Origin of the sequence: Gracilibacillus orientalis (assembly GCF_900114645.1) — a bacterium.
Taxonomy (GTDB): domain Bacteria; phylum Bacillota; class Bacilli; order Bacillales; family Amphibacillaceae; genus Gracilibacillus; species Gracilibacillus orientalis.
Genome location: NZ_FOTR01000007.1, coordinates 115,343 through 230,685 on the forward strand (window position 1 = coordinate 115,343; position 115,343 = coordinate 230,685).

The window sequence follows — 115,343 nt, forward strand, 5'->3', positions numbered from 1 at the left end:
CCGGTGAAATGATGTAATGTAGTTGGAAATTCTTTATCTGTTACTAAGCGGAAGTCCACACTGATATCATAACGACCCTCTACGACGATAGATACTTTAGTATCTCCTGCCGCAATTGTATCGATACGGTCTTCAAATTGTAAGAGTTTGTCGCGCACCACTTCCGGTGCATCCGTTGCTATGATAAAGTCTAGATCTTTAACTGTCTCACGAAAACGCCGCATACTTCCTGCTATGGAAAATTGTTTGATCTCCTCAATCGTATGAAGAAAAGCTTCAATTTTTTCTACAATAGGCACCACCATGGGCACAGGCAGACGTTCCGGTCGAGCTCCAGCACTGTTTAAAGTTTCTAATATTTTTTCTTCGGTCTTTTTACCAAAGCCTTTTAATACTTGTATTTTGCCTTTTTCACAAGCTTCTCTTAACGTTTTCTCATCAACGACTTGTAACTCGTGATAAAGTTTAGCTAATTTCTTCCCTCCAAGACCTTGAAGGTTTAATAATGGTATTAATCCTTTCGGCACTTCTGTTTCTAATTGCTTTAATGTGTCTGATTCACTATTTTCAACAAACTCGGTAATTACCGCTGCTGTTCCTTTGCCAACTCCTTGTAATTTCGTGAAGTCGTCTATTTCTGTTAAAGAACGGTCGTCTCGTTCCAGCGCTTGTGCTGCTTTACGGTAAGCAGAAATTTTGAATGGATTTTCGCCTTTTAATTCAAGATAAGTTGCTATTTTTTCTAATAGTTTGATGACATCTTTTTTATTAACAGACATCTTGTTTCCCTCACTTTTTAGTATTCTACATGTGAAATACCCTTGCTTACTCCAGTGGCAAGGGTATATGGATTAACCATTATTAAATGGATCATTCTCAAACCAATACGTCGTTAATTTTTCCGATAGTACAGGTGTATGTTCAATAATATAGGTGGCAATACTTGATCCATCAATATAATCCTGGACAAATGAGACAGGGGCAAGTGCTAATATATAAAGTACAACAAAAATAAGTAAATAAACTTCGATAAATCCAAATATAGCTCCAAGCCAGCTATTGACAACATTCAACAGTGGTAAATCTGCAACAAAATCAAGCATTGTTGCTACTATTTGTAATAATATTTTTGTTACAAAGAATAATGCACCAAACGCAATCGCATTATAATAGGCAGCTTCTAAAGGTAATGAATCTAAAAAGACAGCCCATGAAGAATCAGACATTAATTCAGGATATGGGATCCATAATTCTAGCTTTGAAGCAACATTATCATAATATGTCGCTGCTACAATAAAAGCAATGATAAATGCAGTTAGATGAAGTACTTGGAGAATAAAACCTCTTCTCAGTCCGACAAGTACTCCGATAATTAATAAAACAATCAGTATAAAGTTTACCATGACAAATTTATTCCTCTTTCTCTTCAAGTAATTTTTGCAATACCTCAAACTCTTCTTTCAGTTTAATATAGTCATTCATTGTATTTACAGCTGTCAGCACAGCCAAGTTAGTGGAATCTAATGATTTATTCACAGCATGAATTTCACGCATTTTATCATCTACTAAATTTGCTACAGCGCGCATATGTTCAGTTTTTTCATTTCCTACAATATTATATGTTCTTCCATATATATCAACGGAAGTCCGTGATTTTTCTGACTGGGACACCATGATTCCCCCTTCTAGACAAATAACCTTAAAATTAATATTAACATGAAGCATTCAATTAGAAAACTATTCTGATAAAACCTTTCTCTGTTATACTTATAGAAAAGTGGAAAGTGCCTGTTTAGATGCGTAGGATAGATCCCGAACAACAAAACAAAACTACGGAGATAAGGGAATTCCCTGTATTTTTACCGTAAATCTTCATCCACTTTATACCCTTACGTTTAGAAAGGACGAATACTGTTGTCAAATATTGTATTACAATTTCCGAAAAATGATTTATCCAAAGTTAAAGATTACTATAAAAAATATATTACCAAAGTTCCGGCGAATAGTCTTTTCTTAGCTAAAATCAATAATGTAACGATTACTGCCTATAAATCCGGAAAAGTTATGTTTCAAGGTGATCAAGCTCAACAAGAGGCGAAGAAATGGAATGCCCCAGCAACCGGAAGTTCTTCTACCAACCGCTCTAAAGCTTCCGTTAATGAGCATGATTATCAGCCACCTGAAACTCTTTTCTCGCATGCACATATTGGCACGGATGAAGCGGGAACAGGTGATTATTTTGGTCCGATCACCGTTAGTGCTGTTTATGTCCCGGAAGAAAAGATTGCGATGTTAAAAGCTATGGGCATTACCGATTCCAAAGCATTAACAGACGATAAAATTGCCCGGCTTGCCAAAGAAATTGTCCGAGAGAACATTCCTTACACTTTGTTGACGTTAGATAATACGAAATATAATAAATTGCAGAAAAAAGGGTGGAATCAAGGCAAAATGAAGGCCATGCTCCACCAACATGCCATCCAAAAATTAATGACAAAAATCGACCAAATTCCTACCCATGGTATCCTAATTGATCAATTTTGTCAGCCATCTTCATTCCTAAAGCATATTGGACAGGAAGGATTAAAATTAGAAAAAGATACCTTCTTTATGACAAAGGCTGAAAGCTATTCAACTTCCGTAGCAGCAGCATCTATCATTGCCCGTGCTAAATTTGTGAAAGAGATGGACAGGATCTCCAATCAATACGGCTTTACGATCCCGAAAGGAGCTTCAAACAAGGTCGATGAAGCTGCTTCCTATTTTATCAAAAAAAATGGTCAGGAAGCATTATCTCAAATTGCAAAAATACACTTTGCTAATACAGAAAAAGCTTTACGGTATGTAAAATAATTTCTATTCACAAAGATTATTCGAGTAGAGCTCTTTTTGCAATGCTCCCGTCGTTTAGAGAGCTTCTATTTGACGCGTGCTTCCCTTTTTACGATGCTCCCGTCGTTTAGAATGCTTCTATTTGACGCGTGCTTCCCTTTTTACGATGCTCCCGTCATTTAGAACACTTCTATTTGACGCGTGCTTCCCTTTTTATGATGCTCCCGTCGTTTAGAATGCTTCTATTCGACGCGTGCTTCCCTTTTTATGCTGCTCCCGTCGTTTAGAGTGCTTCTATTCGACGCGTGCTTCCCTTTTTATGCTGCTCCCGTCATTTAGAATGCTTCTATTTGATGCGTGCTTCCTTAAAAAGTAAGGCTGCAACTGATAAGCGTTGCAGCCTTTTGATTTATTGATTTATCCTCTTAATTCTGCATTGTGTTCTTTTCCTACTGCTTCTAAAATCGCTTGGTAAGATGCTTCTACTTCATCATCTGTTAGCGTTCTTTCCGGGTCCTGGTAGAATAAACTGAAAGCAATAGACTTTTTACCTTCTGCTAAGTGCTCTCCTTGATAGACATCAAATACTTGAATATCTTTGATTAATTCTCCGCCTGCATGTGCAATGGTTGCCTCTAATGCTCCTGCTTGAACACTTTGATCAACAACTAATGCGATATCTCTTGTTACGCTTGGGTAACGCGGTATTTTAGCAAATTTTGGTTCATTTTCATGAATTTCCAGGATGTAATCAAAATTGATATCAAACACGAATGTTTCTTTTAGATCATAGTCTTTCTGCAATTGAGGATGTACCTGACCAGCAAAACCAATCGCACGGTCGTTAATGAATAACTGTGCCGTTCTGCCTGGATGCATACCATCGACTTTTGCCTGGCTAAATGTAACATCAATGTTTAGTGATTCAAATAATGCTTCTAGAATCCCTTTGACAACAAAGAAATCTACTACTTTTTTCTCTTGTTGCCACGGATGTGTGAGCCATTCACCAGTCAAAGCACCTGCTATGCGCAGTTGTTCATCCGGCTGTTTTGTTACTTTTTCCTCTTTAGAAATGAAGATACTGCCTAATTCGTAATACGCTACATTTGCTTGCTTTCGAGCTAAGTTATATGCAACAGATGATAACATTTCCGGCAAAATACTTAAACGTAACGTACTATGCTCTTCACTCATCGGCATAGCTAGTGAAACAGAAGAAACCATCTTTTCTGCTACTTCTGGACTAACGAGCTCCGTTACTCGTTCTTTGCTAGTTAACGAATATGTTACCGTTTCGGATAATCCAGCACCTTCTAAAAATTGATTGATATGACGTTTGAGTTCTTGCTGTTTCGTTAGTCCTCCTGCTTGTGCACCACCACTTGGTAAGGTAAAAGGTACATTGTCATACCCAAAAATACGTGCCACTTCTTCGAGCATATCTTCAAAAATGACAATATCCTGACGACGAGTCGGTGCATAAACAGTAAATGTTTCGCCGTCTTGCTCATAGTTAAAGTTTAATTTACGTAAAATATCGGCCATTTGATCATTGGAAATGTTAGTACCTAAACGATCATTAATAGTAGACGTCCAGATCGTTACTGTTTTTTCGGAATAATCTAATTGATCATACTCTACTACCCCGTCCAATACTGTTGCTCCTGCATAATCCTGAAGCAATTGACAAGCACGTTCACCAGCTTTACGGACACGATTTGGGTCTACTCCTTTTTCAAAACGATTGCTTGCTTCACTGCGTAAGTCAAATTCTTTTGACGCTTTTCGGATCGTTTGACCATCGAAGTAAGCTGCTTCTATTAAAACAGTAGTTGTTTGTTCAGTAACCTCAGAATCCGCACCGCCCATTACACCTGCAAGAGCTATTGCTTCTTTTCCGTTGGTAATTACTAAATGTTCACTTGATAATGTACGTTCTTGGTCATCCAGTGTAACGAGCTTTTCCCCTTCATTTGCCATTCTGACAACTACTTCATTTGATCCGAGCTTGTCAAAATCGAATGCGTGTAATGGTTGACCATACTCTAACAAAACATAGTTAGTAATATCGACCACATTATTAATGGGACGAATCCCTGCTGCCATTAAGTAATTGCGTATCCATAACGGGGAAGGACCAATTTTTACATCTTTCACTAAAAAAGCACCGTAATAAGGATTTTGTTCTTTAGCCTCTACTGTTAGGGAAACTTGATCTGCTGCTTTTTCTTCATCGGTATGATAGTCCGTATGTGGCAGACGAATAGGCACATCTAAAATCGCTGCTACTTCATAAGCAACACCTAGCATACTTAACGCATCCGAACGATTTGGTGTTAAACCAAGTTCCATAATAATATCGTCCAGGTTCAATGGTTCGGTTACATCTACACCAATTTCCGCATCTTCCGGAAATACGAAGATACCACTGGCAAATTCTTTTGGTACGAATTTTTCCTCAACACCTAATTCCTGCAAGGAGCAAATCATACCATTTGATTCTACACCACGTAGTTTTGCCTTTTTAATTTTGAAATTACCCGGTAAAACCGAACCTGGTTTTGCTACAGCAACCTTTTGACCTGTTGCGATATTGGGTGCACCACAAATAATTTGCAGCGTTTCGTCTCCGACATTAACTTGACATAAATTTAATTTATCTGCGTTTGGGTGTTTGTCACAGCTTTCTACATAACCAACCACCACATTATTCGCCGGACTTGCAAAGTGTTCTAATCCTTCTACTTCAATCCCTGACTTGGTGATACGTTCTGCCAAATCTTCTGGGGATAATTGATCGATATCTACATATTTTTTTAACCAATTCAATGATACAAACATGTTTTAGCCTCCTCCTTACGCTTGATGATATTGCTTCAAGAATCGAATATCGTTTGTATAGAAATGACGAATATCGTCCACACCGTATTTCAACATAGCAATTCGCTCTGGTCCCATTCCGAATGCAAAACCGCTATAGACTTTCGGATCATATCCTGCCATTTCCAGCACACGCGCGTGTACTAATCCAGCACCAAGAATTTCAATCCATCCGGTTTTTTTACATACGCTACAGCCTTCTCCATTACACATTTTACAAGAAATATCCATTTCAACAGATGGCTCTGTAAAAGGGAAAAAGCTAGGACGTAAACGAATTTGTCGCTCTTCTCCAAACATCTGCTTTGCGAAACGATCCAGTACGCCTTTCAAGTCACTCATACGCACATTTTTGTCCACATAAAGTCCTTCAATTTGAGTAAATTGATGTGAGTGTGTTGCATCATCGGTATCACGACGATACACTTTCCCTGGACAAATCATTTTTACCGGGCGCTCTCCTTGTATCATGTTCATCGTACGTGCTTGTACTGGTGAAGTATGGGTACGCAATAATATGTCTTCTGTAATATAGAAGGAGTCTTGCATATCACGTGCTGGATGTCCTTTTGGCAGGTTTAATGCCTCGAAGTTATAATAGTCTGTTTCGACTTCCGGACCTTCTCGAACTTCGAATCCCATACCGATGAATAAGTCTTCAATTTCTTCGACAATACTGGTTAACAGATGTGGACCGCCTGTTGGAACAGGTCTTCCTGGTAATGTGACATCAATGGTTTCTTCTGCAAGTTGTTTTTCCAATTCTTCTGCTTCGATGTCAGCTTTTTTGCTGTCGATAGCGTCTGCGATTTGTCCTCGTACTTTGTTGGCTAGTTCACCAATGACTGGACGTTCTTCCTTTGATAATTTTCCCATGCCTCGTAATACTTCCGTGATCGGACCTTTTTTCCCTAAGTAGGCAACTCTAACGTCTTGTAATTCTTTTAGGGATATTGCTTCTTCTACTTTTTGCAATGCTTCCTTTTCTAGTGCTTGTAATTGTTCTTTCATTTTGTGAACCTCCTTTATATTAAAAAAATGGCTATACTTACTACCGCTGCAGATAAAATATGCGTTAAATATGCTTAGAAAACAAAAAAGTCCCGCCCCTAGGTATAAAGGGACGAGACTGTATGTATCGCGGTACCACCCTTGTTGATATAGGTTTAACTATATCCACTCAAGTTATAAAGATAACGGCATAAACCGGAACACCTTTACTTGCTAAGCAAGGTCTAAGTGTCAGCTCCAGAGTGAAATTTCTACATGTGATCGTTAGAAGCATTTTCAGTCTATGATGCTTCTTTCCTTGAAACGATTTTTCACACATTTACTAGCTCTTTCGACGCTTTTTAAATGTTTTTACTTTATATAGTATAAGCAAGCATTGCAAATGTTGCAAGTCCCACTGTTCATTTTTTTGCTACTTCATACATAAGAATAGCAGCGGCAATGCTAACATTTAGGGATTCTGCCTGCCCGTATATTGGAATTTTAACATTTTGTGTTGATTTTTTCATGTGTTCCGGATCCACTCCAGCTCCTTCATTCCCAACCATTATAGCAAGCTTTTCAGGGACTTCCAGTTTATGATAATAGGTCGCATTATCTAAACCTGTTGACCATACCTCTATGCCTTCCTGTTGTAGACGAGCGATTTCATCATTTAAATCCGCTTCATAAACATGCAGATGAAACATTGATCCTTGGGTAGATCGAATAACTTTATCATTAAATAAGTCGACGGTTCCTTTACCTAAGATCACTGTATCAAATCCAGCTGCATCTGCAGTTCGAATCATGGTTCCCAAATTCCCGGGATCTTGGATTCGATCTACCAGTAAGGCACGCTTACTCTGTCTTTCACTGCACTTATTTTTACGCACAACTGCCATTATACCTTGTGGTGTTTTGGTATCCGTTAGAGCTGCCATCACATTATCTGACACTTCATAGGAAGGGTAGGTAAGCCAGTCCGCATTCACTTCTATTCCCGTTTGATAAATTATTTCTATGATTGCCCAGTTACTTTTGTGTGCTTCTTCAATTAAGTGAAAGCCTTCGATCATAAATTGTGACTGTAGATCTCGTTCCTTTTTCTTTTTTAGTTTTCGCCAATTCTTTATTTTTTCATTTTTAACAGATGTTAACATACACTCATTCCCCTTTTTGATGTTTCTATCATACATATTAATCTTTATTAAGGTCAAACTATAATGAAAAATGTAAAAGATGGGGTGATAATATGGATTTAAATTTAAGAAAAGCAATCATGTCCAACGTGTCTGGCAATTCTGCTAATGATTTAGAAGCAACCATTGTCGATGCCATTGAGAGTGGCGAAGAAAAAATGCTTCCTGGTCTTGGTGTCTTATTTGAAATATATTGGCAAAATGCAGACGAATCAGATAAAACAGAAGTCCTCGACGCATTAGAACAAGCTGTTAAACAACAATAAGCTAAAAGGGCTTGACTTTGATCAAGTCCCTCTATTTTCATTCATTATATTGCTTTTTGGTGTGAAAAATTGTATATTTATTATAGATATATTTTACCAAAAAGGGAGAGCGTTTCATTGAACGTACAATCCATTTATCATTTAATGCAAATGCAAGCAATGTCTACTGTTACGAGCACAACTAATTCCAATAATACAAATACTGATTTTAATCAATTATTTCAATCCCTAATCGGAAATTCACAATATACGAATACATCTAGTGATAGTGAGATTCCTGCAGAAAATTTTCTGAATAACCCTGAGTTGCCCCAATCGATAAGGTCACAGGTAACTGCTAACTCGCTTACTGATATTTCAGATAGTACAGCTTTTAATCAGGATATTACTACTATTATCGACCAAGCAGCAACGCAATATAACGTAGATCCAAAATTAATTGATGCGGTAATTCAAACCGAATCAAATTACAATCAACATGCAGTCAGTCATGCTGGTGCTCAAGGATTAATGCAATTAATGCCTGACACAGCCAAAGGATTAGGTGTTCAAAATCCATTAGATCCTGCTGAAAATATTTTAGGTGGAGCAAAATATTTAAAACAAATGTTGGATCGATATGACGGGAATAAAACACTAGCATTAGCTGCTTATAATGCAGGTCCAGGGAATGTTGATAAATACAACGATGTTCCTCCATTTGCAGAAACGCAATCCTACGTACAAAAAGTACTCGGCCAATACTTAGCATAACCAAAGAGACTGAACAGAAGTACTCGAATGATGACAATACACGAACATCAAGTTGGATGTTCGTGTTTTTTTGTTCCTTGGAAAAGTATTATTCTTCCTTGGAAAAATGAATATTTCCAAGGAAGAGAAAGGGAATTCCAAGGAAGCGGTGTACTTTTCCAAGGAAGAAGCAACAAGTCCAGGAAATAGTAGAGCATTGGTCCTATATCCAGATAAGAAAGCCCCTCATACTCACGAAGGGATCACCCTTATAAGGATGATCCCAAACAATTCACTTATTTTACTGTGATGTTCCCTTGTGAGCTACCTCTTAAGAAAAGGTGATGTTATCTACCGTGTCTTTATCCAATTTCTTAATTACTTCAACAATTAGTTGAACAGCATTCTCGAAGTCATCTTGATGTAAAATCGCAGCATGTGTGTGTATATATCTCGTAGCAATGGTAATTGATAATGCTGGTACTCCATTTGCAGTCAAATGAATAGAACCAGAATCGGTACCGCCACCTGCTAAATGTCCATATTGGTATGGAATTTGATGTTGATCTGCTGTATCCACAACAAAATCTCTTAATCCTTTATGAGATACCATAGACGCATCATAGAGTATTATTTGTGGCCCATCGCCTATTTTACTATCTGCCTCTTTATCTGACACACCTGGTGTATCTCCCGCAATACCAACATCCACTGCAAAACCAATATCTGGTTCAATCGCGTACGCAGATGTTTTGGCACCACGTAATCCAACTTCTTCTTGTACTGTTGCAACGCCGTATACTCGGTTAGGGTGATCTTCTCCTTTTAATCTACGTAATACTTCGATCGAAATCGCACAACCAATTCGATTATCCCATGCTTTAGCTAGTAGTAATTTCTCATTTTTCATTGGTGTGAATTCAAAGTATGGCACAATCGAATCACCAGGTTTCACTCCAAACACAGCAGCTTCTTCTCTACTTGATGCACCAATATCAACAAACATATCTTTAATGTCCACTGGCTTTTTACGAGCCTCCGCTGATAAGATATGTGGTGGCTTCGAACCAATTACACCTGTAACATCTCCATTTTTGGACAAAACCGTTACACGTTGAGCTAGCATAACTTGATTCCACCATCCACCAACTGTTTGGAAGTAAACAAAACCTTTGTCATCAATACGTGTGACCATAAATCCAACTTCATCCAAATGGCCAGCTACCATGATTTTCGGACCATTTTCATTGCCATTCTTTTCAGCAATTAAACTTCCAAGATTATCGGTATACACTTTGTCAGCATATGGTGAAATCCATTTCTTCATTACTTCTCGGGCTTCTTTTTCATCACCTGGAATTGCTCGTGCATCTGTTAATTCTTTTAACATGGTTAGTTGCTCATAATTTGACATATCATTTTCCTCCTAGAATTAATAACCTTGATTTTGTCGTTCAAAGTTAATTTTATTTTTATCCACATAGGCTTTTTTTATATCATTTGCAGAAAAACCTAATTTTTCACCTAATTTTAAATATGTATCAAATACTTGATTATAAGTTTCAACTGACTGTTCTTCCTTCAACACAGAAATGGATCGGAAAACCTGGTGGAATAATGATGTTAAGTCTTCATCATCCATTGAATTACCTGCCTGATATTGATCAAGTCCTAATTCCAAACCTAATGATAGGATGAAGTGGATACCATCTACATATTCCTCGGCAATAACAGACTTTTCACTTGCTGGCTTTACACTCCAATACTTGAAGCATCGAGTTTCATTGGCTAATTCCCCAACTTCAACCAAAAGCGCTAATACCTTTTTATCAAAAACATTTTCGTTTTTCAAATCATGTTGTGCTAAAATATAATTATCTAGTTCTCGTTGCATATCAAAAAGTGTTTGCCAATTCATATTGTTCTCCCTCTAGTTTTTGGATTTATTCTCATATTATAGCATGTTTTGTTTGTTTTTTTGAAACCAAAACATCAATAACTTCGTAAGTATACTTAGAAGTCTTGTAATTTTAGGAGTGGATGTCTGTGATCATTATTCTTTTTCGTTTTTTAGTAGTTATTGCTATGATTGTATTAATATATACTGCTTATAAATATATCGTAAATCCGAAAAGGAAATTGGAAGTAGCTCAGGAGAAGTGTGAATTTTATTTCCTTGATTTCAATGATAATATTAAGAAAAATTTTTTTATTACGTTTAAAGGGTTTGTATTTGAAGGAGAAAAGTATTTAGGTACAACAGAAGATGCCTTTGAGGTCATTAATATAGTAATGCATACCAAGAACCCTGAGAAATTGAAAGGGTTTGAGCGCAAGGATCTATATTTCTTAGAAGAAGAAATATTAATTCGTTATCCTCACGCTGAAATAGAGTGGAAATATCCAATTAATAAACTACATTTAAAATAATAACGGGCTGGTCTTCTAAGCTTTAGGTAGGGTGAATAGAGAAAATGGAAACCGCCAAAATGAGGAAATAAACGGGATTTTAAATTTTTCAAACCCCGTTTAATAAGGATACAAATACGTATCCATTCAGACAGCTATCATGACGACAGGAATATTAAACCAGATAAAGATATAAAAAGTACAAACTTAGTAATATATATTGTTTAATAAAGACTCATTAAACAATATATAATTGGCTAAGATTAGAAATTTCTAAGTAACCTTCCGTTTGGCGTTGTGGTTCTCGATCACGGTGGTTGAACCATATCGGATACCAATTAGTAGACAGAGCACCTTCTACATCCAGATTCCATGAATCGCCTATATAATAGCACGTATAATTCTCTAGTTGACAGCGCTCATGTACGAAATGGAAAATTTCAGGTTGTGGTTTAGCCAAACCTATCTCATTTGAGATAAAGATATGGTTATCCAAGAAATATTGACCTAACTCCAACGTTTTTATTTTGTTCGTCTGCCCTTCAGTTGTTCCATTAGTAATTATTCCAATGCACACATTCTTGTCATTCAATTCACGTAAAAGAGCTTCAACATCTGCCGGAAGTGAAATCTTAGCTTGCTCTACCTCATATTGTTCTTGCAGACGTTTGCCTTCATCCGTTGATATCGTCAAGTTAAAGTCCCTAGCAGCAAGCCGGTACCTCTCGATTCTAATTTCTTGAAGCGTCTTTTCTCCTTTAAGGTATTCTTTCCACAATCCATCAATATGATGTCGAGTGGCTGAAAAGAATAAATCTATTTCACTATCAAGTATGTGTGATACATGAGGCAGTTCTTTTTGCAGTGCACTTGCAAATGGTGCCATTAAATCATATAACGTATCATCTAAATCGAAAAAAATTGCTGAAGACGTTGAATCAATTTTCATTTACATCATTACCTCCATATACTAAGGTATTTGCAACTAATCCTTTATTGTTCTTGTCCCTGCCTCTTTACGTTTTTTACAATATTACTTTTCCAGTCATTTCCTCGTAATCTTTGCTCATGATTTCCCACGATTTTTCGATATCTTGATCTAATCCAAATAAACCGCTGCGACCCACGATGTAAATATCAGGACCGGCTGCATCAATGTTTTTAAATGTTTTTCGGTTGGAAGATCCATCCATCTCAATGACGTAGTGATAACCCTTTTTTTCTCGTAATTCTCTTAAAGCTACAATTTTATCTAGTGTACTTTCAATAAATCGTTGTCCGGCAAAGCCTGGATCAATTGTCATAATCGTAATTTTATCTACTAATTCAATATAAGGAAAAATCGATTCAATAGAAGTTTCAGGATTTAATACTACTCCTGCTTTTAATCCCGCATCATGTATCTGGTCAATCAATCGAAAAGCCAAACCATCAAGTACTTCTGCATGCATACAAATCCAATCGCACTTCACATCAATTAATTGTTGAACCCAGAAGCTGGGATCAGTTACCATAAGATGACCTGATAAAGGTAAATCACTTACTTTTCGTACTTCTTCGATAAACCATGGAGATAATGTAATATTGGGAACATAATGCCCGTCCATAATATCGATATGATAAGAATCTACATGATTGTTTAAAAAAGTAATTTGTTCCTTAAATTTATCTAAATCCATTGTCATCAGTGATGGTGAAAATTCTATTTTTTTCATATTCTATTTACTCCTTTTATTCGATATATTTACCAATTTCTCTATGCCTTTATATCTGTACTAGGCTAACGGAACCCCGAAACGAAACAAAATCAGGATAACCCATTAGCAATATAGGCGACTATTAAATGTGATCAGAATTTCTAACTTTATTTGAGTTTGTCGTCTCCCACTATCTTCAATTTTTTACTGGAACAAAAAATTCAGTTAAATACACTCATATTTATATTAATAGACTTTAATATCATCTAAATCAATATCGTCTTCCTCAGTTTCTGTTTGCAACGACATTTCATCTTGAGTCTTGTTTTTCTTAATTAGTGCTAAGGTCACTCCTGTTACAAGGATATTTACTAGTAGTGCTGCAACTCCTGTCCATGGATTCGTCATAGTTGGTAACATCAGAACTCCTCCAAATGGAACGGTTGCATCTGCTCCTAACAGCAGCGATACTGCACCACCGGCAGTACCACCTACAGCTGTAGCAATCACACAGCGAATAATATCATTCATTACAATTGGAATGACACCTTCAACAATGTTAATAACACCCATCGGAACTGCCGATTTCAATGTTTCGGTTTCTACTGTTGTATAAATATTTTTCCTGAACAATTTAGCTATAAAATAAGCTAATCCAAAGCCAATTGGTGTTGCTGTATTGACTAATTGTAATGCTGTAATTGGTCCATTAACACCTTCCGCTTGCATGGTCAATACAAAGGCAAATACAGTTTTATTAATTGGACCACCGAAGTCAACTCCACTTAATAAACCTATTACTCCACCAAATACTAATAATGAAGAAGAACCTAAGCTGTTTAATCCATTGGTTAATAACGAAGTAAAAGCAGAGATTGGTGAACCAATTATGTAAACCATGATTAAACCACCAATAATGGAGGTTAAAAAGGGAATGATTAAGGTTGGCATTAATCCTTTAGCCCACTTAGGAACTTTCAAATATTTCAAAATGGCAACTGCAAGATACCCCGATAAGAATCCTCCTAAAATCCCACCGATGAATCCAGCACCGATTGCATTAGCTGTTAGACCAATAATAAAACCTGGAGCTATCCCGGGTTTTTCTGCAAAGGAGTAAGAAATACCTGTAGCTATGACTACGGGTAGTAAACCTAACCCCGCTCCGCCCATTGTTGCTAAAGCATCCCAAAAGGAAAATTCACCTTGTATTAATTGATCTTGACTAGAACCTCCAAAGCCCATCCCAATTGCTATTAAAAAACCCGCTCCACACACAATTGGAATCAAATAGGAAATCGCAGTTAGTAAATGACCTTTAAGATTCAATTCTTTGATTTTTTTCATTTGCCTTCCCTCTCTTGATTACTTTGCTCAAAAATTTTCTCTACTTTTTCAATCAGTTTATTTGGTGATTTCACAGCAACTTCAGTTGGTACTTCAATAATTCGCTTTCCTTCAAAACGTTCTCGATTTGAGATTTTAACATCGATTGCTAAAATAACGACATGTGCATCAGCAATCTGTTCTGCAGTTAATTCATTTTCTGTTCCAATTGTTCCTTGTGTTTCTATGGCTATTTCATGACCTGCTTTTTTTGCGGCATTTTCTAATTTTTCTTGTGCAATATATGTGTGTGCGATTCCTACTGTACACGCGGCAATTCCTACTATATTCATAAACATTTCCTCCTTTTTACTGACCGAAAGCTTCTTTTACATCTTCAGGATTTTTTGACTGTAACAATTTTTCAACTACTTCATCATTTCCTAATTTTCTCGCGAATAATGATAATAACTTTAAATGATTTTGTGATCCTTCATTGTCATTTCCAACAGCAAAAAGGATGACTCCTTTTACTCCGTTCCCATCCAGGGTTTCCCACGGGATTTCTTCCTCATTAATCCCTATAGCTACTCCTATTTCTTTTACAAAATTACTTTTTCCATGAGGAATAGCAATATAATTACCGATCCCTGTTTGACCCTCTGCTTCTCTCTCATAAATGTCTGTCATGAAACCATTAATATCGCTAATGTATTCATTTTGTAATAATAATTCTGCTAATTCTTTTAATGCATCATCCTTACTTTTAGCATGCATATTGGTTTTGATAGTTTCTAAATCTACTATATTATCTATTTCCACCTTTTCTCTCCTCCTGCTTTTATTTGTGACATTTCATACTTTTCTAGTACATTACAGTGTGTGCGATTCCAACAGTACATACAACAACTCTTATATTGTTATAATTTCTTGTTCAAAATTATATCTTTCCTTACTATTCAACAATCGGTTTAAATACTCTTCATCTGCTAAAGTCCTAGTAAATAAAGATATCTTTTTCTTTATTTCTTCACTTTCGTTTCTCTTCAATAAAAGAACAATTAATAAACAGATATCTTCTATCTGATAGTCCCAAGTCACTATTGGCTTAGCTAAGCGTATGAATATAATTTGACTCTTCTTTACATGATCGCTTTCAATATGAGGTAACATTACGTGTTCAGCTATTAATGTGCTTCCTGCTTCTTCTCTTCTAATAAGCTGATTTACAATTTCCTCTTTGATAGAAGAGTTATTTTGACATACAATGTTAGAAATAAAATTGTGTACTTCTTCTTTCGTTTCTAACTTACAATTAAAATAAACTTGATAGAATGAATTATCGTTCAAGGTAAATCTCCTCTATCTTTTTTTGAAGTCTCTTTTGATCTTCCAATGTAAACAACGCACTTACTAATAAATAATGATTGGGCATTTTATCCTCCATATGAACAGTACTCAAGATCAATTCAACATCAGAGTGTTTCTCTTTAATCATTTGCATATTACGAGTTGCTATGACATCAACGATTTCTAATTCAGGAAATTTTTTTGATACTTTTACTTTTAAAAGGTCTGAAGTTCCAATCCCAGTAGTACACATGATAAGCGTTTTGATAGGACGTTGATGCTGGCTCGTTTCAATAATTTTTGCAAAATACAGAGTAATAAAACCGTTTTCATCATCATTAATTGTCGGTAAGTTGAATTGTTCACTTACAACTTTAGATACGTTAGTTACATCCACGAATATCTCTTCATAGGTTGTCTTAATTTCGCTTAATAAGTTGTTTCTAATTCGAATTTTATGTTCTAACCTATTAAGCATTGGTTTAATATGGTTGGCTAAATCAATAAATATAGACTGTTTCTCTATATCAATTCCTAATTTAATACTCATTTCTTCAATATATACTTTTGTCACTTGGATAACTTCGGATGAAAGAGAGGTTGTTTGTACAAATGATCCTTGCATCCTTGATGAAACTAAGTATTGATAAAGAAAATAAATCTCCATATCTGGTAAATCACTATTTAGATATTTTTCAATATTACTGACTATTACTTTGGCAACCTGATACAAAATAGAATCATTTTTCATATTTTGTATTTCATCTTTAGCAATTTCATCAGTAAAGTTGGAAGCAGGAGTTTTTCTTGAGCGACTTAGTAGTATATACAAGTGCGAAAATATGTTTACATTATATGGATAGGGAATGGTTATATCTAAATATTCCTCAATATTTCTTAATTGATCCAATATAAACAAAACGTCGTACTTATTGAAATTAAGTTCTTTATTCTTCTTTAAATCATCGATATCAATAATATTAAATATCTCAATAATGTCCTTAATAGCCTTCCTAATGTTAAACTCTTCCCCTAGTATAACTAGCGTTTTGTTTTTTCGTTCTAAAGTTAAATCGTACTTTTTCAGTTCTTCACCCATTACTTGTTCATCATTAAAAATAACTGAATCACCTACATAATATTTGTTAAATAAGCGATATATATTTATAGGTTTAGGTGAATACAATAATAATTCTTCCATAATTCGTTCACGTCTCTCTGAAGGAGAAAAGTGATTCTCTTTGTACTTCTTATTGATTTTTTGATAGCTAATGAATTTTTCGTAATCTAGTTTATACCCTCTCCCTTTTTCAGATAGAATTAATGAACCTTCTTCGTGCTCATCGTTAATTTTTTTTATAAGACGGTATACTGTTTTTTGAGAAACATTTAATATTTCTGTTAGATTCTCTGATTTTACGTAATCTTGATTTTTTGAAAGAAACAGTAACAGCTTTTGTTCACGATTATCTTTTGAACTCACAGCCCTCCTCCTTCCTATTTTTATAATAACTCAATTTATAGAAAACGTTTCACTAGTCTTTGACCGTTGCAACGGACAATTTATTGACTTTTCTAAAAAATTTTCTGAGGTAGTTAAATTAACATTATATAGTGCGTGTCCCAAAAGTTCGATAGAAAGGATCAACTCGGTTAAATTTGCAACGTTCTGGGACTGCAATGACTCGTCCCATCGAAATTTTTTTGCCACAACGACACTAACTATTACGTCCTAGCATATCGCCAATGCGGAATTTGATGCACCCTTTTTGGTGGAATTTTGAGCATTATCTAGTAGAGACAAGGAAATAATCCCTTGCGGAGTCTTTCTCTCGATACCTCTCAAAGTGAACAACAAAGAATAGAATAATCACAAAGTTATATACTTCTTACCTTATAAAAAAAATTAAGGAGCCACACTAACCACTGGATAATGGCATGGACTCCTTCATTGATGCTTTACCTATTAGGTGAGTCTTTCATCAGTGACCCACTAAACTATCAGGTATTAGCCTTATTTAATTTTTGATTTACAGACAAATTGCACCTAGTTTTTTTTAGGCTGCGTTTTGCTGAAAAAAAGTTTGCCACTTAATAATTACTTGCTTCCTTCTCACAAAATAAGCAAGGATTAAAATCATTACTACAAGTGGTAACGCATAAGAGATGGATATTTCTTGAATGGTTTTACCTAAGGTGGTATAAAAACAAGCAACTGGTATGACAGTTAAAAAAGTCGTCCGTAAGTATGATGTAAAACTTACGGATTTTTTATATATACAAAAAGATAAAAGATGGAAATGGATAAAAGGCAGCATCCTTAATAACATAATTTGAATGGTGTTTAACGATAGTTCATTACCTAATAACTTTTCTTCCAATCGTTTACAGCGCTTTTCCAGGGCAGGTAACAAATGAATGATCAGATAAAATAAAATGCTCGAGATCATTAAACCAATAATGGAATACACGGTACCAGCTAATAAGCCAAACACAACCCCCCCCGTAACACACAGTAGTAATACCGGAATAAAAAACAAAGGGCGAAGAATATGCACCATAATAAATAGCACAGGGGCTACAAATACATAGCTCTCCATTACTTTAATTTGGCTAAGCATTTCAATTGGCATCATTCACCAGCTCCTTCTGTTTAATAATATGACAAGAGACGAGCCTTTATGACAGCAATTATATGTAATACATAATGATCAATACCCATTGAATGATTGCGATAAAAGGTAACCCTATTAAAAAAAGTGTATGCTTTGTTTTATGTCGAAATACATGCATTCCAATAGTGGCTCCAAGTGCACCGCCAATGATGGCAAATAGCCATATCCTTCCTTCTGGTATACGCCATTTATTCTTTCTTGCCTTCCTTTTGTCTATCCACATCGTTAGTAACGAAATAATATTTATAATTACTAAATATATAAACATGTCTTCACAACCTTAGCTAGTTTGTAGTTGATAATTTTTTCAGTTTCTTCTGTGTCACAAACAACATAATAATCAGAGTCAATTGCAAAGTGCTATTTAAACGTAGAAAAACGGATAGCTCTAATCAGAACTATCCGTTATATATTACGATCTTATTGTAAAGCAGATTTTGCTTGGTCTGCTAATTGTGTAAATGCTTGTTCATCACTTACAGCTAAGTCAGCTAGCATTTTACGGTTTACTTCAACACCAGCAAGTTTTAAACCATGCATGAAACGGCTGTAAGAAAGATCATTCATACGTGCCGCAGCATTGATACGAGAAATCCAAAGTTTACGGAAATCACGTTTTTTCTGACGACGGTCACGATATGCATATTGACCTGATTTCATTACTTGTTGTTTTGCAGTTTTGAACAATGAATGTTTTGCTCCATAATAACCTTTAGCTAACTTTAATATACGTTTACGACGTTTTCGTGTAACTGTTCCACCTTTAACACGTGCCATAATATTTCCCTCCTATAAATCAACGAATCTAATCTGTTATTTTATCTTTCAATCTTTTCAATGTTCTACTTACTTAGGTAACATTTGTTTGATGCGTTTGTAGTCTCCAGCTGATACAAGATCGGATTTACGAAGTTTACGCTTTTGTTTTTGAGACTTGTTTGCAAACATGTGACTTGTAAATGCATGGGAACGTTTTACCTTCCCAGAACCTGTTTTTCTCATTCTTTTAGCTGTTCCGCTGTGGGACTTCATTTTTGGCATAATTACTTCCTCCTTAAAACTAAATCTATTTAACTTATCGCCTTATTAACGATTTATTTCTTTTCGTTTACAGGTCCTAGCATCATGAACATACTGCGGCCTTCCATTTTTGCTTTTTGCTCAACAGTTGAAAGGTCACCACATTTTTCTGCCATACGTTCTAATACTTTTTGACCTAATTCTTTATGGGTAATCGCACGTCCACGGAAGCGAATAGAGACTTTTACTTTGTCTCCTTTTGTTAAGAATTTACGTGCATTACGAAGCTTCGTATTGAAATCATGCTCTTCAATACCTGGACTTAAACGAACTTCTTTCACGTTAATTACTTTTTGTTTTTTACGTGCTTCTCTTTCTTTCTTTTGTTGCTCAAAACGGAATTTGCCGTAGTCCATGATACGACATACTGGTGGTTTTGCTTTTGGCGCCACCAATACTAAATCAAGGTTTCTAGTTTGAGCAATGTCCAATGCTTCTTGACGAGATTTAACTCCTAATTGATCCCCATTTGAATCAATGAGACGCACCTCGCGTGCTCGAATACTCTCATTGACATTCATATCTTTGCTAATAATCAGCCACCTCCGAAATTTAATAAAAGCGTAATGAAACATGACCATTTTAACTAGACAAGTTGAAAAAATTCATAAAAAAAGTGTCGGTACACATACTGCACCCACACATCCTAATTTCATTACAAATAAGTCGGATTTTTATACCTGTTAACAACAAGTTTGCGTCAATCAGGTGAGAAGCGGGTGCTTCTACTTGTCTCTTGTGATCATATTAAATTCACTTTTAATATCATACCATTCGATTCACAGATTGTCAATGTCTTTATTACTACACTTCTACAATATGAAATAATCCTTTTATCTTTTTTAAAGTAGTCAATTTCACCGAAATAAAATATCATAATGGCATGGACGCCTTCTATTCAAGGGTTTTGTCTTTTCAAGAGAATAGTTCAATCTAATTCAGCCATTTTACTTAAAAACCCCCTATTAATCAAATAGAGGGTTCCATCTTATTTTTCTCGTAATGTTCTGTTTTGTATTTCTTCTACAATCATTTGCTTAAATGTATCATAGTCTACTGTTTCTGAGTCTTTTTCTCCATAGCGGCGGACATTGACCGCATTTGTTTCTACTTCTTTGTCCCCAACAATCAATGCAAAAGGAATTTTGGCTGTTTGTGCTTCACGGATCTTATAACCAATTTTCTCATCACGATGATCCACTTCGACACGTACACCGGCCATGCGTAATTCCTCTTCTACCTTTTTGGCATAATCAGCATGTGCATCCGAAGATACCGGTATAATTCTTGCTTGTAATGGTGCTAACCATGTTGGGAAAGCACCTTTGTATTCTTCAAGTAAGAAGGCAACAAAGCGTTCCATAGTAGAAACGACACCACGGTGGATTACCACAGGACGGTGTTCTTTACCATCTTCGCCGATATATGTTAAGTCAAATTTTTCTGGTGAGTTAAAATCTAACTGTACAGTAGATAATGTTTCATCCTTACCAAGTGCAGTTTTCACCTGAACGTCTAACTTCGGTCCGTAAAAAGCGGCTTCACCTTCAGCTTCTATATATTCGAGATTCATGTCATCCATTGTTTCTTTTAATAACCCTTGTGCTTTCTCCCACATTTCATCATTATCAATATATTTTTCAGTATCTTCGGGATCACGATAAGACAAGCGGAAGTAGTATTGATCAATACCAAAGTCTTTATAAACATTTTCCACTAATTGTACGACACGAATGAATTCTTCTTTTAATTGATCCGGTCGCGCAAAAATATGGGCATCATTTAAGGTCATAGCACGAACACGTTGCAAGCCTGCCAATGCTCCTGACATTTCATGACGGTGCATCATACCCAATTCAGCAATCCGTACTGGCAGATCTCGATAGCTGTGTAACTCATGGTTATAAATCATCATGTGGTGTGGGCAATTCATTGGACGTAAGATTAATTCTTCATTATCCATTTCCATTGGAGGGAAATTATCATCTTTATAATGATCCCAATGTCCGCTTGTTTTATATAATTCTTTACTACCAAGTATTGGTGTATAAACATGGTTATAACCGAGACGTTCTTCTAGATCAACAATATAACGTTCAATAGTACGACGTATTGTGGCACCATTTGGTAACCATAATGGTAACCCTTGTCCTACTTTTTGTGATACGGTAAAAATACCAAGTTCTTTTCCAAGTTTACGATGATCACGTTCTTTAGCTTCTTCACGTAATCGTAAATATTCGTCTAGTTGGCCTTGCTTTTCAAATGCTGTACCGTAAATACGCTGAAGCATTTTATTATTACTATCACCACGCCAATATGCACCAGAAATATTCAACAGTTTAAATACTTTAATCTTACTCGTCTGAGGTACATGGACACCACGACAAAGATCAAAGAAATCACCTTGCTTATAGATGGTTACTGTCTCATCTTCTGGAATAGCATCCAACAGTTCCAGTTTTAAGTCATCACCAATTTCTTCATAAATTGCTTTTGCTTCATTCCGACTGATTTCTTTGCGAACTATTTCCAAATTTTCATCAACGATACGCTTCATTTCTTTTTCAATACGCGGTAGATCCTCTGGTGTAATTGTCTCTTCCATATCGATATCATAATAGAAGCCATCCTCAATTGTCGGTCCTACCCCTAACTTGACATTGTCATAAAGACGTTTAATCGCTTGTGCCATAAGGTGTGCTGTCGAGTGTCTTAAAATATCAAGACCCTCATCTGATTTAATGGTAACAATCTCGATTGCGCCATCAGATTCTAATGGTGTACGCAAATCGTATAACGTAGCATCTAATTTAATAGCTAATGCCTGTTTTTTTAAACCTGGTGAAATAGATGCAGCAATGTTTTCACCAGTTGTGCCATGATCAAAAGGTTTTACAGTTCCATCTGGAAACGTAATATGAATCTTACTCATTTGTACACTCTCCTTTTATCTTTAAAACTGAAATGATAACTAGGGACGTTCGCATTTTGATTACTCTAATTTTCGTCCATTAAAAAACGCCCGTCCCCCTACGATAAAGTAAAGGGACGAGCGTTATACCCGTGGTTCCACCCAATTTTCCACACATAAAAGTGCAGCTCATTGTCAATCGATAACGATGATGAATCGCTACTAATTACTAGCAAAAGCATTCCTTAGTAGTGCTCAAAGGTGGTAATAGGATGTGGTTATACAGGAAGCTTTCAGCCAAGGCCTCCCTCTCTTATTCGTATGCCATACACACTATCATGTCCTCATCTTCGCATAATATATCTGTTATGCGATAATTATAACGATTGTCAACGAAAAAATCAAGATTCTTTTTCATCAGCTTGATAAAAAGGAAAGTAATCAGTTGGATAAAAAGAACATCTTTCTTGAAAAATAGTCATAACCGTATGAGTTCTCGATTCCGCTTGGTCCTCCCCATACATATAAATATGGTTTGGTGTCAACATAATAAGTGGTGAAATATCCCATTCCTCTTGTTCTAAACCGAAAATAAATAACGGAAACCGTGATTTTAATTCTTGTAAATCCTCTATTGTGTAGACTTCCCCATTATCCCTGTAAATCTGAAATCTTTCTCCTTGTACAACATGAACAACCTCTTCTTCCGGTGTCTTGCGCCTGACAAACTCTCTAATCGAATGAATAAAATTTTGATACTCTTCTTCTCTTTTATATTCATCTATTGCCATACCGACCATTTCCGTTAATTGGTCAATATAGAGATGTAATCTGAAATGAACAATGGAATCAAACCGGATAAAAGAAGCGTCTATTTGTAAGGAGAAAATCGTTGTTAATGTATCGCGCAATTCATGTTGATGGATTCGATCCTCGTAAACAGATTCATCTTTCTCTAATAAAGATCTAGCAATGGCTGTTATTCTTTCGATCTCCTCTTGACTTGAAAAATAATACTTCTTCATTAGTATATGTTGAATCATAGATAGTTCCCGACACTGAATAAATACCATACTTAACAATGGAGCAAGATGCTTCTTCGTTTCATCCCAATTCAAGTCTTCCAAGAGATTGAGCTGCACAAGATTTTTTTTGGTCCGTTTTCGTGTAGCTTTCCAACTTTCATCTTGTTTTGCTAATTGATAAAACACATCTGCTTCATTGTCTTGCTCAAAATATACTTCTAACACATATCATCACCCTCACCACCATCGGACTGATATATTATATGGGTGATAATGAAAAAAAATAACCTCTGTCCAAGGATTAGACAGAAGTCATGGTTATTCATTCGTTCGATAACGATTAGTTAATTCGATTGGTTTACTCAACTGGGTAATCCGTTCAATAATCCTTCCCGCTTTAATGGTCTCTACGTCTCCTCTGTTGGACGTTGATAAGTGATCCTCTAATTGTTCTAAATTATAGTTGGAAGTAAAGAAAATAGGTAACTCTTCCATCATTCTATATTGCAGGATAGCGCCTAGCACTTCATCACGGAACCAAGGAGATATGGATTCAGCCCCAATATCATCAAACATTAAAACCTGTACCTTTTTAAAGCTTTCGATCTTTGATTGAAAACTGTTGTTTCCAATGGAAGCCTTTATCTCTCTTACAAACTCTGGCATGTAAATGATATCTGATTGAATGTATTGTTTTTTGAGCTCGTTAGCAATAACCCCAAGAATATAAGATTTCCCTGTTCCAAAAGGTCCATGGATATATAAAGCTCGGCGGAATTCCCCTTTGGAATAGTTTTGCACAAACTCAATAATTTCTCTTACAAGATCTTTGCGTTCATAAGAATTACGGTCCATATTTGCTAAGTCAGCTTCTTTAATCTGCTTTGGTATATATAAACTGCGAACCAATGATTCTTTTTCGAGCTGGGCTTCTTCATGGACTTTATTTTTACATTTCTCATATCTTAAAGAAATATCTTTGCCATCAATATCCAAATGGGGCGTATAGCCTTTTAAAATATTTTTACAGCTTTCTAAGTTAGGACAATCAGCACAATTTTTTGATGCCTGTTGATACTCGTAAAGTTTCATTAAATTGCGATTAATATCCTGTTCATCTATTTCAACATGCTCGCTTAACTTTTGCTTAATTTCCCGGTCATTGATAACCTTATTCCGTTGCTCGGTAAAATTATCTTTTATTTTTTTATTATCATTCATCCATTTTTTCATGGCAGATTGAATTGGTTCCATGATTATCACCCTATTCTTCATTCGCTTGCTGTGCTAAATATTGTGCAAGCATTTCATCCGCTTCTTTAGCTATACGTTCTTTGTCTTCTGAAGATGTTTCTTTCTTTGTCTGTTGTTTGGTTTGTTGTTTCTGTTTTTTATACCAATCCGGAACAATGTCCTTCTTGGTATTTTTGTATGGCGATCGTTGCTTACTTTGTGAATTAGTTGTCCATTGCTGATATTTCTTATTTTCAGACTTCGCAAGAGTCATAGCTTGTCTTACTGTTTTTACATTTTTTCGAGCCCAGTGACTGGCTATTTTCTCCAAATAGCTTTTAGAAAGTTTCATATCTGTTTTTAATAAAACATAATGGAGTAATACATTCATGACACCAGGGTTTAAACCCTGGCTTGTCATAACCTCACTGACCACTTTTAAATCTTGTTGTGACGCCTGGTTTCCATCTGCTAGATCTACTAATAATTGTCTTGGCGATATGTGTTCTAGCATCTCAATAAATTGTTCTTCTTTCGATTTCGTTGTTGCTTGAGATGATTTGTCAGGTAACTTTTGTTTATCAGAACTAACTTGCGTAGACACTTGCTTTGGCGATCCACTAATAAGATCCATACAAGCATTCTTGAATTCCTCTGTTTGCAATTGATTTTCGTCGTTTATGGACCAAATCAATGCTTTTTCTATATCTTGATTGTGCAAATCATACGCAACATACATCTGATTGATTAACTTCCTTGTTGCTGATGTTAAAATGGATTGAACCGGCAACATCCGTTGTGTTAACATTTGCTCTAACCATTCAAAATCAACTTTTTCCTGTATTGGTAATTCAACCGCAAACTCTTCTGCCTGCAATTGTGATGGATTTGGTTGTTGATCAACAAGTTGAAACACTTCCTCAAATTGCGCAGTCGTTTCTTTTTCTACTTTCTTTTCACTGTCTTGTTTCACAAAAGCTTGTTTTACTTTTTTATACTTGTCACTTCCAAGCTGATGGTACAATAAGTGACTTAAAAAATCATTCTCAAAAAAACGAGCTGGTGATTGAGGTGGATGTAAAAGATAATGATAGCCTTTATGCTCTTCTTCATGTTCCTGTTCAAAAGTTTGTAATAGACCAATTGCTTCCAATTTCCTTCTTGCTCTGTAAATACGATCTAAAGGCAATCCAATGTAATTCATCAACATATGATGTGTTTGATAGTTAGATGATAGCGTCGACTCAGTGTACAGTGTTTGATAAAGGGATAGCGCATCAATCCCAACAAGAGGTTGATATAAGTGTGTTAATGCGTTGGTATAAGAAAGTGGTAATTCCTGAGATATTTCGACTATATATAATTCTGATGGTAGTATTTTTCCGATATCGCCAAGTTCCATATACATAGCCCCTTTCTATACATTACTCGTCCTTATCCTTGTTATCATGACGAATTAAGTCTTTTAATTCATCTAAGAACACACTGATATCCTTAAATTGTCGATAAACAGAAGCAAATCGCACGTAAGCCACTTCATCGACAGTCGCTAATCGATCCATTACCATTTCACCGATCTCATCACTTTGGACTTCTGATGTTCCTCGATTACGCAATTCCTTTTCAATTTCCACTGCGATATTTTCTAACTGTTCAAGCGCTACAGGACGTTTTTCACAGGCACGAATTAAGCCGCGCATTAACTTATCACGACTATACTCTTCTCTTGTGCCTTCCTTTTTAACTATAATTAACGGTACTTCTTCGATCCGTTCAAAAGTTGTAAATCGAAAATCACATGATTCACATTCTCTTCTTCGTCGAATAGAACGTCCTTCTTCAATTGGTCTTGAGTCTAAAACTTTTGTATTTTTATAGTGACAATGTGGACATCGCAATCTCAATCATCCTTCGTTGCATTATTCTTTCGTACCAATAAAGTCTAATTCTGTCTTTATTTTACCATAAAGTTTAGGAATTAATTTATGGCTATACCCAAAATCAAAGGGTATAGCAGATTCTGTTGTGGCAGAAATATCTATTGCCGTACGATAAGGTCTTACCATTATAATTGTCATAATGACAAACACTTTTCTACCTGCTTTATAATTAAAGCTAATTTCCCCATGTTCTTTAGAAATACCTACGATTTGGCATTCTTTCATATTACGGAAAAGTGGTTCTAATTTATCAAATGCTTTATCTTTAGTTGTTTTAAAATAGTGTGTTTGCAGGGAGGGTTCCCAGTGCTTGTCTCTCGTTTCCGAATGATTATTAAAATTCTTATTTAACGTGTTACGAAATGACATATACTTACACCTCATTATGTATTTTTGTTTACTTTTTATTGTAACATGTTTTTAAAAAGAAAACGATTAATCTTCATTAGAAACAGCCAATTACGTAATAATTGAATCCCACCTAAATGACCCCTTCCAAACATTTACAAAAATACACAACCCTTATCATTTCTGTTCTACTAAGTAGTCTGACAAAGCGTATCCCAGCGCACCATCAAAAAGGTGGAAGGATACAAATCCACGACAAGTTTACTGCGCAGTTTATATTTTTTGTACATCAATCTTTAAAAGTAAAAACCCGTTTCATTAGTTCTCGAAACGGGTGTCACGTTTTCATCCTATTTATTGTACTTTTATATTATTAATTTGGACAGCACCCATACCTCTTGGTACTTCCAGTTTTTCTGTCGATTTGGCTTCTAATTGCTCTTCAATATATGCAACCGCAACATTAGGGTCAATAATATCACCACAAGTATAAACATCAATACTCGCATAACCATGCTCTGGAAAACTATGAATAGTTAAATGAGACTCAGAAATAATAACCACTCCACTAACGCCAAATGGTGCAAATTTATGAAAAGCAACTTCTCTTACCTCAGCACCTGCTTTAAGAGCGGCATTAACAAATATTTTTTCAAGACGATCCATATCATTTAACATTTCAATATTACATTCCCATAATTCTGCTATTACATGTCTTCCCATTGTATCCATGAATTACTCCCCCTTTTCACAAATTCTTTTCGAATAACAATGCCTGATATGCCACGGGGGAAAGTTAGTCCAAAGAGGTCCTAACCCTTTAAGCATCCATTCGGTTGCCTTTATTCAAAAGTACATGATACATTGAAATGATTTAACTCTAAAGTATATGCAAAAAGATTATATCTACTTTTAACGACTTTGACAAGACATAAATAGTTCCATTCATATTTTCTACACATCTATTCAATTAATTCCCAGTTAATGAGGATGTTTTTTAATTGTTTTTCTGATTGCTCCATGGAGCCACTATTATCAATAACCTCATCAGCCAGATCCCGTTTCTCATCAATAGCCATTTGACTGTTCATACGATCTCTAGCTTCTTTCTCAGACAACTGATTTCGTTCCATAAGTCGCTGTAATTGGATATGTTCCGATGCATAGACCACAATCGTTTTCTCAACTAAGTATGTAAGATTATTCTCAAATAACAGCGGAATATCCATCACAATCGTTTGATTTCCTTGTCGAAGTAATTCTTCCTTTTTGGAGAGCATCTTATTTCGAACAGCTGGATGAACAATTGCATTTAATTTTTCTCTTTTATTTTGGTCCTGAAAAATAATTGCCCCTAGCTTCTTTCGGTTTAAAGTACCATTTTCTAATAATATATCCTCACCAAATGTTGCTACAATCTCTTCTAGCGCTTGTTCTCCTGGTTCCACTACCTCACGAGAAACAATGTCAGCATCAATAACAGGTATCTGATATTTAGCTTGAAACATGTTACTAATTGTTGACTTACCTGTTGCTATGTTACCTGTTAATCCTATAATCAATTTAATCATCCTTTTTACTGACAGCTTGTCCAAATATAACTTGCTTAAAGAGACTATGGCCTCAAAATAACGATACAACTGGAACATGCAATACAGCATACCCCAGTCGCTAAAAGTCAGTGTAATTTTTAAACTATTACCATTTTCCATATTCCAATGATAATGAGCAGGCACCCTGGGATAAAGGACATTTTCTTTAACCCCTTTATATTTGCGCAATATTTACCGACATTCACACCTAATAATAGAAATACAACTGTTATTAAAACGACATATAGGGGAGTGAAAATGGGAGAAGCCCCCAGCATATAAATCCCGATCCCCGCACCAAATGAATCTAAAGATAAGGCGATCCCAATCAAAAATGGTTCCACACCATTTATTTTTCCTGAGCGGTCAATATCAGCTGTCATCGGCTTCTTTAGAATTTTAATAAGAAAAGCGCAGAGCGCCCGTATAGAAACGTAGCGACTAGAGCGAATCAACTGAGATAAAGGAATCACGGTGAGTTTACGAACCAATGATGGCTTATCGTAGGGTGATTCGTGAAGTCGCCTAGTTTCTGGGCGATCGGAGCTAGACAGATTCCCACTTTCTTTCCTTATAAGAAAAGGTATCTCTTTCTTCTTTTTTTCCTGAAATAGTGAAGCTAATAAGATAACACCTACCGCTGCCAAAATAAATCCCCCCACTATTTCTGTGGAACGAATCGAGATGACAGAAGATAAGACCGAACCTGATAGCATTGATATTGCAAAGGCTATCCCGACCGTTACCGAGATTTTCAGCAACTCTCTAATTGGTAACGTCAATCCTCTTAATCCGTACGTAAAGGCTACTAAAAAGCTATCAATGCTAATTGCTATTATAAGTAAGGTTAACATCATCTTCTTTCATTACTCCTTCATATATCATTTCTGTATTATATGGAGTAATGAAAAAAGTTGTGAGAAAGTTAAATCGGTTGGCATGTTGGACAATAGTGCGTGCCTCTACCATTTACTTTTATTTTCATAATAATATCTTCACATTTACTGCAAGGACTATCATTTTGCGCATATACATTTAATTGCTGTTGAAACATGCCAATTTGTCCTTGAGAGTTGACATATGACCGAATTGTTGTCCCACCTTGCCTTACTGCATCCTGCAATGTCATAACAGCTGCTTGTTTAATTTGTATCACTTGTTCATCTGTTAAACTTGCACCTTTTATTAATGGATGAACCCCCGCTAAAAACAGTGTCTCATCTACATAAATATTACCTAATCCCGCAATAACCGATTGATCTAATAAAATATTTTTAATATTACGCTCACTTTTCTGAACTTTTTCTTTAAATGTTTGCAGTGAAAAATCAGCTTCTAATGGGTCTTTTGCTAATAAAACAAGTGGTTTCTTCGTTGTTTCCATTCCTTTTTCCTGTAAATGCATCGTTCCAAATTTACGAACGTCACGATAACGTAACTCTGTACCATCTGTAAAATGGAATATAACGTGTGTATGTGCCATTACTTCGTCATTGTGATCATACACACCATATTTCCCTTCCATTCTCAAATGAGAAACTATGACATGCTTGTCCAAATCAAACAATAAAAATTTGCCTTTCCTACGAATATCATGCATGGTTTGTCCTTGTAGAAATGTACTAAATTGTTCGACATCATCTGGCTCCTGAATGATCTTTGGCCACGACACATCAACTGATTCAACTGTTTTTCCAATCACTAACTGTTTCAACGTTTGTCTAATCGTTTCTACTTCAGGTAATTCCGGCATTTTCTAATCTCCTTACTTCGCATCATACCATGTGTCTCCCTGCTCGACATCAACTTTTAAAGGAACACTTAGTTCGATTGCATCCTCCATCACTTCGACAACAAGCTTAGTAATGGCTTCTAATTCATCTTCGGGTACTTCCAAAATCAATTCATCGTGTACTTGTAATAACAATTTTGCTTGGTAGTTATCTTTTTTCAATTGTTGATCCAACTCAATCATTGCTAATTTAATGATGTCAGCAGCACTTCCTTGAATGGGTGTGTTCATTGCTGTTCGTTCTGCAAAACTGCGTTGATTAAAGTTTCTGCTCGTAATATCAGGTAAGTATCTTCTTCTGTTCATAATCGTAGTTACATACCCATGTTGTTTCGCTTCTTGTACGATTTCATCCATGTATTCTTTCACGCCTGGATAGCTTTCCAAGTAACGTTTAATGAACGATTTCGCTTCTTTTCTTGTAATTCCTAGACTTTGTGACAAGCCATAGTCACTAATACCATAAACAATACCGAAGTTTACAGCCTTTGCTTGTCGTCGCATATTTGAAGTAACTTCTTCTTCCGTCACATGGAATACATCCATCGCGGTTTGGGTATGAATATCCTTATCTTGCTTGAAGGCAGCTTGTAATTTTTCATCCTTAGCAATATGTGCTAACACGCGTAATTCAATTTGCGAGTAGTCTGCCGCAATCAACTTCCAACCTTCAGTAGATGGGATGAACGCTTGGCGAATCTTACGCCCCTCTTCAATTCTTATTGGGATATTTTGTAAGTTAGGATCAATCGAACTTAATCTACCTGTTTGCGTTAAAGCTTGATTAAAACGGGTATGAATTTTATTTGTATCTTCATGGATTACTTTTAATAAACCTGCAATATAAGTCGAATCTATTTTTTTCAATTGACGGTATAATAAAAGCTTATCAATAATCCCATGTTTCCCTTGTAATTGCTCTAATACATCAGCTGCCGTAGAATATCCTGTTTTTGTTTTCTTAATTACAGGCAATTCTAATTTTTCAAAAAGAATGGGACCTAACTGTTTAGGTGAGTTAATATTAAATTGTTCACCTGCTAATTCGTAGATTTCTTTTTCTAAAGTGGCGAGACTTGCTTTTAATTCCTTACCCATATCAATGAGACGCTGCTTATCCACCTTTACACCGGTTGCTTCCATTTCACCTAAAACTAGGGCAAGTGGTAACTCCAAGTCAATGAGCAACTCTAATTGCTTGTTCTCTTTTAAGGCTTGTTCCATCTGTTCGTTTAATTGATATATCATATTCGTTTTACGAACAATATGCTCTTCCCATTGCATATTTTCTTCCGGTAAGCCTTTTTTCGCTCCTTTACCATAGACCTCTTCATCGAAACGAACACTTTTTTCTCCAAATCGATGGCTAATCGCTGGAATGTCGTGGTTATTCTCAGATGGATTAATTAAATACGACCCTAACAGAATATCAAACGCAATTCCTTTTATTGAAATCGATAAACGATTTAAAAGAACGGTAATCTTCTTAGCATCAAATACATATTTCTTCTGGCTTTCATCTTCTGCCCATTGCTTGAACACTTTGGACTTTTCGAGAACGGAAATTGGAATGAAATATTTTCCTTTGTGGTTCACAATAGAAGCACCAATCATTTTCTCTGTATGATATTTTTCATCGAGAATTTCAATTTCAAAAGCATCATGCCCTGTAAATACATCCTCTTTAATCTCCGACACATTTTCATATGTAATATCTTCTAATGATTCTACTTGACCTTCTTCTTCTGCATCCCCGTCAATGCGATTTAATAAAGACTGGAAACCTAAATCCAGGAAAATACCCTTCACTTTATGATCAGCATAACCTTGGTACACAGTATCTTCTGCAGCTATTTCAATTGGTGACTGTTGATTTATCGTCACAAGCTCTTTGCTCATAAAAGCTTCATCTTTATTTGCTTCTAGCTTTTCTTTTAACTTTTTCCCCGAGACTTCATCCAAATGCTCATATAAGTTTTCTACTGTTTCAAACTGATTAATAAGTTTGGCAGCCGTTTTTTGTCCCACACCCGGAACACCTGGGATATTATCAGATTTATCACCCATCAATGCTTTCAAATCAATAATTTGATCCGGGGTTACCTCCATATCTTCCTTCAATGTTTCTGGTGTATAGGTCATGACCTCACTAATACCTTTTTTCGTGAGTCGGACGTCGACTTTGTCTGAAACCAGTTGTAGTAAATCTTTATCACCTGAAATGACTTTTACTTGCCAGTCTTTTTCGTTTGCTTGATTGGCAATCGTACCAATAATATCGTCCGCTTCATAGTTTTCCAGCTGATAATGCTTAATGTTAAATGCATCTAACAGTTCTCGTAAAACATGAAACTGTTCACTTAATTCAGATGGGGTTTTCTCACGTCCACCTTTATATTCCTTATATGTCTTATGGCGGAATGTTGTTTTTCCAGCGTCGAATGCTACAAGTAGATGGGTTGGTTGTTCTTCTTCCAAAATTCTTAATAACATGGTGGTGAAGCCATACACTGCGTTCGTGTATACGCCTTTATCGTTATTCAACAGTGGTAACGCAAAAAATGCACGGTAGGCGATACTGTTTCCGTCAATTAAAATCAGTTTATTCGTCATATTACCGATCTCCTTTTTGATTCTATACATTGCTTTTATTTTACCATGATTGGAAGAGAGAAGAAAATTTTGATCACTTTACTAAGGTGAAGACACAAAAAAACCGGAGTAGGGTTTCTACTCCGAAAAAAGTCTAACTTTTCGGGGTCACCTTAAAACCCACACGGTCCTTACCTTTAACTCAGATGGTGTGTGCTAGCTCCATGTAGTAATGTTGATATGTTTAAACAGTAATCCCCCGCTTCGGCTGCCCACTCCCCTTTCCGTGGGGTTTTTCCCTCAGCTAACTTTTTCGCGCAAAAACCGCTCGAAAAAGTGGATCTTCTGGAAAAACGATTCCCACAGGAGTTGAAGTGGGCGGCCTGCGCTGAATCATGCTCTACAACATGTGTCAGACCTAGAATTTTGGGTTATTATCCCTGTGGAAGTGCAAAGCTATGGCGTTGAAAATCACTAATAATGGTTATAAAACCAATATGCTTTTTCTGATATTCGTTGTAGAAAAAGATATAGCGGAGGCCAACCGTTTCGACTCCTAAGGGATTAGCATGATCTGAAGATCCACTTTTGCAGGAGCGAACTCCTCCTGCAAAAGTTAGCTGAAGAACATGCCCCTAGGAAAGCGAAACGGTCAGCCGCAGCGGTCGGCTTGCACAAACCATCTTTCAAAATGACAAACAGGCGAAGTACACATAATACTCCATCTGACTATCTATCCTTGCTTTTCTTCATGACATGTTTTTGAATCAACCTTTTCCTATCTTACTTGCCTATAAAGTAAGACTATGATCAGTGGGGGTTTTGACTCTCACTGATCATTAGTGAAACTTATCAGGGTGTTAGCGTCGTGATAAAAGTTGTGATACCGATGGTTACATGCTTTCCTAACGTACTAAAAAACCCATTTCCTATCCACTTGGATAAGAAACGGGCTAAAAATATCTCTAGTTTATTCTATATATCCTAACAACGTATCAGCATATGGTGATCCTTGTGGGATAATGATGGTCGTTTCATCATCAATTGTTTCTTTGTAGGATTCAAGTGTTCGATATAGCTGATAGAATTCGGGATCTTGGGAGAATGCTTCGTTATACATCTCTGCAGCTTCTGCTTCACCTTCTGCCCGGATTTCTTCTGCTTCCGCACTTGCTTTAGATAACATTTCCGTTACATCACGGTCAGCATTTGCCGTGATTCTACTTTTTTCCGCTTCCCCTTGGGACAAATATTGTTGAGCTTTTGTTTCACGTTCAGAGATCATGCGGTTAAAAACAGATTGTTCGTTTTCTTCAGGTAAATCCGTTCGTTTGATTCGAACATCATCTACCTGAATCCCATAGTTATCTCGTTCTAATAAAGTATTGACACGTTCCAGGACTCTTTCGTTAAGGGCCCCTCTTGTGCTTCCTTCATCATTGATAATTTCATCATAATCCATAGAACCTAGTTCTGAGCGAATGACAGAAAAGATAAATTCTCCCATTCTTGCTTCTGCGCCCATTTCAGTTCGGGCATTCGCAATCATAGAAGCAGGATCCGTAATTTCCCAAATCGCATAATTATCAATAATCATACGTTTCTTATCTAATGTATTAATTTCACGCTCCACTATGTCATATACTAGTTTTTTCTTTGGAAGTGTTGTGATCGATTGTAATATCGGTATCCTAAACTTTAGACCTGGTTCGTCTTTAATATCAACCACTTCTCCAAATTGGCGAACCACTTTATATTCTCCCTCTTTGACAACAAACATACTACTTGCAAAAACGATTAAAACGATAGCAGTAAGTAAAATGGCAAGACCAATTTTAATTAATCTTCTAATCTCTTTCGGTGTCATTTTCTTCATTTCATGGACATTATTATTATCTGTCATTATTATTTTCCTCCTCACTATCTTCAGTATCATCAGTATCTTCATCTGATTGATTATTATCGGAGGACTCTGTTGCTGGTGGTAATGTAGATGATGATGTATTTTCACCTAAAGGTAAATATTTCAACGTATTTCCATCATCATTCATAATATAAATATTTGCATCAGCCAAGACTTGATCAAGTGTTTCTAAAATCAGTCGCTGCCTTGTGATGTCTGGATTACTATCATATGCATCGTATAATGCGTTAAATTCCGATATGTTCCCTCTGGCAATTTCAATTCTTTCAATTTTATCTCCTTCAGCTCTTGAGATAATCGCATCTTTTTCCCCTTGGGCTTCCTCATAAATCTCATTGCGATATTTATCTGCTTCATTTTTCTTTGTATTCATTGTTTCTCGTGCATCTGTTACCTTCATAAATGCTTGGCGTACTTCTTCATTAGGTAAATCTACTTCTTGCAATTTGACATCCTGGATAGCAACTCCTACTTCATAATCTTCCATAAGAGTTATTAATAAGTCCAATACTTCATTCTCTATTTCTGCTTTTCCATCTGTTAATGCTTCGTCAATTGTTGAAGATCCGATAATACTTCTTAAAGAAGCGGAAGTAGCATTATAAAGAATTTGTTGTGGATCCTCTGAATTAAATAAGTATTTACTTGGCTCAATTATTTTCCATTGAACAACTACATCTGCTTGAAGAATATTTTCATCACCGGTAATCATCCGCACTATATCTGCACTTTCTTCTTGTTCCGGATCATACCCAAAATTCAAACTGAATGTTTCCTTTGATAATGTATCTACTGTTTGAATCGGCCATGGCAATTTAAAATGAAGACCTGGTTCTGTTGTTCCTTCCTCTGCTTCACCAAATGTAATTAAAACAGCTTGCTCTGATTCATCCACAGTATACCAGCTTGTTGCTGCAAATAGACCTAAGACAACTACAGCTATGACAATCCCGATCCAGCTGTAAATTTGTTTTAATGTCATCATATTTCCCCCTTCTTTACTTCCTCTGCAACTTTACCATACATTCACTACATACGTAAGATGTTACAAAAAAGTTTCATTTTCTTTACGAAAAAAAGTGGCAAAAGAATCTTCTCGATTCTTTTACCACTTTTTCGGTATTTTCACGATAAAACAGGAACCTTTTCCCATTTCGCTAGATACTGAAATCGTTCCTTGGTGTACTTCTACAATATGTTTTACTATCGCTAATCCTAAGCCAGTTCCTCCCGTGTTACGACTTCTTGCTCTGTCCACACGGTAAAATCTTTCAAAGATACGTTGTCTTGCTTCTTCTGGTATCCCAATTCCCGTATCTTCTACTTCTATTATGACTTCATTATCGTTTTCATCAACCCGCAAGAAAATACTACCCTCTTCAGCCGTATAATTAATGGCATTATACATTAAATTTAATACCACCTGTTGTAATCTGTCAGGATCACCGTGAAATGAAATATTTGGTTTTATTTCTTTTATAAACTGAAGTGATTTATTACTTGCTTGCTGCTCCATTAACGTCAAACTGCTTTGCAACCATTCGTCCACTTCTATAAGTTTGGTTGACAGCTTCATTTCTTCTTTTTCTATTTTGGACAATTCGAGTAAATCATGTACCAATGATTGTAAACGAGTACTTTCTTTTAAAATAATTGTTAAAAATTGCTCTTTTATTTCATCTTCTGCCATTTCATCTTCTAACAAGGTTTCAGCAAAACCTCGAATCGACGTTATCGGCGTTTTTAATTCATGAGAAACGTTAGCTACAAAATCTTTACGCATTTCTTCGACACGCTTCAAATCTGTTATATCATGAAATACAAGGACTGCACCTTTTAACTCTTTTACATCGTTAATAACAGGTGCACCAACCACTTCAAAATAGTGTTTTTCTCCATTTATGGATTTGGTAATATTACCTGTCATTTTTTCTTCGTACAAAAAAGTTTCCTGCACCACTTTATGGATTGCGTCATCTTGTAACACGTCATAATATAGGAATCCAATATAATCAACAGAATTTTTCCCAAACATTTGCATGAATTTCCGGTTAATCAAATGTACGTATCCTCTTTCATCAATTAACATCAATCCGCTTTCCATGTTATTCATAACTGTCTTCCATTGACTTCCTTGCATTTTTTCCTGGATAGACATTTCTTGTAAATTTCTAGCCAACACATTTATTGCATTACTTAGCTGTTGCGCTTCACCATGTGGCTTTACATATGTACGGGCATTATAATTTCCTTTTACAAGTTCATTAGTAACATTAATAGACGCTCGAATCGGACGAACATAGTTTTCAAACATATGATATATTAACACCAATAGAATAATAAATCCGATTATCAAAGAAAATAATACAAAAAATTGCTCTTCTTCAGAGGTAAGGGGTAAAATTACAATACCTATTAATATAAATACAGAAGCTGTCATTAAAATGTAACGATAAAACAGGTTCATTCGTTTTTTGACGTCCATTAAAATGGCTCCTCCATTTTATAACCAAGTCCTCTAATCGTTTTGATATAAACTGGATGTTTTGTATCTGGCTCTATTTTTTCTCGTAAGTGGCTAACATGCACATCTACAATTCTTGTATCACCGACAAAATCATAATTCCAGACAGCACTTAGTAATTGATCACGCGACAATACTTTACCTTTATGTTTAGAAAGATAGTGCAATAGTTCAAACTCTTTTCGGGTAAAGCTGAGAGCTTCCCCTTTTATCGTAGCTTCATATTGTTGTGGATAGATAAGTAGTTCTGAAATTTTAATAAACGGCTGGTCATCCGATCCTTCTTGTTTTCTAGTTCTACGCAAAATCGCTTTAATTCTTGCTACTACTTCCTTCGGGCTAAATGGCTTTGTTAAATAGTCATCAGCGCCCAGTTCCAACCCTAACACTTTATCAAATTCATCATCTTTTGCCGTTAACATTAATATAGGTGTTTCAATTTGCTTCTGCCTTAGAGCTTTACATACTTCTGTACCTTCCATACCTGGTAACATTAAGTCTAATATAATTAAGTCAAATTCGCCGGTAGCCGCTTTATGTAATCCCTCAGTTCCATCGAAAGCAGTATCCGTTTTAAATCCAGACTTCTCAATATTATATTGCAATAAAGTTACAATAGATTGTTCATCATCAACGATTAATACTTTCTCTTCCATTACAAAGCACCCCATCTTATTTTTATCTATATAACTTAATCATACATGGACGGGCATCTAATGTGAATAGTTCTACACAACAAAAATTGCAATTACATGTAAATTTTTCTTAACAATTCTTAATCTTCCTTTGACATTGCATCACCTTACCAGGTAAAAATCGCAACATGGCAAGTGTTGAACACCACTATGGAAAGGTACTTGTTTTACGCAGTTTAAAAACCGCGCAAAATTCCCTGATTCTGTTACGAAATAAATACAAACTGCACACTAATGAAAATTTGTCTTGGTATAACTTCCTCTCATTCTGATTTATGATGAGTGCTTGGAACGCTCCGGCAGAATACTGCACTTTCACCCGAGGGCACAAGTGCGATTTTGCTTAAGTAGATGTGCACTTTTGGCCAGCGGGTGAAAGGAAGTGTTCTCCGTTGCCTTGGACTAGCACTCATCTCTAACAGAATGGGAGGAAGGAACACAAAAGTTACTAAATAATTTTAGTTTTGTGTGTATCATTATATATATTTACTTGTTTGCACAAAAAGCACCGGGGAGTTTAAAATGGAGAGACCTAACTGAATGAGACAGAGGAAAAAGCACCCCCTGCGTCGTATATAAATTAAAACGACATTGGAGGTGCTTTTCTCATGGGAGAAAAGAAAAATGTTTACTCAGAAGAAGTGAAACGAAACGTAATTGAGATGAAGTTATCAGGGGAATATACAAATCGACAGATCATGGAGAAGTTTGGAATACGTAATAAATCACAAATTATGACCTGGATGAGGTGGTTTAGAAAGGGAGAGGAACATCGTCTTGGTCAACCAATTGGTAAACAGTATTCGTTCGGTAAGGGACCAGAAGAGTTAAGTGAAGTTGATCAATTAAAAAGAAAAATTGACTACTTAGAAATTAAAAATGAAATTTTAAAAAAGTACCAGGAAATCGAAAGGAGTTGGAACCAGAAGTAGTGATTAAACTAGTTGATTCTTTAAAAAACCTATACACTGTAAAGCTGATATGTGAGTGTATAGGGGTGCCAAGAGCCACCTATTATCGTTGGGTTCAAAAATCCTGGGGACCAACTGAGCTAGAACAACAAATTATCGATATCTGTAAATCCTTAAAATACCGTGTTGGTCATCGTATGGTTAAGAAAATTTTGAAAGGAGATCATAATATTCTTGTGAATCGAAATACGGTTCAAAGAATCATGCAAAAGTATACGATTCAATGTCGCGTCAAACCAAAAAGAAAAACAAGATTTGCTGGCGAAAGTAAGTGTATCGTTCCCAATGTATTGGAACAGAATTTCAGGGCAGATGGACCAAATCAAAAATGGGTTACTGACATTACCTACTTACCTTTTGGTGACTCTATGATGTATTTATCCACGATTATGGACTTATATAATAACGAAATTGTTGCTTATCGAGTTAACCATACCCAAGCAGTAGAACTCGTATTAGATACATTGAAAGTAGCATGCAATGGGCGTGAAACGAAAGGACTGATTCTTCACAGTGATCAGGGATCGCAATATACATCATATGCTTTTCAAGGTTTAGCCGAAGAAAAAGGCATTATCACAAGCATGTCCCGCAAAGGCAATTGCTTTGATAATGCCGTCATTGAATCCTTCCACTCCACCATAAAGTCGGAAGAATTCTACACACACCAAAAGGTGCATCTCACAAACTCTATTGTACTAGAAAAAGTGGAATCTTACATGTATTATTACAACTATATACGACCGTTTTCAAAATTAAACAGCCTTTCCCCAGTTCAATTCAGGGCAAAGGCTGCATAGGTGCTTTTTTTCTTGTCTCATATTACTAGGTCAGTTCAAAACTCTCCGGTGCTTTTTTTCTCTAATTAGTCCATATTTTTGATTAGCTCATCAGCAAATTCTGATGCTTTCACTTCTGTTGCGCCATCCATTAGACGCGCAAAGTCATATGTTACAACTTTTGAACCGATAGTTTTGTCCATAGACTTAAGGATTAATTCACCAGCTTCTCTCCATCCTAGGTGTTCAAGCATTAATACACCAGAAAGAACAACAGAAGAAGGATTTACTTTATCAAGGCCAGCATATTTTGGCGCAGTGCCGTGTGTTGCTTCAAAAATAGCGTGTCCTGATTCATAGTTAATGTTTGCACCTGGTGCAATACCGATACCACCAACCTGTGCAGCTAGTGCATCTGATACATAGTCACCATTTAAGTTCATTGTCGCAACAACATCAAATTCTTTTGGACGAGTAAGAATTTGTTGTAAGAAAATATCCGCAATCGCATCTTTTACAATGATACGACCAGCTGCTTCAGCGTCTGCTTGTGCTTTATCTGCTGCGTCACGGCCTTTTTCTTCTGTAATCTTGTCATATTCTGCCCATGTGAATACTTTATCGCCGTATTCTTTTTCCGCTAGTTCATAACCCCAGCTTTTGAAGGCACCTTCTGTAAATTTCATGATGTTACCTTTATGTACTAGAGTAACACTCTTACGTCCTTCATTTATTGCATAATCAATTGCTGCACGTACTAGTCGATTTGTACCTTCTTGTGATACTGGCTTCACACCGATACCAGATGTTTCAGGGAAACGGATATTTTCAACACCCATTTCATTTTGAAGGAAGTCGATTACTTTCTTCGCCTCGTCGGATCCTTTTTGCCATTCGATACCTGCATAAATATCTTCTGTGTTTTCACGGAAGATAACCATGTCTGTATCCTCAGGACGCTTAACAGGAGATGGTACACCCTCAAACCAACGCACCGGGCGTAGACAAGTAAATAGATCTAATTTTTGACGAAGTGCTACATTTAAGGAACGGATACCCCCACCGATTGGTGTTGTAAGAGGTCCTTTAATCGCAATTTTATATTCACGGATTGCATCAAGAGTTTCTTCTGGTAACCATTCACCAGTTTGGTCATATGCTTTTTGACCAGCAAGAACTTCTTTCCACTCAATTCCTTTTTCACCGTTATAAGCTTTTTCAACCGATGCTTCTAGTACACGGCTAGCTGCTGCCCAAATATCTGGACCAATTCCGTCCCCTTCAATAAAAGGAATAACTGGTTTATTTGGTGTTTGCACAACACCATTTTCTACAGTAATTTTTTCACCCATAATTCAAATTCCTCCTAGATTCATTAATATTTATATCATTTTCAACAAAGAAAATGGTTAACGTTGATTGATATCCACATACACTTGTTTTTGTGGACCTACGTATTCAGCACGTGGTCTGATTAAACGGTTGTTCTCATATTGTTCTAAAATATGTGCAATCCAACCGGAGAAACGACTCATTGCAAAAATTGGCGTGTAAAGATCATGTTTAATCCCTAAACTATGGTACACCGAAGCGGAGTAGAAATCAACATTGGCTGGTAAGCCTTTTTCCGCTTTAATATAATCTTCAATCTTCACGGACATATCATACCATTTTTCCGTCCCATGAAGTGCTGTTAATTCTTTCGACATTTTCTTCAAATGTTTCGCACGCGGGTCACCATTCTTATAAACACGGTGGCCCATACCCATAATTTTTTCTTTATTTGCCATTTTTTCTTTTACAAATGGAATCGCATTATCTACTTCACCTATTTCAAGCAACATTTCCATAACTTGCTCGTTGGCACCACCGTGAAGTGGTCCTTTAAGCGCACCAATTGCAGCAGTTATTCCTGAATAAATATCAGATAATGTAGCAACACATACACGCGAGGTGAATGTAGATGCATTTAATTCATGATCTGCGTGAAGCACTAATGCCTTGTTAATAGCTTCCACTTCTAAATCACTTGGTTCTTCTCCATTCAGCATATAGAGGAAGTTAGCTGGATAGCTTAAGCCTTTTTTCGGCTGTATGATACCCTTTCCATCGCGAATGCGTGAAAAAGCAGTTACAATAGAAGCTACTTTTGCTTGCAGTCGAACAGCTTTACGTTTATTTGCCTCATCAGTCATCTCATCAGCTTCAGGATCATATAATCCAAGTAGTGAAACAGCTGTTCTTAGCGCAGCCATTGGATGAACATTATGTATATCATAAGAATTAAAATGTTCTACTACTCCATCTGGTAGTGTCATATTTTCAAATAAGTCTTTTTCCAGCTCAGCTAACTCTTCTTTATTTGGAAGCCTTTTATTCCATAATAAAAAAACAACTTCTTCAAAGCTAGCATTCTCTGCCAAGTCATCAATCGTATAACCGACATACGTAAGCTGGTCATCAATAATGGAACTTACTTTTGACTCTGCTGCTACTATCCCTTCAAGTCCTTTCGTTGTAGACATAACATCCCTCTCCTTTTCTTATCCAAATTGCTTTTACTTCTATCCTCAAAAGCGATAAAAATAATGGTGCTTTTGAACATCCCCAAGCCTATTATAAACAAACAAAAAAAGATAGTAAATGAAAACGATTAAAATTTATCATATAATCTTGTTTTCTTTCATAGCTTGTATTACCTTTCCTTACTTAAGAAATGGAAGTGCATCAAGCATTCTGATAATAACATATGCTATTCCCGCACCGATTAATGGACCTACTGCAACACCTTGAAACACTACAACAGCGATAATCGTTCCAACTACCAGTGCAGTAGTAATTTCGGGATCATTTGCTAACAATGAAAGCCCATATTTTGCTATGACTGCTACGAACATACCAGCAATAAGTGCAACCCAAGCATGGTAAGATTTTACACTTTGTAATAAGTCTTTCAAGCCTATATCACCGTTTGCAATCGGAATCAGAACAGCAACCGTTATGATGATGACACCCCAGCCAATTCCTTTATCTTGTATGTATGGAAAAAGTTTATCATCAATTTTTAATAATTTCATTCCAAAAAGTATGTATACAGCTACCATAATGGCCTGGTTTTTAGCAATGTATCCAAGCAAAAATAATATGAGTAAAAAAATCGTTGAACTACTAAACATTACACGTCCTCCACTGCTTTCTAGCCAATGTTTATCTTATCACAAAGTACTTACTTTTGAAAAAAATAACCTCTGATTCCAAAGGAGATTTTAATGTGCTAACCAAGCAAATGATATTAAGGATCTTTTACCTCATTAGTATTCTTTCGCTGCTTTTATTTACTATATATCTGATTATCCAATTTTTATTTCCATTCTTTTTGGCTTGTATATTTGCTATTCTTCTATATCCAGTTATTCAATTGATGCATATTCATTTAAAAATCCCTTATGTAATCAGCTGTCTATTAGGAATATTAATTGCTATCGTCAGTACCATTTTATCGCTTTTTTATATCGGTGTGGAATTTTTGCAAGGAATTATTTATTTAACGAAATGGATTCCGGATAATCTCCGCTTTTTATTGGAACAGTCCATTAACCATTTTAATCAATGGATACAACCACTCATTCAAAAAGCGAATCAATATATCCATAGTCTGCCTGAAGAACAGCATTCTATTATTGATGAACAATTAGCCGAAATCAGTATAAGTATTGCCGATCAAGTTGCCTATTTATTAGAAATAATATTGAACTGGCTTGGAAACCAAGTATCCAGTTTACCCGGATCTGTTACTATATTAATATTTTCTTTCTTGTGTACTTTTTTCATTTGCAAAGATTGGGACAAGTTCTATCTATATGTTTCGAACAAAGTCCCTTTATCATACATCGAAATTGCAACAACTGTTTCCAAACAAATAAAAACAAAGATCATAAGATATTTAAAAGCCCAATTATTACTTATTTCTATTACTTTCATCATTATTTTTCTGGGCTTAAGCATATTCCAAATTAAGCATGCTTTTACCATAGCTCTTTTGATGGCTATAGTAGATCTGTTACCTATTTTAGGAACTGGGATTATTTTTGTACCTTGGAGTTTATATTTGTTTATGATGGGAGAATCGACATTGGCAATTTGCTTGTTTTCCCTTTATTTATTCGTTATTCTGCAAAGACAAATATTGGAGCCCAAAATCGTTTCCAATGCTTTAGGGATTCATCCTATCTTGACGATCTCAGCCATCTATTTAGGCTTTCAATTATTTGGTGTTAAAGGAATATGGCTAGGTCCTGCTATCCTGTTTGTCGGAAAAGCATGTAGTGAAGCCAAGTTGTTCTACATCATTTGGCAATACATTAGGCATAATCGCATTAACGTCGATAAATCGTGAATTTTCCACTATTCAACCATTTACGAGCAATGTTTTGAAACATATTTTTAAATGGTCTTCTGGTAAAAGGAATTAACAGACAAAACCCGATGAGATCTGTTATAAACCCTGGTGTTAGCAGAACGACTCCACCAATCAATATACAAATACCATCAAATATAGATGCTTGTGGTGCATAACCCATGCTCATTGACTCTTGTGCTTTTCTTAACGTTTCTAACCCTTGATGTTTAGCAAGCCAAGCACCTATTACTCCAGTAAATATAATCATTATAATAAGCCACCACGGCCCTATATAACCACCGGCCCAAACAAAAATACCAATTTCTAACGCAGGAACTACCAAAATAAATAATAGTAACCATCGAAACATACTCATCACCCTTTTCAGATAAAGAAAAACTAAATTTTCTTATACTATTAACCTTAAAATTCTATACTCTCTAATAGTGTAAAAATAGAGAAGAAGGCTAGCTTCTTCTCTATTACTCAGTTTTTATAATACACTAGCATGACCAGCGTAGATATCTCCTTTTTGTGCATCAATAGTGATATCTTGTCCATCATTAATTAATTCAAGTGCTCCTTCTACACCTACGATAACAGGGATACCTAAGCTCAGGCCGACAACTGCTGCATGGGATGTCAATCCGCCTTCTTCTGTGATAATTCCCCCTGCTTTCTCGATAGATGGCATCATGTCCTTATCTGTACCATAAGTGATTATGATGTCATCTTGCATAATTTTTAATTTTGCTTCTTCTGCATCTTTACAAGTAACGGCACGTCCGTAAGCACTACCTTTACCCACACCTTGTCCTTTAGCCAGAACATCACCAATCACGTGGACTTTAAGCAGGTTAGTAGTACCACTTTCACCAACTGGTACACCAGCAGTAATAATTACACGGTCACCGCGTTTGAAGTGATTAGTTCTTAATCCCTGTTCAATCGCTTCTTCTAATACGTCGTCAGTAGTATGTGCAAGTGTACCAACAATTGTTTCAACACCCCATACAAGTGCTAATTTTCTACTTACATGCTCTTCAAACGTAACTGCAAGAATTGGTGATTCCGGGCGATACTTCGAAATCATACGGGCAGTGAATCCACTAACAGTTGGTGTTAAAATAGCATCAACACTTAGGTTCATTGCTGAATGGTTAACAGATTGACTAATCGCATCTGTTATCGTCACATCAGATGCTTTGGAGCGTAGATCAAGCATTGCTTTATGATCAATAGCTGTTTCTGCTTTCTTCGCAATATTACTCATTGTTTCCACTGCATCAATAGGATAATCACCTGCAGCTGTCTCACCAGATAACATAATTGCGTCTGTTCCATCTAAAATGGCATTTGCAACGTCTGAAGCTTCTGCTCTTGTCGGTCTTGGATTACGTTGCATAGAATCAAGCATTTGCGTTGCTGTAATAACTGGTTTACCTGCATTATTACATTTATAAATCATATCTTTCTGAACTAATGGTACGTCTTCTGGTGGAATTTCAACACCTAAATCACCACGAGCAACCATTAAACCATCACTTACTTGGAGAATAGCATCTAAATTATCGACACCTTCCTGGTTCTCAATTTTAGGAATGATTTGGATATCTGTTGCATTATTTTCTTCCAGTAATCCTCTAATTTCTAACACATCTGATCCACGACGAACAAAAGAAGCAGCAATAAAGTCAACATCTTGCTCAATACCAAAGTTAATGTCGGCTGCATCTTTATCCGTGATACCTGGAAGATTCACACTTACATTTGGAACATTAACACCTTTTTTATTTTTCAATAAACCAGAGTTTAACGCGATTGTTTTTAACTCATTTCTATCTTTAAGAATTTCCGTTACTTCCAACGCTATTAAACCATCATCCAATAATAATTTAGAACCAACTTCCACATCATGAATTAGTTGAGGATAGGTTACCGAAATACGGTCTTCATCCCCTTCAATCTCATCCATTGAAACATATACGGTATTTCCTTTAACAAGATTAGCTTTTCCATTCTTTAAAGTTCCTGTACGAATTTCAGGACCTTTTGTATCTAGTAAAATGGCAACAGTTTTACCTAATTTTTTTGCTGCATTACGAATGTTTTTAATTCTTGCCCCATGCTCCTCAAAATCTCCATGAGAAAAGTTTAATCGAGCAACATTCATACCTGCCTTGATTAATTGTTCTAATTTTTCTTCTGTCTCTGATGCTGGTCCAATCGTACAAACGATTTTAGTTCTTCTCATTTTGCTTCCTCCTTCAATCATCTCAATCCTATTACGGCTAAATTATTACGATATTTGCTAAATTAAATAGAAAGTTGATTTGCTAATTTATACATGTTCATATTAACAGCATGTTTTTCAGATAATACTTTTGATATATCATGGTCAACAACTATATTATTTTCAACGCCAACCACACGGCCACCGACTCCGTCCATTAATAGGTCTACAGATTTTGCACCTAAACGACTTGCTAATACACGGTCATATCCTGAAGGTGAACCACCACGTTGAATATGACCTAAGACCGTTACACGTGTGTCCATGCTTGTCTCTTCTTCAATACGTTTCCCATATTCAACACCACTGCCAACACCTTCAGCAAGAATGATAATACTATGTTTTTTACCTCGTTCTTGACCTCTTTTCAGCTTACCTACAACACTTTCGAAGCTTTCTTCTTGTTCCGGGATGATAACACTTTCCGCACCATTTGCAAGTCCTGCCCATAATGCGAGGTCACCAGCATCCCTTCCCATTACTTCAATTACATATGTACGTTCGTGTGAAGTAGCTGTATCACGAATTTTATCCACTGCATTGACGATGGTATTTAAAGCTGTATCGAAGCCAATAGTATAATCAGTGCCTGGAATATCATTATCAATAGTACCTGGAACTCCAATGCATGGAAAACCTTTTTGAGTTAATTTTTCTGCACCACGAAACGACCCATCCCCACCAATGACAATGAGTCCCTCTATTCCAATTTTTCTCATTTGTTCAATTGCTTTTTGTTGTCCAGCATCTGTCTTAAACTCATTCGACCGAGCGGAGTACAGAATAGTACCTCCTCGTTGAATAATGTCACCAACAGAACCTAGTTCCATTTTCTTAATATTACCTTCCATAAGACCTTCATATCCGTTATAAACGCCATAAACTTCTAGTTCATGATAGATTGCTTTACGAACAACTGCACGAACCGCTGCATTCATTCCCGGTGCATCTCCACCACTTGTTAATACACCTATTTTTTTCAAATAAATCACCTCATTAACAAAATAAATTGTCCTACACCATTTTTCCCCATCTTTTCTCTCTTTTAAACTATATAGGAATTCCATCTAAGATTATACATGAAATAAAAACTAAACTCACCCCTAAACAATACAATTTTAGCGTATTTCTCTTAACTTTGAAAGTTTTTTTATTTTTTACCTATTAATGATTGTTTAGCAAATACAAAAAACTCCCCATTTTACTTCACTCTAGTTCGATATAGATACAAACTGCGAACTAATGTAAATTCGTTTTGAGTAAGATGTTCTTCCAGTCTTCTAGAGAGGACTGCCAATTTCGTCGCTGCGGAAAAATACTCCCTTTCACCCAAGGGTAAAAGCGGAGTATTCTGCCGAAGCGATTGCTTTAAAGTCATCAATAAAAGAATGAAAGGACGCAAAATTACGACATGGATATTTCACATTTTATGTTTTTGGGTGTATCTTTTTTACACGCTTTATAAGAAAAACTGAGCAAAAACCCGCTCAGTCCTTATGACTAAAAGCTAAAGATTTACCATTTCTCAAGCATCCATTATGAAATACTTGAACAGCTTGACCACCTCTCCGGCTGCCCACTTCCCTTTCCGTGGGGTTTGTCCTTCAGCTAACTTCTTCGAGCAAAACCCGCTCGTAAAAGTGGATCTTCAGGCCAAACAATTCCCACAGGAGTGAAGTGGGCGGCCTACGTTTATGCATGCTCTACAACATTCGTCAGACCAGGCAACTTGCTTGTGAAAGTGTAAGGTAGGCATGGGAAATCACTAATAGGGGTTATAAAACCCAATATTTTTCTACAATTCGTTGTAGAAAAAAGTATAGCGAAGGCCGACCGTTTCGACTCCTAAGGGATTAGCATGATCTGAAGATCCACTTTTACAGGAGTGAATTTCTCCTGTAAAAGTTAGCTGAAGAGCATGCCCCTTGGAAAGCGAAACGGTCAGCCGTATCGGGTTGACTTGCACTAGCTAGCTTTCAAAATGACAACATCTGTATAGCTATTCTTGCTTCTTAAAATAAACATGTTGAATCACCTTTTCCTATCATACTTGCTTATAAAAGTTGACATCAATGGTTATATATTTTCCTTGCTAATTAGAAAAAACCTCTCCTGGAATTGGAGAGGTTTCTGTTTATACTTCTGCTTTTTCTATTGTTGCTTGAACTTCACCGATTTTTTTGTATTTTTCCCAGCGGTTGTCTAGAAGTGATGTTTCATTTTCTACTTCTAACTCTTGCAATGTTTCATCTAATACTTTGCTGATATTTAATGCTTGAGTGACCACATCACGGTGCGCCCCGCCAAGTGGTTCTGGTATGACCTCGTCAATAACATTTAATTCTTTTAAATCAGGTGCAGTTATTTTCAATGATTGTGCAGCTCTTTCTGCTTGTCCTGCATCTTTCCAAAGCAATGCAGCCGCACCTTCTGGTGAGATAACAGAATAAGTTGAATTCTCCAGCATGTGAATTCTGTCTCCTACACTAATACCTAACGCACCACCACTACCACCTTCACCGATTACGATACAAATAATTGGTACTGTAATTCCAGCCATTTCCATTAGGTTTCTTGCGATGGCCTCACTTTGGCCTCTTTCTTCTGCCGCTTTTCCTGGATAGGCACCTTTTGTATCAATAAAGGTTATGATTGGTCGGTTGAACTTTTCAGCTTGTTTCATATGACGCAGTGCTTTTCGATATCCTTCAGGGTGAGGACTTCCGAAATTACGCTTAATATTATCTTTCGTATTTTTACCGCGTTGTTGTCCAATAATCGTCACAGATTTTCCTTTGTACTTGGCAATACCTGCAACAATCGCTTCGTCATCACCAAATAAACGATCTCCATGAAATTCAATAAAATTAGTAAATAATTGCTCAATATAGTCTAATGACGTAGGACGTTCGGTATGACGCGCGATTTGCACGCGATCCCAAGGTTTTAACTTTCCATAAATGTCATTTTCTAATTTAGCTAGCCGGTCTTCCATTTTACTTATCTCATCGGATAAATCTATATCACTATCTTCCGTCATAGCTTTTAATTCTTCAATTTTATCACGTAATTCAATAACAGGTTTCTCAAACTCTAGCACTTGTTTCAACAGTATCACCTCCAAATCCATGGATGTCCAATATCGTTGCTAACGTATCTCGCATCTCGCCACGAGGAATTACTTTATCAATTTGACCATGTTTCAACTGAAATTCAGCAGTTTGAAAATCTTTCGGTAATTTTTCACGAATGGTTTGTTCAATAATCCGTCTACCGGCAAAACCAATTAATGCTCCTGGCTCTGCAAAATTGTAATCCCCGATCGAAGCAAAGCTAGCAGATACGCCACCTGTAGTAGGATTTGTCATTACAGAAATAAATAAACCATTTTCTCTATGCAAGCGTTGAATAGCAATCGATGTCTTGGCCATCTGCATTAGACTCAATATACCTTCCTGCATACGTGCTCCACCTGAAGCTGTAAAAATCATGATCGGCATTTTCTCTTCACGTGCACGTTCAATTGCTCTAGCGATTTTTTCACCTACAACAGACCCCATACTTCCCATTCTAAATCGAGAATCCATGACAGCAATCGCAGTTCGTATCTCGTGTATTTTGCCTTCACCAGTTACAACTGCTTCTTCTAAACCTGTTTTTTCTCTATCTTTCTCCAGTTTTTCTTCATATTGAGGAAACTGAAGCGGATTATCTGACAATATACCCTTATCCCATTCTTCAAAGCTGTCTTCATCAAAAAGACTGTTAATACGATCATAAGCAGAGATTTGATGGTGGTGCCCACACTCCGGACAGACATTTAAACTTTTATTTAGTTCCTTCTGATAAAATATTTTTTTGCACCCACCGCATTTTTGCATTAAACCTTCTGGGACGTCTTTCTTGCCATTCTCACCAGGAATGGATGCATATTTCTTCTTTTTTCCAAACAAATCTTTCAACAAGGAAGATTCCTCCTTTTTCACTACACTACAATGTATTCGAAATTAAATTTTCTTATTCAATTGTATTTTTGTGTTTTTTTAATATATCAAAATAATATTGATCAGGGTAGGCCTTTTGCTCCATATTCTCTGAAAAATCTTGCATGAGACGCCATATTTTTAATAAAAGTTGATTATCATTTGCTTTGAAAAAGACAAGAAAAAAACGATGGTGTTTTTCCCCTTTTGATAAAGATGGTTCATCTAATATCTTCATCAATTGCCCTAGTTGTTGATCTGAAAGCGAATCAACGGATAACACATGATTTTCCAACAATTTTTTCGCTTGTTGTAACTCTTCTTGTATCTGAGAACCTTGTAAGATAAATGAAGCCAACAATTCTACGGCATGGTATGTTTGATAATCTCGGAAATAAGTACCTTCCCCTTGCCTCGTTTCGATAACTCCTAATAATTCAATGGCTCTTAAAGCTTCTCTAACAGAGGATCTGGCTGCATCTAATTGGACAGACAACTGTCTTTCTGAAGGCAGTTTATCTCCTGGTAAATATCCATCTTCTTTGATAAGACGTTGAATTTCGCTTATCACTTGCTGATATACTTTAATGCGCTCTGACATTACTTTCCCCCTGTTACCGTCTTTATTGGTCAGACCAATTAACTATTACATTATATCAGATCGATAGATGATGTAAAGAGGCACCCTTCTATGAAGAATGCCTAAGTACTACATTATCTTCTCCAAAATATTGTTTTAATTCTTTGACAACATTCCAGGCACTATCCAGATTATAGCTGCTTGATAATTTAAACAATTGTCGCTGATTCTCTTGGTAAAGATAAATGGTAGCAGACCCAGGAAATTTAGTTGCTATCTCTTTCAGTTTCTCCAACGATACCTCTTTCTCATCTTCTACTTTGATATACACACTATCATTTGTTAGTTGCTTCTCTTCCAATTGATATGGTTGGATATCATTAACAATCAATTGCTTTTTTTCATTCCGTTCTTCCAATTTTCCTTCCACAAATACAAAACTATCTTCTTCTAGCCAATGATTTACTTGTCGAAAAATTTTAGGGAATAATACAGTATCCAATTCACCTGATTCATCCGAAATCGTTACAAAGGCCATTGTTTCCCCTTTTTTGGTTCGAATTACTTTTAGAGATTGAACCACTGCAGCCATTTTTATCTTTTTCTGCTTTAAATGTTGTGTTTGTTGAATCGAAATATAACCATACTCGCGAATTTTATCACGTACCTGTGCTAATGGATGTGTGGAAACAAAAAATCCTATCACTTCTTTCTCCATCATCAGTTGCTTCATAATTGGATATGGTTCTATCTCGGTATAGGAAACATCTAACGCTAGATCACTCTCAAAGAAATGAATCTGATCATCAAACTCTCTGAATAATTCGCCTTGTTCCATTGCTTCATCAAGACTTGCTAAAAGGGTGGCGCGGTTGTCATGCAGTTCATCAAATGCACCAGCTAAAATCAGTGATTCAATAATCGTCCGGTTGATTTTTTGCAGAGGTACTCGTAAGCAAAAATCAAATAAATTTTTAAATCGCTGATTCTTGCGCGCTTCCAATATCGTTTGCACTGCTTGAAATCCTATACCTTTTATAATATTCAAACCAATTCTGATGCCAGCTTGTTCAGCTTTAAATTTACCAATACTATGATTAATCGATGGAGGCAAAATCTCAATATGTCTATTCTTAGCTTCTCGTAAATAAATCTGTATTTTTTCAGCGTTTCCCATATGCATGCTTAACATTTCAATAAAGAATGCAATAGGATAATTTGCTTTTAAGTACGCTAATTGATAGGCGATGACACTATAGGCAACAGCATGACTTCTGTTAAACCCATAATTAGAAAAACGAACTATCCAATCAAAAACTTCCTCTGCAGTCCGATTATTATACCCTTTTTCCAAACTTCCACTGATGAATTTTTGCTTATTATCCATTAATAGCGTTTTATCTTTCTTACTAACTGCCCTTCTAAAGATATCAGCTTCACCATATGTAAAACCTGCCATTGTATGAACAATTTGCATAATTTGTTCCTGATAGACGAGTACACCGTATGTTTTTTCCAATATTGAGGCTAAATCAGGGTGAAGGTGAGGTATTTCCTTCTTCCTATGTTTACGTTCAATATATGTTGGAATAAACTCCATAGGACCTGGTCGATACAATGCATTTACTGCTACAATATCCTCGAAGTTAGTGGGACGCAATTCCCGTAACACTTTTTGCATCCCCTGTGATTCCAGTTGAAAAATACCATTTGTTTCCCCTTTCTGTAACAGTCTATAGGTGTTTTCATCATTGAAAGGTATGGTTTCCAAAGAAATAGATTTTTTATAATGGTATGTCATTTGTTTTAAAATCTTTTCTATCAAGGTCAAGTTACGTAACCCAAGAAAATCGATTTTTAATAAACCGATTTTCTCCAAGTCATTCATTGGATATTGTGTTAATGCGACATTACTTTGAGATGGCATGGTTGCCACGTGACTTGTCATCTCTTGATCACTGATAATAACTCCGGCAGCGTGTGTTGATACATGTCGCGGAAGTCCTTCAAGCTGATTGGCAATTTTAAATAACCTTTTCAATTGTTCAGATTGTTTCACATACTCAGTCAATTCCGATGTCTGCCTCAACAATGCCGCTAAGGTACTGTTACTATCTTTAGGCAACGATTTTAAAATATAATTCTGATCATTATCAGAAATATCTAGTACTTTAAAAAGCTCCCTCAATAACGATCTTGCCGCAAATGTACCAAAAGTTATAATTTGTGCCACATGATCTGTACCATATTTCTCTACGACATAACGAATCACTTGATCTCTCTTCTCATCCGCAAAGTCAATATCAATATCAGGCATAGTAACACGGTCTGGGTTTAAAAATCGTTCAAATAGCAAATCATATTTGATCGGGTCAACATCTGTAATCCCTAAAAGATATGCTACGAGTGAACCAGCTGCAGATCCACGACCTGGTCCCACCATAATTTGACTTTCTTTTGCATAATGAACAAAGTCCCAGACAATGAGAAAATAATCACTGAAGCCCATTGATTGTATAACGTCGATTTCATAATGGAGGCGCTCCGCTACTTCATCTGTTACATCAGGATATTTTTCAGATAAACTCTTTTCACATAATTCCTCTAGAAATTGATCTGCATGCATATCACCTGGGACAGGATATTTTGGTAATAATCTTTGTTCTAAAGGGAGATCAATATGGCACTGCTCTGCTAGTTGATCAGCGTTTGACAGTAGTTCAGGCCAGGATTGGAACGCTATCTCTAGCTCGTCAGGTGTTTTTAGATATGTACCTTCTATTTCATCTACCATTGTCTTATCCCATTTCACACCTTGATCTATTGCACGCAAACAGCTATAGGCAATCACTTCTTGTTTATTCAAGTATTTTACATCAGGCAATGCCACCTTTGGGATATCCAATTGTTCAAGTATATTTCGGTAATTGACCATATTTTCTGATAAGCCAAGATAAACATTGTTCAACTGATGATTTGTTCTAATCTGTTGTATAGTAGTTTCCATTTGTTCTAAGGGCCATTGTTCTGCAGGTAAAATGGTAAAAAGAGATTCATCGTAGTTCTCCAGCATTTTGATGGTCACTTTTTCATCGTGCTGCAGTGCCGTACTAATCTGCAATAAATGCTGATATCCTGTTACATTTTTCGCTAAAGCGATAACCTCAACAAAACGCTCATTGATTTCGACTTGATAAGAAAGCCCGATGATCGGGTTAATGCCTGCCTTCTTACATGCTTGATAAAAAGGAATCGCTCCATGCATGATCCCTTCATCCGTCAATGCAAGATGATGATAACCATAGTTTTTCGCTTGGTTTACCAACGGTGCTATTTGGATCGTACTATTCATTAAAGAGTAGCCACTTTTGATTTGTAGTGCGGAAGAATTCGACATGTTCTCACCTCCTATGCGATCAAATGTTTTGTTTCTTTATTATATCAGACCTTTTACAACTTGTAAGTTAGTAAACATATAGTAGACAAGTTTACCATATATTTTAATGAAGTATAAATTTTCCGGGAGGGGTGTGGATGGAAGAACGCTTCATGGCAACAATGATTCAATGTTACTTTATCGCTTTTGGTGTGATGATTGGTGGGTCCATAATTGGTAGTATAGGTGCATTTGTATCAGGTGATGCTCCATTCACACATATAAACCGGATCGCAAAAAATTTACGTATTTGGGCTATTGTTGCAGCGATAGGGGGTACTTTTGATGCCATTGATAATTTTGACAGAGGTATCTATGAAGGATCTACCATTGATTTAGTCAAACAAATTTTATTGATTATTACCGCAATGGGTGGTGCACATACTGCACTATTAGTCATCGAATGGCTGATTCAAGAGGAGATTGAATAATGCACATTCCTCCGTATCATAAACGTCCTTCATGGCAACGATTTCTTGCTGGTGTTGCGATTGGTACAATTATTGGCTATATTATTTTTATTTATATGTTTGGTGAATTACAAGAGAAGTGGATTGAAGAAAACCTGGCATTACGAGGAGATCTACAGAATCTTAATCAAAGCTATGAAAATTTACGTAAGAATCATGAAACACTTGATCAGCAAACAAAAAAAGGTCTGCAAGTTAAAGAAATTAATATTGAATTTTTAAATCTTAAAGAATTAAACATTGATAATGACCGGATAATGATTCAACAATTAGAAGAAGCTGTTAGAACAGAAGCAGCACACGCAGTAGGTAAAAATATTAATGATATGGCTGATTCCATCGATCTGCTTATTGCGACCATCGAAAACAAAACAATCAACATCGATGATTTCAAATTTCAAGCGGAGATCCAAAGAATCATTGTGAGTGAGACATTATATTTGTCGATTCAGTTGAAAATGGCTGATTCCTAATAAATATCATTGCTCAAGGTCACCATCAAACCTTGAGCAATGATTTCTATACAGATTATTTTTCTTTACATACTTCTTCTAAATCAGCTAAAACGTTGTCTACTGTTTCCCACTGATGAATCTTAGCACCTGATGCAAGCGGATGACCTCCACCTTCATAATTTCCTGCCACCTGATTAATAACAGGACCTTTGGAACGTAGACGAACACGAATGACATCGTCTTCTTCTACAAAGATCACCCATACTTTGATCCCCTCAATATCTCCTAATACTCCTACGATTGAACTAGTTTCGGATGCTTCTACATTAAACTGATTCAAAATATCCTTTGTTAATTTAACATAGCTTACGCCAGCTTCTGATACGCTAATATTTTGAAGGATATAACCTTTCAACCTAGCAATGTTTAAATTTGTTTTGTACATTTCTTCATACATCTCAGTTCGATCAAAATCATAAGCAACTAACTCTGATACAAATCGGAAAGTTCTTTCAGTGGTGCTTGGAAATAGAAAGCGCCCAGTGTCACCAACAATTCCACAATACAAAAGAAATGCAGCTCTATTGGTCATTTTTAACCCATTTTCTTTTTGTTCACTATAGAAGTGATAAATCATTTCACTTGTAGAACTCGCCTCTACATCCACCCATTGGACATCACCGTAAGCATCTACTACTGGATGGTGATCGATTTTAATAACTTCCTTGGCCTGCTCAAAGCGTTGATCCGAAATTCTTTCCTGATTTGCGGTATCACACACAATAACAAGTGATTCTGAATAAAGCTCATCTTTGATATTATCCATCGTTGCTAAAAATGATAAAGAGACTTCTTCTTCACCAACCACATATATATTTTTATCAGGAAAGCTTGCTTTAATTATCTCTGCTAATCCGCTTTGTGACCCATATGCATCAGGGTCTGGACGAACATGGCGATGAATGATAATCGTATCGTATTGTTTCATTTTCTCAAATATTTGCGACATTACTGACATATAAATACTCCTTTTTTTATATCACCTATTATTTTTTCACTATTAAATACTAGTCACGGTAGATTTTGTTATATGTAGATTATACATTAAAACCTGTAAAAATCCCATGATATCAACACTTTACTATGAATTTATGTAAAACACAAATGCAAAATAAAGCAGGAAATTGAATGTACTTGAGGTTAAGTGGGGTTGCTTTAAGGCTAAGAATGATCGCCATGTTTAACTCTTGCCACCCGTTACTTTAAGACGTTCTCTCACAAACCTCTTGAAAAACTGTAATTTGAATGCGTAGTATCGTTGTACTGTACAACAAAAATTTCTGTTTAAAATTATAATTCTTGTTCCAACTAAAGCCACCCGTTTGTTTAACACCAATTACTTCTTATCAGCTTGTGATAATTCCAATATATGACTAGCTTTATAAATTCCTTCTACTTTTGAAAAGCCACATTCTATATATAAATTAACGGCAGCTGGATTATCCGTAGATGATAACCTTATTGTCCGAAAATTCTCCCTTGCTTCATCAATTATTGTTTTTAGAAGTTTCCTTCCTACACCAGTACCTCTGTTCTTACGCAAAACATAGAGATGCCTTACTCGCCCTACATCAGAAAGGTTAAGATAGGGGTCAATATTTAGTCCCCCAATTCCAATAACCTCATCATCTAATTTTGCAACATAGAGTGATTCACCATTTTTATCAAATTTGTTATTCCCTAATGTATATTCATCCACTAATCGCTTTATAAATTTATATCCTTCAGATAAACTATCATCTATGAGTAAATTCAACTTATATTGTTCAAGGGATGTAACTCTTTCGATTATCATCGTATTTTCCGCCTTATTATCATTTAGATTTACCAACATTTAGTACGGTGTTTTCGTATTTCCGATTTTTAGAGGCTTTTTATAAAAATAATTTGATATTTTTATTCAATTAATAATTATCTTGCCATTTAACACAATAGAGCTGCCGAAGGACAACTCCTTCTTACGTTAACGCACCCGTTAATGAAACAAGATAAATTATTTCTTTGCTAAATATAAATCAATCGTGTCAAAAACATTTAATACATCACCAAATTCTATAATTGCTCCTTTAATCTCATCTTCCAACATTTTTTTAGTATTTGATGACATACTTCTATGGTCTGAGTATGTATTTAACAATGCAATGTAGTCATCTGAAGAAAAGGTTCGAGTTAAATGATATAACTTAAACTCTATATCCTTAAATCCATAAGAATGAATTGTCTTAAATCGTTTGTTATATCTTTCCGTATCAATTTCTATTATTTTAGTATTGGTTGGTCTATATTTTTGATAAATGCCCTGAATTTTCTGATGCAATAAGTCATTATCCTTTGATACAAATGGTCGGTTCCAAAACAATGCTAATGTTCCATCTTGTTTTAAAAATTTAGAGACTTTTGGATAACCTATTTCGCTTTTAATCCAATGAAAGGCAGTAGCTGAATAAATTAAGTCTATACTGTCATCTGGACATTCAAAAGTTTCAAATGCTGTATTACATACTGTAAAATTTCCATATTCCCCAAACTTTAATTTCAAATAATTTGCAAGCTCTTTCCCTAATTCAACTGCCTTTAATGTACAACCTTTATCCAAAAAAGGTTTTGTAGCCTGTCCTGTTCCAATCCCAACTTCAATAACTTTTTTACCATACTCAACTTGAGAATACTCCATAATGTCATAAAATAATTCGTTACAATATATAGGTCTCCATTTGTCGTAATTTTCTACATCCTCATTAAAGGATAATCGTTTATCCAAGATAATATCACCATCCAAAAAGTATTACACCACTCTATCTTCTAATTATCGCTCTTATTGACTAAACGCACTCCGTTTGTTTAAGTGTAATTTTTCACAAGCTAAACTTTCGAACAAAATTATTTAACAGCTTTCCAAATTGTCCACCTATCTTTTTCTATTATGCTTTTATCAGATGAAAGTGACTTATCTAAATGATTTATCAATAAATTCAATTCTTTATCGTCTAATTCATGTAAAATACTTCTTCCCGTTCTTTCATTTAAATCTTTTAATAATTGTTCCTTACTTTCATACACTCTTCTTGTTTCCCATAACTTAACTTCTTCTATGTCCTTAAAACCAACTTCCTTTAGGGTTTCAATAACTTTTTTGCTATTATGTCTTCGATTAGTTTCTTTTTCAATTAATCTTGGAAAAAGTTCAAAGAAATAACCTCTAACATGGTTATCATGGCCTTCTAATAAACAATCTTCAAGAGTACGGTCTTGAACGATATAAAATCCATTGGACCCCAGTAATCTAAATGCTTCCTTAAAACAATTATGTAAATCTTCAATATGATGTATTACTGCTCTTTCAAGCAATAAATTAAAACGATTGCTATCTAATCCTGTATCTAAAGCACTTCCATACTTAAAAGATATGTTTTTATATTCTTTGCAGTTCTGTCTTGCCGCTTCAAGTATTGACTCGGAAAAATCAACACCAGTAACAAAATTCACTCCCATGTCTGATAGTGCTTTTGAATAAATGCCTCCACCACACCCAACATCTAAAGCTTCAGATATATTCTTTATAGGTACAAGGTCTTTTATTGTTTCAATCCACGAGTTGTCAGCAATTCGAGTTGTGTAAGTAAAACGATTTTTCTTTCTATGAAAATCAATTCCCACTATACATCCCTCATCTCTCAATATTATAGTTAAATTCTACCATAAAACAACTGTGTAACTAACCTCTTATTACACTAACCTGCTTCGTTAATATAACAAGTTCTACATAAAATAGCGTTAATCCTTCTTGAATTAACGCACCCTTTAGTACAAGATTAGGACCTCCCCATTGGAGTAAAAATTCTAGTGTTTCAATCCAATTTATAAGTCGTTGAAAATCTGAACGTTCAAAAAATCTTAATTTAATCATAAAAAACGTTTTCCTCGTTTCTATATCTAATATTTGAATTGAAGCTATTAACAGTGTACCTCTTGTTCAGGATTCGCACCCGTTAATTTAAGTGTACCATTTCACAAATATTGTATGATTTTACAAAGGTTTTGGAATTACCACCGCATTGCAAGCTTTTTCATAAAATTCAATTGGTCCTGCTTCTCCAATAACAGCATATTCATAACCTATTTCATTCATTTCACTTAAACACAAATGAAGCAAAGTATACCCTATACCTTGTACCCGTTTTGAATAAGTTGTTCCCATCGGACCAAATAACCCTTTTTTATTTCGCACAACATCAAAGCAAGCAAAACCAATAATTTCCTCATCATCTAAAGCAATAAAAAGAGGAATATTTTCTTTTGAAAATCCGTTTTCAATAGAGTCTAACCATCCATTTCCAAATTCCTTTTCTACAAAGTTTTTTAACGATGTAGCATCAATTTGCTCTGCTTTTCTAAAAGTCATATTGGATGTCGGTATATTTGGGAATGAATAATCCTTTAAAGAAACAATCATATCTCTCGGATGTGACACTATTTCAAGGATACGTGAAACATCCAATCCATCAAATATTGCACTTGTTGAATAGTCATTGTTTCTAAAAATTGCATCCACTAGATGTCCTTCATTTAAATAAATCTGTTTGAATCGTTTCATTCGATTATTTGCAATCTCTAGTACCTGTTCAGTGAACAGCGAAATATTTATTGTAAAAGGTTCACAACTAATCCCTTGTTCGTCATTATTAAAATATATTCCCTTAACTCGTTCATTTAATATATCCCTAAGTTTTGGATAAGTAATATATAGTTCAGCACCCACAGCAGTTCTTTCGAGCAACATACCTAATAGTAAATGAACTGGATAAACAATCTTGGTTGTCTTTTCGGCTTCCTTTTCTGCATTTTTAAGAACTCTTAAAGTACGTTCAGTGAATCTCAAGACCATCATCCCCCTTTCTAATTGTTTATAAATTCTATAAAGTGACTGAAAAATCTTTTAAAATAAGGCATTATTTATGTAGTTCTTGTTCAACTCTAGCTCCCAATAGTTGAAAAGAGATATATTTATTTGAGATTTACCTTGAACATCCCTGTCATATTTGGTGAATAATCTTTAAAACCATATTTTTTATAAAAATCCACTTTCCCCTCTGAAGCAAATAGCCCAATAAATGCCTTATTAGGTGCATTATTTTCAATGTAACTCATTAAAGTGTTCATAATTTCTTTCCCGATTCCATACCCTTGATATTTAGGATGTACAACTATATCTTGAATGTAGTAATAGATTGCACCATCCCCAACAATCCTTCCCATTCCTATAACTTTATTATTATCTTTTATAATCACTGAAAAGACTGTATTTCGTAGCGAGGTCTCTGCTACATCAAAATTCATAAAATCTTTCCATCCTACACTTGAACACAAACTTATGTATTCATCTAAAGTTGGAGTTGTATTATATAAAACTTCATAATCCTTTACCATGTTCTCCTCCTGAAAAATTAACGTAGTTATTTATTATTTAACAAATTCCGCAAAACCCTTCTTCAACATTACTGCTCCGTTATATAATAATTTCTACAAAAATAGCGTTACTCTTCCTGAATTAACGCACCCGTTACTTTAAAAACATCATTTCACATCTTATTCCACAATTCCGACCGTTTCTGAAAGATTGTTACTGACTCTTTTTTTATCTCTATGTTTTCTTTTTTCTTACCAACTTTATATAGATTCATCCCAGTAATTAAGATTATGATAATACTACAAATTAGGTATAACACATTGTCGTAACCAGTAATTAAAATGATAAAGCGCACCAGTAATTTCATTTAGGGTTGCGATTTCACACCCACAACACAAATACGGAGACACCAAGAAGGAAGAATGTAGTTATAAGTAATAGTGTAAAATACTCTCTATTCTTGGTAACGAACATTTCAGCAAGTTCAACAGCATTAGATAACCCTAAAGAAAAAAGCATACCAAAAAGTAATAAATTTGGAAAATCAGTTGAAGTATCCGAACTCACTAGCCCCGAAATAGATATGAATAAAACCCTAACAGCAAAATAAATTGTAAAAGCGCTTAAAATAACTTTTAAAGCTAAAAATAATTTATTACTTTTTCTGTATTTTTCTTGAATCCTGCTTACCAATTTCATCTCTACCTCACCCCTATTCGACAACATTGCCTTTTAACGAAAAGCTACTCTCTTGTTGAACTATCCTGCTTCAATAGTTGAACAAGAGTGCTTGTGTCTTATTGCGTTAAAGCACCCGTTACTTTAAGTACGATGTTTCACATACTTTATCATTGATACCCGTAAGTATCTCCTTCATCTAATTTTAAAATATGATTATTTATAGATACGTTATCATTACTTTCCCATTTCACTTTAACTTGTTCTACTCTGTCTTGATAATAAATTCTCTTTTTAAACCATAGTGGTCCGTTTAATTCACCCCTTATACCAAACGAACCTGCTGCTCCTGCATCATAACGGTAAAAATCAATTGTATAATGTCCATCAGGAGAACTAACCGTCTTTAAATGTTCATTTACTCCCAAAGATGAAAAGAAAGTTGTAAATGCTAGTGCCAACAATAGCCCGATAAATGTCAATGATGACAAAATTACCGTTAACCAACTTCTTGTTTTTGCCCACCAGTTTCTCTTATCTTTAAAACCGATAATCCCTAAAGCAAAGGCTAATAAACTAACAATTAGTAAAACATAATTTGGCGGTGCGATTAGCCAAGTATTGTTAATATTAGAATACAATGAATAGGCTGCTAACCCTAAGCAAATAAGTATTAAATAAAAAGACCATAAATTATATTGTTTCCCCATATTTCTCCCCCTTGTTGACCCTAGTTTCCATCTTTCACTAATCTGCCCGTTATTTTAAGTGAATAACTTCACAACATCACCAATCTTCACACTTAAATTATAACAAAAAATAACAAATCGTTGTTCTTATTTTGCACAATAATAATCGTTGCTGCGCAGTAAAAGTCTACTACGCATTACAGACATACAGTTTCTTATTCCACATTCCTTCCAGTTAGTATAAAGCGTTCCTGCTTGTTACAGAAACGCACCCGTTATTTTAAGTATAACCTTCACAATCTTCTTACTTTACTGTTCTAGTACAATATATAAGTAGAGTCATTACACTTAAAATAATAGTAACGATGAGAAGAGCACTACTGCGGCGAACACCTTAGCACTTTCTTGCCTACAGCGTGCACAACCAATACTTTTATTTTCTTTGACACATAACCCCTCAAGCTAAATGAATGTTTCCTACGAATTGTGCAAATAATTATTTGATCCGCAAGATTACCATCAAAAACAGAACACATTGTATAACGAGGTACTGTGTGTTACCATAAAAGGAAAAAAGAGGAAATTATGGATAAAGAACAATGGAAAGGAAATATGGATCTTCTAATTTTGTCATTACTCAAACGCGAAGATATGTATGGATTCCAAATTATAAATAGAGTAAGTGGTATCAGCGAGAACAAATATTCTTTAAGTGAAGGTACATTATATTCAGTCCTCAAACGTTTACAAAGAAAGCAAATTATAAACTCTTATTGGGGGAATGAATCTCAAGGCGGCCGAAGGAAATATTATAAAATTACCGATACCGGTAAACGTCTGCACGAAGAAAAACTCTTTAGTTGGCAGGCAATTAATCACATTATAAAAAAGGTAAATGAGGAGTGATTTATAATGAGTATCGAACAATATGTAAATAAGATAATTAGCTATATAGAACTTAATACTGAAAACAAAAAAGATTTAAAAGAAGAACTAATTCGTCATATATCTGATAAATGCTCCTATTATAAACACGAAGGCACAGATGAAGCATCAGCCGTAGAACAGTCTTTACAGGATTTTAGTAACGCAAAAGAGGTAGGTAATGAATTAAATAAAGCATTTTTCCCTTATAGAAAACCATTATTATCTACACTAAGCTTACTAACAATCCTGTTTACTTTCTGTTTAGCTATTTCGAGTGTTATATATCAAGAGATATTTCCTTCAATTTGGTGCACTCTAACCATCATATCAAGTATCACCATTTACTATTTCATTAATAAACCCTCTAGGTCTGCAAATCATAGACCATTATTAATTATATTAATGATTTTTTTAAACATTTTTTATTTTTATAGTTTATTTTTAATAGATGGAATAAGGGAAAATACTTATATATATATTCTTTTGTCACTTTTACTATTAAGTTGTTTTATAATTTCTATTAGTCAAATTTATTTAGGTGTTTTATATCAACCGATTTCAATAAAGTTGTCTAGTCTAAGTCAACAAAAGCGTAACACTATCATTATTACAAACATTATTACAGGCGTCATAATATGTGGGGTTAGCTTATTATTTATTTCTGGTCTCTTAATTTTTGCTCCTTCTCTTCTAATTGTTATACCCTGTGCTGTAATTGTATTATGGTTGTTTTTCTTGATCGGCGAACTGAAATCCCAAAATTTTGAGAATTTGTTTAGAGTTTTAAAAATTTCCCTTGCTTTCTTAGCATTAGGTTTTATAATAATTCCTCAGTTCATGTTATAGAAAAGAAAGAAGCACTTCGTCCAAGGACAGAATTGCTTCTTTTTTCTAAAACAAGCATTTACTTGTATTAAAAAATGCCTTTCCCGCAGTTTTAAAGTGGCTCGTTGTTAAACATAAGCACCTCATTCCTCATCCTCGATTAAAACTTCTAATTTAGACAGTCCTAATTGTTTTATCATCACTTGCCATACCCACAAAATTAAGAATTAGTATATAAAACGGATAAACTATCAATCCACCTATTGCTAAAAGACCAGTAATAGGATTAGGAACATCACCACCGTAAGTTATCGGAAACAAAGATGCAAACACATAAATAAAAAGAAAAAAGTAGGGTATCCACAGGATGACTGTCCAAAAGTTTGCCTTTCGCCCATCCAACCACTTTTTCGTTAATATAAAAAGGAATATTGTACCACCTATAATTTCAACAATAAGTATTACGCTAGCCAAAATATTTACCGTATCAATTTCCCAATTTGTTAGTCTACTAATTCTATATACATTTAACATAAGTTCAATAGGCACCAATACCAAAAGAGCGTACAGAATACTAACCACATTCAACTTCAAGAAATACTTCATTTAATAAGCCCCCAAGAATAATTATCTCTTCTTTCTTCATTTTAACATAATATTCCAAAATTTAGATTTAACTTTTATCTGTTTTTGGTGAACGTCTGGGGCAAAGAGTGGGGCTGATTAAGTATAGAATGCAACAAACACCTACTAATACAAGGTTTTTACTAGCAATTCTATTATAGTCACGGTACAATAGAAAGGTATTTTTATCTAGCATATAGCTTGTTTTGTTATTGGAGGTTTTACTATGGTTATTTTCCCAATTATGATTGTGTTATCTTTTATTGTGTATATTTATTATAAAGTAATGATAATGAGGGACCACGATCCACTCACGCAAGAAATTAAAAATGCAAAAGCTCGGATAGCATTGGGTATTTTTATTAGTGTCTTTGGCATAAATCAATATTTATTTTATCAAACACAGCTTGCATTATTTATTACGCTCGTCTTTCTTTTCTTCGGTATTGTCCAAGGATATGGTGGTATTAAACGTCTGACGCATTACAGAGGAGAATATCACAAAAGAGCACAAGCGAATCAATAGCGTTACCAACAAAAGCAAATTGCCCACAGCAATTTGCTTTTATAAGTTAAGAAATGATAACCTTCACTCGCCCCAAACATAAACTGCCAGTTAACTTTGTGAGTCTTCCTCCCATTTTGTTGGAGATAAGTGTTATTCATTATATTTCCAGTGGTTATCTTCTTTCAATAATCGGAACATTAAGAACTAGCGTAGGCGAGAATACGCAGCAGTGCCATAACTCTCTCTACAAGAAAGAATGAATTATGGGAAAACGGTGCGGGTTATGGTTCTTTTTCTCGTTTAGCGATCGATTAATTGTGCCATTAGCATCGCTTTTCCGACTACTTTTTTCTCATGAAATACTTCGATGTCTACCTTCGCAGACTTTCTACCAGCATCGATGATTTTTGGTTGGAATGTAACCGTGGTTTCTAATTGAATCGGTTTTATGAAATAAACGGTAATATTCTCCACAACCAAGTCACCTTTCTTCTGATGTCGCAACAACCTGCGAGCAGATTCAATGACAAAGGAAACAAATACTCCATATGATAAGGTTCCTAACTGATTCGTCATTTGTGGAGTGATCTCAGCATGATAAGTAGAATGATGCGGGTCTGTAGGCGAATGATCAAAATAATTCGAAACTATGTCATCAATTGTTTCACCAACTTGAGGTTGTTTTTGAATGTGCTGTAATGCTTTCAGCACATCTTGACGAGAAATAAGTCCTACAAGGTGATGGTGCTGATCAACAACAGGCATAATTTCAATACCTTCCCAAACCATCATATGTGCAGCGTATGCCAGTGAAGTTTCCTTCATCACAGTTAATGGATTTTTGGTCATAACCTTTTCAATTAGCATATCCATCTTTCGTCCAATGACATCTTTTGATGTAACAATCCCTACCACTTTATTTTTTTCATCAACTACAGGGTAACGACTGTGAGTTGTTATGTCTTCCCACTCATACCATTTAGCAACTTGATCTTTTGTCTTTAAAAAATATGTATCTTCCACTTTGTTAAAAATATCACCAACTACAACAATTTCTTTCTTTATTAGCTGATCATAAATAGCTCGGTTAATCATCGCTGCTACTGTGAACGTATCATAACTAGTTGATATAATAGGTAACTGTTTCTGATCTGCTAATTGCTTCGTTGCATCATCTGTATCGAACCCACCTGTAATAAGTACAGCCGCACCTTCTTTTAATGCTAACTGATGGGCTTCTGTACGGTTACCGACTATTAAGAGGGAATCTTTTTCCGTATAACGCATCATTGCATCAAGTTTCATCGCACCAATAACAAACTTGTTTAATGTTTTGTACAAGCCGTCTCTTCCCCCAAGTACTTGTCCATCCACTATACTTACAATTTCAGCAAAGGTTAGATTTTCAAAATTTTCCTTTTGTTTTCGTTCAATGCGAATGGTTCCGACACGTTCAATGGTACTAACCAGACCTTTGTTCTCTGCTTCTTTAATGGCACGATAAGCTGTTCCTTCACTTACATTAAGCTCTTTGGCAATTTGCCTGACAGAGATTTTATTTCCTACTTTTAAGGATTCAATAAAGCATAGAATTTGTTCATGTTTTGTAGCCAATCGTTGCTCACCATTCTTTCATCTGTACTAGTATTTTTTCATCTATTATAATTATACAGTTGTTCGTACGAATATTCAATTTTTTCTTGAAATAATATACGTTTCTTGTTTTCATCAAATGATCAAAATCATACTGTTTTATTACTTGTTAATAATCTGTATTAATAAAAAAGCATAACCATTTCATATATTTATGCAATTTGCAACAGAAGTAAAATGAAGCAATATCAAACAGCTTTGCTTACATATAATCCATTTTTCGCTTGGGACTTCTTAACTAAAGATAAATAAATTTCCCCTTAGAAAAAGGTCAAAGCATTTTCGCTTTGACCTTTGCTTATAATTCTATATGCTCTCCTGGTTTCAGGTGAACGCCTTTTCCAGTTTTCACTTGGTTGCAGAATGCTTCTCCATCCTGTTCAATTAGTGGAAAGGTATTATAGTGTACGGGCACTACCTGCTTTGATTGTACCCAGTCAGCTGCAATCAATGCGTCCTCTGGTCCCATTGTGAAGTTATCACCAATTGGTAAAAAGGCTAAGTCAATATCGTTCATGTCACCTATTAATTTCAAATCAGAAAATAGACCGGTATCACCTGCATGGTAAATTGTTTTTCCTTCTGCAAAGAATAAGATACCTCCAGGCATACCACCATAAATTTTGTTTCCTTCTTCATCCTCAAACATAGAGCCATGAAAGGCTGGTGTGAATTTCACTTTTCCAAAATCGAATGTATGTGCACCACCAATGTGCATCGGATGCGTATTTAATCCTCTAGATCCAAAATAAACAGCTAATTCATTCGGTGCAACGACAAGACAATTGGTTCGTTGTGCAATGCTGACGGTATCACCAACATGATCATTATGTCCATGTGTTAAAAGAATAACATCTGGTTCTTGTGTGTCTGGATCTAAATCACTTGATCCGTTTCCTGAGATAAATGGATCAATTAAAATCGTATGTTCTAATGTTTGAATTTTGACACATGATTGTCCGTGGAAAGATACTTTCATGCAAATATGCACTCCCTTTTTACTATATTATTCTATATCCTTCTTTCCCATTTATTGTTTATTTAAACATGCATTAATAATATTGCCAAGAGTTTTCATATATTTCTATCAGTCTAGGGTTAATTAGTGTATTCACCTCTAATTCTTTCTGATTCCCGTTCTTGTCCAAGATATTTTTGTCTTCATCTTTGCCAAAAACGGTTAAGCTTTGCAGGGTATCCTCTGTTAAAAAGTCTGTGTCCACATCAAGTTTTAACGAATCAACGTTAATCTGCTCCCTACTGGCCATTACAAATCCCCAATTACCAAAACTAGGGACATCGACATGGAAATTTTCCACCTCTAACCCTGTGGACGAAATCGTATTCGAAATCGTCCAGTATACTTCACGAGCAAATACCGGGCTTGTCGCTTGTACCATTACCGCACCACCTGGTTTCAAATGGTTGCGAACAAGTGAATAAAATTCTTTTGTATATAGTTTATTGAGACTTTCATTGTTAGGATCCGGCAAATCGATAAAAATAGTGTCATACCACTCTTCACTCTGCTCTAGAAATTCAAATGCATCCTGATTCATAACAGAAACATGATCTTTCTGTAAAGAATGATCATTTAACTCTAGAAGATGTGGATTCGAATTGGCCAGTTCTACTACAGCTGGATCTAAATCTACCAATGTTATGTTGTTAACATCTGGATATTTTAATAACTCCCTCACAGCTATTCCATCACCACCACCGAGCACTAACACTTCTTCATGACTCTCGGCATAAGCCATCGCCGGATGGACTAATACTTCATGATATCGTTGTTCATCAATCGAGCTCAACTGCAGTCCACCATCAAGATACAATCTAATGTCTTCGTTTTGTTTAGTCAGGACAATTTTCTGATACTTACTTTCTTCAAGATGAATAATAGGATCTTGATAAATTTTTTGTTCAAATGATAAAACCAATGATTCGCCAAAAATTAAACCAGCTATTAACAAGAGAGCGATAACTCCTCCAATTATGCCGTGCAAAGTTTTTCTAATTAACTCCTTACGAAATAAATACAGAACAACTAATGCTACCGAAAGATTGATCAAACCAACTAAAAAAGCGGTTGTTACCATTCCTAACTGTGGTCTTAATAGGAAGACAAATAATAAACCACCAATCAGACCACCGGCATAATCAGAAAATAACACTCTTGCCGTACTTCTCTGTAATGTAACACCTATGTCATTTGCTTTCCGTATTAAAATTGGTAATTCTATACCGGTTAAAGCACCTATGATTAAGGTAATCGAATAAAGAAACAAGGCATCCGATCCATTAGAAAAAAAGGCAGTTGACGCGAACATGAGAAAGCTGGAAAAGCCACCAATCAAAGCTACAAAAAATTCAATATAAATAAAAGATAACAGTAAATCCTTCGTTACTCTTTCACTCAAACTTGCTCCTATTCCCATCCCAGTCAGGAATAAAGAAATAGTTAACGTATACTGTTTTACTCCATCACCTAAAATATAAGATCCAAGCGCACCGAATAGTACTTCGAATATAATACCGCAAATCGAAACAATTCCTGATGCCCAATAAATAAAATGACTCTGTTTTAATTTGATTTCTTCCATCTCACTCCACACTTCCTATGATAGTCACGATTTGAAAAGCCTGACCTTCTAGTAGAATGGTCAGGCTTTCTGCATTATGTGATTGATGCCCCGATAACAAATGCCAATCCTACAGAAACAGCAAACGAAATAATACCAACTGCTACATTATTAGCTTTCAATTGTTCCTCTACGGAAAATTTACGTGTTATCCCTTCAAAAATAAGATACGCTATTAATTGCAACACAACCCCATATGCACCCCATATTAGTGTTTCGACTACGTCGATACTATGGTAAATAGCGAATGCTAAGATGATACAAATACCAATAATCTTTCCTGATATCGATAATGCAATGGCTTGATTACCATCTCTTACTTGATCCCAATCTTTATATTTGGTTGTAAGCCACTCAAAAACGGTAAGTCCGATAATGACAATGATAATTGCAGCAATGAAATAAATAAATGTTGAAATAAAAGGTTCCATAATCATCTCTCCTTTTTGTTATTTTCCTGAACTAGGTCCGCCACCACGAAAAGACCCTAAACCTCTGTTCTTAGTTACTCCACCCTTATTATAACTACGGGATGTAGAGTAACCGCCGTAGCAGTCATTTGAACCGCAGTAATTCCTTCTATTAGACACCCAATTATTACCAAAAAAACCGTCAAGCATACGGATAGTAAAATACGTAGTTAAGAAATTAGGTGAATAATTATTACGAACAAATTGCTCGCTTCCAACTTCGATAAACGTTGCATTATCTAGTTCTTCACTTTCTTTGATGATAATAAATAGATCAGAGTAGGCTAGAATTTGTTGACCGTCTTTAAAATCACTGATCTCATCCGGTTTTTTAATCTCCGCAATTAGATCGGCTAATTCCTCTACTTCAAACAGTAAAGTACCATAAACATTGGCATTTGTATCCTCGCCCGTTACAGAATCTACAAACGGAAAATGGTCGGATATAAGTGCTTCCACATCTGAGTTATTGCTTGTCTTCAATTGGTCAATAATATCATCTTTTGATTCTGCCACCTGCAGATCTTCCTCTGAGATTGAACTGGATTCATCAAAAGCAGATAAATTACCTGAATTACAACCAACGAGCAAAATAAAAAATAACAGGGTAATACTCAAGCCTATCTTTTTATTCACTCCAAGATCACCTCCTGCTTTATTTCTCTATGTATCCATGTGAAAAGTGAGTGTCCCAAAAGCTAGTTCACGTAAATACGTAAACTAACTTATGGAACAACCCACCATACCTGCTATTTGTTACTCTTTACCTAATTTCTTTTTAAGAGCTGTTAGTTCGTCATCGACATCATTTTTGTCTAATTCTTCAAATTCATCATCAAGTGACTTGCTTGCAGAAGATAAATCTTCACTTGTATCTGCTTCTGATTCAAATTGAAGAACTTTTTCCTCCATACGTTCAAACCCTTGTTTCGAAGCATCATTACCAATAGACGACATCGTACGGTTCATTTTCGTACGAGTTTTTGCTGATTCTGCTCTTGCTTTTAAAGAATCTTTCTTCAGTTGCATTTGTTGATATTCTTTTTTCATATCATCTAATTTTTCACGTAGCTGATCAGCATCACGTTTAGCGCGTTCCCAAGATTCACGTAGCGTATTTGCTTGTGTTTCTTGTTCATTTTTGTCTTCTAATGCACGACGAGCAAGATCTTCGTTACCAGCTTCAATAGCTTTTTCTGCTTGCTCTTGACGTTTTTCCACTAGTGCTTGCGCATCATCTGACTTTCTTTTTAACATTTTTTCATTAGCGATTTGTTTGGCTACTGCCGATTCTACTTCTCTAATATCAGATTCCATATCACGCATAAACTGGTCCAGCATTTTCACCGGATCTTCTGCCTTATCTAACATAGAATTCAATTCTGAACTAACCACTGTTTTTACACGATTGAAAAATTGAAACATAATAAACTCCTCCTAATATTTAATGTGAACCTGCAATAATTTTAACTTCATAATTCTCAATTGGATAACCAATGCTTGCTTCTACTTCACTATCCCACTCTTCCAAACTGATAAAAGATTCTTCATCTGTATCACAATACTCTGCATAGCGAATACGTTGACCTGTAAGCGAACTGCTTCTTCCCTCACCAGTCACTTCAGCTTGCCCACTTTCATCTAGAGAGTAGTTTTTGTTATTAAATACGAATTTGTTAGGGAAATTATTGGCTTCAGGAAGTTGGATTTTCTCATAGATTCCTAACTCTAATTCATCATCCATCTCCGCAGCTAACCAAAGTATATTAGTTTCTCCTAACAGCTGGTAACTATACCATGTATAATTGCTTTGCCGGTACGTAATTTTACCAACTACCTCATAATCAGCTAAATCATATTCAACAATATCCCCCACTTCTATTGAAAGCAAATCTCTTTTTCTAACTGATGCCTTCTTTTCCTTTTTATTAAAGAACTTTGAAAAGAAACCCAAGTGGTGCACCTCATTTCTTCCTCTAATGGGTTGTTATATTTTAATACGAACTAGTTCAAAAAAAGGTTTCAATTTTCTAAAAAAAATTACCGATGTTGATGAATAACATCTAATCCACCTGTAACATCTACAACTGTACCTGTTACCATATCTGCATCCTCTTCACACAAAAACATTACCGTTCGCGCTATATCTTCACCCGTTCCAGAACGTCCAATTGGTGTGTTGGGATCTTCGATTTTCCTACTTTCCTTGATCGATGTCTCCTTCATCTCTCCGACAATGTCGCCAGGACATACCATATTCGATGTAATACCATTCTCAGCTTCTTCATATGCGATAGACTTTGTTAACGATACTAACCCCACCTTCGCAGCAGAAAAGCCGGCTCGACTTACCCATCCAGCTGCAGTATTAGCACTCTGGAAGCCATAATTTACAATCCTTCCAAAATGTTGATCTCGCATTGCTGGTATCGTTAATTTTAACATATAATAAACAGCATCTAAATTGCCACGAATCATTTGATTCCATTCCTCATCAGTATGATCCATTAATTTTTTTCTCTCAAATATAAATGGTCCCGCATTATTTATTAAATAGTCAATGGTACCAAACCTTTCCACGGCTTTTTTAACTGCCTTCGTTAAGTCATCTTTATTACAGACATCAGCTTGCATAATTTCTATCGATGCTTCCGGAAATTTTTCTAACATCTCTTTCGCTCGCTGATGATCACGGAAATATGTAATGGAAACAGCATGTCCTTTTTTGATAAATGCCTCTGTTACTTTCAACCCTAAGCCTTTTGTTCCAGCCGTAATAAAGGCGTGCCCCATGTTTTTTCCTCCTTACGTACTTCTCTGTCATCTTCTATGTTACATGATTGGCTTACTTTTTTCTATTATTGTGTAGCATAGTTTTGTTTTAGGGTACAGGTTTTAGACATAGCTACTAGTGGTATATGACTAATAAGAATAATTTATTCTTATTTTCACATGTAAACGGATACATGATATACTGAAACTATAGATGTGAAGGGAGAGATAGTAATGGCATTTGAATATAGTCGTATTTTAGTAGCAGTGGATGGGTCTGATGCCTCAGAGCTAGCATTTAAGAAAGCAGTTGATATTGTCTTAAGAAATGATGCAAAAATGTTTTTAGCACATGTGATTGATACAAGAACCATTACAACTGTGGCACCAGAAGTTTATGATCAAACACTTGCAGCTCGCTCCGAAAATTATGCTCAAACTCTACTTGATGAATATACAGATAAAGCAAATAAAAAAGGAATAACAAATATTACTACACATGTAGAAATTGGCTCTCCAAAAATTAAAATTCCAAAAGATCTCTCTAAAAAATTTGAAGCAGACTTGATTATTTGTGGGGCAACCGGAATGAATGCAGTTGAAAGGTTTTTAATTGGAAGTGTTTCAGAAAGCGTCACCCGATATGCATCATGTGATGTGTTGGTTGTAAGAAGTTAAAAGTTTACAGAAAACGAGGTTGAGACAAAAGAGTAATTAAACAGGAAAAATCTGAACATTAATGCCTGAGCAAATTTACCACTTCGGCAAAATACTTCGCTTTCCTTGGGCACGGATTCAGCTAGTGGGAGTTCCAACAGGAGCCTGCGTATTTTGCCTACGCTAAGTTCAGATTGTTCGGATTCTCCTTTTTCCTATTTAGTTATGTCCCAGCCTCGTTTTTATCGCGTCTATTGTACATCTTTTGTCTAACTTCTTCAACTTACACCCCACTAATCCCGAACCAATATAGACGATGGCTATTATATACGAGAATCAGTAATAAATTCCAATGCACTTCGTGAATGATGATCGGCTAGACCATGTGCAAATTGTTTATCCGGAAATCCTCGATGTAGTAGCTTCAAACCACCTGAGATTAACGAGATATGGTGGTGAAATCGATAAAATAACATCCTGTTATAATCAAGAGTATCATTCTTTAGAAATCGGTAAAAATCCCCAAAGCGAAACTCTAAAAAGCTATGTTCATGTTCGATATCAAAGAACATTGCTCCTTCAATATCAATCAAAAAGGGATCAAGTTCATCATTAACCAAAACATGGTCAGGGCCTAGTTCTCCGTGTATAAATCCATACTGTGTTCTGGGTTTAATTTTTGATTCAAGCTCATACAAAGTATCGAGTAATTTACTTTGATTAGCTCTGATGTGTTCAAGATATTGAGAGGAATAAGATAATTGTTCTTTTGCATTCTCCATTTGCAACAGATGACAACTTTCTGTATAAACACCCTCATAATTTAATTTCCCATAAGATTTTTTATTATTGGTGTGCATGCGGGCCAGCATATCGCCCAACTTCTGAAACAAGTTATCTTGAACCTTGGAGTCTGAATGATGAAAAAAAACTTCTGCTTTGTTACCAGCCACATATTCAACGAGAGCATAATCAAAAGGGTAACGCATTTTTTCTGTATTTAAATCATATAGAGCAGGAGTTCTAATACCCTTTTGGATTAAATATTGGTAATTTAATTCAAATAAATCACTACCATCAGAACGTTCATTTATATCTAAATTTGTTTGCTCTTCTTGAAAATAATTCGAAGCAGGATCCCATATATATAAAATGCAGGAAAATCCATTACTAAAATCAAGCTTATAAACTACCTTTTGTGTACCCCCGTTTATTTTCGATATCCTCACAACAAAATAATCAGAACCAAAAACCTTCTTTACATAATCCTGTAAATCAGCATAATCGAGATGACAAGTAACTTCCATTTACCAACACTCCTTTTCTCAATTTTGTTCTTGAACTCAACTATACAATTTATTTTTCAGAAAATATAGACTATTTGTTATGATGTTGAATAGGATCCTGATAAAAATTGACATAACTAAACGCCATTGGGTATAAAATCCAATGGCGTTTTTTTGAGCATATTTATCTTATCCATTGCTAATGTTAGCGTAACATTCTTGATTTAATAACAATAAAAGATGGTCTTCTTCTTTCATTTACTAACTTAGGCATTTTCTCTAATCCAGATGGAATGGACTGTGGTTCAATAATCTTCTCTAATATAAATCCATTGTCTATAAGGGTATTTATTAAGGTGGAAATTGTTCGATGATAAACAATCACTCCATCAACATACCAATTATGCTCCCTCTTTCCTTCTTCCTGATAATTGTCTAATGCCCAATGTAATTTCTCTCCGTTACTGTCCTTCATCCAATTGTTCTCCTCATTTCGGGCAGTTACAATAGGGTGTTCAGTTGAAAATATAAACTCTCCATTCTCATGTAATAAACTTCTTACCTTCACAATCAGTTTTGTGTAATCTTCTATATAGTGTACTGCTAAAGAGCTTATAATTAAGTCGAATTTTTGATTATGTAATTCTAAATCTTCTATTGGTGAACATATATATTCTATTTTCTTATCCCCGTTTTCTTTTTTAGCCTGCTCTATCATATTTCTTGAAATATCCACACCTATAACCTTTGATGCACCGTTCTCGATACAATACTTTGCAAACTGACCAGTCCCACAACCTAAGTCTAATATTGTTTTATTTTTGAGAGTAGAAATGGCTGATTTTATTGCTGGTTGTTCAACAAAATCATTATATGTTACTCCACTTTCACGCAAAGAAATATACTCTCTAAAGAAAACAGGATTGTCATAAATATTTTGCTTCAATAGTTTCCCCTCCAATATTGTTATCTTGCAAAAATTAGTCCCACAAATCAGTACAATAAATAACTTTTCCCTAATATCTCAATAACTCCTCAACTCTATATTAAAAAATATTATCGGAATTTTTAGCAAAAAAACGACCAATGTATGGGTCGTCTTGTTGGATTCTAGCACCCGTTTAGTCTTTCCTCTGGTTCTCATGTGTATCTTGGAAATATAAATAAGTAATTATTTTGTCACGTTGCTCCCCATCAAAATATCTTTTAACTGATTAACATTATTAACAATATGAGTAGGGTTGGAATGACTCAATTCTTCAAATGAACCATACCCGTAAGTAACTCCAATAGAATCAATTCCCGTATTTCTTGCCCCAATAATATCGTGCTTTCTGTCTCCAACCATTATAAAGTCACTAAGCTTATGTTCATTATATTTATCTAGTATGTATTGAATAATTTCAGTTTTTGACGATCTTGTTCCATCCAGATTACTGCCTACAATAAGTTTAAAATATTGGTCAATATTAAAATACTTTAGTATTTGCTTAGCAAAAACAGTAGGCTTTGAAGTTGCTACAACTAAAGTAATCCCTTGTTCTTCTAACGTTTTTAAAAGTAAGGGAATATTTGAATATAACTCATTCTCAAACATCCCCACTTCCGTAAACCTCTCCCTATATAAATCTATCGCTTTTTCTGTATACGCCTCATCAAAATTGTAATATTCAGCAAATGACAGGTGCAAAGGTGGTCCTATAAAACATTTCAGTCTATCGATATCACGCTCAACAATGTTCATTTGATGTAACGCATATTGAACAGATTTAGTTATTCCTACCTTTGGATCTGATAGTGTGCCGTCTAAATCAAATAAAATTACTTTATAACTAGCCATGTAAAACTCCCCCTTTTAGTAACTTAATTTCCTATAAGCGGTGTAGAACTCAAATTTAGCTGTTAACTCAAATAAGTGATTTTTCGTAATCTTTCTTCATTTTAACATGACTATAAAAAAATCCTCTTCAGGAAAATTTCTACTTTAATCACTAGGTTCTAGCATCATCAATTGTATAAACTTTCTTATTTGTTTTCATGTCGTGCTTTTTCTTTTTCTTAATTGTTGTTTTTTAACAATTTAAAAACCGACCTCCTTCTATGCATTTTTAATTACATAGAAAAAAATCGGTTAAAATTTAGTAATGGTTAGCAAGTTGTATTTTTACAACTCATAAAATAATATATCCATTTTATGACGTTAATCGAATGGCATCTCTGGCAATCATAACTTCCTCATTGGTCGGTATGACGATTACTTTTACAGGTGAATGTGGATAGTTAACAAATGTTTCTTTTCCACGAATGTTGTTCAGGCTCTGATCCCAGTAAACACCCATAAATTCTAGTCCTTTTAATACACGTTCACGAATAGTTATACTGTTTTCTCCTACACCTGCAGTAAAGATGATTGCGTCCACACCGTGCATTCTTGCTGCATATGAACCAATGTATTTATGGATTCTCTCCGCAAATACTTGAAGTGCTAATTCTGCACGCTTGTCACCTTGTTCGGCTTTCTCCTGGATATCTCTTAAATCACTAGAAAATCCAGACAGAGCCAGCATACCACTTTTCTTATTCAAAACATTCATCACTTCTGAAGCAGATTGACCGGTTTTCTCCATTATATATGGAATTAAGGCTGGATCAATATTTCCAGATCTTGTCCCCATTGTAACACCAGCTAAAGGTGTAAAACCCATAGAAGTATCAATGGACTTGCCTTTTTCAATCGCCGCAATACTTGCACCGTTTCCTAAGTGACAAGATAAGAGACGCAACTGTTCCAAAGGTACACCCATTAAGTCTGAAGCACGTTCTGAGACGTATTTATGTGACGTACCATGAAATCCATATTTACGAATACCATATTTTTGATAATATTCATATGGTAGACTATATAAATATGATTGCTCTGGCATTGTTTGGTGAAATGCTGTATCAAACACTGCAACAGAAGGTACTTCCGGTAGCACTTCACGGAAAGCACGAATACCTGTCAAGTTTGCCGGATTATGCAACGGCGCTAGATCAGATACCTCTTCAATTTCCTCAATTACATTATTAGTAATCACTACGGAATCATTAAACTTCTCTCCACCATGTACAACACGGTGTCCAATACCATCTATTTCATCCAAACTTTTAATCACACCAAATGATGTTAATTTTTCAAGTAATAGCTTAACAGCTACGGCATGATCAGGGATATCTCGTGTTTCTTCATCTTCTTTATCATCAAATTCGATAGTAAAAACGGAATCTGCAATTCCAATTCGTTCAACAAGTCCTTTTGACAACACTTTTTCTTCAGGCATTTCAATTAGTTGAAATTTTAGTGAAGAACTTCCAGCGTTAACAGCTAAAATTTTACGCAACATTTTCAATCCTTTCATTCGTTCATTTACTTCTTCTGACTAGCGATCTGTTCAACATTCCATATCCATTTAAACACCGTCAGAATAAGTTTGCAACCGGAATATCAAATGGTAACGTTTGCTTCCTAATATTTTTATTTTCTGACTTTTCTTATTTTTCTGATTTAAACCAGTCGTCTATTTTTTTAAGGATATTTTGTGTTGCATGGACATCTTTAAATGATGGTAATTGAGCCATTAATGTTTCCTTTGGTGGTTTTGTGTCTTTACCCTGCTTCTGTAAAACTAATATACTTTTAGCATGTTGTTCGGAAGAAAACATTGATAATGGTAATTGCAACATTGCTAGTATATGGGCATTATGGCGTAAATACTTTTGTAATTTATCACTTTGTTCACTAGTAAAAAGAAAATTAGGAATTAAAAATAATAAGTAACCTGCCTCTTTTGTGTACATCATGCTTTGCTCAATAAATAAATGATGGGAAAACGCATGTCCCTCATCAGCATTTAATTCAAATTTTGCTGCTTGCTCATCATTTGGGTAATATCCGACAGGTAAGTCTGCTACAACTGTATCAACTGGTTCTAATAATAATGGAGTCAAACTATCTTGATGAAAATATTCAACTGCTACTTTCTGCAGGTTCGCACTTTCTACTGCAAGTTGAATTAATGTCGGATCAATTTCACTTCCATATCCCGTAACATCCGCTTCTACTTGATTGATCACAGCAGTTAACAAATTCGCTGCACCGCTCGCTGGATCAAACAAACTAAATTGTTTTGTTTCAGGCATTAACTTTTGAATAAAATAGCCCATAAACATGGCTACAGAATCAGGTGTTACAACATGTTGATGTTGAGTAGATCCTTTCATCCCTTTGATTAAAGACAGCTGAATGACTTTTCTAATCGATTCACTTGTTATATCTTCATTTAAAAATGATTTTTTCAGTGATGCTAAACTTTCTTCCGTTTTTTGATTAGGCAAATCCAAAGGTTCTTCCGTTTGGATTGCACGTAAAGCAAAAATTAAACTTTCTAAATATGGTTCATTTTCCGTTTCTTCTATAGCAGATGTTAGTTGTTCTAAATCTGAAAAAGCTTTCTCTATATCAAATGACATCTTATGGCTCCCTCCATCAATATACAAAATGATTTCACTGCCTATTTATTATGAAGGCAGTGAAATCAAATTGTCTACTGAGAAGCATTATAAATCATTACCTTGCTGCTTTTCATCTTTTCTTTGTTTTAACATATCCAAAACTTGATCGATCACTTGTGGGCTTTTCTCTAATACTTTATCAAAAGGTCTTGAAGTTTCATTTAATGTCATAAGTTGGACACCTTGTTTATTTGCTATTAGGAATGCTGAGGGTATAATCGAAACACCTCCACCACTACCTCCACCAAACGGGATAATCGAATCTGATTGACTATCACCTTGTTGACCTTTTTGATCCTGTTGATCCTGTTGACCTCCTGGAACAAACTCACTACCACCAGCTGCAAAGCCAAACTTTACTTTTGATAAAGGAATGATCAAACTACCATCTGGAACCTCTATTGGTTTACCAATCGCTGTATCCACTTCGATTAATTGTTTCAAATTTTCCATCGTTAAATTCATAAATCCTTCTAACGGGTGTGCATTTTGATTATTATCTTCCACTATTTTCAGACTCCTTTCGTAATTTCTTCATTTTCTTTATTCCTTTGATAGTCTTACTCATTTTTACTGATATCATGCACTCACCTACTGATTGAAAAGTTTCTTGTTCAAAATCTGCTGATACATCGAGCTGAATGTGCCGTTTATTACTGTAATGGGACCTGATCCATTCAACTAATGTTATTATGGACACATATAAATAAGCTGTAATAGAAGGATCATATGTAGCAACAATAGTTTCTGTATCTATCTTTTCTATTTCCGATTTTTTTAGCACACTTTTTGCCAGGTGATACATCTCTTTCATCTCCGCATGATTATCCGTATCTAAAGACGGGAAATCTAACTCGGTGAGATCGATTGTCTCTTGATAAAGAGTGATATGCAATAAACTGACTTTAAATTGGACACATTTATCTTCTTCGTCCCATTGCCAGTCCATATATATGTAAACTCGAGATCGCGATAAAATAAACAGCATGATCATGAAAAGAAATATTATAATTATTAATAAGACAATCAGCATATTCTCACCTCATCCTTATTATTTACGAGAAAATACTAGAATAATCATAAAGTAGTAACAATCAACACAAAATAATCAAAGTTATCGATAGGATAGCTCAGGAAACCATGATAAGATGAGAAGGGATACATATGCTTGTTAGGAGGCAAGAAAATGGACAACAGAAGTAATTTATTTTTTTATTACAAGAAAAATAAGGATCTTATTAAAAAGTTGAAACCTTTATTCGAATATGTTGAAAGTCAAGGCTTTCAAATTGTAGAAGAATCAAAAGATGCTAATATTGTCATCAGCGTCGGTGGAGATGGTGAATTCCTACAAGCTGTCCGTCACACGCACTTTCGTCAGGATTGTTTATATGTAGGAATTACGCAGGCAGATGAATTAGGCTTGTACTGCGATTTTAATATTGATCAATATGATGAGATCGTGGATTCAATGATTAATGACAGTATCGAGGTTCGCCGCTTTCCGGTAATTGATGTAACCATCAATGGACAGTCAACGTTCCATTGTTTAAATGAAGCTGCTATTCGCTCAGCTATTATTAAAACGATTGTTATGGATGTATTTATTGATGATAATCATTTCGAGCGATTCCGTGGAGATGGATTAATTGTGGCGACTCCTACTGGAAGTACAGGTTATAATAAGTCAACTTCAGGCGCTGTTATTGACCCGAAAATCCCTTGTTTACAAGTAACGGAGCTTGCTTCTTTAAACAATAATCGCTATCGTACGTTGGGTTCTTCGTTTGTATTAAGTCAAGATCGAGTATTACGCCTCGAAGTGATACAGGATGGTAATGACTATCCGATTGTAGGGCTTGATAATGAAGCCTACTCAATAAGAAACATTCAAACGTTAACAATTCAGTTGAGTGATAAGCGAATTAAAACGGTGAAGTTGAAAAACAATTCCTTCTGGGATCGCGTCCAACGAACATTCCTTTAAGAAAAGCGCAAAACGCCCGTTTAGAAACGTAGTGGCTGGAGCGAATCAACTGAGATAAAGGAATCACGGTAAGCTTGCGAGCCGATGATGACTTATCGTAGGGTGATTCGTGAAGTCGCCTAGTTTTTGGGCGTTTGGAGCTAGACACCAGCGCAAATTTTATACTTTCTTGTCATAAAAAAACAGAGGTGCTATGCCTCTGTTTTTTCGTACATGATTTCTCCGTCTACGATGGTTGCTTTTACTTCTATTTCATGGAATAGGTCAGGATCGTGTTGGAACAGATCTCTTTCTAATATAGTGAAATCGGCTACATAGCCTGGCTTGATCAGGCCGCGGTCATGGACATGATTAATAACATATGCACTACCTTTGGTATATAAAGAAATCGCTTCAAATACGGAAAGCTTCTGATGACTGCCATATATTTGTCCATCCATATTTGATCTTCTTGTCACCGCTGCTTGCATTCCCAATAGCGGATTCACCTCTTCAATTGGCGCATCTGAACCACCAGCACAGGCAATACCGTTATTTAAATAAGTTTTCCATGGATAAGCAGCGTTTGTTCGACTGTCACCTAGCCTGTCCTTGACCCACGGGAAATCCGAAGCAACAAATGATGGCTGAATATCCAACACTACCGGGATTTTCTTTAATCTATCCAATAATTTATCATTCATAATTTGGGCATGAATGATTCGATCTTTTAAATCATTATCTAGTGGATACTTTTCAATACAAGTGACAATCTCCTCAACCGCCTTATCACCTATTGCATGCACAGCGACCGGATGCTGAAATTTTCGTGCTTTTTGAAAAAGAATCTCTAAATCTTGCCTCTTATGAATAGGGATTCCTGCATTTTCTGAGTCATCATGGTACGGTTCACTCAACCATGCAGTCCTGCCACCTAATGCACCATCTGAAAATATCTTCATGGCTCCAAGTGTGGTGAATTCTCCACCATCACCATATTGCAATCCCTGATCAAACATTTCATTAAATACAAGGTGATGAACTAATAAGTGTGCTCTAAATTTATACTTCTTAGGTAAAATTTGATGATATGCTTTCAATGTTCGTTTGAAGCCACCATAATAGGAAAGATCTTCACTATGTCCACCGACTAAACCTAAACGAAGTAGATCCTCTATTGCAACCTTGACTGTTTCCTCCAATTTCGATTCTGATATCGGGGGCATCATTTCCTTCACTAATTCCTGGGCTTGATCTAGTAAATATCCTGTCGGCTCTCCTGATCGATCTCGAATAATTTTCCCACCCTGTGGATCTTCTGTTTCAGTTGTTATCCCTGCTAATTCCAATACCTTAGAGTTAACAATAATCGCATGACGACATATTCGAGACAATATGATGGGATGCCCTCTCGAAATATCATCTAATTCTTTTTTATCCATAATTCTTGCATCTTGCCATTGATTTTCATTCCATCCATCTGCTATTAACCAGTCACCTGGTTTTAATTCCTCCACTTTTCTTTCTAAAGCTTGTAATACTTCTTTTGCAGACTTCATAGAGGATAAGTCTAGGTGTAGCAATTTTTCACCATGACCAATTATATGTAAATGACTATCGACAAACCCAGGGTACATTGTTGCCCCATCCATGTTATATTCTTCGTCTATTCTGTGCCTAAATGTATGGAGTAACTCCGACTTGTTACCAACTTCTATAATTGTTCCATCTTCTACATATACAGCTTCTGCTATCGATGTTTCATCTTCCATTGTATAAATTGTTCCACCATAAAAAAGTGTTCCCATTTCTATCACCTAGCCTAGCCTTATAATCTTCTGTTGATATGATATAACGATAGCAAAAAGTGTTCCATAAGAAAAGGATAGTGCTCTATAGCACTATCCTCGATTTTATTATTGATTTGCTTGTCCACCCATTTGTTGTTCAGCCATTTGTACAAGACGTTTTGTGATCTCTCCACCAACTGAACCATTAGCACGTGAAGTAGTATCAGCGCCTAAGTTTACACCAAATTCTTGTGCAATTTCAACTTTCATTTGGTCTAGAGCTTGGCTAACACCTGGAACTACTAGATTGTTTGAAGTGTTGTTATTCGCCATCTGCTTTCACCTCCTCTTGACTACATTACTATCATGAGCTTTTAGAGGTGAAATCATGCAAAATATTAACTGGTAGTTGTTGTTAAATCATCCAACTGTTAGAGTAAATCTTCCATTTCCTCTTCTTGTTTATTTTTTGCTTCAACCACAACAGTTTCAACCGATGACAAGATGTCCTGAATATCTTGGTCATATTCTACATTTACTTCAAATTGCTCTACCTTTTCCAATTTTGGTTTTGTTTTTGGCTGTTTAGGTACGAAAACCGTACAACAATCTTCAAACGGCCGGATAGAAATATCATACATGTCGATATCTTCCGAGATTCTTATGATTTCGTCTTTATCCATCGTAACTAACGGCCTGATCACAGGATAATTCGTTACTGCGTTAATGGCATGCATGCTCTCCATTGTCTGACTGGCTACCTGTCCAAGACTTTCACCAGTTATAAGCGATAAGATGCCTTCCTGTTTTGCAACTGCTTCACTAATACGCATCATCATTCTTCTCATCACTGTCATCGAATAACCATGTGGAATTTCACGGTGTATCTTCTGTTGCAACGCTGTAAAAGGCACAATATGCACTTTTATTGAATGGCCGTAAAATGTCAATTTTTCCGCTAAATCTAATACTTTCTCTTTTGCCCTTTCACTTGTATATGGTGGTGAGTGAAAGTGGATAGCTTCTAATTGAACACCACGTTTCATCGCTAAATAACCAGCTACAGGACTATCGATACCACCTGATAAAAGAAGTAAAGATTTCCCGGAGGAGCCTACTGGAAGACCGGTAGCACCTTGAATCTTTTTAGATGTTAAATAGGTTGCCTCAGGACGAATATCAACGGTGATTTCTAAGTCCGGTTGATGGACATCTACCGTGATATTTTCGGTATTTGCTAATAAATAACCGCCTAAAACCTGATTAAATTCTTGTGAACCAATAGGAAACTCTTTATTAGAACGCTTGGTTGATACTTTAAAGGTTCTGACATTCTCTGTTTCCGTTAAGAGATTAAGTGCTTGCTCTTTAATCGCTGTTTCATCATTCTCGACTTTGAGTGCCACACTCATATTTTGAATACCGAAAATCTTTCGGCATCTTGCCATTATCGCCTCAGGATCTTCTCCATTTAACACAATATACATTCGGTCACGTTTTTTGTCTACTTTAATCGCTGGAAAATTGCGCAATGCTTGACGAACATTATAAGCTAATTGAGTAGTAAACAGTTTTCTATTACGACCTTTCAATGTGAGTTCTCCATATCTAATCACTATATGATCAAATTGCATTGATATCTACCCCATTACTTCACTTAATTTTTTAATGACTTCCTTTATTTTTTGACAGAAAAACTCAATTTCTTTTTCTGTTGTCTCATAAGACATACTAACACGCAGGCCGGAAATTGCAATATCCCGGTCTTTACCACATGCAATCAGAACCGCACTTTCATCCGCACTCTTCGATGAACATGCAGACTTGGTGGAAATAAATATGTCAAAGTCCTCTAAAGCATGTATTACTACTTCTGGTTTTAATCCACGCACCGAAAAATTCACTATATGAGGCGCGCTATTTATTTTTGGTGTATTGATCACTACTCTATCCAGGCTGTGCAATTGTTCTATTAATACATTTTTCAGTGAAGTTAACTTTTCATCAAGCTTCGGTTGGTTTTCTTTAGCCAAACGCATCGCCTTCACTAATGAAACGATTCCGGCAACATTCTCCGTACCTGAACGTATTCTTCTTTCCTGACCACCACCATGTGCTAACGAAAACAACCTTACATTGTGCTTGACATAAAGAACTCCAGTCCCTTTCAATCCATGAATTTTATGACCGGATATCGTACATAAATCAATATGACACTCTTGAATGTCTAAAGCTACTTTTCCGTATCCTTGCACATGATCAACATGAAAAAAAGCTTTCGGATAATTTTGAACAACTTCTCCTATTTCCTTTATTGGCTGAATCATACCTATTTCATTATTTACATGCATGACAGAAACCAATATCGTATCTTCTCTCATCTCTTTCTTTAAGCTGTCTATTTCAATTAAACCTGACTGATCCACATCTAAATAAGTTACTTCAAAACCTAATGCTTCTAATCCCTGGCAAGTTTCGATAACAGACGGATGTTCAACAGAAGAGGTAATAATATGTTTCCCTCTATTTTGGTGTTCTAATGCAATACCTTTAATGGCTAGGTTATTACCTTCTGTACCTCCCGATGTAAAGATAATTTCATTAGGGTATACTTCCAACAAAGATGCAGCTTGTTCTCTCGATTTACGTAATAAACGCTCCGCATCCATCCCAATGCCATGAATCGATGATGCATTACCAAAGTATTGAGTAGAAGCTTTAGTAAAACTGTCTAATACTTGTGGATTTGGCTTTGTCGTAGCGCTGTTATCTAAATAAATCATCCTTAACCCCTCTTTTTTGATTAACATTGGCATATCTTATCATAATTTACCGATCATGCAAATAAGTTATGCCTGACAAAAGTTTGCTTTTACCAATAGAAAAGATATTCCTATATCAAAACAGGAATATCTTTCGACTTTTACTATTCAGTATCAATATCTAACTTCGACATTAATTCGTCGATGGAAACAGTATTGTCATCATTTAAATTTAGTGTGATGTTTGCTAAAGGTTGTTGAGCTTCCTGAGATTGTTGGGAATCAGCATCTGTATTATTCGTGTCCTCGTCTCGTTCTGAAAAATCGGGTATTTTCTTCGACCTAAATATAAAATCCGTCTGTTTGTAATCATGTTTATGTTGAACAGCCGCATGTTGATCAGCATATACGTAGTTTTTTTGCCCCAAATCCAAATAAAAGAATAATACAATGCTCCAGGTGGTGACTGTCACCACAGATAATGTGATTACTAACTTCTTCATGTCTTCCCACCTTTAATTATACCTAATTAGCCGTTTGTTGAAATGCTTTGTCCATTTCCTCTATTTTTGCCATGGCATTTGGATCAATATCTTCCAATGCTTTTACAACTGTTTCTAAGGCATTTTCGTATTTATAGTTTCTAAATAATTTTTCCGCTTCAGATAACTGGGCAGCTAATAATGGATGACCGCTTCGATATCGATTGCCATATTGAATCGCTAGTTCTACTAATCGTGCCTGATCCAGCAATAAATTCGTTTGTTCCACAAAATTATTAACTGATTTATTCGCTTCCGAAATACTATGTTGTACCTTTCCCATATCTAAAGGATGTTTTTGTAATTGATTCAGAACGAGTTCGCATTTTTCAACTGATTCTTCCAATGTATTGATGATAAAAGATGGAATACCTGGCATATTACTTTTCTGTAACTTCTTATCCGTATAGATTAATTGCTTCTTTAATGCTGCAATTTTTTCTTTTGCTTCCATTTCATCTTTTCTTAAATCTTTAATTTGCAATTGGAAGTCTTCTTGTGCTTTATCTAACTTATCAAGGTCTTCAGAGAATGTGTCAAGTTTATCTTTAATCTCCAAATGATTAGCTTTTCGATCTTCATAATCTTTTTCTATTTGTTCAAATTGATTTTCTGTTTTAGCAAGCCATTTCTCAATACTAAGAAACAACTCTAAATCGGCCTCTTCTAAATAGTATGTTTGTTGCAATTCCTTAATTTGAGTAGACGTACTTTCAACCTGCTGTTTAATATCAGTTAAATGTTGTCTCTCATTCGGAAATTGGCTTTCTACAATTGACTTTGCTTTCGCTTCTTTTTCCAATAACTGAAACATTTCGTTCAGACGCTCATCCATTTGTTCTAATGATTCTTGAATAGTATTTGTCTCACCGTTATCTAATTCTCTTATAGCGCTTTTTAACAGGTTTTCATATTGCTTTATTTCCTTTTCAAAACCGAACTGCTGAACCCGATAACCTTCTTCCTCCATTTCAGCCATTCCTCTAAGCAATTCTTTCATCTGCTCTGGAATTAGCTGTTTGCATTGACGATAGAGATCTGGAAATGCACTTATTCTTTCTTCAATATTTTCAATCTCGTCTTTTAACACCTCGATCAATTCTTGCGCTTCAATATAATTTCCATCATCTGTTAACATGGAATACTCTGATAATCGTTTATCCACCTTAGTTAATTCGGATTCAAAAACAATTTCCGCTCGCCCAAATTGCGTGCGATTATGTAATAAGTATTTCTTCAGTTCTTTTATTCTCGGATCTAATTCCTTGATTTCCTGTCGAACATATTGCTCTGAGTTAAGCAAATGATCAAGTTCTTTATACATGTCTTCAATATTACCTTCAATATTTTGCAAGGAATTTTCAACATGTTGCAGATTTTTCCTCGATGCAGTAATTCGAAATTTATCTGCCGCTTCTTCCGCGTCTAACAAGTATTCCTCCATATCAGGCAGTTCTCTTGTTAGAATGATATCCCAGCTTTCTTTCCAACTCTCAAATTTTTCTTGTGTTTCACCTGATAAATTCAGCTGTTTTACTTTGGCTAATTCTGACGTAACATGTCGATTCATAATATCCATCTTCCATGCTTCCAGTCGATCGACGTTATCATAGACCTTTTTCCTAAAGATTAGTCCAATAATAAGTAATACGATAATAATAAGAATTCCACCGATCACGAATTCCAACATAAGTAATCCTCCTTCAAACAACCGATAGCTTGTATATGTATAGTTAAATTTCCTTATATTTTGAGATAAATTTATTGTTACTAGCTATGATACCATGTTTCTACACCTTTTTGCTAAAAATTTTACTATTTTTGAATATTTTTATCGAAAACTGTATTTTCCTACTGTAAGCTTCATTATTTGTCACTTAAAAGAATGTGTTGTATGCTAATAAAAATTCATAAAAGTCAGAATGATGAGGAGTGAAGATATATGTTTGAAACGCAAGGTTATAATGGTGCTAAAGAAAAAAATTATCCAATAGTTATTAAACAATTAGATGCCCTTTTACAAGATGAACCGGATGTGATTGCTAATTTATCTAATGCATCGGCATTATTAAATCAATTCTTAGATGATGTTAACTGGGTTGGCTTTTATATGTGGAAAGACGACGAACTTGTATTGGGACCTTTCCAAGGATTACCGGCATGTGTACGAATTAAAAGTGGTAAAGGAGTATGTGGATCTGCTGTTGCTGAAAAGAAAACCAAACTAGTAGCAGATGTACACCAATTCCCTGGCCATATTGCTTGTGATGCTGCGAGCCAATCAGAAATTGTAGTTCCAATTATTAAAAATGGTGAAGTTTTCGGTGTGCTGGATATTGATAGCCCTAATAAAAATCGCTTCGATGAAACAGACCAGAAATATTTAGAACAATTCGTTCAAACTTTGGAAAAATATATTTAAAGAATCATATATATGTTGACATTCCTTCCCTATCATCATATAATGAACTTTGTGTAAAATTGTAGCCTATGTGAACCGCTGGCTGACCATTTTGTTCCTTACATTGGATCTTCAACTAATTCGTTGACGCCACCACATCCTGTGGAAGTGAGGTGCATCGTGTAACTCTCTGCTACTAGGGCGAGGATGCATGAAAACAAAATGGCTGTTGAGATAGGAACACTCTGTCTTATTTTATGCAAAATTCATATATAAAAGGAGAAGATGCACTATGTCTCGCTATACAGGTTCTGTATGGAAAAAGTCTCGTCGTCTTGGTATCTCATTAACAGGTACTGGTAAGGAGTTAGACAAACGTCCTTACGCACCAGGTCAACACGGACCTAATCAACGTCGTAAACTATCTGAATATGGTTTACAGTTACAAGAAAAACAAAAGCTACGTTTTATGTACGGAGTAAACGAACGTCAATTCCGTAATCTTTTTGATGCAGCTGGCGCAATGAAAGGTATTCACGGTGAGAACTTCATGATCCTTCTTGAATCTCGTCTTGATAACATTGTCTACCGTCTAGGTCTTGCACGTACTCGTCGTCAATCTCGTCAATTAGTAAACCATGGTCACATTACTGTAGACGGAGGTCGCGTTGACATTCCTTCTTACCAAGTAAAACCTGGTCAAGTAATTGGTGTTCGTGAAAAATCTCAAAACATTGATGCAATTAAAGAAGCGATTGAGGCTAACTCATTCACACCTGAATTCGTATCATTTGACGCAGACAAATTAGAAGGTACATTCACTCGCTTACCAGAGCGTTCTGAATTACCAGCAGAAATTAACGAACCACTTATCGTTGAGTTCTACTCTCGTTAAGAAAAATAACGTGCGAATAATTGCAAAAGAAGCCTTGTAACTGTTGTTATATCAACGTTCCAAGGCTTTTTTGTTTTATGTTTGCAAGATAATGCAAGTACTGTATTTATCTCTATGAATGTGCTTTTAAAAAGTTATATACTTCAATAATGTTAGTTTTAAATTTTTTGTTCCAATGAGTGTTAGAATCCCCAATAGAGTTAAATATTTCTTAATTTGAGTTTGTCAAAGGGGCATATTTTACTAATCAACACGAACTTGACCTTGAATTTTTTGATTACGTTCATTGGTTCAATTATATTCGATTTCATGGATCTCTAGATTATTTAACACCTACTGAATACAAGTTATGAACCTTTAAAAATTTGTTCGATTTAGTGTTGACATACCATCTTCCATCGCAATAATTTATCACGACACTAACCGTCAGGGGGGGAGAATCCCCCCTAATGATAGAAGTTTAACTTATATTTACACTTCATTATTATTCATTCTTGGCAAAGACATGGAGGAAATTTTCATAACTAGGAAGGCAAATATGCTAAATCCGCAAACTGGGATTAATCCGGGCATCCATCTTAATACATACATTAATGCCACAATGCTAACCATCATAAATATGGTATGGAAAGGTCTACCTATTATTAAGATAATCGTGTATTTAAAATAGCCTAAAATATTCGTGTCATAATGGACAAACACCGGAAAAATATACGTAAATAAAGCCATATATACCACTATTAATAGGAACACAATAATAAGAAGAAATTGATTCATTATGCCAGGGTCTAGTTGCTTCAGTATATATATATCCGCGAAAAGAATAGTCCCAATTATTAAAACGACAATACCTAAACAGTTGGATTTTACAAAATCTGATTTATAAGTACTCCAAAACAGTTGAAAGATAGGCACATCATCATCCTTTTGCATTACTAATTTCCTTATAACTGCAAATAAAGCTACGGTAGCTGGAAATAAGCCAAAAATCACCAAGCCTAGTAGTGTGAACATAAACCATAATATATTAAGAATTAAAAGCTTTAGAATCCAATTACCAAATCGCATATACCATTCAGGAAGTCCTGTCATTCGCTATCCCTACCTCGTTGTTGCTTTTATATTGTTACCATTTTCCATCTTTAGTCACTATAATGCGCATATCACTACAAGGTTCTTATCATCAAAAATACTTCCGCTTGTACTACCTGAAATAATTCCTAACTTACTCTTAAAATGTCAAAGGTTCGCGCTCTAATAAGACGGACGCCCTTTAGATAGCATGATCACTCGGGATTTCTTTACCTAACCATACTCGCTTAGCTGTCCATTCCATTGGGGGTTCACTCCAGAATGGGGCTGACTCGGGTAATCCTAACGGTAGTAATCCTGCCAGACACAAGTAAACACTACCTGTAGAAATATAACCTTCTCCGATTCCCGGTTGATGTCCGCAAAATCCAATTGTTAACCAGCCTGAATCGGTAAATGTTCCAGGCGCTTCTATTGTTCGCTTTATTACTTCGGTCAATGCACTCCTCACCTGCCCAGGTGGAAGCTGACTCGGTAAGTCATTTCGGAGTCCGTGCTGTGCTAACGTTTGAAAAACACCAAAACGATAGGCAAGTGACCTGCCCATAGGTGGAAATGTTCCCTCCGGAGAAATAGTTCGTTCTTGAATGACCGCATATCTCTGAGAACGAGCCAAAATGGCGCCCTTAAGTGCTTCCCACTCCTTGTACTCATGACCAACTGTTACTATCAAATCTACTAACATGGGCTGAATAACAAAGCTGTTATAATAATCATGGTGATACTCTGGGCCGTCACTATAGACCCCATCTCCTAAATACCATTGGTCAAATTGGCGAATGGCATAGTCGATTCGCATCGGATCCCAGTCTTTTTCTCCTACCTTGTATAAAAATGCTTCAATGATTGCTGAAAACAATAGCCAGTTTGAAAAGATTGGTTTTCTGGTTCTTGTTGCTTTCAACGCAGTAATGACATTCCTTTTCACCTTTGCATCAAGCTTTTCCCATAATTCATTAGGTGCTCTTAAGAAGGCATGCGCCAAAAAGGCAGTATCTACAATTGGCTGAAAATCATCAGAAAAATTCATATAATCTGGTGACTGTGGATCTGTTCCAGCATCTATTGCCGCTCTTGCTAATCCAGCATATTGAACACGGAGCTTTTCTTCCTCCTTATTTTCACACTCAAGTTCAAGCCATGGTGCCATACCAACTAATAAGCGTGCCATTGCTTCTAGATGGGCGAATTGTTCACGATTGGTGCCTTCTTTCATCTCGACTGGCATTTTCTTTTTTAATGTTCTATCCTTCAAGTTTATCAGGACAGGTTTTGCTATCTTCAACATTGAATGAAGCCAATATTCTCGCTCTTTATGGTTTGTCATGTTCACTTTTCCACCCTCTCCCTTTTGATCATCTCGTCCATTAGCAAAATAGATAGAATAAAGGCAATGGAAGTGTAAAGAATATTTACAGACTTCCACCAACCTTCAATAAACTAACCTTTTATTCCACCTATCATGACACCTTTCACAAAGTACTTTTGTAAAAAAGGGTACAAACAAAGAATTGGCAATGTGGCCACAACTATAGTTGCGTACTTAACAGTTTCACCTATCGGCATAGCGTCCACTGCACTTACCCCTGATGTCATACTGCTCGTATCATTTGCAATTAAGATTTCACGTAGTATCAGCTGTACTGGAAATAGTTCTCTGTCCTGCAAGAAAATCATCGCATGGAACCAGGAATTCCAATGAAACACACCATAGAACAAAACCATAACAGCGACAACCGGCATTGACAATGGAAGGATGATTCTAAACAAAATAGTAAAATCATTTGCACCATCTATCCGAGCAGATTCTTCTAAACTGTCTGGTATCCCCTGAAACGCTGTACGCATGATAATTAAATTAAATGCACTAATTGCTGTTGGCAGGATTAATGCCCAACGAGTATCAATCATGTTTAATTCGTTAACAAGCAAGTAAAGAGGAATTAGGCCACCTTCGAAAAACATGGTGAATACAATCATAAACATGATAAAGTTGCTCCACATCACATTTTTTCGTGAAAGTGCATAAGCTCCTAAAGATGTCAGAAGAATATTTACAGTCGTACCCACAATTACATAAAAGAATGTATTCAGGTAAGAAGTAACAATCATTGGATTTTTGAATACCATCTTATACGCTGCTATGGTAATTTCTTTTGGATAGAGCATAAGCCCCCTCGTTTGCGCAACATAAGTGGGATCACTCAATGACGCAAATAATATATAAAGTAATGGGTAGATTGTTACTAATGACAACAGGCAAAGAAATATTATATTCCCATAATCAAACAATCGCTCCCCCAGTGATTTCCTCATCATAAATCCCTCCTACCATAGTTTGGTGTCGCCAACTTTTCTTGCTATTGAGTTAGCTATAACTAATAGCGTAAAGGCTATCAACGCTTTAAACAACCCAACGGCAGCACTGTAACTGAAGTTACTTTCTAAGATACCTTTTCTGTACACATAAGTTCCAATTACATCAGCAGTTTCATAGGTTGTCGGATTATACATTAATAATATTTTTTCCTCACCTACTGTCATAAACTTACCAATTAACAAGATTAATAAGATGACAACTGTTGGCATAATCCCTGGTAATGTAATATGCCACATTTGCTTTAACCTGCCAGCACCATCTATTTTGGCTGCTTCATATAATGCTGGATCAACATTTGACATTGCAGCCAGGAAGATAATTGAACTCCAACCAACATTTTGCCAAATATCTGAGCTGATAAACAGTGTTCTAAACCAATCTGCTTCTCTCATAAAAGCAATTGGTTCACCCCCAAATAAAAAGACTAAAATGTCATTAACTACACCATCTCTTGCCATGAAATCAAATAATATACCGACGATAACAACTAACGAAACAAAGTGCGGCATGTATGTAATCGTTTGGACAGATCGCTTGAATATACCACCTCTTATTTCATTTAGTAATAATGCCAAAATAATACCTGCTGGAAAGGCAAATAATAAACTATAAAAACTAAGCAGAAGTGTATTCTTTAATAGTCGCCAAAAGAAGAAACTATTAAAAAACTCCTTAAAATGTTCAAAACCTACCCACGGACTTTGCAGAAAACCAAGTGCCGGTGTATAATCTTTAAATGCAATCTGCAACCCGTACATAGGACCATATTGAAAGATAATATAATATAGAACAACTGGAGAAACCATCAAGTAGATAACTTTATTTCTTTTAAAATCCTTGATTACTTTCTCCCCGAAGCTATTCATTTTATTTTTCGGCTTGGAGTTAAACGAAGTAACTTCCTTCTCCAATTTCGCCATTCCCTCCACCCCTCTCTCCTGATTTATGAATGTATAAATGCTGTCGTGCCAAAGATTTCTCCAGCACAACAGCATCAAACTTTAAATTATCTCGCCATATAACGATCTAAAGCTGCTTGTTGAAGCTCAATTGCTCTATTTATACCCATTCCTTCTAATGTTGCAACGAACTCGTCAAAATTATCTAATGGTTCATCTCCCATAATGAATCTTATAACGGTTTCGTCATAGTATGTGTCTAAATCACTCATAATGGAATTAAACTCATCACTCTCGTCAGAATTCATTGTGATAGGTGGCATATTGATGTTGTTTTCTGCTGTTTCCTCCCAGATCTCAATCGCTTCTTTTTGTGCAGGTAGGTCCAAGTACTGTTCCACATAACGGACATCTTGGATCATAGGGCCTCCATAATTTGCTCGAATGTATTTACCTAGGGCATTGGACATTGGTAAACCATCTGGATTATTCGTGATTTCCTCAGTATAAGTAGGATATCCATCAATCATTTCATAGCTTTCACCTTCAACACCGAAATTGAAAAGCATATGACCTTCCTCTGAGTATGCAAAATCCAACCATTTAGCAATTTCTTCTGGATTTTCAGCTTGACCCGAAATTGCTACACTGTGATATCCTTCATGTGGAAAGGCCTTTTGTGCTGTAGCAGCGATTCCACCTTCTTCTAGAGCTGGATGAGGGGTTGCTGAAAGTTCAAACGTAGGATGGTCTTCCATTAATCCCGTAAATCTACCAATACCGCCACCAGTATATCCAAATAAACTACCAAGCTGATCATTTGTAACCTTTGCATCCACTAATTTACCATCCATAGCAGCAAAGTCCGCATCAAGTAACCCCTCTTCATACCATCTGTTCATTGTTGTTAAGAACTCTTTGAATTCAGGTTGGATGGAACCATATTTAACAGTGCCGTTGTCGTTATAGAATTGAGCATGGATTCCGTATGCCCCAACAAATGGACCAATATTTTTGAAGTCATCTGGTTGAACCAATAGTGGAACCTCATCTTGTTCGCCATTTCCGTTAGGATCACCGGTTTTAAAAGCTTTTAAAACTTCTTCCCATTCTGCAATCGTAGTTGGAGTATCTAAATCAAGCGTATCTAACCAGTCTTGACGGATTATCATACCCATAAATACCATTAATTTTTCATCGCCACGGATAAAGGGGAACGTATAAATATTTCCTTCATCTGTTGTTACCGTTTTCTTAACTTCCGGATTTTCATTTAAATATTGATTAAGATTAGGCGCATAATCTTCAATTATTTCGTTTAAACGGATAATTGTACCATCCTCGATTGCATTATCCGGGCCTTTCGGAACAGTTCGCCAGTTGTACTCGATCATATCGGGTAACTTACCAGAAGCAAGCATCAAGTTAAATTGTTCCGTAATATCCGTACCTTCACCTGAAGGATGTTTAAATTCAATTGTTGTACCCGTAGTTTCTTCCATTACTTGATATGCTCTAACATCGTTAAGAGTCTGTGCTGTTTGAGCAGCATTGCCATTTAATTCTGCCCAATAAGTAAGTGACTCTGGATACCCAACTTCTGATGGATCCTTTAGTTCTGTTTCTTGCTCTGTTTCTTCACTAGATGTTCCATTATCAGAACACCCAACAATTAACGCAAAAAATAATAGTAGAAAAAATAGAACTGTTAACGCTTTCAAGTTATTTTGCATAATAATGACTCCTCCCCTTTTTCCTTGTTTTGTAAACTTGTTACGCTTTCATCATATGTCACAGCATAGATAATTGGATATAGCCTATTCTTTTGATTAGTTATCAATATATTAGAAATGGCTGTTATCACTTTATTGTCGCGTTATCTGATCTTTATATAGGGTGGATAAGCGCTTGATTTACATACATATAAAGGGAGACTGTAATCAAGATGTTAGTGTCTATTTACCCCCACTTGTTCGAACAAATGATAATCTCACCTTACTAAGCTTGCATGCTCTCTCTATATTGTCCAGGTGTTACACCCTCCACTTTTTTAAATACTCTAATTAATCCGACACTGTTTGCATAACCTACTTGTGGTGCAATTTCTGAAATCGTAAGCCTTCGATTTGGTAGCAGTTTCTTAGATTCTTCTATTCTCACTTTCATAATAAATTCAGAAATCGCAATACCACCTTGTTTTTTAAAAAAAGAAGACAAATAGGATGAATTCATCCCAAAATGGTCCGCTATCATTCCAAGACTAAGCATATTATCATTAAAATTATCTTCAATAAAATCGACTATTTCCTGATATAATCGTTCCCCCTGAGTAGATTGCTTAGCCTCCATTTTAAGACAATAGTCATAATACAGAGATTTTATTTCCTTCTGCAATTCCTGGACTGTGCTACATTCTGGCACCGTTTTAAATGGATTGTGTTGCTCGATCACTCTTTTTTTTTCTTCGCCACTCAAAGAACTAAGCAGTTTAACCCATGTACTTAATAAATCATAGGATAAACATTTACTAATTTCCGGAGTCATCTCTTTTTGGACATTATTACTAAAAATCTGATCAAGTGTTCTTTCTACATTTTCATAATCACCATTTTTCGCAAAGTTAAGTATCTGAACTTCCGTTTCAACCGGGTAATGGTAATCATATCCACTATTATTCTTAATATCATTATAAAAAATAATATAGTTTGGTCCTTTTATTATCCTGTAATCCAATGCCATAACTGATTCTCCATAACATTCAGATATTTTATTTAAGCCAAAATGAATTTGACTAATTGCTACAGAAATCTTAATACCAAATTGTTGTTCTAATATGTCCATTAATTCTCTGGTTAAGTTAAGCTGATTGGTTGTTTCATCTGCCGAGTTATTTTGATGATTATACAGGATGATAAGCTTATCACGTTCCATTTCAATTGTGTATCCATTATCACCCATTAACTCTTCGCTCAAGTTAGCAATTATAAATCTGGTCAACACCCATTTTGTGTCGATATTTTCTTTTGTAAACTGACAGCAATCATCTATCTGAATAGTAATGACGCTGAAATAATTAAATTTAAAAGTAATTCCCATACTGTCTATCTCTTTTTCAAGATAAGACGTTACATCTACTTGTCCCCTTAACAATCGTAAAATAAAGTTAGACCTTATTACTGGTTCCTGTTGAGAAATAATCCGTTTTAATTGTGATTGTTCATTCATGGAACTAACGATTGTTTGCTTTATTAAATCTATTTCATTAGTAAATGTCCCTTTTGGCGTATTTTTACCTATAATCGTGTTGACTACTTCATGAATAGGTCGATAATTTTGATTCGCTAAATAATAGGAAACAACTATTCCGATAATTATTGCTATTAACACCAGGCTCAATGCCCAAGACTTCACGTTATTCACTTTTGCCAACACAAACTCTGTCGGGACTATAGAGACGTAAGTCCATTCATTTTTTTCTGACATGGTATAGGAGACAATCATATCTTTCCCGTCAATCTCTTTCGTAAAAAAGCCCTCTTTATCCGCTAATAATGGACTTATTTCTGCAAAGATACTTTTATTCTCACTGGTAGACATCATGATCTCATCTTTCTCATCTGCTATATACATAGCACCTTTGTTTAAGCCTTCCATTTGTTGCAGCATCTCTTTAAACTGCTGTTCATAAATATGGACCATTAGCACACCTTTAACATCTGTCACTTCTCCATATGGCAATGATTGAGTAAGCGTGATAATATTTTCTTCTCCTGAACTCATGATTACTTTTTCTGAAGGGAAATAATCTCTTAAGTGAAAGCCTGTCATTCTATTATTCATTACTTCCTCATACGTACTATTTTCATAACGCTTAATGTGTTTCAAGAATAAATATGAATCCGTTTTCATTGTTGGGGAAAGTAACACATCCGATTGGTTGAAATAAATATAGTAATCATCAATATGTGTACTGATGGTGTTATATCTTTTTAACTCCTTCATGTAATTAATATAATCATAGTTACTTACATTTTGCTGATTCATTAACAGCCTGTTTAACTTTTCATCTAATGAAATTTGTAAGGATAGCTGCTCGATCTCTTCAAATTTGTTTTCTAATACATCTCTTACTTGCATCAACATCGTAGTATTTGACTTATTTGCATTCTCTACCATAATTGATTCGATTTTGTTAAATAGAAAAAGACCAATAATAACAGGTAAAAGTAGAACGATTAAATATGAAACCAGGAGCTTTGAGAAGACATTATTGCCTGTTCCCCTTACGTTTAAGCGCTTCCATTTAGACATTTTGTTCACCTCTATTTTAATAGATTATTTATGTAGGAATAATCATGCCTTTTATGATAATCCATAGAAAAAATACTTTATACAGGTAATTATAACTTGGCTATTAGAAGAAAAGTTGTTGTATAATAGCCAATAATATTGTTTTATTGTTTTATTAGGAGGTTGTGCAGTTATGAACAATTTATTCGAACAAATTGATTTAAAGCCATTTCATTGGATTTATCGGCGAGTATCTGAAGATAACTTTAGTGGATTCTATCATTGGCATCAAGGCTGTGAATTGTTATTCGTTTACCGTGGACAAGGACGAGTACTTGTCAATCAACAATCCTATACTATCAAACCGGGAATGCTTTTTTTCTTTCAACCTTTTCAATTGCACAGGATTTATGTAGAAGTGTCCCCTGACACACCTTATGAGCGGAGTATCATGCACTTTGATCCTGTAACACTCGGAAAAAATCTGGATCGCTTCCCTGGTCTTCACAAATTACTAAACCGAATGCAACACAGTGTTCTGGAGCAACAAGGATTTGACTTAATTAATCAATATACGTATATATATGAAATTTGTGAGGCACTAAATCATTCGCTAAAAAAAAATACCCCGGAAGAAGATAGTCAACTTTTTCTCATGCAAATGCTCACATGTATCCGTTTGAATATGCAAGATATGAAATTAGACATGTCCCAAGGTAAATATCGTCTCTCTAACTATACGGAAAAAATGATGCAATGGATAGAAGAACATTACATGGAGCCATTTGATCTGGAAAGACTGTCAAGGGAACTTCACTTATCAAAATCCTATGTTTCCAGAATATTCAAACGCGAAACAGGGAGTAGCCTAACGGAATATTTAACTATTCTCCGAATTAAGCATGCATGCCAGTTACTACAAATGAGCGAAGAACCCATAGAAATAATTAGTGAAAGCGTGGGCATAGGAAATATCTCTTATTTTATCCAACTTTTCAAAAAAATAATAGGAACAACTCCACATCAGTATAGACTTTCCCATAGGGTAACTTAAAACACAGCTATTCTTTTCTTTTCTAAATCTAGTATTGGGGTTATTTTCTATAGAGTGGTTCATTTTTCAATTGCGATTGTGGTCTATTTTTAAGTTATCATATACACTTATGCAAATGGAATTAATTTTTTATAAGCAACAAATTTCAGTTATTCATCATATCCCCTTCTCTATTTTGTGGTGTTTTTGACCGTGCAAAAACAGCCGTTAAACCATTGGTATCAAAGGTTCAACGGCCTATTTTATCAAAAATAATGACTTTTCAGAACAAATTGACTATTATCTGATGTATGGTTGGTTCAACTAATTTCGTTTATGGGTTGCTCCCACATAGATGATTTCTAATTTTTGAAGCATTTAATTTACCATTACGCTAATTCTATGAGTTTTTCTTTTGTTATTTGTCCATAAGTCCAGGTAACCCCATCATTCCAATTCAAATAGAAATGGATCTTTTCATGTTCTAAGTTATTCATCTGTCTAATACCTCTACAAATGAATTATGAGCTCTAGTGGATTAACGGACTTGATGGAAAAGCACAGACACTTTTATTAGATTAGCCCTTATGTAACTGATCATTGGTTCTTTTCCACCCGGTCTGTTTCAATAAGATGTACCTCTTGTATAACCTACACATAATTCTGTTAACTGCTTATAATACAGTAAAAATCTTATGATAAAAAAACGACAGAAAGGCTGAAAAGCGTGATAATTTTTGATAAAGAAGCAACAACCCCCGAGAACCCCGTTTTTTTGCATATACCGAAAACAGGTGGAAAGACTTTATGGGATTTATTTGAAAGACAACAAGATACTATCCATGTTTGGCACAATAGGTATTTTAAGGAGTATCAAAAACCAATTCGTTTTTTCACGATTCTAAGGGACCCTGCTGACCGCGTTATTTCTACTTATTATTATATAAGAAGTTATGAACGAGACGCCTTATACCAAAAGGTAAATAATATGCCTCTTCAAGAATTTATAGAATATATGCAAAATGACAAAATAGAAAATAAACTTTATAAGAAAAAGGATATTCGTAATATTCGTTATAGAACGGTTAACCTCGCAACTCGCTATTTATCCGGTGGCGATCCCAATGATTTAGAACAAGCGAAAAAGAATATCACAAAACATTTTGACTTAGTAGGATTTACAGACATGTATCTTGAATCATTGTTTTTTATGAATAAAATTCACGACTGGAATTTTTCATCTATTAATAGAAAAAATAAAACAGACAACAGACCTAAGATTGATGAAATTTCTCCAAAAATCATTCAATCTATTGAACAAGTCAATCAACATGACAAAGAACTATATGAGTGGGCAAAGAGGAAGTTCCATAAAAAATTGACATCACTTGATAAACATACAAAAAAGGAATTAAATAAATGGGTCAATCAGTTTTAAACATAAATGTATAAAAAACATAAATTATCCCCACCTATTATTTAGATGGGGAACTTATTTTTTAATTTCATAATCATGTGCTAAGTTCCTTCTAATAGATAGTAGACTAGATGATTTCTTGATACATTAAGTTCTAATTATGCAGCAAAACCACATATCAAGAATTAATAGAAGAAGGAAAATAACGCTCTTTTAATCGCGTTGAAATAATCTCCAAGACAATAGCAACAACTAAGATCGCGTATGTAATAAAACCAACTTCCCGTAAATCAAAATAGAACCCAGACGCCATAAATAGTTCAAAACCGATACCACCTGCTCCGGCGGCAGCCCCCATTGCAACTGCTACAGAGAAATTTATCTCAAATCGTAAAAACGTCCAAGACAGTAAATAAGTGAAAGTCGATGGCAATACACCATTGACGACAATATGCCACCAGCTTGAGCCTGTTGCACGTAGCGCTTCGATTATTCCTGGATTAACTTCCTCAAATGATTCTGAAAAAGCTTTTACCAGATAGGCTACTGAGTGGAACAACATCCCAAGTACTGCTGCTTCACTGCCAAGACCAGCAGCGATAGCAAAAATTAACACCCATAGTACTGTTGGCACTGCACGGATAAACGCTACTACAATTCGAACGGTGTTTGATAACCACGATTTAGAGAGATTTTCTGCTGCCATTAACGAAAGAAAGAAGGCAATAATCGCACCAAAAATGGTCGCTAAAATCCCTAATCCTAGTGTAACTCCTACTTGGTAAACTGCTTCACTCCAACTAAAATGACTTAATCCTGGCTCCAAAAACATCACTCGTATATTGTGGATAGTCTCTGTGATTGCCCGTTCTATCTGAAACCCCGTATAGTCAAAGACGAAAAAAGCCAATACCGTTAGAAAAGTCAGTATCCAGATCGTCCATTTCACGACAGCATCTATTTTATTTCCCGATTTAATATTAATTTGCCCGTTCCGCTTACGCTTGATAAGAGCAGGATTCAATTCTTTCACCATCTCCATTATAAGATAACCCTCCGTATTCTATTAGATATTAATTCAATGGCGATAACGGCGATAATAATGGTAAATGTAATTAATGCAACTAGATTATAATTCATATTCTTATAATAAAGATCAAACATGTACCCGATACCAGTACCTGTTAGGATTCCAACCAATGTAGCGCTACGTATATTGGTCTCGATCATGAACAAAATCCAGCTAAGCATTTGAGGAAGACTTTGAGGAATAACAGCTTTACTGATCATATGGAAATAGGTTGCACCTGTAGCAGTAAGTGCTTCAACAGAACTTTGATTTGCTTCATCCACCGATTCAATAAATGCTCTTGTCAAGAAACCTACTGTTGCAACAAATAAAGCCAAAAATCCGGTTATAGAATTCTGACCGAAAGATATTAACAGAATCAGTGACCAGGCAACAACCGGGATATTTCTCGAAAATGAGGCGATAAACCTAGCGATGACGCTAAACGTTTGATTCACTTTGGTTGTTTTGGAACCCATTATCGCCAGAAAAAGTGATACTACCGCAGCCAACGTCGTAGCGGCAATCGACATAAAAATCGTTTCACCTAACTTTTCCAATATCTGAGGCAGCTTTTCTAAAGACTCCTCGGTGATCAAAAGATTAGAGAATATCCAACTGAACGCAGCTGGTATGGTTGCAATACTATCAATGAAATTAAATTTCGTAATTGCGGTAGATAAATAGGTGACAATAATAATGAGAATGAAAAAAATCGTTGTCTGCCACTTGTTCTTGCGCATTTGCTTTGCATTCATGTTACCTACTCCCTTAAACCGTTATTAATTCTCTTGATTCCATTCCATATATATTCTGGATTTGCTCACCATAAAGAAGCTTACTAGGACCATCAAAGACAATTTCACCTTGTTTTAGTCCTACAATTCTACTCGCATATTCCTTTGCTACTTCTACCTGATGGAGATTAACAATACAAGTAATGCCCATTTCAGTACTAATGGATTTTAAATAGTCCATAATAACTTTGGAGGAGTTTGGATCCAAAGATGCAATTGGTTCATCACAAAGAATGAGTTCTGGCTCCTGAATAAGTGCACGACATATTCCGACACGCTGTTGTTGACCGCCACTTAATTGATCACAGCGTTTATATGCATGCTCAGAAATCCCAAGCTTCTCTAACAGAAAAAAAGCCTGTTCCTTCTCTGGTTCTGTAAACCTTCCAAGAACACCCTGTATTGTTGATTTATAGCCGAAACGACCATGCAGTACATTTTCAATCACCGTTAAGCGCGGTACGAGGTTATAATGCTGAAAAATCATGCCAATATTAGTACGCAGCTTTCGTAATTCCTTTTTCTTCATTGCGCCTACATCTAACCCATTAAAAATGACTTTCCCTTCATTGATTTCAACCAAGCGATTCATACACCGAAGTAAGGTTGACTTTCCAGCACCAGAAGGACCAATAATCGATAAAAACTCGCCTGCCTTGACTTCAAAATTAACATCCTTTAACACCTTGGTTTCCCTATCATAAAACTTGCTTAGTCCCTCGACTTTAAGTAATGACATGGAACAATCTCCTTTTTCATTTTTTTAGAAAATGCGGAGTATGCAATCTCCATGCATACCCCTTTTCATTATTAATTCTGAGAAAGTTCACGAATTGGATTGAACCACTCGTCCTCTACCGGAACAAATCTTTCCTGATCAGATTTTGAGAACAGTCCGGATACATCAGAATCTTTTGGAACAAAGATTTCTTCATTATTTGCTATTTCATCAGAGGCAAACACTTCTTGAATGAGTTCATAATCTTCTTCTCCCAACACATCCATATTTGCAACAAATGGAGCATTCAATACTGGCGTCACACTCATCAACATAAACTCACTACCAGTCACCGTATTAAACGGTTCTTCAGCATCATCTTTTACTCGATATACACTACCAACTGTGTTTTCTTCACCTTCTGCTACTTCCACATAATTGTTCACACACGTATCACAAAACGCTGCAATATCAGCACTATCATTTAGTAAGTTAACAGCTGAACCTTGATGAGAACCGCCAAACAATACTTGAGAGAAAAGTGGACCAGACTCCATTAAATCTTCTTCCGCTAAATCTTTGTCAGAGAAATGCCCAATTATGGTTGCAGAAGGTACTACAAATCCAGATGTTGAACTATTGGAGACAAATGAAAATCTTTTTTCTTCGATGGTATCTAGTGAAAACTCTCCATCTACTTTAAATTCATCCTGGTCATCGACTTTCATCGCTAGCCAACTATGATACATAGCGTCATCTAATGTACCAGACGGACCAGTTGATACAACAATTGGCTGAACAGCATCATTTTGATCACTTGCCTCGATATAACCTTGTGCTCCCATAAATGCAAGGTCTGCATTATCATTAACAATCGTTTCAATCGCAATTGCATAATCTGTTGTTAAATGATGTTCTACTTCTTTACCTGTCGCTTCTGCAATTTCACTTCCAATTGCATCTCGCGCAGTTTTTAAATCATTTCCAGATTCATTTGGATACCAGACAATATCTATTACATCGTCTCCCTCTGTTTCTTCTCCTTCAGCACTATCCATCGAACATGCTGCTGAAAATACCGTTATTACAAGAAATAAAACACCAAGTAACCATTTTTTTTGCATGACAATTCCCTCCATGATTATTAAGTAGGTTTCCATTTATCTGAGAAGTATTTTCTATTAGAAGCTAGTCACATTAAATCATAAACTATAATAGAATTGGGCAAGTTTACTATCTCTTCACATATAATTAAGATAATTCACATTAATTAAACAAAGGGTTTACAAGAACAAAAATCTTTCTTGTAGCTCTTGTTGAAACACTATATATTTTCTTGCTAGGCAACATGATTTCCCTTGGATTAACCAAAAAAAGATAGCTATTATAGCTATCCTACTTATCATGTATATAATATTGGTAGTGCAATCCACTTTCTACAATATGAATTGCTGAAGAACTCTAATTTAAAAATATATCACTTGTCTCTCACGATTTCGTTTAACAAGTCCGTTTACTTATATTGCTCACAATATATTCTGCATCATATCCTACACCTTGTAGTAAAGCAGATCCTCGTCTATATTGCCACGGTAGACCAATGAAATATAAACCCTTGATATTTGATTCTCCTCTAGTATGTATCACTTGTCCTTCCTTATCTAAGACTCCTTCTATGTCTAATAAACTTAGGCACGATTCGCAACTATTTTAAAAACTATGAAAAAACCCAGTCTTTAAAATAAGACTGGGTTGCATATTATTTCTCCTCGTCCTGTGCTCCCCACCAAGAAATGTTCTTCAAACCTTTAACATTCTTATAGTGAAAGTCAGGATCTTTTCCTTGTTTTCTCTGTTTAACATAGTCTTGTAGCACATCCATTGAAACTTTACTTAACAGTAAGATTGCGATTAAGTTTACTACAGCCATCATGGCCATAAACAGATCTGCCATATCCCAAACTAATTGGATAGATGCAAGTGAACCGAACATAACCATGCCTAAAACGACCACACGATAGACATTTACCCATATTCCCTTCGGATTTAAGAAGCTAACATTCGTTTCACCATAATAATAGTTTCCAATTACGGAACTAAAGGCAAAGAAGAAGATCGTAATCGCTAAGAAAATCGATGCCCATTCACCGACATGAGCACTTAAAGCAACTTGTGTTAACTGAATTCCGTCTTCTGAGGCTTGATAGAAATTATCATACAGAATGATAATAAAGGCAGTTAAACTGCAAATGACAATCGTATCAAAAAAGACTGCCAATGATTGTACAAGACCTTGTTTAACCGGGTGGTTAACACCTGCTGTTGCAGCAGCATTCGGTGCACTCCCCATACCACCTTCATTGGAGAAGAGGCCACGACGGATACCGTACATCATTGCTGCCCCGGCACCACCACCAAAGACTTCTTCTAATCCAAATGCATTGCGTATAATTAGCATAAATACATCCGGGATAGCTGTAATATTAGTGAATACTACGTAAAAACCAACAATCATATAAATAACTGCCATGACAGGTACAATTACTCCGGCGACAGTAGCAATACGTTTAATACCACCAAAAATGATTAATCCTGCCAGTACAACTAGTAAAATACCGGTCCATACTTTATCAATATTAAATGCTTGCTCTACTGCAGCTGAGATTGTATTGGCTTGTACAGCATTAAATATAAAGCCAAATGTAATGGTTATCAATATTGAGAACACAATACCCATCCATTTTTGCCCTAAAGCTTTTTCCATATAATAAGCTGGTCCGCCTCTGAAGCCATCTTTATCAGGTACTTTATATACTTGGGCAAGCGTACTCTCAATAAATGCTGTTGCCATTCCAATTAAGGCAATCACCCACATCCAGAACACTGCACCAGGACCACCTATTGCAACAGCTAAAGCTACACCTGCTAGGTTACCTGTTCCTACTCTTGATGCGATCGTAATACTAAATGCTTGGAAGGCATTGGTCCCTTTTTTACCGCTTTGCTCAACTGCTTCTTCAGAAATTACTTTAAACATATCTCCGAATAAACGGAACTGAACAAATTTAGATCGGAAGGTGAAAAATAAACCTGCACCTATTAATAAGTAAATTAGTACATAATCCCAAAGAATTAAATTACCCCATTCGATTAGTTTGGAAGCTATCAATTCTAGTTTGTCCACGATATTTCACTCCTCTCATATGAAAATCCTATACCCCAAAATATATAATATAATACACTTCCTCTAAAAAAACAAGTAAATCCCTTATCCAATGAATGGACAAGGGATATGTAGCTACTTTGAAACTGCTGCTTCTTTCATCAATCGATTTGCAACAGACTCTGTAAATTCAATCGTTGTTTTTGGTACGACAGATTTTAATATACTATTAATCATTGGGCTCATCATGCCACCTGCGGATATTGATAAACAACCGGTGACATTCGTTCTTTCAGGAGTGATTTTCTCCGCTTCAAAATATCCGCTTCCTTCTAAGTTTTCACTTATTCCCTTTAATTCAAATCTGACACTAGTTGGTGCCGCCCATTCTTTTATATTCACTTTTAACCCTATCTTTTTTTGCATCTTGCCTACGTCACCTTTAAAATGCCATGTCGATTGACGCTCATTAACAATCTGATGATCAATATACCCGGGGGCTAAAGGTGCCCATCTGTTTATATCGCTGACAAATTCCCAGACTTTTTCAATTGGCAATTCTAACTGGACAAAATGTGTACCATTCGGCATTAAAATCCCTCCTTATCATTTCTTATGTTGAGCTTTGAACAATCATTCACCTTTTTGTATTTAGTTTATGTAAAAAAGGTATATTCTTCTTTATCTAGTTATACACTACCAATAGCTTATCGCTAATCGGAGGATACCACCATGTATAAAAAACATGAACACAGGTTAATTATTTTAGCTTTTTTTGTTGCCTTTGTTATCGGTTTATCTTTACTGGGACGGATTCTTTCAGGATGAGAGGGAGTAACTATGGAGAGTGAACAAGCTGTTTTTTACAGTCGACTATTAACCGAATTAACACTTTCATTTCATATTATATATGCAACGATAGGTGTGGGAGTCCCATTTCTTATTTTTTTAACACAGTGGCTTGGAATAAAAAAACAAGACGACCATTATATTTTATTAGCTAGAAGATGGACAAGAGGTTTTATTATTACAGTTGCTGTTGGAGTCGTAACAGGGACGGCAATTGGATTACAGCTTAACCTGTTATGGCCTACCTTTATGGAGCTAGCAGGAAATGTAATAGCACTTCCATTATTTATGGAAACATTCGCCTTCTTCTTCGAGGCTATTTTTCTTGGTATTTATTTATACACATGGGACAGATTTCGTGATCAACGCAAGCATATGTTACTTTTACTTCCTGTAGCGATTGGAGCGTCATTTTCTGCAATTTTTATTACTATGGTAAATGCCTTTATGAATGCACCACAAGGATTTGAATTAATGAATGGGGAATTCATTAATGTCGAACCAATTGTCGCGATGTTTAATCCTGCCATGCCGACAAAAGTTGCTCATGTTGTATCAACAGCATATATGACTTCAGCATTTGTATTAGCAGCTATCGGTGCTTTCCGTCTGCTAAAGGGCTCTAATCATATCTATCATAAAAAGGCTCTTTTACTTACATTGAAAGTTGGACTAGTGTTCTCGATAGCTTCTGCTATTATTGGAGACTTTTCTGGTAAATATCTAGCCGAATATCAACCGGAAAAGCTGGCAGCAATGGAATGGCACTTTGAAACAGAAGAACAGGCATCACTGACATTGTTCGGTTTTCTAACCAATGGAGATGAGATTACATTTTCCCTTGAAGTTCCTTATGCATTAAGTATTCTGGCACATGGAAATCCAAATGCGGAAGTAATCGGCTTAGATCAGTTCGCGGAAGATGAAACCCCTCCACTCTATATCCATTATTTGTTTAACATTATGGTAATTATCGGCATGATCGCCATGATAATCGCACTTTTTTACATTGTTGGCAACGCATTGAATAGAAGCTTTATTATGAACAGAGTCTTTCTATGGCTGATAGTTAGTACAGGACCATTAACTATCCTTGCTATTGAAGCCGGCTGGTGGTTAGCAGAAGTTGGCAGGCAGCCATGGGTATTACGCGGCATTTTACGTACAGAAAATGCTGCCACGACCAGTAATCATGTTGATTTAATGCTATTACTCTTTATTGGATTATATACAGTACTCGGGTTGGCTAGTGTTATTGTATTAACCCGGATGTTTAAAAACAATCCAGTAGAGCAAGAAATATTGGATCAACAAAGAAATGGAAGGTGAGCTATGTGTCCTATGAAATCATTGGTATAGTAGTACTCTGGCTTTTTTTATTCGGATATATTATCGTTGCGTCTATCGACTTTGGAGCAGGGTTCTTTCATTCCTACAGTGTCTTAACCAACAAACACCATATCATTAGTAACATTGTGCAACGCTACCTTTCACCAGTCTGGGAAGTTACCAATGTCTTTCTTGTTTTTTTCTTTGTCGGGATTGTAGGATTTTTTCCTAGTACTGCTTATTATTATGGAACTGTATTATTAGTACCTGCAAGTCTGTCTCTTATCTTATTAGCTATTCGAGGGGCTTACTATGCCTTTACTACTTACGGCAAATTAAGGAGTAATTGGTGGACTTACCTATACGGTTTTTCCGGTTTATTAATACCCGCCTCCCTATCAATTGTATTAACTATTTCTGAAGGTGGTTTTATTGAAGAAAGCAATAACCAGCTTTCCTTGCAATATAAAACACTGTTTTCAAGTCCTCTAACATGGAGTATCGTAATCTTAAGTTTAACTTCTGTTCTCTATATTTCTGCTGTTTTTCTGACGTGGTATGCCAATAAAGCAAAAGATCGAGCAGCAACCGCCCTTTTGCGAAAATATGCTTTAATATGGGCATGTCCTGCTATCATTACCGCTACTGGTATAATTGTTGAATTGAGAACACATAATCCTGTTCATTTTCAAAGGATGCTCGACTTATGGTGGATGTTTGCTCTGTCAGGAATTTTGTTCATCACTACTGTCTATCTGGTTTGGCGGAAAAAATCCTATGGCCTTGCTTTTTCCTTGCTTACTGGACAGTTTTTTGTTGCCTTTTATGCTTATGGACTCTCCCATTATCCTTACCTGCTGTATCCTTATTTGACGATAGAAGAAGGTTTTACCAACGAAGGAATGGCTCTTGCATTGATTATTGCTTTTATTGCAGGTCTTTGCTTATTGCTCCCTTCTTTATGGTTGTTATTACGTCTTTTTCTATTCAATAAAGATTATGTAGAAGGAAAGATAAAGTGAGACTATGATCAGTGGGGGGGTTGACCCCACTGATCATTAGCGAAACTTATCAGGGTGTTAGCGCCTGTATCCCCACTTAACTTCCTTGTGTTACTTGAAGCTTGAAGTGGGGTCTTACAGACGGTTAGCACCGTGATAAAGTGAGACTAGTGGGAGGATTGACCCCGCTGATCATTAGCGAAACTTATCAGGGTGCCACAGAGGGTTAGTCGTTTGGTCAACGTGAATAAACTAGGAGGGAACAAAGTGAACGGATTTCTATACTTTTATGCACCATTTATTATCATTATCATCAGTATTATCTTTACGTTCTGGTTTATTGCAAAAGATACGAAAATAAAATAAAAGAATGGAAGAAGGCAAATCACAAAGAGTCACTTCGCAGTTCATGTGTTTTATGTGTGATTGTAAATTTGATTGTTCAAAAAAACCAGGCTGTATTTGCCTGGTTTCTGCTACATATTAGCTTTAAAATCGAATTAAAAAGTATTTTTTCTTTCCTCTTCTAATAATCGTAAATTTATCTTCAATCCGGTCTTCATCTGTTAATTGATGTGTTAATTCCTGATTTCTTATCCCATTAATGTAAATGGCACCATTCTTAATATCTTCCCGCGCTTGACGTTTTGATGAAGAAATATGAGCTTCCACTAACAAATCAATTAACCCAATTTCTTTATTTTCAATAGTGACAGAAGGTACATCTTTAAATCCTTGCTCTATTTCCACTGCATTCAAGCTTGCTAAATCACCACTGAATAATGCGTCAGTAATTTTCTGTGCTTGTTTTAATGCCTCTTCTCCGTGAACAAGCTTAGTCATTTCTTCTGCTAAACGTTTGTGTGGAATGCGTTTCTCTGGTGCATCTTCCAATTCTTTCTCTAAAGCTTCGATTTCTTCAAAGTCAATAAAAGTGAAATATTTAATGAAACGAAGCACATCACGGTCATCCGTATTAATCCAGAATTGGTAAAATTCATATGGTGTTGTTTTCTCAGGGTCCAACCAAACAGCTCCACCAGCCGTTTTACCGAATTTTGTGCCGTCACTCTTAGTGATTAATGGTACCGTTAAACCAAATACTTCTGCCTCTTCTTCTTCGTTCTCAAAACGGTTACGACGAATCAGCTCCTTACCTGCTGTAATGTTCCCCCATTGATCACTACCACCAATTTGGAGTGTGCAATTTTCTTTTTCGTACAGATTAAGAAAGTCGAACGATTGCAACATCATGTAACTAAATTCTGTAAAGGTAATACCATTTTCCAATCTGGATTCTACAGAATCTTTAGCCAACATATAGTTGATACTGAAGTGTTTACCAATATCACGTAAAAATTCAATAATTGTCATAGTGGATAACCATTCATGATTATTTCGAGCTACTGCGCTATTTTCCCCTTGATCAAAATTTAAGATACTTGCCAATTGTTCTTTAATTTTATCACTGAAGCCCTTTACGACTTCTGGGCTATTTAAGGATCTTTCCGTAGAACGACCACTTGGATCACCAATTAACCCTGTTCCGCCACCAATTAAAGCAATGGGACGATGACCAGCTTTTTGGAATCTTTTGAGCATTAAAACCGGCAACAGATGTCCAATATGTAAACTGTCTGCTGTCGGATCAAAACCACAGTAAAGGGTAACCAGATTATTATCTAAATGTTTTCTTAATCCTTCATCATCTGTTGTTTGTTGAATTAAGTCTCTTTTTGAAAGTTCATCTAAAATATGCATTTCCATGACACTCCTTTATTTCATTATGTTGTTCTTTTGTTCTATGGTAAAAGAAAAAAATCCATAAAAAAACTCCCCCCTCATAATAAGGGACGAGATATTCGCGGTACCACCCTTGTTGCACTTCGCATGAAATGCCACTTAAGGAAATAACGATGCAGACCACACCGTCTTCATTCAACATGAAGAAACTCTGGAACGTAATTCATGGTAAGATTATTTACTAGCTTTCACCAACCGCTAGCTCTCTAAAAAAGGGAACCTTCCACTACTTCGAACCTTCATTGTTTTATAGATGTTTAATTGTTATATCATTATTAGCATATTTGTAATAAAAATGCAATATTATTTTCATTAATTTCTATAAATTTTGTTTGACTGCTGTGCTATAATATTTAGTGAAATATTTAGGAGGTAATCTTATGGATACAAAAGATTTTTTTCATAATTTGTGGCAATCTATGAAAGAAATTTGGAATAAAAAAATTATTCAAAGATCTACAAGAATCAGCTATCATATCATTTGGAATATTGTGTTATTCTTTATTACGATTGGTATCATTGGAGGATTTTTCGTTGCTGGTCTTGGTGCAGGGTATTTTGCATCATTAGTTGATGACGAAGAAATCCAAACAGAAGAACAAATGGCAAGTGCTGTTTACGACTATGAGGAAACATCAGAATTATATTTTGCTGATAATAATTTTCTTTCAGATGTGAGTTCTGATTTATTGCGAGATGAAACTTCATTGGATAATGTAAGTGAACATGTCCAAAATGCGGTTATTGCCACTGAAGATGAGTATTTTGAAACACATAACGGAATCGTACCTAAAGCGATTTTACGTGCGGTTTTCCAAGAGGTTACAAACTCCACTACTAAGTCAGGTGGAAGTACATTAACGCAACAAGTCATCAAAAATCAAATTTTAACTAACGAAGTATCTTTTGAGCGAAAAGCAAAGGAAATGCTTTTCGCTATGAGATTGGAACGTTTTTTTGATAAAGATGAAATATTAGAAGCTTATTTAAACATTGTACCTTTTGGCCGAAACTCTTCCGGTCAAAATATAGCAGGTATCCAAACAGCAGCCAATGGAATATTCGATGTAGATGCAAAAGATTTAAACCTTGCACAAGCAGCTTTCATTGCTGGTCTTCCCCAAAGTCCATCGTATTACACACCATTCTTAAACGGTAGTGGATTAAAAGATGACAAAGGCCTTGAGCCTGGGTTAAATCGTATGAAATCTGTTTTAAGCAGAATGTTAGAAGCAGGATACATTAATGAAGATGAGTATCAAGAAGCATTAGACTATGACATAGTTGCCGATTTTAAAAAACCAGAAGAATCTGTACTAGAAAACTATCCTTATTTAATGCGTGAATTACAAGATAAAGCTGTTGCTATTTTAGTGGAAGTCCTTGCTGAACAAGATGGATATTCAAAAGAAGATTTAGAATCCAGTGATATTTTACAAGAAGAATATGAAATAAGAGCAAATCGTGAAATTGGTAGAAATGGTTACAAAATACACTCAACGATTGATAAAGAAATATACGATGTTTTTCAGAAAACAGCTCGAGAATATAATAATTACGGAAGAGATAAGTTAGCAAGAGACAAAGAGACAAATCAACCGATTATGATTGAAGACCCAGATACTGGTGAAATGAAACAACTAGGTGAACAACCTGTTCAAGTTGGAAGTGTATTGATTGAAAATAGTACAGGGAAAATATTAAGTTTTGTTGGTGGTCGTGATTTCGAGAAATCAGAATATAATCATGCAACAAATGTACCACGACAATTTGGTAGTACGATGAAACCTATTGCCGGATACGGTCCTGCTATGGAATTAGGTGTTGTTCAACCTGGTTCTGTCATTGCAGATGTAGAAAAAACTTATGGTGATGATTATACACCAGGAAACTATTCTCAACGTTATTATGGTTTAACTACTGTTAGAGAAGCATTATACCGTTCACATAACGCTACAGCTGTTTCAGTTTTTAATGAAATCAGAGGTCCTGAATTAGCCAAAAACTTCCTTTGGAAAATGGGATTAGAAGATATAACAGAAACTCAAACTAGTTTAGCAGCTACTGTTTTAGGTACTATCGAATTAACAGTAGAAGACAATACAAATGCATATGCAACTTTCGGTAACTTAGGTGAATTCGTTGAAGGCTATATGATTGAAAAAATTGAAACAAAAGATGGAGAAGTTGTTTATCAACATGAATCCGAATCCGAAAAAGTATTTAGTCCTCAAACAAGTTATTTGATGATTGACATGATGCGAGATGTGCTCACACGCAGTGCAGGTACAGGTACTGCTGCCAGAGCCAACCTAGCTAATAAAAGTGTTGATTGGGCTGGAAAGACAGGAACAACTAATGATTATCGTGATACATGGTTTATTGCAACAAATCCGAATGTAACACTTAGTAGTTGGATGGGCTATGACAATAATCAACAGTTAGACCAAGACGGTTATAGTACCCGTAATAATACATTCTGGGCAAAACTAGTTAATGCTGCCACTGAAGTCCGCCCTGAATTAATGGCACCTTCTCAAAAATTTGAGAGACCTGGTGGTATTGTTTCCAGATCATATTGTGCGGTCTCAGGCCTGTTACCATCAGATGAATGCAGTGAACTTGGATTAGTTAAAACAGATATTTATAATGCTAATTATGTACCATCTAAGCGAGATTATAGTCTTATTAAAGAAAACTATGCAACAATTGATGGTAATGTAGTACTTTCCGGCGAAAAGACACCAGATGAATTTTCTGATGGTGATGGTGTAAGCTTTAATCCTGAATGGTTAAAGGATATGGGCTATAATAAGTTGGCAAATATTAAGCAACTTACTGCTGGTAAATCCGGTGCTTGGGAAAAAATAAAATATCCTAGTGATGATAACGAGGTCAATAATGATGGCAAAGCACCAAATGCCCCTACTTCCTTAAAGTTAAATGATCAAAAGCTGAACTGGAATAATTCGAAAAACTCTGATGTTGTTGGTTACCGCATTTATCGGGCGAGTGATCCGGATTCTGACGATTTCCAACGGATTGGTTCTACAGCTGAAACGTCATTTTCCATTCCTGGCAGTGATGCGGTCTACCATGTTAGAGCCGTTGATTATTTTGGACAAGAATCTAAACCAAGTAACGTAGTAGAAAAAGGGGATTTTTCTGAACCCGAAGAAGAAGAAGAAGAGGAAGAAGAAGATAAAAAAGCAGATAAAGATAAAGATGAAGAAGAAGATAAAGACAATGCCGAAGAAGATGAAAAGAAGAAGCAAAATAATAACAATTCTGATAACAATGACTCTAATAATGATGATAACTCTGATAATGAAAATTCCAATAACAATTCTGACTCTGACTCCGAACCAGAGCCAGAAGAAGGTAACACTGATTAAGTATTAAAGAACTCTTATCCTAAATTGGATAAGAGTTCTTTTCTTTTCAAGGTAAGAAAATGGCTAGGTATATTCCAGAAACCTAGATACTTGCCGAAAAATTGACCATTGGTTTAACTAAAGGCTTAGAATCATCCATGTTGAATCCGGATAATCACTATGATGTTAAACAGGTGAACTAAGCTTTTCTTACTGTTCACTGCTATCATTCTACGTTATAATGAGACAAATGGATTGACTAGAGGTGATAGAACTTGTGAAACACGAAAAACTATACCAATCCGAAAAAATTGACTCCAATACCGTAAATATTCTGATAGAAGGACCTGTATCGTCTGAAAAAATTACACAATTAACAATGCATGAAGCATTATCTGCTTTTCGACCTCCATATGAGCAACAGCAAGCATTAAAGGAAATAGCCGATTTACCTGAAGGTAGAATCTTGATAGCAACAGTAGACCAAAAAATGATCGGCTATGTTATATTCCTCCACCCTGATCCTATTGAACGGTGGTCGAAATATCCTAAAGATAATTTATTAGAATTGGGTGCTATTGAAATAGCGCCACAGTACCGGGGAAATAAGCTTGGTTCCCGTTTAATTGAAACTTCT

111 protein-coding genes, 2 pseudogenes and 4 other annotated features (2 of these 117 running past the window's edge) are annotated in these 115,343 nt (G+C 35.7%); of the genes and pseudogenes, 23 read left to right on the forward strand and 90 right to left on the reverse strand.

The genetic code is table 11. From position 1 onward, the window contains the following. From polX to zapA, 3 genes are all read right to left on the reverse strand, one after another. Positions 1 to 779: the 5' portion of a DNA polymerase/3'-5' exonuclease PolX gene (gene polX, locus BM121_RS13640; RefSeq protein WP_091484201.1), read on the reverse strand. It extends 934 nt beyond the left edge of the window; the window shows 779 of its 1,713 coding nt (coding positions 1-779); its start codon is at positions 777 to 779; its stop codon lies off the left edge, out of view. A gap of 72 nt (positions 780 to 851) precedes the next feature. Next, the gene (locus BM121_RS13645; RefSeq protein ID WP_091484202.1) at positions 852 to 1,403 is read right to left on the reverse strand and encodes a CvpA family protein; all 552 of its coding nucleotides are present in this window, start codon (positions 1,401 to 1,403) and stop codon (positions 852 to 854) included. A gap of 7 nt (positions 1,404 to 1,410) precedes the next feature. Beyond that, positions 1,411 to 1,671: a cell division protein ZapA gene (gene zapA, locus BM121_RS13650; RefSeq protein ID WP_091484203.1), complete on the reverse strand. Its 261-nt coding sequence runs from the start codon at positions 1,669 to 1,671 to the stop codon at positions 1,411 to 1,413. A gap of 243 nt (positions 1,672 to 1,914) precedes the next feature. Here zapA and rnhC point away from each other — a divergent pair, with 243 nt between their 5' ends. Then, positions 1,915 to 2,853 carry a ribonuclease HIII gene (gene rnhC, locus BM121_RS13655; protein ID WP_091484204.1) on the forward strand — a complete coding sequence of 313 codons (939 nt, stop codon included), beginning with the start codon at positions 1,915 to 1,917 and terminating at the stop codon, positions 2,851 to 2,853. Between the two features lie 396 nt (positions 2,854 to 3,249). On the opposite strand, the gene pheT is transcribed toward rnhC, so the two are convergent. The 3 genes from pheT to BM121_RS13670 all read right to left on the reverse strand — a co-directional run bounded on the left by pheT (position 3,250) and on the right by BM121_RS13670 (position 7,868). After that, on the reverse strand, positions 3,250 to 5,676 hold the full coding sequence (gene pheT, locus BM121_RS13660; RefSeq protein ID WP_091484205.1) for a phenylalanine--tRNA ligase subunit beta: 2,427 nt from the start codon (positions 5,674 to 5,676) through the stop codon (positions 3,250 to 3,252). A 15-nt stretch (positions 5,677 to 5,691) separates the two neighbouring features. After that, positions 5,692 to 6,726: a phenylalanine--tRNA ligase subunit alpha gene (gene pheS, locus BM121_RS13665; protein WP_091484206.1), complete on the reverse strand. Its 1,035-nt coding sequence runs from the start codon at positions 6,724 to 6,726 to the stop codon at positions 5,692 to 5,694. 105 nt (positions 6,727 to 6,831) lie between these two features. Beyond that, positions 6,832 to 7,070 (reverse strand) — a binding site (T-box leader). Between the two features lie 57 nt (positions 7,071 to 7,127). Then, positions 7,128 to 7,868 carry a TrmH family RNA methyltransferase gene (locus tag BM121_RS13670; RefSeq protein WP_091484207.1) on the reverse strand — a complete coding sequence of 247 codons (741 nt, stop codon included), beginning with the start codon at positions 7,866 to 7,868 and terminating at the stop codon, positions 7,128 to 7,130. Between the two features lie 92 nt (positions 7,869 to 7,960). On the opposite strand from BM121_RS13670, the gene sspI reads away from it, so the two are divergent. After that, positions 7,961 to 8,173 (forward strand): small acid-soluble spore protein SspI, encoded by a 213-nt coding sequence (gene sspI / locus BM121_RS13675; RefSeq protein WP_091484208.1) that lies wholly within the window; start codon positions 7,961 to 7,963, stop codon positions 8,171 to 8,173. 117 nt (positions 8,174 to 8,290) lie between these two features. Next, positions 8,291 to 8,926 carry a lytic transglycosylase domain-containing protein gene (locus BM121_RS13680; RefSeq protein WP_091484209.1) on the forward strand — a complete coding sequence of 212 codons (636 nt, stop codon included), beginning with the start codon at positions 8,291 to 8,293 and terminating at the stop codon, positions 8,924 to 8,926. A 310-nt stretch (positions 8,927 to 9,236) separates the two neighbouring features. Here BM121_RS13680 and BM121_RS13690 read toward each other — a convergent pair whose 3' ends face one another. After that, positions 9,237 to 10,319 (reverse strand): M42 family metallopeptidase, encoded by a 1,083-nt coding sequence (locus BM121_RS13690; protein WP_091484211.1) that lies wholly within the window; start codon positions 10,317 to 10,319, stop codon positions 9,237 to 9,239. Positions 10,320 to 10,337: 18 nt separating this feature from the next. Then, positions 10,338 to 10,823 (reverse strand): dUTP diphosphatase, encoded by a 486-nt coding sequence (locus BM121_RS13695; RefSeq protein ID WP_091484212.1) that lies wholly within the window; start codon positions 10,821 to 10,823, stop codon positions 10,338 to 10,340. A gap of 128 nt (positions 10,824 to 10,951) precedes the next feature. On the opposite strand from BM121_RS13695, the gene BM121_RS13700 reads away from it, so the two are divergent. Then, positions 10,952 to 11,335, forward strand: coding sequence for a sigma-w pathway protein ysdB (locus tag BM121_RS13700; protein ID WP_091484213.1), 384 nt, complete (start codon positions 10,952 to 10,954; stop codon positions 11,333 to 11,335). 217 nt (positions 11,336 to 11,552) lie between these two features. Here the strand turns inward: BM121_RS13700 and BM121_RS13705 are convergent, their stop codons facing one another. The 27 genes from BM121_RS13705 to BM121_RS13835 all read right to left on the reverse strand — a co-directional run bounded on the left by BM121_RS13705 (position 11,553) and on the right by BM121_RS13835 (position 37,982). Beyond that, a complete protein-coding gene (locus BM121_RS13705) occupies positions 11,553 to 12,263 on the reverse strand; it encodes an HAD family hydrolase (protein ID WP_091484214.1) in 711 nt (236 codons plus the stop codon). 76 nt (positions 12,264 to 12,339) lie between these two features. Further along, entirely contained in the window at positions 12,340 to 13,029 is a 690-nt protein-coding gene (alsE, locus tag BM121_RS13710; protein ID WP_091484215.1) for a D-allulose 6-phosphate 3-epimerase, read from the reverse strand. Between the two features lie 228 nt (positions 13,030 to 13,257). Beyond that, positions 13,258 to 14,358, reverse strand: coding sequence for a PTS fructose transporter subunit IIC (locus tag BM121_RS13715; RefSeq protein ID WP_091484216.1), 1,101 nt, complete (start codon positions 14,356 to 14,358; stop codon positions 13,258 to 13,260). Then, entirely contained in the window at positions 14,355 to 14,690 is a 336-nt protein-coding gene (locus BM121_RS13720; RefSeq protein ID WP_091484217.1) for a PTS fructose transporter subunit IIB, read from the reverse strand. The genes BM121_RS13715 and BM121_RS13720 overlap by 4 nt, the downstream gene beginning before the upstream one ends. 16 nt (positions 14,691 to 14,706) lie before the next feature. After that, the gene (locus BM121_RS13725; RefSeq protein WP_091484218.1) at positions 14,707 to 15,159 is read right to left on the reverse strand and encodes a fructose PTS transporter subunit IIA; all 453 of its coding nucleotides are present in this window, start codon (positions 15,157 to 15,159) and stop codon (positions 14,707 to 14,709) included. 90 nt (positions 15,160 to 15,249) lie between these two features. Beyond that, complete coding sequence (locus BM121_RS13730; RefSeq protein WP_091484219.1) at positions 15,250 to 15,687, reverse strand: PTS sugar transporter subunit IIA; 438 nt, start codon at positions 15,685 to 15,687, stop codon at positions 15,250 to 15,252. Continuing rightward, on the reverse strand, positions 15,677 to 17,170 hold the full coding sequence (locus tag BM121_RS13735) for a BglG family transcription antiterminator (RefSeq protein WP_091484220.1): 1,494 nt from the start codon (positions 17,168 to 17,170) through the stop codon (positions 15,677 to 15,679). Before BM121_RS13735 ends, BM121_RS13730 begins: the two co-directional genes overlap by 11 nt. A gap of 574 nt (positions 17,171 to 17,744) precedes the next feature. Continuing rightward, a complete protein-coding gene (locus BM121_RS13740) occupies positions 17,745 to 18,323 on the reverse strand; it encodes a TVP38/TMEM64 family protein (RefSeq protein ID WP_091484221.1) in 579 nt (192 codons plus the stop codon). A gap of 55 nt (positions 18,324 to 18,378) precedes the next feature. Continuing rightward, positions 18,379 to 18,630, reverse strand: coding sequence for a DUF1294 domain-containing protein (locus tag BM121_RS13745; RefSeq protein ID WP_091484222.1), 252 nt, complete (start codon positions 18,628 to 18,630; stop codon positions 18,379 to 18,381). A gap of 152 nt (positions 18,631 to 18,782) precedes the next feature. After that, on the reverse strand, positions 18,783 to 19,139 hold the full coding sequence (rplT, locus tag BM121_RS13750; RefSeq protein ID WP_091484223.1) for a 50S ribosomal protein L20: 357 nt from the start codon (positions 19,137 to 19,139) through the stop codon (positions 18,783 to 18,785). A 69-nt stretch (positions 19,140 to 19,208) separates the two neighbouring features. After that, the gene (gene rpmI, locus BM121_RS13755; RefSeq protein WP_091484224.1) at positions 19,209 to 19,403 is read right to left on the reverse strand and encodes a 50S ribosomal protein L35; all 195 of its coding nucleotides are present in this window, start codon (positions 19,401 to 19,403) and stop codon (positions 19,209 to 19,211) included. A gap of 53 nt (positions 19,404 to 19,456) precedes the next feature. After that, positions 19,457 to 19,963, reverse strand: a complete 507-nt coding sequence (gene infC / locus BM121_RS13760) for a translation initiation factor IF-3 (protein WP_139220273.1) — start codon at positions 19,961 to 19,963, stop codon at positions 19,457 to 19,459. An 83-nt stretch (positions 19,964 to 20,046) separates the two neighbouring features. Then, positions 20,047 to 20,179: a sequence feature (ribosomal protein L20 leader region), on the reverse strand. Between the two features lie 251 nt (positions 20,180 to 20,430). Beyond that, a complete protein-coding gene (thrS, locus tag BM121_RS13765) occupies positions 20,431 to 22,377 on the reverse strand; it encodes a threonine--tRNA ligase (RefSeq protein ID WP_091484226.1) in 1,947 nt (648 codons plus the stop codon). 109 nt (positions 22,378 to 22,486) lie between these two features. Further along, positions 22,487 to 22,716, reverse strand: a binding site (T-box leader). A gap of 41 nt (positions 22,717 to 22,757) precedes the next feature. Then, the gene (locus tag BM121_RS13770; RefSeq protein ID WP_091484227.1) at positions 22,758 to 23,606 is read right to left on the reverse strand and encodes a putative sporulation protein YtxC; all 849 of its coding nucleotides are present in this window, start codon (positions 23,604 to 23,606) and stop codon (positions 22,758 to 22,760) included. 93 nt (positions 23,607 to 23,699) lie between these two features. After that, positions 23,700 to 24,635, reverse strand: coding sequence for a primosomal protein DnaI (gene dnaI / locus BM121_RS13775; protein ID WP_091484228.1), 936 nt, complete (start codon positions 24,633 to 24,635; stop codon positions 23,700 to 23,702). 10 nt (positions 24,636 to 24,645) lie between these two features. Next, on the reverse strand, positions 24,646 to 26,016 hold the full coding sequence (locus tag BM121_RS13780) for a replication initiation and membrane attachment family protein (RefSeq protein WP_091484229.1): 1,371 nt from the start codon (positions 26,014 to 26,016) through the stop codon (positions 24,646 to 24,648). A 22-nt stretch (positions 26,017 to 26,038) separates the two neighbouring features. Beyond that, positions 26,039 to 26,512, reverse strand: a complete 474-nt coding sequence (gene nrdR, locus BM121_RS13785; protein WP_091484230.1) for a transcriptional regulator NrdR — start codon at positions 26,510 to 26,512, stop codon at positions 26,039 to 26,041. Between the two features lie 21 nt (positions 26,513 to 26,533). Further along, a complete protein-coding gene (locus BM121_RS13790; protein ID WP_091484231.1) occupies positions 26,534 to 26,923 on the reverse strand; it encodes a cytosolic protein in 390 nt (129 codons plus the stop codon). A gap of 333 nt (positions 26,924 to 27,256) precedes the next feature. Beyond that, a complete protein-coding gene (gene speD / locus BM121_RS13795) occupies positions 27,257 to 27,634 on the reverse strand; it encodes an adenosylmethionine decarboxylase (protein ID WP_091484232.1) in 378 nt (125 codons plus the stop codon). A 230-nt stretch (positions 27,635 to 27,864) separates the two neighbouring features. After that, positions 27,865 to 28,470, reverse strand: coding sequence for a dephospho-CoA kinase (gene coaE / locus BM121_RS13800; protein ID WP_091484342.1), 606 nt, complete (start codon positions 28,468 to 28,470; stop codon positions 27,865 to 27,867). 122 nt (positions 28,471 to 28,592) lie between these two features. Then, on the reverse strand, positions 28,593 to 29,351 hold the full coding sequence (locus BM121_RS13805) for a manganese efflux pump (RefSeq protein ID WP_091484233.1): 759 nt from the start codon (positions 29,349 to 29,351) through the stop codon (positions 28,593 to 28,595). Between the two features lie 68 nt (positions 29,352 to 29,419). Then, positions 29,420 to 30,247, reverse strand: coding sequence for a DNA-formamidopyrimidine glycosylase (gene mutM / locus BM121_RS13810; protein ID WP_091484234.1), 828 nt, complete (start codon positions 30,245 to 30,247; stop codon positions 29,420 to 29,422). Between the two features lie 12 nt (positions 30,248 to 30,259). After that, entirely contained in the window at positions 30,260 to 32,899 is a 2,640-nt protein-coding gene (polA, locus tag BM121_RS13815; RefSeq protein ID WP_091484235.1) for a DNA polymerase I, read from the reverse strand. Positions 32,900 to 33,848: 949 nt separating this feature from the next. Further along, positions 33,849 to 34,781: a protease modulator HflC gene (gene hflC / locus BM121_RS13820; protein WP_091484236.1), complete on the reverse strand. Its 933-nt coding sequence runs from the start codon at positions 34,779 to 34,781 to the stop codon at positions 33,849 to 33,851. Next, positions 34,771 to 35,787, reverse strand: a complete 1,017-nt coding sequence (hflK, locus tag BM121_RS13825; RefSeq protein ID WP_245780808.1) for an FtsH protease activity modulator HflK — start codon at positions 35,785 to 35,787, stop codon at positions 34,771 to 34,773. Before hflK ends, hflC begins: the two co-directional genes overlap by 11 nt. A gap of 120 nt (positions 35,788 to 35,907) precedes the next feature. Beyond that, complete coding sequence (gene pnpS / locus BM121_RS13830) at positions 35,908 to 37,287, reverse strand: two-component system histidine kinase PnpS (protein WP_091484238.1); 1,380 nt, start codon at positions 37,285 to 37,287, stop codon at positions 35,908 to 35,910. Then, the gene (locus BM121_RS13835; RefSeq protein ID WP_091484239.1) at positions 37,287 to 37,982 is read right to left on the reverse strand and encodes a response regulator transcription factor; all 696 of its coding nucleotides are present in this window, start codon (positions 37,980 to 37,982) and stop codon (positions 37,287 to 37,289) included. The genes pnpS and BM121_RS13835 overlap by 1 nt, the downstream gene beginning before the upstream one ends. Before the next feature lie 647 nt (positions 37,983 to 38,629). Here BM121_RS13835 and BM121_RS13840 point away from each other — a divergent pair. After that, a protein-coding gene (locus BM121_RS13840; RefSeq protein ID WP_091484240.1) for an IS3 family transposase occupies positions 38,630 to 39,792 on the forward strand; the annotation gives its coding sequence in 2 pieces (ribosomal slippage) (positions 38,630 to 38,912 and positions 38,912 to 39,792; 1,164 coding nt in all). Between the two features lie 65 nt (positions 39,793 to 39,857). Here BM121_RS13840 and icd read toward each other — a convergent pair. From icd to BM121_RS13855, 3 genes are all read right to left on the reverse strand, one after another. Further along, positions 39,858 to 41,123, reverse strand: coding sequence for an NADP-dependent isocitrate dehydrogenase (icd, locus tag BM121_RS13845; RefSeq protein ID WP_091484241.1), 1,266 nt, complete (start codon positions 41,121 to 41,123; stop codon positions 39,858 to 39,860). A 57-nt stretch (positions 41,124 to 41,180) separates the two neighbouring features. Continuing rightward, positions 41,181 to 42,296 carry a citrate synthase gene (gene citZ / locus BM121_RS13850; protein WP_091484242.1) on the reverse strand — a complete coding sequence of 372 codons (1,116 nt, stop codon included), beginning with the start codon at positions 42,294 to 42,296 and terminating at the stop codon, positions 41,181 to 41,183. Between the two features lie 180 nt (positions 42,297 to 42,476). Continuing rightward, entirely contained in the window at positions 42,477 to 42,947 is a 471-nt protein-coding gene (locus BM121_RS13855; protein ID WP_091484243.1) for a DUF441 domain-containing protein, read from the reverse strand. Between the two features lie 95 nt (positions 42,948 to 43,042). On the opposite strand from BM121_RS13855, the gene ytvI reads away from it, so the two are divergent. Beyond that, the gene (ytvI, locus tag BM121_RS13860; RefSeq protein ID WP_091484244.1) at positions 43,043 to 44,167 is read left to right on the forward strand and encodes a sporulation integral membrane protein YtvI; all 1,125 of its coding nucleotides are present in this window, start codon (positions 43,043 to 43,045) and stop codon (positions 44,165 to 44,167) included. Here the strand turns inward: ytvI and BM121_RS13865 are convergent. The 7 genes from BM121_RS13865 to dnaE all read right to left on the reverse strand — a co-directional run bounded on the left by BM121_RS13865 (position 44,148) and on the right by dnaE (position 54,423). Beyond that, on the reverse strand, positions 44,148 to 44,540 hold the full coding sequence (locus tag BM121_RS13865; RefSeq protein ID WP_091484245.1) for an FxsA family protein: 393 nt from the start codon (positions 44,538 to 44,540) through the stop codon (positions 44,148 to 44,150). The two genes, ytvI and BM121_RS13865, sit on opposite strands and share 20 nt — an antisense overlap. Positions 44,541 to 44,663: 123 nt before the next feature. Continuing rightward, positions 44,664 to 46,424: a pyruvate kinase gene (gene pyk, locus BM121_RS13870; protein WP_091484246.1), complete on the reverse strand. Its 1,761-nt coding sequence runs from the start codon at positions 46,422 to 46,424 to the stop codon at positions 44,664 to 44,666. A gap of 62 nt (positions 46,425 to 46,486) precedes the next feature. Further along, complete coding sequence (gene pfkA / locus BM121_RS13875; protein ID WP_091484343.1) at positions 46,487 to 47,446, reverse strand: 6-phosphofructokinase; 960 nt, start codon at positions 47,444 to 47,446, stop codon at positions 46,487 to 46,489. 1,151 nt (positions 47,447 to 48,597) lie between these two features. Beyond that, the gene (gene accA, locus BM121_RS13880) at positions 48,598 to 49,572 is read right to left on the reverse strand and encodes an acetyl-CoA carboxylase carboxyl transferase subunit alpha (protein WP_091484247.1); all 975 of its coding nucleotides are present in this window, start codon (positions 49,570 to 49,572) and stop codon (positions 48,598 to 48,600) included. After that, complete coding sequence (gene accD / locus BM121_RS13885; RefSeq protein ID WP_091484248.1) at positions 49,550 to 50,428, reverse strand: acetyl-CoA carboxylase, carboxyltransferase subunit beta; 879 nt, start codon at positions 50,426 to 50,428, stop codon at positions 49,550 to 49,552. Before accD ends, accA begins: the two co-directional genes overlap by 23 nt. A gap of 52 nt (positions 50,429 to 50,480) precedes the next feature. Beyond that, entirely contained in the window at positions 50,481 to 51,047 is a 567-nt protein-coding gene (locus BM121_RS13890) for a FadR/GntR family transcriptional regulator (protein WP_091484249.1), read from the reverse strand. Positions 51,048 to 51,135: 88 nt separating this feature from the next. Continuing rightward, on the reverse strand, positions 51,136 to 54,423 hold the full coding sequence (gene dnaE, locus BM121_RS13895; protein ID WP_091484250.1) for a DNA polymerase III subunit alpha: 3,288 nt from the start codon (positions 54,421 to 54,423) through the stop codon (positions 51,136 to 51,138). 137 nt (positions 54,424 to 54,560) lie between these two features. Here dnaE and ytrH point away from each other — a divergent pair, with 137 nt between their 5' ends. Both ytrH and ytrI read left to right on the forward strand, forming a co-directional pair. Continuing rightward, positions 54,561 to 54,893, forward strand: coding sequence for a sporulation membrane protein YtrH (gene ytrH / locus BM121_RS13900; RefSeq protein WP_091484251.1), 333 nt, complete (start codon positions 54,561 to 54,563; stop codon positions 54,891 to 54,893). Beyond that, complete coding sequence (ytrI, locus tag BM121_RS13905) at positions 54,893 to 55,405, forward strand: sporulation membrane protein YtrI (protein WP_091484252.1); 513 nt, start codon at positions 54,893 to 54,895, stop codon at positions 55,403 to 55,405. Before ytrH ends, ytrI begins: the two co-directional genes overlap by 1 nt. Before the next feature lie 55 nt (positions 55,406 to 55,460). Here ytrI and BM121_RS13910 read toward each other — a convergent pair whose 3' ends face one another. The 9 genes from BM121_RS13910 to BM121_RS13950 all read right to left on the reverse strand — a co-directional run bounded on the left by BM121_RS13910 (position 55,461) and on the right by BM121_RS13950 (position 62,242). Then, a complete protein-coding gene (locus BM121_RS13910) occupies positions 55,461 to 56,405 on the reverse strand; it encodes a DHH family phosphoesterase (protein WP_091484253.1) in 945 nt (314 codons plus the stop codon). A gap of 378 nt (positions 56,406 to 56,783) precedes the next feature. Beyond that, the gene (locus tag BM121_RS13915; RefSeq protein WP_175495434.1) at positions 56,784 to 57,242 is read right to left on the reverse strand and encodes a GNAT family N-acetyltransferase; all 459 of its coding nucleotides are present in this window, start codon (positions 57,240 to 57,242) and stop codon (positions 56,784 to 56,786) included. Between the two features lie 198 nt (positions 57,243 to 57,440). Beyond that, positions 57,441 to 58,226: a class I SAM-dependent methyltransferase gene (locus tag BM121_RS13920; protein ID WP_217649322.1), complete on the reverse strand. Its 786-nt coding sequence runs from the start codon at positions 58,224 to 58,226 to the stop codon at positions 57,441 to 57,443. Positions 58,227 to 58,327: 101 nt separating this feature from the next. Then, positions 58,328 to 59,104: a class I SAM-dependent methyltransferase gene (locus tag BM121_RS13925; RefSeq protein WP_091484255.1), complete on the reverse strand. Its 777-nt coding sequence runs from the start codon at positions 59,102 to 59,104 to the stop codon at positions 58,328 to 58,330. A gap of 58 nt (positions 59,105 to 59,162) precedes the next feature. Beyond that, positions 59,163 to 59,354 carry a hypothetical protein gene (locus BM121_RS22700; protein WP_425432239.1) on the reverse strand — a complete coding sequence of 64 codons (192 nt, stop codon included), beginning with the start codon at positions 59,352 to 59,354 and terminating at the stop codon, positions 59,163 to 59,165. Positions 59,355 to 59,474: 120 nt separating this feature from the next. Next, complete coding sequence (locus tag BM121_RS13935; protein ID WP_175495435.1) at positions 59,475 to 60,326, reverse strand: GNAT family N-acetyltransferase; 852 nt, start codon at positions 60,324 to 60,326, stop codon at positions 59,475 to 59,477. 125 nt (positions 60,327 to 60,451) lie between these two features. Beyond that, positions 60,452 to 60,874, reverse strand: a complete 423-nt coding sequence (locus tag BM121_RS13940; protein WP_091484257.1) for a GNAT family N-acetyltransferase — start codon at positions 60,872 to 60,874, stop codon at positions 60,452 to 60,454. A 361-nt stretch (positions 60,875 to 61,235) separates the two neighbouring features. Continuing rightward, on the reverse strand, positions 61,236 to 61,553 hold the full coding sequence (locus BM121_RS13945) for a hypothetical protein (RefSeq protein ID WP_091484258.1): 318 nt from the start codon (positions 61,551 to 61,553) through the stop codon (positions 61,236 to 61,238). A gap of 149 nt (positions 61,554 to 61,702) precedes the next feature. Further along, positions 61,703 to 62,242 (reverse strand): DUF5412 family protein, encoded by a 540-nt coding sequence (locus tag BM121_RS13950; RefSeq protein WP_091484259.1) that lies wholly within the window; start codon positions 62,240 to 62,242, stop codon positions 61,703 to 61,705. A gap of 564 nt (positions 62,243 to 62,806) precedes the next feature. On the opposite strand from BM121_RS13950, the gene BM121_RS13955 reads away from it, so the two are divergent. Together BM121_RS13955 and BM121_RS13960 are read left to right on the forward strand one after the other, a co-directional pair. Continuing rightward, on the forward strand, positions 62,807 to 63,127 hold the full coding sequence (locus BM121_RS13955) for a PadR family transcriptional regulator (protein WP_091484260.1): 321 nt from the start codon (positions 62,807 to 62,809) through the stop codon (positions 63,125 to 63,127). A gap of 6 nt (positions 63,128 to 63,133) precedes the next feature. Beyond that, complete coding sequence (locus BM121_RS13960; RefSeq protein WP_091484261.1) at positions 63,134 to 63,994, forward strand: hypothetical protein; 861 nt, start codon at positions 63,134 to 63,136, stop codon at positions 63,992 to 63,994. A 153-nt stretch (positions 63,995 to 64,147) separates the two neighbouring features. Here BM121_RS13960 and BM121_RS13965 read toward each other — a convergent pair whose 3' ends face one another. Beyond that, a complete protein-coding gene (locus BM121_RS13965; protein ID WP_091484262.1) occupies positions 64,148 to 64,579 on the reverse strand; it encodes a hypothetical protein in 432 nt (143 codons plus the stop codon). 244 nt (positions 64,580 to 64,823) lie between these two features. On the opposite strand from BM121_RS13965, the gene BM121_RS13970 reads away from it, so the two are divergent. Then, positions 64,824 to 65,123 carry a YtpI family protein gene (locus tag BM121_RS13970; protein ID WP_091484263.1) on the forward strand — a complete coding sequence of 100 codons (300 nt, stop codon included), beginning with the start codon at positions 64,824 to 64,826 and terminating at the stop codon, positions 65,121 to 65,123. A gap of 282 nt (positions 65,124 to 65,405) precedes the next feature. Here the strand turns inward: BM121_RS13970 and BM121_RS13975 are convergent, their stop codons facing one another. The 8 genes from BM121_RS13975 to BM121_RS14010 form a co-directional block, all read right to left on the reverse strand. Beyond that, positions 65,406 to 66,719, reverse strand: coding sequence for a DRTGG domain-containing protein (locus tag BM121_RS13975; protein ID WP_091484264.1), 1,314 nt, complete (start codon positions 66,717 to 66,719; stop codon positions 65,406 to 65,408). A gap of 337 nt (positions 66,720 to 67,056) precedes the next feature. Then, complete coding sequence (locus BM121_RS13980; RefSeq protein WP_091484265.1) at positions 67,057 to 67,737, reverse strand: metal-dependent hydrolase; 681 nt, start codon at positions 67,735 to 67,737, stop codon at positions 67,057 to 67,059. A gap of 73 nt (positions 67,738 to 67,810) precedes the next feature. After that, positions 67,811 to 69,361, reverse strand: coding sequence for a polyamine aminopropyltransferase (locus tag BM121_RS13985; RefSeq protein WP_091484266.1), 1,551 nt, complete (start codon positions 69,359 to 69,361; stop codon positions 67,811 to 67,813). 74 nt (positions 69,362 to 69,435) lie between these two features. After that, positions 69,436 to 69,831, reverse strand: coding sequence for a DUF350 domain-containing protein (locus tag BM121_RS13990; RefSeq protein ID WP_091484267.1), 396 nt, complete (start codon positions 69,829 to 69,831; stop codon positions 69,436 to 69,438). Between the two features lie 18 nt (positions 69,832 to 69,849). Continuing rightward, the gene (locus tag BM121_RS13995; RefSeq protein WP_091484268.1) at positions 69,850 to 70,506 is read right to left on the reverse strand and encodes a DUF4247 domain-containing protein; all 657 of its coding nucleotides are present in this window, start codon (positions 70,504 to 70,506) and stop codon (positions 69,850 to 69,852) included. Between the two features lie 120 nt (positions 70,507 to 70,626). After that, positions 70,627 to 71,295 carry a PspA/IM30 family protein gene (locus BM121_RS14000; protein WP_091484269.1) on the reverse strand — a complete coding sequence of 223 codons (669 nt, stop codon included), beginning with the start codon at positions 71,293 to 71,295 and terminating at the stop codon, positions 70,627 to 70,629. A gap of 19 nt (positions 71,296 to 71,314) precedes the next feature. After that, positions 71,315 to 71,824 carry a DUF4178 domain-containing protein gene (locus BM121_RS14005; RefSeq protein WP_091484270.1) on the reverse strand — a complete coding sequence of 170 codons (510 nt, stop codon included), beginning with the start codon at positions 71,822 to 71,824 and terminating at the stop codon, positions 71,315 to 71,317. Between the two features lie 86 nt (positions 71,825 to 71,910). Next, positions 71,911 to 72,663 (reverse strand): SDR family oxidoreductase, encoded by a 753-nt coding sequence (locus tag BM121_RS14010; RefSeq protein ID WP_091484271.1) that lies wholly within the window; start codon positions 72,661 to 72,663, stop codon positions 71,911 to 71,913. 213 nt (positions 72,664 to 72,876) lie between these two features. Between BM121_RS14010 and BM121_RS14015 the strand changes: the two genes are divergently transcribed. Further along, positions 72,877 to 73,320: a universal stress protein gene (locus BM121_RS14015; protein WP_091484272.1), complete on the forward strand. Its 444-nt coding sequence runs from the start codon at positions 72,877 to 72,879 to the stop codon at positions 73,318 to 73,320. A 302-nt stretch (positions 73,321 to 73,622) separates the two neighbouring features. On the opposite strand, the gene BM121_RS14020 is transcribed toward BM121_RS14015, so the two are convergent. The 7 genes from BM121_RS14020 to BM121_RS14050 form a co-directional block, all read right to left on the reverse strand. Further along, the gene (locus BM121_RS14020; RefSeq protein ID WP_091484273.1) at positions 73,623 to 74,606 is read right to left on the reverse strand and encodes a phosphotransferase; all 984 of its coding nucleotides are present in this window, start codon (positions 74,604 to 74,606) and stop codon (positions 73,623 to 73,625) included. A 184-nt stretch (positions 74,607 to 74,790) separates the two neighbouring features. Next, positions 74,791 to 75,531 (reverse strand): class I SAM-dependent methyltransferase, encoded by a 741-nt coding sequence (locus BM121_RS14025; protein ID WP_091484274.1) that lies wholly within the window; start codon positions 75,529 to 75,531, stop codon positions 74,791 to 74,793. Between the two features lie 225 nt (positions 75,532 to 75,756). Next, the gene (locus tag BM121_RS14030) at positions 75,757 to 76,425 is read right to left on the reverse strand and encodes an HAD family hydrolase (RefSeq protein WP_091484275.1); all 669 of its coding nucleotides are present in this window, start codon (positions 76,423 to 76,425) and stop codon (positions 75,757 to 75,759) included. A 352-nt stretch (positions 76,426 to 76,777) separates the two neighbouring features. Beyond that, positions 76,778 to 77,965 (reverse strand): acetate kinase, encoded by a 1,188-nt coding sequence (locus tag BM121_RS14035; RefSeq protein WP_091484345.1) that lies wholly within the window; start codon positions 77,963 to 77,965, stop codon positions 76,778 to 76,780. Between the two features lie 151 nt (positions 77,966 to 78,116). Beyond that, positions 78,117 to 79,094, reverse strand: a complete 978-nt coding sequence (locus tag BM121_RS14040; protein ID WP_091484276.1) for a class I SAM-dependent methyltransferase — start codon at positions 79,092 to 79,094, stop codon at positions 78,117 to 78,119. An 87-nt stretch (positions 79,095 to 79,181) separates the two neighbouring features. After that, complete coding sequence (gene ytfJ / locus BM121_RS14045) at positions 79,182 to 79,643, reverse strand: GerW family sporulation protein (RefSeq protein ID WP_091484277.1); 462 nt, start codon at positions 79,641 to 79,643, stop codon at positions 79,182 to 79,184. Next, on the reverse strand, positions 79,633 to 80,169 hold the full coding sequence (locus tag BM121_RS14050; protein WP_091484278.1) for a hypothetical protein: 537 nt from the start codon (positions 80,167 to 80,169) through the stop codon (positions 79,633 to 79,635). Before BM121_RS14050 ends, ytfJ begins: the two co-directional genes overlap by 11 nt. Positions 80,170 to 80,322: 153 nt before the next feature. Between BM121_RS14050 and BM121_RS14055 the strand changes: the two genes are divergently transcribed. Beyond that, complete coding sequence (locus BM121_RS14055) at positions 80,323 to 81,123, forward strand: NAD kinase (protein ID WP_091484279.1); 801 nt, start codon at positions 80,323 to 80,325, stop codon at positions 81,121 to 81,123. A gap of 191 nt (positions 81,124 to 81,314) precedes the next feature. Here BM121_RS14055 and BM121_RS14060 read toward each other — a convergent pair whose 3' ends face one another. The 6 genes from BM121_RS14060 to ezrA all read right to left on the reverse strand — a co-directional run bounded on the left by BM121_RS14060 (position 81,315) and on the right by ezrA (position 87,886). Next, complete coding sequence (locus BM121_RS14060; protein ID WP_091484280.1) at positions 81,315 to 82,910, reverse strand: amidohydrolase; 1,596 nt, start codon at positions 82,908 to 82,910, stop codon at positions 81,315 to 81,317. Positions 82,911 to 83,018: 108 nt separating this feature from the next. Continuing rightward, the gene (locus BM121_RS14065; protein ID WP_091484281.1) at positions 83,019 to 83,225 is read right to left on the reverse strand and encodes an alpha/beta-type small acid-soluble spore protein; all 207 of its coding nucleotides are present in this window, start codon (positions 83,223 to 83,225) and stop codon (positions 83,019 to 83,021) included. A 98-nt stretch (positions 83,226 to 83,323) separates the two neighbouring features. Then, on the reverse strand, positions 83,324 to 84,526 hold the full coding sequence (thiI, locus tag BM121_RS14070; RefSeq protein ID WP_091484282.1) for a tRNA uracil 4-sulfurtransferase ThiI: 1,203 nt from the start codon (positions 84,524 to 84,526) through the stop codon (positions 83,324 to 83,326). A 6-nt stretch (positions 84,527 to 84,532) separates the two neighbouring features. Then, on the reverse strand, positions 84,533 to 85,675 hold the full coding sequence (locus BM121_RS14075) for a cysteine desulfurase family protein (protein ID WP_091484283.1): 1,143 nt from the start codon (positions 85,673 to 85,675) through the stop codon (positions 84,533 to 84,535). A gap of 143 nt (positions 85,676 to 85,818) precedes the next feature. Further along, positions 85,819 to 86,157 (reverse strand): hypothetical protein, encoded by a 339-nt coding sequence (locus BM121_RS14080; protein WP_091484284.1) that lies wholly within the window; start codon positions 86,155 to 86,157, stop codon positions 85,819 to 85,821. Between the two features lie 22 nt (positions 86,158 to 86,179). After that, positions 86,180 to 87,886, reverse strand: a complete 1,707-nt coding sequence (gene ezrA / locus BM121_RS14085) for a septation ring formation regulator EzrA (protein WP_091484285.1) — start codon at positions 87,884 to 87,886, stop codon at positions 86,180 to 86,182. 252 nt (positions 87,887 to 88,138) lie between these two features. On the opposite strand from ezrA, the gene BM121_RS14090 reads away from it, so the two are divergent. The 3 genes and pseudogenes from BM121_RS14090 to BM121_RS14100 all read left to right on the forward strand — a co-directional run. After that, positions 88,139 to 88,618 (forward strand): GAF domain-containing protein, encoded by a 480-nt coding sequence (locus BM121_RS14090; protein WP_091484286.1) that lies wholly within the window; start codon positions 88,139 to 88,141, stop codon positions 88,616 to 88,618. Positions 88,619 to 88,889: 271 nt separating this feature from the next. Next, on the forward strand, positions 88,890 to 89,492 hold the full coding sequence (rpsD, locus tag BM121_RS14095) for a 30S ribosomal protein S4 (protein ID WP_091484287.1): 603 nt from the start codon (positions 88,890 to 88,892) through the stop codon (positions 89,490 to 89,492). Positions 89,493 to 89,710: 218 nt separating this feature from the next. Next, positions 89,711 to 89,845, forward strand: a pseudogene (locus BM121_RS14100) (IS3 family transposase); the annotation flags it as partial. Between the two features lie 118 nt (positions 89,846 to 89,963). On the opposite strand, the gene BM121_RS14105 reads toward BM121_RS14100, so the two are convergent. The 6 genes from BM121_RS14105 to BM121_RS14130 all read right to left on the reverse strand — a co-directional run bounded on the left by BM121_RS14105 (position 89,964) and on the right by BM121_RS14130 (position 98,174). Continuing rightward, the gene (locus tag BM121_RS14105; protein ID WP_091484288.1) at positions 89,964 to 90,584 is read right to left on the reverse strand and encodes a YesL family protein; all 621 of its coding nucleotides are present in this window, start codon (positions 90,582 to 90,584) and stop codon (positions 89,964 to 89,966) included. Positions 90,585 to 90,765: 181 nt separating this feature from the next. After that, positions 90,766 to 91,911: a DUF2264 domain-containing protein gene (locus BM121_RS14110; RefSeq protein WP_091484289.1), complete on the reverse strand. Its 1,146-nt coding sequence runs from the start codon at positions 91,909 to 91,911 to the stop codon at positions 90,766 to 90,768. Between the two features lie 113 nt (positions 91,912 to 92,024). Then, on the reverse strand, positions 92,025 to 92,903 hold the full coding sequence (locus BM121_RS14115) for a carbohydrate ABC transporter permease (protein WP_425432240.1): 879 nt from the start codon (positions 92,901 to 92,903) through the stop codon (positions 92,025 to 92,027). Between the two features lie 9 nt (positions 92,904 to 92,912). Further along, positions 92,913 to 93,830, reverse strand: a complete 918-nt coding sequence (locus BM121_RS14120) for an ABC transporter permease (RefSeq protein ID WP_091484346.1) — start codon at positions 93,828 to 93,830, stop codon at positions 92,913 to 92,915. Between the two features lie 140 nt (positions 93,831 to 93,970). After that, positions 93,971 to 95,596, reverse strand: coding sequence for an extracellular solute-binding protein (locus BM121_RS14125; protein ID WP_091484291.1), 1,626 nt, complete (start codon positions 95,594 to 95,596; stop codon positions 93,971 to 93,973). Between the two features lie 265 nt (positions 95,597 to 95,861). Next, positions 95,862 to 98,174, reverse strand: coding sequence for an AraC family transcriptional regulator (locus tag BM121_RS14130; RefSeq protein ID WP_091484292.1), 2,313 nt, complete (start codon positions 98,172 to 98,174; stop codon positions 95,862 to 95,864). A gap of 172 nt (positions 98,175 to 98,346) precedes the next feature. Between BM121_RS14130 and BM121_RS14135 the strand changes: the two genes are divergently transcribed. Both BM121_RS14135 and BM121_RS14140 read left to right on the forward strand, forming a co-directional pair. Then, the gene (locus BM121_RS14135; RefSeq protein ID WP_091484293.1) at positions 98,347 to 99,207 is read left to right on the forward strand and encodes an AraC family transcriptional regulator; all 861 of its coding nucleotides are present in this window, start codon (positions 98,347 to 98,349) and stop codon (positions 99,205 to 99,207) included. Between the two features lie 706 nt (positions 99,208 to 99,913). Beyond that, on the forward strand, positions 99,914 to 100,624 hold the full coding sequence (locus BM121_RS14140; protein ID WP_091484294.1) for a sulfotransferase family 2 domain-containing protein: 711 nt from the start codon (positions 99,914 to 99,916) through the stop codon (positions 100,622 to 100,624). Positions 100,625 to 100,781: 157 nt separating this feature from the next. On the opposite strand, the gene BM121_RS14145 is transcribed toward BM121_RS14140, so the two are convergent. The 7 genes and pseudogenes from BM121_RS14145 to BM121_RS14175 all read right to left on the reverse strand — a co-directional run bounded on the left by BM121_RS14145 (position 100,782) and on the right by BM121_RS14175 (position 106,941). Beyond that, positions 100,782 to 101,645, reverse strand: coding sequence for a phosphate/phosphonate ABC transporter permease (locus tag BM121_RS14145; RefSeq protein ID WP_091484295.1), 864 nt, complete (start codon positions 101,643 to 101,645; stop codon positions 100,782 to 100,784). Next, entirely contained in the window at positions 101,645 to 102,430 is a 786-nt protein-coding gene (phnE, locus tag BM121_RS14150) for a phosphonate ABC transporter, permease protein PhnE (protein WP_091484296.1), read from the reverse strand. Before phnE ends, BM121_RS14145 begins: the two co-directional genes overlap by 1 nt. A 13-nt stretch (positions 102,431 to 102,443) precedes the next feature. Further along, complete coding sequence (phnC, locus tag BM121_RS14155; RefSeq protein WP_091484297.1) at positions 102,444 to 103,208, reverse strand: phosphonate ABC transporter ATP-binding protein; 765 nt, start codon at positions 103,206 to 103,208, stop codon at positions 102,444 to 102,446. Positions 103,209 to 103,279: 71 nt separating this feature from the next. Further along, positions 103,280 to 104,311, reverse strand: a complete 1,032-nt coding sequence (locus BM121_RS14160) for a PhnD/SsuA/transferrin family substrate-binding protein (RefSeq protein WP_091484298.1) — start codon at positions 104,309 to 104,311, stop codon at positions 103,280 to 103,282. Between the two features lie 376 nt (positions 104,312 to 104,687). Then, positions 104,688 to 104,876 (reverse strand): annotated as a pseudogene (locus BM121_RS14165) (oxidoreductase); the annotation flags it as partial. Between the two features lie 70 nt (positions 104,877 to 104,946). Continuing rightward, entirely contained in the window at positions 104,947 to 106,371 is a 1,425-nt protein-coding gene (locus BM121_RS14170; RefSeq protein ID WP_091484299.1) for an alanine/glycine:cation symporter family protein, read from the reverse strand. Positions 106,372 to 106,485: 114 nt separating this feature from the next. Beyond that, entirely contained in the window at positions 106,486 to 106,941 is a 456-nt protein-coding gene (locus BM121_RS14175) for an SRPBCC family protein (RefSeq protein ID WP_091484300.1), read from the reverse strand. Positions 106,942 to 107,190: 249 nt separating this feature from the next. Between BM121_RS14175 and BM121_RS14180 the strand changes: the two genes are divergently transcribed. The 3 genes from BM121_RS14180 (at position 107,191) to cydS (ending at position 109,895) form a co-directional block, all read left to right on the forward strand. After that, positions 107,191 to 108,528 (forward strand): cytochrome ubiquinol oxidase subunit I, encoded by a 1,338-nt coding sequence (locus tag BM121_RS14180; protein WP_091484301.1) that lies wholly within the window; start codon positions 107,191 to 107,193, stop codon positions 108,526 to 108,528. A 5-nt stretch (positions 108,529 to 108,533) separates the two neighbouring features. Continuing rightward, the gene (locus tag BM121_RS14185; RefSeq protein ID WP_091484302.1) at positions 108,534 to 109,550 is read left to right on the forward strand and encodes a cytochrome d ubiquinol oxidase subunit II; all 1,017 of its coding nucleotides are present in this window, start codon (positions 108,534 to 108,536) and stop codon (positions 109,548 to 109,550) included. Between the two features lie 246 nt (positions 109,551 to 109,796). Beyond that, complete coding sequence (gene cydS / locus BM121_RS22705) at positions 109,797 to 109,895, forward strand: cytochrome bd oxidase small subunit CydS family protein (protein WP_425432241.1); 99 nt, start codon at positions 109,797 to 109,799, stop codon at positions 109,893 to 109,895. A 123-nt stretch (positions 109,896 to 110,018) separates the two neighbouring features. Here the strand turns inward: cydS and tyrS are convergent, their stop codons facing one another. Next, positions 110,019 to 111,290 (reverse strand): tyrosine--tRNA ligase, encoded by a 1,272-nt coding sequence (gene tyrS / locus BM121_RS14190; RefSeq protein ID WP_091484303.1) that lies wholly within the window; start codon positions 111,288 to 111,290, stop codon positions 110,019 to 110,021. An 85-nt stretch (positions 111,291 to 111,375) separates the two neighbouring features. Continuing rightward, positions 111,376 to 111,584 (reverse strand) — a binding site (T-box leader). A gap of 128 nt (positions 111,585 to 111,712) precedes the next feature. On the opposite strand from tyrS, the gene BM121_RS14195 reads away from it, so the two are divergent. Both BM121_RS14195 and BM121_RS14200 read left to right on the forward strand, forming a co-directional pair. Continuing rightward, positions 111,713 to 114,727 carry a transglycosylase domain-containing protein gene (locus BM121_RS14195; protein WP_091484304.1) on the forward strand — a complete coding sequence of 1,005 codons (3,015 nt, stop codon included), beginning with the start codon at positions 111,713 to 111,715 and terminating at the stop codon, positions 114,725 to 114,727. 256 nt (positions 114,728 to 114,983) lie between these two features. Further along, positions 114,984 to 115,343, forward strand: partial view of a GNAT family N-acetyltransferase gene (locus BM121_RS14200; protein ID WP_091484305.1) — the 5' portion only. It continues 261 nt past the right edge of the window; 360 of the gene's 621 nt are visible here — the first part of the coding sequence; it begins with the start codon at positions 114,984 to 114,986; the stop codon falls past the right edge of the window.

Excerpts from the sequence above, each read along its gene's own strand:
- BM121_RS13855 (WP_091484243.1), bottom strand. The coding sequence starts at position 42,947 with ATGTTTAGTAGTTCAACGATTTTTTTACTCATATTATTTTTGCTTGGA.
- BM121_RS14110 (WP_091484289.1), bottom strand. The coding sequence starts at position 91,911 with ATGACAAACCATAAAGAGCGAGAATATTGGCTTCATTCAATGTTGAAG.
- BM121_RS14115 (WP_425432240.1), bottom strand. The coding sequence starts at position 92,903 with ATGATGAGGAAATCACTGGGGGAGCGATTGTTTGATTATGGGAATATA.
- BM121_RS14120 (WP_091484346.1), bottom strand. The coding sequence starts at position 93,830 with ATGAATAGCTTCGGGGAGAAAGTAATCAAGGATTTTAAAAGAAATAAA.
- sspI (WP_091484208.1), top strand. The coding sequence starts at position 7,961 with ATGGATTTAAATTTAAGAAAAGCAATCATGTCCAACGTGTCTGGCAAT.
- BM121_RS13955 (WP_091484260.1), top strand. The coding sequence starts at position 62,807 with ATGGATAAAGAACAATGGAAAGGAAATATGGATCTTCTAATTTTGTCA.
- BM121_RS13790 (WP_091484231.1), bottom strand. The coding sequence starts at position 26,923 with ATGTCATTTCGTAACACGTTAAATAAGAATTTTAATAATCATTCGGAA.
- BM121_RS14130 (WP_091484292.1), bottom strand. The coding sequence starts at position 98,174 with ATGTCTAAATGGAAGCGCTTAAACGTAAGGGGAACAGGCAATAATGTC.
- ezrA (WP_091484285.1), bottom strand. The coding sequence starts at position 87,886 with ATGTTGGAATTCGTGATCGGTGGAATTCTTATTATTATCGTATTACTT.
- thrS (WP_091484226.1), bottom strand. The coding sequence starts at position 22,377 with ATGAGTAAGATTCATATTACGTTTCCAGATGGAACTGTAAAACCTTTT.
- pheT (WP_091484205.1), bottom strand. The coding sequence starts at position 5,676 with ATGTTTGTATCATTGAATTGGTTAAAAAAATATGTAGATATCGATCAA.
- ytrH (WP_091484251.1), top strand. The coding sequence starts at position 54,561 with ATGGAAGAACGCTTCATGGCAACAATGATTCAATGTTACTTTATCGCT.
- BM121_RS14175 (WP_091484300.1), bottom strand. The coding sequence starts at position 106,941 with ATGCCGAATGGTACACATTTTGTCCAGTTAGAATTGCCAATTGAAAAA.
- ytrI (WP_091484252.1), top strand. The coding sequence starts at position 54,893 with ATGCACATTCCTCCGTATCATAAACGTCCTTCATGGCAACGATTTCTT.
- BM121_RS13740 (WP_091484221.1), bottom strand. The coding sequence starts at position 18,323 with ATGATGCCAATTGAAATGCTTAGCCAAATTAAAGTAATGGAGAGCTAT.
- BM121_RS13990 (WP_091484267.1), bottom strand. The coding sequence starts at position 69,831 with ATGGAACCTTTTATTTCAACATTTATTTATTTCATTGCTGCAATTATC.
- BM121_RS14040 (WP_091484276.1), bottom strand. The coding sequence starts at position 79,094 with ATGTCATTTGATATAGAGAAAGCTTTTTCAGATTTAGAACAACTAACA.
- BM121_RS13690 (WP_091484211.1), bottom strand. The coding sequence starts at position 10,319 with ATGTCAAATTATGAGCAACTAACCATGTTAAAAGAATTAACAGATGCA.
- BM121_RS14195 (WP_091484304.1), top strand. The coding sequence starts at position 111,713 with ATGGATACAAAAGATTTTTTTCATAATTTGTGGCAATCTATGAAAGAA.
- alsE (WP_091484215.1), bottom strand. The coding sequence starts at position 13,029 with ATGAAAAAAATAGAATTTTCACCATCACTGATGACAATGGATTTAGAT.
- BM121_RS22700 (WP_425432239.1), bottom strand. The coding sequence starts at position 59,354 with ATGATTAAATTAAGATTTTTTGAACGTTCAGATTTTCAACGACTTATA.
- dnaE (WP_091484250.1), bottom strand. The coding sequence starts at position 54,423 with ATGTCGAATTCTTCCGCACTACAAATCAAAAGTGGCTACTCTTTAATG.
- hflC (WP_091484236.1), bottom strand. The coding sequence starts at position 34,781 with ATGACAGATAATAATAATGTCCATGAAATGAAGAAAATGACACCGAAA.
- polA (WP_091484235.1), bottom strand. The coding sequence starts at position 32,899 with ATGACGAATAAACTGATTTTAATTGACGGAAACAGTATCGCCTACCGT.
- rpmI (WP_091484224.1), bottom strand. The coding sequence starts at position 19,403 with ATGCCAAAAATGAAGTCCCACAGCGGAACAGCTAAAAGAATGAGAAAA.
- BM121_RS13965 (WP_091484262.1), bottom strand. The coding sequence starts at position 64,579 with ATGAAGTATTTCTTGAAGTTGAATGTGGTTAGTATTCTGTACGCTCTT.
- BM121_RS13890 (WP_091484249.1), bottom strand. The coding sequence starts at position 51,047 with ATGTCAGAGCGCATTAAAGTATATCAGCAAGTGATAAGCGAAATTCAA.
- rpsD (WP_091484287.1), top strand. The coding sequence starts at position 88,890 with ATGTCTCGCTATACAGGTTCTGTATGGAAAAAGTCTCGTCGTCTTGGT.
- BM121_RS13835 (WP_091484239.1), bottom strand. The coding sequence starts at position 37,982 with ATGGAAGAGAAAGTATTAATCGTTGATGATGAACAATCTATTGTAACT.
- BM121_RS14080 (WP_091484284.1), bottom strand. The coding sequence starts at position 86,157 with ATGAAGAAGTTAGTAATCACATTATCTGTGGTGACAGTCACCACCTGG.
- BM121_RS13950 (WP_091484259.1), bottom strand. The coding sequence starts at position 62,242 with ATGGGGAAACAATATAATTTATGGTCTTTTTATTTAATACTTATTTGC.
- BM121_RS14180 (WP_091484301.1), top strand. The coding sequence starts at position 107,191 with ATGGAGAGTGAACAAGCTGTTTTTTACAGTCGACTATTAACCGAATTA.
- BM121_RS14145 (WP_091484295.1), bottom strand. The coding sequence starts at position 101,645 with ATGGAGATGGTGAAAGAATTGAATCCTGCTCTTATCAAGCGTAAGCGG.
- tyrS (WP_091484303.1), bottom strand. The coding sequence starts at position 111,290 with ATGCATATTTTAGATGAACTTTCAAAAAGAGACTTAATTCAACAAACA.
- BM121_RS13695 (WP_091484212.1), bottom strand. The coding sequence starts at position 10,823 with ATGAATTGGCAAACACTTTTTGATATGCAACGAGAACTAGATAATTAT.
- BM121_RS13705 (WP_091484214.1), bottom strand. The coding sequence starts at position 12,263 with ATGAAAATTGATTCAACGTCTTCAGCAATTTTTTTCGATTTAGATGAT.
- BM121_RS14160 (WP_091484298.1), bottom strand. The coding sequence starts at position 104,311 with ATGCAAAAAAAATGGTTACTTGGTGTTTTATTTCTTGTAATAACGGTA.
- BM121_RS14000 (WP_091484269.1), bottom strand. The coding sequence starts at position 71,295 with ATGTTTCAATTTTTCAATCGTGTAAAAACAGTGGTTAGTTCAGAATTG.
- pnpS (WP_091484238.1), bottom strand. The coding sequence starts at position 37,287 with ATGGACGTCAAAAAACGAATGAACCTGTTTTATCGTTACATTTTAATG.
- pyk (WP_091484246.1), bottom strand. The coding sequence starts at position 46,424 with ATGAGAAGAACTAAAATCGTTTGTACGATTGGACCAGCATCAGAGACA.
- BM121_RS14050 (WP_091484278.1), bottom strand. The coding sequence starts at position 80,169 with ATGCTGATTGTCTTATTAATAATTATAATATTTCTTTTCATGATCATG.
- BM121_RS13945 (WP_091484258.1), bottom strand. The coding sequence starts at position 61,553 with ATGAAATTGGTAAGCAGGATTCAAGAAAAATACAGAAAAAGTAATAAA.
- BM121_RS13865 (WP_091484245.1), bottom strand. The coding sequence starts at position 44,540 with ATGTTTCGATGGTTACTATTATTTATTTTGGTAGTTCCTGCGTTAGAA.
- BM121_RS13940 (WP_091484257.1), bottom strand. The coding sequence starts at position 60,874 with ATGGTAAAGGATTATGAAGTTTTATATAATACAACTCCAACTTTAGAT.
- BM121_RS13970 (WP_091484263.1), top strand. The coding sequence starts at position 64,824 with ATGGTTATTTTCCCAATTATGATTGTGTTATCTTTTATTGTGTATATT.
- BM121_RS13960 (WP_091484261.1), top strand. The coding sequence starts at position 63,134 with ATGAGTATCGAACAATATGTAAATAAGATAATTAGCTATATAGAACTT.
- dnaI (WP_091484228.1), bottom strand. The coding sequence starts at position 24,635 with ATGGAACCAATTCAATCTGCCATGAAAAAATGGATGAATGATAATAAA.
- infC (WP_139220273.1), bottom strand. The coding sequence starts at position 19,963 with ATGAATGTCAATGAGAGTATTCGAGCACGCGAGGTGCGTCTCATTGAT.
- speD (WP_091484232.1), bottom strand. The coding sequence starts at position 27,634 with ATGGATACAATGGGAAGACATGTAATAGCAGAATTATGGGAATGTAAT.
- BM121_RS14010 (WP_091484271.1), bottom strand. The coding sequence starts at position 72,663 with ATGGGGCACGCCTTTATTACGGCTGGAACAAAAGGCTTAGGGTTGAAA.
- BM121_RS14060 (WP_091484280.1), bottom strand. The coding sequence starts at position 82,910 with ATGGGAACACTTTTTTATGGTGGAACAATTTATACAATGGAAGATGAA.
- BM121_RS14105 (WP_091484288.1), bottom strand. The coding sequence starts at position 90,584 with ATGACAGGACTTCCTGAATGGTATATGCGATTTGGTAATTGGATTCTA.
- phnE (WP_091484296.1), bottom strand. The coding sequence starts at position 102,430 with ATGAATGCAAAGCAAATGCGCAAGAACAAGTGGCAGACAACGATTTTT.
- rplT (WP_091484223.1), bottom strand. The coding sequence starts at position 19,139 with ATGGCACGTGTTAAAGGTGGAACAGTTACACGAAAACGTCGTAAACGT.
- BM121_RS13745 (WP_091484222.1), bottom strand. The coding sequence starts at position 18,630 with ATGTTTATATATTTAGTAATTATAAATATTATTTCGTTACTAACGATG.
- BM121_RS14125 (WP_091484291.1), bottom strand. The coding sequence starts at position 95,596 with ATGCAAAATAACTTGAAAGCGTTAACAGTTCTATTTTTTCTACTATTA.
- thiI (WP_091484282.1), bottom strand. The coding sequence starts at position 84,526 with ATGCAATTTGATCATATAGTGATTAGATATGGAGAACTCACATTGAAA.
- citZ (WP_091484242.1), bottom strand. The coding sequence starts at position 42,296 with ATGTCTACAACGAAAGGACTTGAAGGGATAGTAGCAGCAGAGTCAAAA.
- BM121_RS14135 (WP_091484293.1), top strand. The coding sequence starts at position 98,347 with ATGAACAATTTATTCGAACAAATTGATTTAAAGCCATTTCATTGGATT.
- BM121_RS13915 (WP_175495434.1), bottom strand. The coding sequence starts at position 57,242 with ATGATAATCGAAAGAGTTACATCCCTTGAACAATATAAGTTGAATTTA.
- hflK (WP_245780808.1), bottom strand. The coding sequence starts at position 35,787 with ATGATGACATTAAAACAAATTTACAGCTGGATCGGGATTGTCATAGCT.
- BM121_RS13645 (WP_091484202.1), bottom strand. The coding sequence starts at position 1,403 with ATGGTAAACTTTATACTGATTGTTTTATTAATTATCGGAGTACTTGTC.
- icd (WP_091484241.1), bottom strand. The coding sequence starts at position 41,123 with ATGGGTGAAAAAATTACTGTAGAAAATGGTGTTGTGCAAACACCAAAT.
- BM121_RS13720 (WP_091484217.1), bottom strand. The coding sequence starts at position 14,690 with ATGAATATAGTAGGAATTGCCGCGTGTACAGTAGGAATCGCACACACA.
- BM121_RS13910 (WP_091484253.1), bottom strand. The coding sequence starts at position 56,405 with ATGTCAGTAATGTCGCAAATATTTGAGAAAATGAAACAATACGATACG.
- phnC (WP_091484297.1), bottom strand. The coding sequence starts at position 103,208 with ATGTCATTACTTAAAGTCGAGGGACTAAGCAAGTTTTATGATAGGGAA.
- BM121_RS13670 (WP_091484207.1), bottom strand. The coding sequence starts at position 7,868 with ATGTTAACATCTGTTAAAAATGAAAAAATAAAGAATTGGCGAAAACTA.
- BM121_RS13980 (WP_091484265.1), bottom strand. The coding sequence starts at position 67,737 with ATGAAAGTATCTTTCCACGGACAATCATGTGTCAAAATTCAAACATTA.
- mutM (WP_091484234.1), bottom strand. The coding sequence starts at position 30,247 with ATGCCGGAATTACCTGAAGTAGAAACGATTAGACAAACGTTGAAACAG.
- pheS (WP_091484206.1), bottom strand. The coding sequence starts at position 6,726 with ATGAAAGAACAATTACAAGCACTAGAAAAGGAAGCATTGCAAAAAGTA.
- BM121_RS14015 (WP_091484272.1), top strand. The coding sequence starts at position 72,877 with ATGGCATTTGAATATAGTCGTATTTTAGTAGCAGTGGATGGGTCTGAT.
- BM121_RS14065 (WP_091484281.1), bottom strand. The coding sequence starts at position 83,225 with ATGGCGAATAACAACACTTCAAACAATCTAGTAGTTCCAGGTGTTAGC.
- BM121_RS13985 (WP_091484266.1), bottom strand. The coding sequence starts at position 69,361 with ATGGAAGAAATCAAATTAAAACAGAGTCATTTTATTTATTGGGCATCA.
- BM121_RS14090 (WP_091484286.1), top strand. The coding sequence starts at position 88,139 with ATGTTTGAAACGCAAGGTTATAATGGTGCTAAAGAAAAAAATTATCCA.
- BM121_RS14030 (WP_091484275.1), bottom strand. The coding sequence starts at position 76,425 with ATGGCTAGTTATAAAGTAATTTTATTTGATTTAGACGGCACACTATCA.
- BM121_RS14020 (WP_091484273.1), bottom strand. The coding sequence starts at position 74,606 with ATGGAAGTTACTTGTCATCTCGATTATGCTGATTTACAGGATTATGTA.
- BM121_RS13805 (WP_091484233.1), bottom strand. The coding sequence starts at position 29,351 with ATGATGTTAACCTTACTTATAATAGCAATTAGCATTGATAGCTTTTTA.
- BM121_RS13780 (WP_091484229.1), bottom strand. The coding sequence starts at position 26,016 with ATGGAACTTGGCGATATCGGAAAAATACTACCATCAGAATTATATATA.
- BM121_RS14055 (WP_091484279.1), top strand. The coding sequence starts at position 80,323 with ATGGACAACAGAAGTAATTTATTTTTTTATTACAAGAAAAATAAGGAT.
- BM121_RS13715 (WP_091484216.1), bottom strand. The coding sequence starts at position 14,358 with ATGAAAAAAATCAAAGAATTGAATCTTAAAGGTCATTTACTAACTGCG.
- BM121_RS14075 (WP_091484283.1), bottom strand. The coding sequence starts at position 85,675 with ATGATTTATTTAGATAACAGCGCTACGACAAAGCCAAATCCACAAGTA.